The following is a 115,343-nucleotide window of genomic DNA, read 5'->3' as shown; positions in this document are numbered from 1 at the left end:
GGGTATTGTGCAGCAGTTCGCCGCTGCCGCTCAGTTGGGCGATGCGCCGGCCTTGCAGATCGTACAGGCTGTATTCGGCGCCCTCGGCGCTTTGTTTGACCACGCGTTGGCCGAGACCGTTGTATTGATAGCTGGCAATTTGGCCTTGGCCGCCGGCGATGCTCGCCAAGCGGTTGTGCGGATCGTATTGATAGGCGTATCCGGCGCTACCAGCGGTTTTTTCGATCAGGTTGCCGGCGGCATCGTAGCTCAAGGCGGTATTCAGCCCGCTATCGGAGATAGATTGTAGCCGGTTACTGTGGGCATCGATGCCGTAGTTTTCGCTATTGCGGACGGTACGGTTGCCGTTGGCGTCGTATTGATACGCGTTCGGAAACGGTCCGGCCGCTTGGCTTAGGCGATGCAAGGCGTCGTATTGGTAAGTGCGGTTTTGCAAGGGATCGAGCAGATCGCCGATAGCCGCCACGTCGGATGCCGGCGTGTACTGCCATTGCCGGTGGAATACCGTTTGTTGGCCACTCAGGTTCAGCTCGGTAAGCCTTCCGAGTCCATCCACCTGGCGTTGGTAATGGATACCGTTGCCATATTGGAAGGCGGCGATGCCGTCGGCCGCGACCGGATGGTAGCTGACGCCGGAAACGACCGGCGTTTTGCCGCCGCCCGCCGTGCTGCCTATGCTTTCGACCCGGCCATGGTTGTCGTATTGGAAGTCGAAGACTTGGCCGTTCGGGTAAACGTGTTGAGTCAACAGTCCTTGGCCCGGTTCGTAGCGGTAGTCGTAGGCGAATTGTTGGCTGAAGGTTTTGCCGCCCAAAGCGCTCAAGCCGGTATCCTGGCGTTCGATGTCGCCGTAACGATTGTACAACCATTGGGTTTGGCCGGTCGGATCGCTCATTCCGGTGCGTTTACCGAGCGCGGTTTGACGCAGTTCGGTGCTTACGGAGTCGCCGTAGTTGTCGCCGTCGTAATACCAGCGCAGGTCGTAGCCGCTATCGGCATAGTTAACCTCGGTCAGGCGGTTCAAGGCGTCGTAATGGTATTGGCTGACGCTGCCGCGGGCGTCGGTTTTTTGCACCGCTTGGCCGAGCACGTTATAGGTATAGGCGGTCAAGCCGCTGTCCGGACTGTCGGTTTGCAAGGTATTGCCGACTTCGTCCAATAGATATTGGGTGGCATGGCCGTTCGGGTCGGTCACAGCCACCAGGCGGTTGGAACGGTCATAGTCGAAGTCGCTCGCGCCCTGGTCGGCGTCGATCACACGGGCTAAACGGCTCGTGCTTTGTTCGTAAACGTAACGGGTTTTATGGCCTTCGGCATCGATCATGGCGGTTTTGCGGCCTTGGATGTCGTATTCGTAGTGGGTCGTCTGGTCTAACGGATCGGTTACGGAGAGTAGCCGGTCGCTGGCGTCGTAGGCATAAGTGGTTTCCCGGCCCAGATGATCTTTTTCGCTGATTTTGCGGCGCAGGGCGTCATACGTGTAATGGGTTTCGCGGCCGAGGCGGTCGCGTATTTTGACCAAGTCCAGCTTGTCCCAGGTGTATTCCACCGCGGTGCCGTCGTCATAACTCACGCTGAGCAGCCGATTCAAGTCGTCGTAGGCTTGCGTGCGGGTGTGGCCGCCGGTATCGGTGTAGGCGACGACGCGGCCGCTGTCGTCGTAAGCGTATTGTTCGGTTTTGCCGCTCGGATAGCTCACCTTGACCCGATAGCCCAGCGCGTCATATTCGTAGCGGGTGACATGGCCCAAGGCATTGCGGCGGGTCAGTATTTGCCCGGCGGCATTGTAGGTAAAGGTGGTGCTATGGCCTAAACCGTCGGTGGCACGGACCAGGTTGTGGTGGTCGTTCCATTCGAATTCAGCCACGGTTTCTTCGCTGCCGTTACGCCATTTGACGATTTTCACCGGATCGATTTGGTTGTCGGCGTAGAGATAGCGGGTGACATGGCCTAACGGGCTTTTTTCCAGCGTGGGTTTGCCAAAGGCGTTGAATTCGCGGATGAAGATTTGCGAGCTGCCGTCGTCCAACACGCGGCCGAGACGCGAAGGGTTTTCCTGGTAGATATTGTGTTCCGTTATAGCGGAAGTTTGCCCCGGGTAGTTGAACCACACCCGGTGCTCCAGGGGTTTTTTAAAGGTTTCCAACAGGCCGCTGGTTTTGCTGTCCGGCGTGTGCAGCCAATGGGAAACTTCCGCTTTGGACAGGTTCCGTCCGTAGTCTTTATAGGTTTGCTTGTCCCAGTAGGCGGTGTTGCGGTAATGGTGATAATTATTGAGCGTTTTAATGTCACCGCGGGGTTGGTCGGAAACGTATCGCGGAATGCCTAACGATTGACCGTATTCGATGCGTTCTTGTTCGCCGTAGGGATCGGTGACGATCAAGGTTCTGGATGTACCGTTGCCGCTGTAAGCGAATCGGGTATCGCCATAGGGCGTGGTCATGACGTTGATGAAGTCGCCGCTATCATAGCCGAAGGCCGACACGATTCCAACTGGGTCGGTAATGCTGGCTAAACGGCCGTTATTATCGTAATCGATGATCGCTTCCCGGCCGAACGGGTCGGTGACTCGGGTGATTAACTTGGTATTAGCGAAATGCTCATAAGACAAAACAGTCGTTTGTCCCAAGGCATCGGTAATGCCGGTCAGGCGCAATTGTGCGTCGTAGGTTAACTGGACGGCATGGCCTTGCGGATCGATTTTTTGCGTTAAGAACACCCGGCGCACACCGCTGACGGCGCCGTCGCTGAAACTGTAGATTTCTTTGGCGCCATTGGACAGACGCCGTTCGTAAACGATCGGATCGGCGGAAATCCGGTAGAGCCGGGCATTGTCCGAAACGCCTTTCTGGAATTCGCCGGTCGCCGCGTTGTAGTTAGCGTAATCGACGGCGCCGCCGCCGGCCGCGATACGATTGACGACAGCGGACGGATTGGTCGGCACGTCTTGGATGTAAGTTAACCAATTGTGAGTCCATTTGGGTCCCAGGTTGCCGAACGTAAAGTTGGCCGGCTGGTTGGCTTCGCGTTGATTGTAGGTGAAGGTGAAGCGAATGGGAGCGCCCAGCGCCGGCGTATAGCGGATCGGCGTGTCGGTGATATTCAGGCTGACCAACATGGTATGGACGTCGTAATAGGCCATGCCGACCTTCCCATCCGGTTGATCAATGCTGTTGCACGGTTGTTTGGATTTTTTGACGTCGCAAGTAGTGGTGCGGTTAGGGTCGCTGCTGGCCGTATAGCCCTGGCCGTAGACGCTCTCGGCTTGGGCTATGGTGACCGGTTGCCAATCAGCGCCTAACTCGATGCCGCTATCCGGCACTAAAAAATAGCCGCTGGCTTGGGCGTTGATCGCATCGGCGCTAAACCAGAGATCTTGGCCGAAAGTCGGGTCTTGGATATGGTACAGATCGCCTTGCTTCTCGACGATGGCGGCGTAATGGTTAACGTTCCAATGGATCACGGACGGCACCGGAATACTTTGCCCGGCATTACGGTAGACCGTCCGGTAAGGCATGTGGGCTTGTTCCGCCAATTGGCCCAGTTCAAGCAAATTAACACCGTTAACGCCAGAGCGGTAAGCATCGAGCACTTGCAGCCCTTCGGCATCGGGTTGTTGCCATTTGAGCACGGAGTACAGCGCCTTGGGACCGCATAAATAGGTGACGCCCGGATGGTTGCGCATCATCCACAGGCCTTCTTCAGCCCCGGCGACCGCGGCGGTGGCCGGGCCGGTAAACGCGCGGCCTTTGACGGAGGCTAATAAGCTTTCCACCCGGTCCGCATGGCCCAAGCGGGCATGCATGCGGATGAGTTCGCTGAAAGCGCGGTCGGCTAAGGCTTTCGCTTCGGATTCCTTATGGTCTTTGCTGAGTGTCCACGCCTTTTCGAAGGCGGCGAAGGTTTGGCTAAAGTAACCGTTGCGGTAATAGGCCAATCCTAAATTCAATTGGATGGAAGCTGCCCAGGGCGTATTGCGGTTGAGTCGCTGGTATTGGGACAAGCGTTCCAAGTCAGTCGCCCCAGGCCGGGTTTCCGGTTTTACCAGGGGAATCAAATCTGCCGTCGCTGCATTGAGATAAATCAGCGGCTCGTCAAATCCGGGAACTACGACGGGTTGCACAATAGAAACGGTGTTCGGGGAATTGACTCGCGTCGCACTGGGTGTGCAGGCCGCTAAATAGAGGCCGAAAAACAAGACGAACAAACCTTGACAGAAATGCTGTGCTTTCATGAAACGCTTCCTTACTTCAATGGTGAAGGGCATTACCCGATATTGGCTCTGAGTCGAGCAGGGAATCTTGAGCCGGTTCCGAAGCTCATTCACCTAGCTCCGTGCCGGTTCGTTCAACGTCGCGCCATTCCGGGGTGTCGGAACCGCACATGACGAATGGGATCAACTTATATCATACGTTAGGAGCGCAACGCAATACCGGCAGTCATCGTTTCTAATTCCTGATTCCCCATTGTTGCTCTTCGCCGGAATTGAATGGCCACAGTGACAACCGGTTGCATTGATGATTCGCCGCAGGCTCAAAGTGCGCGGGCGACCGGCTGTTCAGCAAATTGTAAGATTGGGCTGTGACCGATTTTCATTATTGTCAGATCAGGCTTTAGCCAATACAAGGCGGCGAGGACTGTTTAGCTCAACCCTGTTACGAACAAAAATGTAATCATTCAGGGTCTAGCAGTCTTTAGGGAGCAGGTCATTGATTTCTCGGGACGCGTTCACCCAGCACCTAATTTATCTTGGAATGTAAAATGCAGTCCAAGAGCCATGGTATTTAGGTGCAGGGTGAATACATCACTGGCAGCTAACAGCATCCTGCTGCACGCTGCACTTGCACTTTCTTGTGCGGCGGCCGCTGCCGATTTCCTATCTTATGCGGCACTTGCACGTCTCTGTGCGGCGGCCGCTGCCGATTTCCTATCTCACGCGGCACTTGCACGTTTCTGTGCGGCGGCCGCTGCCGATTTCCTATCTCACGCGGCACTTGCACGTCCCTGTGCGGCGTAAGCTCTGATTAACATCCTGTTGCAGACAGCCCGATAAATCAATTATCGACTCCCTCTGAAAAAAACTATGCCGAATAGTTACTTAAAAATTAATCGTTGCGCTCGTAGGGCGCCGCCCTCGGCGCGAAAAGTTTCACTTGACCACAGGGCGAGCCTATTTGTGCGGAAGAGCGGGGAATCTGGCGCCTCGTCTATTTGTAACTTAATGATCGGATAAGGAAGCAAGGTTAAACTCATGTCTTTGCTTAGCAGCGCACATATTTAATGTCGCATTGCTGCTATTTTCCCGTACGTTAAAAAAAGATATAGGAGATGCCTTATGAGGGTTTTGAAATTTGTACTGATAGCTGCATTATCGGCGGCGTCCGCCTCCACGCTGGCTGATAACAGGACTAAAGATGCGGTAATCGGCGGTGGCCTGGGAGGGGCTTTGGGCGGTTATATCGGCTCGGAAGCCGGCGGCAGAACGGGCGCAATTGTAGGGAGTGCGGCGGGTGCTGCCTTAGGGAGCGCGCTTACAACACATAGTAGCGACTATGATAGAAACAGAAGGGATTATGAAGACCGCTATAGAGATGATTATCGGCCTAGATATAAAAAGCATAAAAAATGTCCTCCCGGATTGGCTATGCAAAACAGATGCTGATGAGCTGATTTAATGGGCATGATTCGCTACGAAGATAGAAAATTAATCACAATGCTCGTAGGAGCGCCGCCCTCGGCGCGAAAAACTTCATTTGGTCCGAGAGGCGCGACCTCCAAGAAGAAAAGCCAAAAGTCGACTTTTTTTCCGAAAAAATAAGCTGACTCAGCACTCTCTGTTTATAATTATCCTCATCTACCAGTTTTTATAAGTGAGGTAATTATCAGCGAATTAATTGACACTTGGTTGCAGTTTTTTGCCTGTTTATTGCTGATTGGTTATGCCGGCGTGAAGTTGACGATCTATGGCGATACGATCTCGCATAAAACCGGCCTGGGCGGTAACTGGATTGGTTTTTTGTTGATGGCGACCGTCACCTCGATACCGGAGTTGGCCAGTGGGATCAGCGCCGTGACCCTCGCCGGCGCCCCCGATATCGCGATAGGAACATTACTGGGCAGCTGTGTTTTTAATCTCGTCATCATCGTAATCCTGGATTTGCTTTATCGTCCGACATTAATCTACCGCATGGCCAGTGTCGGCCATGTCTTATCTGGCGGATTTGGCATCGTGCTGATCGGTGTGTGTGGCTTGGGCCTGATTTTGGCGCATGCCGGCGAGACTTTGGGCTTAGGACATATTGGGATCTATACGCCGGTTATATTGCTACTCTATATCGTTACTGTGCGCACCGTTTTCAGTTATGAAAATCGACAAATCGAAGCATATGCAGAGCAAGAAGCGGACGCTTATCCTTCGTTGTCGCTGAAATCGGCGATGCTGCGATATCTGGTCGCCGCAATGATCGTTGTCGTGACCGGTATCTGGTTGCCGTTAGTGGCTAAAAAAATCGCATTGATCATGCATTGGCAAGAAAGTTTTGTCGGCACCTTGCTGGTCGCCTTTATCACGTCGTTGCCGGAAATGGTGGTTGCTGTCACGGCAATCAAGATTCATGCGTTAGATATGGCGATCGGCAATATATTTGGCAGCAATTTGTTCAATATTGCTGTCGTCGCAATCGAAGATATTTGTTATCGAGCCGGCCCAATCCTAGCGGCGGTTTCGCCGGTGCATTTGCTGTCGATTTTGACGTCGTTGGTCATGACCGGTTTTGCCATTATCGGTTTATTCTACCGTGCCGAGCGGCGGGTCTTTAAACTGGTGGGTTGGAACAGCTGGTTATTGTTTGCTCTTTACCTGTTTAATTCCTATTTCTTGTTTATTTATGGCTAGCGAGCATTATGAACCTGCTTGGGAGCAAGTGAGACATTGCAAGCTAATTAAAAATCTTAACGTCAAGCCTCCCTACCATTTTTGCATTTCTTGACTACAATCAAAGTATTTGTCGAGGAACGCCGTGTATTCATCCTTGGGGGGGCTTGACGACGGACTCCCTGCCGCCGATATCCTCGCCACACACACCACAGGACCTCTTTGTCATCCAAATTGGGAATTGCTGGTATTTTGTAATAGACTTCGTTGTTAGTCAGGCTTGCAGGCGTTTGCATAGCAAATGCCGAAGTCTGCCTGGCGCCACGAATAAACAAGCTGAAGGCGGTTCATGCTGGGCTATGACATATCTAACATTTGGCTAATTGGCGGTTTTGCGCTGATGCTGCTAGAGCTGTTGATACCGGGAGGCATCATTTTTTTTCTAGGGCTAGCCGCCGTGCTGGTATCGATATGTCTCTATGCCGGCCTTATTGACGGCTGGTTACAAGCTTTCACCGTTTGGTTTATCGCCTCTCCGAGTTTACTGTTTGCACTGCGTGGCGTGGTACAGAAACTGATACCCGCTCAGGTCGATCATGGCAGAACCGACGAGGACCTAGATGCCTATAACGCCATCGCAAAGGTATGCGAGGCCATTCCTGTCAAAGGCGAGGGGCGCATTGCTTTTCGGGGCAGCACTTGGATGGCGAGAAATTATCACGATGATCAAGGTTTGGAAATCGGCGCCAAAGTTCGTGTCGTTTTTCGCGATAACTTGGTGTGGGTGGTGGAAGCCATAGACTCATCAGAAAATAACAAACAAAAATATCCGGATAACAACCCTTAGGAGGACTTTATGTTGACTGCTCTCACGATATTCGTTTTATTGGCAGGTATTGTTTTATGGAACCTGATGATCATTGTGCCCATGCGTCAAGCATGTGTGCTGGAGCGTTTTGGTAATTTCCGGCGGGTTTTGGAGCCGGGGTTCCATATTGTTGTGCCTTTTTTGGATAAAGTCGCCTATCGCCATGAAATTCGCGAGCAAGTCTTCGATATTCCGGCTCAGCTCTGTATCACCCGAGACAATATTCAGGTCGCGGTCGACGGTGTGGTGTATTTGAAGGTGATGGACGCCAAACGGGCCAGTTACGGAATTGGCAATTACCAGTTGGCCAGCATTAATTTGGCGCAGACCACGATGCGCTCGGAAATCGGTAAGCTGACGCTGAGTGATACCTTTTATGAACGTGACAAGCTAAATGATTCGATTGTAAGAGAAATAGACGAAGCCTCCGACCCATGGGGCATTAAAGTCATGCGTTACGAAATCAAGAATATTTCGCCTTCGGATCAAGTCGTGCATACCTTAGAGAAACAAATGGAAGCGGAGCGGGAAAAACGGGCGGATATCACGTTGGCGATGGCGCAAAAGGAATCGAAAATCCTGATCTCAGAAGGTCATCGCCAGGAAGCGATCAATATCTCTGAGGGGGAAAAGCAAAAGCGGATCAACGAAGCGCAGGGCCGCGCTAGCGAAATCAAAATATTGGCGGAAGCGTCTGCCGAGGGATTGCAGCAAGTCGCGCATGCGATCAAGCAGCCGGGCGGCGACATGGCGGTAAAAATGCGCTTGGTCGAAGATTTTATCGGCAGAGTCGGCGAGGTGATGAAGGGGGCGGATGTGTCTGTTTTGCCGACCGACCTCGCCCATATCAAAGGCCTCTTGTCGGCGCTTAATCAAAACCTGCCTTTAACTCAAAATAGCGGAAAATAACATGACGAACGAACTGAACCCAGCCGATCTGTTTAATTTTGCCGTATGGGGCGTCATCTTTTTAATCATTATTGTCAAGCTATTTCGTTCCATCCGAATTGTATCCACTCGCACCGCCTTGGTTGTCGAAAGGTTAGGCAAATACCAGGCCACACTGGGGCCCGGTTTTCATGTGCTGATCCCGTTTATCGATGTGGTGACAGCAATGCAGGATTTGCGAGAAGAAACCATCGATGTGCCGCCGCAGGAATGCTTTTCCAAGGACGAAGTAAAAGTTGAGGTCGACGGTGTGATCTACATGTCTGTCGCAGATCCCGTCAAAGCCACCTATGGCGTGACCGATTACCGTTATGCCGCGATGCAATTGGCGCAGACGACAACCCGTTCGGTGATCGGTACGCTGGAGTTGGATAAAACCTTCGAAGAACGCGACATGATCAGCCAGGCGGTGGTCGATACGCTTAACAAAGCCGGTAGCGCCTGGGGGGTGCATGTGCATCGTTACGAGATTAAAAATATCAAGACACCGAGTACGGTGCAAAAAGCGATGGAAAAACAGGTGAATGCCGAACGGGAAAAACGCGCTATTCTGGCGAGAGCCGAAGGGGATAAGCAAAGCCGCATTAATACCTCGGAAGGGACGATGCGAGAATTGATCAACTTGTCGGAAGGCGAGCGACAACGCTTGGTCAACGAAGCCGAAGGCAGGGCTTCGGAAATTCTGTCATTGGCGAGAGCGACCGCCGATTCGATCGAGAAAATTGGCCATGCGGTGGTGCAACCAGGCGGCGAAGATGCGATCAAGCTTAATTTATCGGAAAAATTTATCGACAATATTTCTCATTTATCCGATGCGGAAACTTCGGTTATTTTTCCGGCCGATTTGACCAATTTAAATCAATTGCTGGAAGCGCTGGATTTACATATCGAGCACCAGAAGGGGTAATCCGGCCAATATCACTTAAATTACAGGGTGGCTGTAAGTATTCACACACCCTAGCTGAAAATACAAAATAATTGACAAACCGACACAAGAACATTGTACAAATCCATTAAGAAGCCTTAGTATTTATCCCATGCAACTCAGTAACCAGGACCTAAGCCAAATCGATGAAGACGAGCTTCTCAATTTACCGGAAGAGGAATTACGTTACCTATCGATTAAGTTACTTAACGACCTAAAAGAAGCGCGTGAGCGCTTAAGCCAAAATTCGCGCAACAGCTCTCGTCCACCTAGCAGCGAAGCGCCTTGGGATAAAGCAGCTACAGATAATACAAACGATCAAGAACAAACGGAGATCGATAAGTCTGCTGAAACGGAAGACACCGTCACCCCCCCGTCGCCTTCTAAAAAAGATCAGCAACAGTCCGCTGATCCTAACAATGAACATCAAGAACCCCGCAAACCCGGCAAACAACCAGGCGCACAAGGCTTTGGCCGAACACAAAAGCTAGCCATTACCCACTATCAAGATCATTACCCTGAAATATGTGCCTGCTGCCATCAAACATTAGAGCCGCGTCATGCTATCGCCTATGCCGCGTATGAAACAATCAATGTCGAATGGGGCGATGTTGAGCATCCAGGCATTCTAGTCACCCATACCAAGCACACTCTCTATGAAGTAGTGTGCGCCAATGGACATATCACGCGCAAAGAAGTCAGTCGTAGCAGTCATGCTCAATTGCCGGGTATTAGCCGAACTGAATGGCGTTTAGTGGGGCCTGGACTGGCAGCAATGATTGTTTGTCTTGCCTACCGTATGCGCCTATCGCGTGAGCGTATTCAGGAATTTTTATATGACTGGTTAGGTATTAAATTAAGTGTTGGCACCATCAATAATACCCTGCATGAAAGTGGCGCAGCGGCTATGCCGCTTGAAGATGAGTTTGCACAAGAAATCATTAACAGCGAATTGCTGCATGTAGACGAAACCTCCTGGATGGAGCACACGACTTTTCTTTGGTTATGGGTGTTCAGTACGAATCGCGTCACAGCCTATTGGATTGCTACGCGTAGCGCTGAATTATTGGAAAATCTTTTAGGCGACGACTTTAATGGTTGGTTAATGAGCGATGGCTACACGGTTTATCGCAAATATCTGAGTCGGTTACGTTGCTGGGCTCATCTTCTGCGTAAAGCGAAAGGGCTCAATGAAAGCTTAAACAGAGACGCCCAGCTTTTTGGTCAACAAACGCACGATTTACTGGCTGTGTTGATAGGTGCGGTACGCAAAGCGCGAATAACACCACCTGATACGCCACTTTCTGAAACTTATCGCCTGCAATTACTGCTCTATCAGCAGATGTGTATACAAATGAAAACCCATGAACATAAGAAAACAGCAGCATTAGCCACGGAAATGCTAAATGACTGGACAGCTATTTTTCAAGTTCTGGATCAACCGCATCAGCCCTTAACGAATAATGAAGCGGAGCGAGCGTTGCGCCACTGGGTTATTTTACGCGGCATTTGCTATGGCACGCGCTCGGAAAATGGGACGCGTGTGTTCGCTATTTTAATCAGCGTCATTGAAACCTGCCGCAAAAGAAATCAGTCACCGTGGATTTATTTGGCACAAGTGATCGCAAGTCAGCGGTCAGGCTTGCCGGTACCGGCCTTGCCAATTGTTAGGGTGTCTGAATAATTACGGGTGGCTAGCGTGCGTATCGGCGTTTTTATCATGTTTATGGTCCTGCTTGCCATGTGCGGTCTAGTACAGGGCAAGAGTCAGGCCGAAACAGCGTCGACAGCGTCGCCGGTTTACCTCGTAGATATCGATGCGATGATCAATCCGGGCTCTTATGCCTTGCTTGAGCATGCCATCGATATCGCCGAAGCGAATTCAGCGGCGGCGCTGATCGTGCGCATCAACACCCCGGGCGGTTTGCTCAGCACTACGCGGGACATGGTTAGAGCAATCGCGGATTCCAGAGTGCCTGTCATCGGTTATGTGGGGCCTTCAGGCGCCAGCGCCACTTCGGCCGGCGCCTTCATCTTGTTATCCACCCACATTGCAGTGATGAATACCGGCACCAATGTGGGGGCCGCTTCACCGGTCGCGGGCGACGGCGGCGACATTGAAGGTACGATGGGCAAGAAAGTCATGAACGACAGCAAGGCTTTTATGCGCAGTATCGCCAAGCATCATCATCGCAATGCCGATATCGCCGAACTTTTTGTCTCTGAAGCGAAAAGCCTTACTGCACAGGAAGCCATGCAAGCCAATGTGATCGATCAGGTAGTGCCGGTATTTTCCGAGCTGCTGCAGGCTGTTGACGGCCGCGAAATTCAATTTCAGGGTCAAAAATTGACGCTGAAACTCGCCGGTCGTGAAGTTCGCCAGATCGAACCGCGCTTGATTGACTATCTATTGAAAATGATCGCCCATCCCCAGATTGCTCATATGTTGATTTCTCTGGGTCTACTCGCAATTTACGTCGAAATTCTCAGTCCTGGTCTGACATTTCCCGGTGTATTGGGGGGGATTGCCGTTGTGCTGGGATTGATAGGGATACAAACCTTGCCGGTCAATGTCGGCTTTTTACTGTTAATGTTATTCGGCATTACGCTGATGGTGGCCGAATATTTTGTCGCTGGTTTTGGGGTGCTCGGGATCGGCGGCGCTGCGGCCTTCATACTCGGCAGTTTAAACCTGTTCGATGCGCCGATATCGGCCGATGATCATGACATGATAATGATGGTCAGCATCGCGGTCAGCGCGGCGATGCTGTTCGCCACGCTAGTCATTACCGGCAGTCTGGCTTTCGGCTCGCGTAAAAATAAACACCTGGAAGGTAAATGCGGAGAGGCGATGGTGAGCTTCGATCGCAGCGGCTATGTGTTGGTTGATCAACAGCGCTGGGCGGCCGATACGATTGAGCCTTTGAATCATGGCGACCCCATCGTCGTCGTTAAGCAAGACGAGCATGATCGACTGTTGGTGAAAAAATCGTCTCAGACATCTTAGAAATCCTCGATGCTTACGTCGGTCACAATGTCCTTACGGATTTCCTTACCTAACGGAGACTCTCCCCGCTACTGAATTGCTATCGTACCGAGCGAGACGATTCGTAATCCTGTTCTGAGCGATTCAACCGTGCCTAAAGGCAACAATACGGATGTGAGTAGGGTGCGCTGACGATAGGAAGCGCTCCGGTTTTTTGATGCGCTTCACGCTGTTCAGCACATCCTACAAATGTTCGAGGCGGGTTAAATAACCCGCCCCGCGTGGCGGAGCGCCGCCCTCGGCGCGAAAAGAGCCATTCGGCCCGAGGGCGGGCCTCCTACGGGCAGACTTTGGCGGATCCGCGGCGCTTGCCGCCCTCCAGGATAATTTAGCTGCCGGGTGAACGGCGCTCCTCGACAGACACGCCCTAAACACAACCTCGGTTCGGGATAAAAGAAGCATAATAGCAACTGTCAAGTTTCACGCAAATTCCATTATCATCAAGGTTTTTAATATTGGTATTATGAAATCACTCAAACTAATGAGAAAATTTAGCCACTTATTGATTACATATATTTCACCGAATAATTATGAAAATGCCGAAGTCTATACAGGTCAAGATTGTTGACCATCCCGATAAACTGATAAACAAGGCTAAACAAGAGGCCAAAAAAAACGGCATCCAGTTTTTGGGAGATGCCGATCGGGGCATCATCAGGGGGTTTGGAATCGAAGCGGACTATGTGCTGCAGGATGAGCTGCTGACGGTTACCGTCTTTCGTAAACCAATGTTGCTTCCATGGGCCAAAGTCGAACAGAAAGTTAGAACCTTTGTCGATACAGGCGCCAGCAGAATCAATTAATCGATTGCTGGGCGGCGCAGCTCCCTTTTGAACATAGCAGGGCGATCATGGCCAACACAATTTCTGAACATGAAAAAAATAAGTCGCCGGCTATCGCGTCTTTCGATCCGGCCGATCCGCAATGGTATCTGAACCGTGAATTGACCTGGCTGGAATTTAATAAGCGGGTCTTGCATGAGGCTGAAGATCCACGAACCTCGTTGTTGGAGCGGGTTAAATTTTTGGCCATCGTCAGTTCCAATCTGGATGAGTTTTTCATGAAGCGAATCGGCGGCCTGAAACAGCAGGTGGGCGCCGGTATCAGGGAACTCAGCGTCGATGGCCGCAGCCCCCAACAGCAAATCGACGAATGTTATGCAATGGTTCGCGACATTGAGGCCAAAAAACAAAGCTTATTCATTCACATATCCGAGTTGCTCGAACAACAAGGGATAAACATCGTCTCTTATCGGCAACTGTCCGCGGAACAGCGCCGGCAGATGCGCGAACACTATATTCGGAATATCTTTCCGCTGGTGACGCCGCAGGCCATCGACCCGGCTCATCCATTCCCATTCATTTCGAACCTGTCCCTGAATCTGCTGGCCGGGGTCTATGAGACGAAGCCGCAACAGATGACCCTGGTGAGGATAAAAGTACCGATCAGTTTCGGCGTGCGGCGCTTTATTCAAGTCGGCGACGAACAGCTTTATATCGATTTAGCCGATTTGATCGCCAATAATCTCGATCTGTTATTTCCCGGCATGAACATCGCCTTCAGCGATAATTTTCGGGTGACCCGTAATGCCATTACCGAAAAGAATGAGGAACAAGCGGACGATTTGCTGCAAATGATCGAATCCGAACTACGCGAGCGTAGATTCGCATCGGTCGTGCGATTGGAAGTCGCCGCGACGATGAATAAATTGCAAAGCGGTATGCTCGCCGCGGAACTGGGGTTAAACGAGAGACAGGATGTGTTTGTCGTAGGCCAGTTATTGGCGATGTCCGATTTGTTTCAGATTGCCTCAATCGCTCGTCCCGATCTGCTCGATCCACCGCATCACCCCTGCGATCATCCGAAGTTGGCCGGCGCCACCAATATTTTTCACGCGATACGCGAACAAGGTGTGATATTGCTGCAGCACCCGTATGAATCGTTCGTGACCACGGTCGAACGCTTTGTCAAGGAGGCCAGCCGCGATGTCAATGTGCAGGCGATCAAAATGACCTTGTATCGAACTTCCTCGGATACAAAAATTATCCAGTATCTGATCGATGCGGCCTTGAACGGCAAGCAGGTGGCCGTCGTCGTGGAACTGAAGGCGCGCTTTGACGAATCGGCCAACATCAAATGGGCGCACCGGATGGAGCAGGCTGGCATTCATGTCACTTACGGCGTTGTCGGTTTAAAAACCCATAGTAAAGTCATTTACGTGGTTCGGCAGGATTATAACGGCCTGCGACGCTATGCCCATATTGGCACCGGCAATTATCATGCCGGCACCGCGCGCATGTATACCGACCTCGGAATCTTGATTTGCGACTCCCATATCGGAGAGGAATTGACCGAACTATTCAATTTTCTGACCACCGGTCTGGTGCCGAAACGTAATTACCGCAATCTATTGACGGCGCCTAAAGTTTTGAAAGCCAGTCTGCTGGAAAAAATCGAACGGGAAATCGGCAAACACGGCATCGATAAGCCCGGCCTGATTCAGTTTAAAATGAATGCGCTGGAGGATGCCGATATCACCGCAGCGCTTTACCGGGCGTCGCAGGCCGGCGTTAAAATTGACCTGATTATTCGCGATACTTGCCGTTTAAGACCGGGCATTCCGGGGATATCCGATAATGTTAGAGTGATCAGCATCGTCGGACGTTTTCTTGAACATTCCCGGATTTTTTATTTTTTCAACGGCGGCGAAGAAGAGTATTTCATCGGTTCGGCTGATTGCATGAAGCGTAATCTGGAAAGTCGAGTCGAAGTCGTCACGCCTGTGCAAAAGACGGAGTTGCAAGCCTGTTTGCGGGAAATATTGGATGCGCAATTAAGCAATCAACGCAGCGTCTGGGACATGCAGTCCGATGGCCGCTATATTCAGCGCCACCCTAAGAGCCAGGCTGACGGTATAGGGGCTCAGGAAAGACTGATCACATTGGCTAACAATCGCATTAAACGGGCCGAATCCGGTAAGAAGCAGAAAAAAGTTAAACGCCCTAAAAGCGTCAACCGGAATACATGTTGAAAGCAGTACTGGTTTAGCCTGCATTGATAGCGCAGCTGAAAATTCCTTAACTCCCTTAATATTAGTGTGGTTATAATGCTTATTAAACTAAGCTTTATTATTCAATGACAGCGCATGACCGATTATTCCACTGACCCACCGAAGCAAGTTGCTTTCTTGGCGTGCTGTCGCGTTCCTGTAGGTCGCGTCCAGGGATTCGTGCGATGAATGTGGAACGCAAAAATTATTCTGCTCGTCTTCGCATCATACCTTGGATATTGGCCAGCATCATATTATTGGGCGGCTTTGCTATCACTGCTCATGTTTGGCGCAATATCAAGCAAGACGATTTTGAAAAACTCCAAGCCGAATTCGAGTTTTCGGCGGACATGGCCGCTAATAATATTCTGAACCGAGTTCATAGTTATGCAATGGTGATGCGTGGGGTCAAAGGATTCTATGAAGGCTCCGAACGAGTTTCCTTAGACGAGTTCCGGGACTTTGTTCGGGCCTTGGAGTTGCGCCATCAAAGCGGTGTCCAGGGCGTCGGTCTGGTGAAAATCGTCGCGAAAGACGAAAAAATTCATCATGTCGCTGAAATGCGTCGCAATGGAAGACCGGATTATCAGCTCAAGCCGGTCGGTGAGCGCCCTGTTTATGCGCCCATCATTCATATGGAGCCGATGAACGACGACAACTTGAAGGTATTGGGATTCGATGTTCTGACCGCTCCGCCGGCCAAGGCGGCGATGGAGCGGGCTCGCGATTCGGGCGATATCGCCATTACTTCCAGGATCACCCTGATCCAGGATGCCGGCAAGCCGGGGGTTTATGGATTCGTCATGTACCTGCCGATGTACCGCAAGGGGGCGAATCCCGATAGCGTGATCGCGCGGCGTGAGGCTATTGTCGCCTGGGTGGACGTGCCTTTTCGTATGAATGATCTGATGGCGGGGCTGAGCGGGTTGGTCGACCCCGGTATAGAGATCGAAATCCATGACGGAGCTCCGCGCTCCGGACTATCGTTGATGTATCGATCCGGCGCAATCGGGGAAACGGCCAATCAGGATGAAAATAGCTTAACAACGCGTCGTCGACTCGATATAGGCGGCCGCCACTGGGCGTTGCTGATGAGAACGACGCCTGTTTTCGAAGCCCGCATCTCGAACCGTCAGCGTTCAGTCATGGCGGCCCTCTTTGGCGTTGTCTTAACACTGTCGTTGGCGTGGATCGCTTGGCTGCTGGCCAGAAGGCACGCGTTTGCAAGGCTGCGCTATCGAGAATTGTTCGATCAGGCCGGCGACGGCGTTCTACTGGTAAGTCGGGATTTTCACTTTATCGACGCCAACGCCGTCGCCTTGCAAATGTTGGGTTACACACGCGAAGAGCTGATGAAGCGACGTCTGCCCGATATACTGGCCAGAAATGAGCTGCCTCTTTTGCAGCCGGCCGCCGATCAAAGCATGGGCGGCAAGCCACACTTGCAGGAATGGAGCTATAGGCGCAAGGACGGTAGCGAATCAATGGCCGAGGTCAATGTGCGTTGGCTTGATAATGACTGTCATTTAGCGATCCTGCGCGACCTAAGCGAACGTAAGAAGACCGAACGGCAAATTCGACGACTGAGCGAACTTTATCGCGCCTTGAGCGAGATGAATCAGGCCATCATTCGCATGGACGATGAAAGCGAATTACTGCCGCTGGTGTGTCGCTGCGCGGTGGATTTCGGCAACATGAAAATGGCCTGGGTCGGTCATCTAGATGCGAAGCGTTCAGACATCGCGCCGGCCGAAGCTTACGGCAGCGGCGTCGGTTTTCTTCACGGTTTGAGACTATCGGTAAACGGCGATCTCGACGAAGGTTGCGGGCCCGCCGGGACGGCGCTACGAGAAAATCGCTCGGTGATCGTCAATGATTGCCTCAGCGATCCGATGACGCGGTGTTGGCGAAGTAGGGCGCAGCGTTTCGGTTTCGGCTCCTCGGCTTCCTTTCCGATTCAGCGCAGCGGTCAGTCTTACGCGGTATTGAATGTTTATCATGGCCAGAAAGAGGCTTTTGATGAGCAAACGACGGCCTTGTTAAGGGAAATGGCCGTCGACATCAGCTTTGCGCTTGATAATTTTGATCGGGAAGATCAGCGTCAGCAGTTGGCCAAGGATCTGGATAAGGCCTATCAGCGCATTACTCATATCATCGATATCAATCCGGCTATTATTTACTCGCTGAGCGTGCGCAATTTAATGCAATGCGATTTTCGGGTCGATTTTGTCAGCGCCAACGCCCAACGGGTCACAGGCTATAGCCATGAAGACTTGCATAGACGGGATTTTTGGCGGGATCATGTGCATCCCGACGATCTTTCAACCGTTTTGCAGGCCCAGCAGCATTTGTTCGAAACCGGGCTATTGAATCATCAATATCGTTTTCGTCATGCCGACGGCCATTACCTGTGGATAGAAGATCAATTGTTGGTGAACCGGGATGAGAATGGGGATCCTTCCGGCATCGTCGGAGCCTGGTTGAATATTACCCAAGCCAAGCAGACCGAAGAGGAATTGCTGCTTAGAAAGGAGTTGTTGTTAGAATCCCAGCGCATCGCCAAGATCGGCAGCTGGCGCGTCGATATTCCATCGGGCAGGCTGACCTGGTCGCACGAGACTTACCGTCTTTATCAAGTGTCTCCCGACGAATTCGAGCATAGTTTTGACGCATTTTTGCAATTGCTCCCAGTCGAAGAGCGAACGGCTATGCGGACATGGATCGATAAATATCTGGAAGGCAAAACGCCGTCCAAACTGGAGTTCAAAATAGTCATGCCCGACGGCGGCGTACGTTTTATCGAGGCGCAAGGAGAGTTTAAGCATGATCATTGCGGCGAGGTGGTGGCGCTGCAAGGCACGATGCAGGATATTACCGAACGCGTGGCGGCGGAGCAGCAGCTGCGCCTCAATGCAAAAGTGTTTGAATCCAGTCGGGAAGGCATCGTCATCACCGACGCCGATAACAACATTGTCTCGGTCAACCGGGCATATGCCGAGATTAGCGGTTATTCCGCCGAAGAAGCGATCGGCATGACTCCCAGGCTGGTATCCTCGGGCAAGCAAGACCAGTCATTTTACCAAGCGATGTGGCGCGATATTATCGACCGCGGCCATTGGCAGGGCGAGGTGGTCAATCGGCGCAAAAACGGCGAACTGTATCCGCAGTGGATCTCGATCAATGTCATCAGGGATCAGGGCGGAAAAATCACCCATCATGTAGGCATCTTGAGCGATTTGACCGAATATAAGGCCGCCGAAGAACGTATACAGTTCTTGAGTCATTTCGATCCCTTGACCCACTTGCCTAATCGTACGCTGTTGCGCGACCGCACCCAATTGGCCTTGGCGGCGGCACATCGAGCGGGGCATCAAGTTGTCATGATGTGCCTGGATATCGACCGTTTCAAAATCATCAATGATTCGTTAGGACCGCAGATAGGCGATCAGCTGATCAAAAAACTGTCCGTCCGTTTGACTAGCCATTTGCATCCCGATGATACGTTGAGCCGACAGGGCGGCGACGAATTCATCCTATTATTGCCAGAAACGAACGCCGAAGGAGCGGCGCATGTCGCACAAAAAGTGTTGACGCAAGTGGCTCTGCCTTTTGTCATCAACGACCACTCTCTCACCTTGACTGCGAGTATCGGCATCGCCGAATATCCGCAGGATGGCGAAAATTTCGAACAGTTGATGCAGTCGGCCGATGCGGCGCTGTTTCGCGCCAAGGAAAATGGGCGCAACAATTTTCAGTTTTTTACCCGTCAATTGCACGATCATGCCAAACATGTCTTGGAAATTGAAAATGAATTACGCCAAGCTCTGGAGAAAGGGGAATTGCGCCTGTATTATCAGCCGCAGGTCGATGTCGAAAGCTGGCGTATCATCGGTGCGGAAGCACTGATACGCTGGCGACATCACTCCAAAGGCATGCTCTCCCCCGGTCTGTTTATACCGGTCGCCGAAGAAAGCGGGCTGATCAGCGAAATCGGCGACTGGGTATTGCTCGAAGCGGTTCGCCAGATAGCCGACTGGCAAGCGGCCGGTTTGCCGATCGTTCCGGTCGCGATCAATATTTCTGTTGCGCAATTTCGTCAAGATGCGCTTTATCAGAAAGTCGTTCAGGCTTTGCGCGACTATAAGCTCGATCCGTCGATGCTGGAATTGGAAATGACCGAGGGGATCGCAATGGATAGCAGCGGCAGAACGACCGGGATGTTGGACCAATTTAATGCGTTGGGAGTCAAGCTTTCGATTGACGATTTCGGCACCGGTTATTCATCGCTCAGCTATCTAAAACGCTATAAAATCGATAAGCTAAAAATCGACCAGTCCTTTATACGCGATCTTTGTTTCGACCCCGACGACGAAGCGATAGTCACCGCGATTATCGGCATGGCCAACAGTCTCGGGTTTAAAGTTGTCGCGGAAGGCGTCGAGACTCGCGAGCAGCTCGAGTATCTTAAACACAAACAGTGCGATGAAGTACAAGGCTATTTCTTCAGCAAGCCGGTGCCGGCGGAGGCCTTCGCCGAGTTGTTGCGCGTCGGCAAGATCAGCAAGTGTGAATGAACTTAGCTGACGAAGCGGTCCATGAGGTTCCGCTTCAAGGGTTTAGGGTGGGTTTCACTGACCGAAGACATCGACGCCTTCCGGGACCTCGAAGTGAAATGTTTCGTCGGTCAGCGACGGATTAAGTTTTAGGTTGCTAAAGTAGATTCGGGTCAGTTGGCCGAAGTTGTCGCTCAATTCCATGCCGGCCAACTTGCCCTCACTGAGACCGATCAAAATATATTTAAAGCCGCTTTGCTCGTTTTTGGGCGATAACTTGATCCAGTTCAGGCCTTCATCCTGTCCTTGCTGCTTCAGCAGGAAGCTTTCTTCCAAATCGATTTCTCCGCTCAACAACAAGGCGGGGGTGGCGCCCAGTGAATCGTCGATAGTTTTGATGGTGACCTGTTCCAAATCGGCATCGTAAAACCAAACTTTGTCTTGGTTGGAAATAATTTCCTGAATAAAAGGTTTTTGATACTGCCAGCGGAAATAGCCCGGTCTGCGCAAATAAAATACGCCGAAACTGGTTTGCGCCGGATTGCCGTGTTGATCGAAACTAACCTGTTTGAAATCGGCGGTCAACGATCGGGTGGAAGATAGAAATGATTTCAGTTGCTGTTCGGGCGTTTCCGCCGCTTGAGCAAGGCTGACGGCGAAGATTAACGGGATCAGTAGTCTAATTTTTGCTAGCATCATCTTAAAAGTTATCTTGTAAAAAGTCATTGAACCAATGTTTCGCCTTGTCTACCGCAGTTTCGACACATGGCGACGTTTCCGTCGGCGCCGAACCTTGCACGAAGGGATATAAATGGGCTTCGGCACAGTGTTCATTAGCGAGCAAGCCGGTTTCCGGGTCGATCCATTGCATCTCTATGTTGTCTGGTGGGATTAGGTTGACCGGTTGTTTGGCGATCTCTTTCATCAATTGGATCCATACTTGCAGGGCGCCGCTGGCGCCGGTCAGGCCTGCGGGTTTGTTATCATCTCGCCCCAACCAGACCACCGACAGATAGTCGCCGCTGAAACCGGCAAACCAGCTGTCCCTTAGTTTATTGGTAGTGCCTGTTTTGCCGGCCAGACCCAGGGTCTTCGGCAAATACAGATAGGCCGAACGACCAGTGCCTTCATTCATCACCTCCTGCAATATGGTATTGGTAATGTAGGTGACCGCAGGGTCTATCGTTTGTCTTACCGTGTAAGGATAGCTCTGCAAGCGTTCGCCATCGGCGGCGATCACGGCGCGTATCGAGCGTAATGGCGAGGCAAAACCGTCGCCGGCCAGAGTCTGGTACATTTGCGTGACTTCCAGTGGCGTTAGCGGCGATGCGCCCAGCAATAACGACGGAAATAAATCGACCTCTCTGCTGACGCCCATGTTGCGCAAGGTTTTAGCCGTTCGGGCGATGCCGACATCCATCCCGACCCTGACGGTGGCTAAGTTATAGGAATGACTGAGCGCGGTATGCAATTCAACTTCGCCATGTTCTTGATTATCATAGTTTTTCGGGTTCCAATCCTTGCCTTTCGGTCCCTTGACTTCGATCGCTGCGTCGTCGATTTTAGTGGTGATGGTGTATTTATTCGGATACTCGAGCGCCGTCAGGTATACGACGGGCTTGATTAATGAACCTATCGGGCGGATCGCATCCAGGGCCCGGTTAAATCCGGCCGAGGAGGCATGTCGGCTGCCTGCCAGCGCGACGATTTCGGCGCTGTCCCGGCTGGTGACAACGGCGGCGCTTTCCAGTTTATTGACGTTAGATTTTTTTTCCAGATGCGGTAATTTGTTTTTTAAGGTGTTTTCCAACTCATTTTGGATCGTCACATCCAGCGTGGTGAAGACTCTCAGCCCTTCCGAAGTCAGGTCTTCTTCCCGGTATTCTTGTCTCAACTGCCTCTTCACCAAGTCTAAAAAGGCCGGGTAGCGATTCGCCGAACGATGGACCCGAGAAATCACCGCTAATTTCTCGTGTTTTGCCGCCTGCGCCTGCCTTTTGGTGATGAAGCCCTGATGCTGCATTTCATCGAGCACCAGGTTGCGCCGTTTTACCGCTCTGTCGGGATAACGCCGCGGGTCGTAATACGAAGGGCCGCGGACCAGCGCGACCAGTGTCGCTATTTGGTGCAGGGATAGGTTCTCAAGCGGTCTGCCAAAGTAAAACTCGCTGGCCAGGCCAAAGCCGTGGACGGCGCTGGCGCCATCCTGGCCCAGATAGATCTCGTTTAGATAAGCCTCCAGAATATCATCTTTGTTGAAGCGATACTCCAGAATTAGCGCCATCAGCGCTTCGTTAGCTTTGCGCCATAGGCTTCGTTCCGAGGTCAAATAAAAATTTTTGACTAATTGTTGGGTGATCGTGCTGCCGCCCTGAACGACGCCGCCGGCCTTTAGGTTGGCCCATATGGCTCGGGCAATGGCCTTGAAAGACACGCCAAAGTGCTGGTAAAAGTCTCTGTCCTCGGTCGCCAACAAGCCTTGGATCAGGGCGTCCGGGGTATTTTCCAATTTAATCAGGATCCTGTCTTCCTTGCGGGTGGGGTAAAAACTGCCGATTTGCACCGGATCCATGCGATAAATCGCCAGATTGCCGGAATTGCTCAGATTGATGATGCGATCAACGCGGGAGCCATGGAAACTGATCTTTAATGATTGACTATTTTGTTGTGTGTCCCAGAAGTCAAAACTCTTGGTTTTTAGATAAACTTGATTCTTTTTGACGTAATAAGTCCCTTGCGAGGCAAGGTGATAATCATGCCGATAATTTAATTGGCTAAGCAGTTCTTCGAATTTCTTGAGGCTCAGTTCATAGCCGGTATAGAGTTCGACCGGACTGGCGTAGACGCGGGCCGGTATCGACCAGCGTTTGCCGGCAAACTGTTTGCGTACGGTGTAGTCGAGATAGCCTAGATAGGAAAAGAACACAAATCCGGCGAATATCAGGCTATAGAGTAAGGTTTTTTTTAACCATGACATCGGTCGCTTTTGGCGCTGATTCTTTTTGGTGACTTTTGTCTTTGCTTTGCTTTTTACTTTTTTCGCCATTAAATCTCGGGGTGTTGTTTGCAATATATCGATGAGTTTTAGCTCAACATCGTTCTGTCGTGGATCGACAGGCAATCTGTCGTTGTCGACCCGAGACGGATTGTCTATTATCTAATATTTGCGGCTGAATCGCGACTGAATGGCATCATGGAGGTGACTGATAGACGCTGAAAAGGACGTGCTTTAACCGGGAGGAAGATTAATTAGGCATTAATTTCCTGGGATTTGTTCGGCCATGCCGGGTCCCTGCGTAGGTGGGGGCTGCATTAAGTTCATGATGGACATGCTGTTACTTTGTAGTAAGTTGATTTCCGGTTTGCCAAAAATATAGCCTTGTCCGAAATCAATGCCGTACTCCTTTAGTTTTTTGATCGTCGTTGGAGTTTCGACGAATTCGGCAATGGTTTTTTTACCCAGGCGGGCGGCGATCTCCGCCATCGACTTGACTAACACCTGGTCGGTTTCATCGTTGTTTAGGTTCTGAATGAACTGGCCGTCGATTTTGACATAATCGACCGGAAAGCTTTTAAGATAATTGAACGAGCAAAAACCGGCGCCGAAGTCATCCAATGCGAACTTACAGCCCAATGCCCTGATTTTAATGATCATGTCGCGGGCCTTCTCATAGTTTTGAAAGGCGGCTGTTTCGGTGATTTCGAAGGTCAGCCGCTTGGCGTCAACCCAGGTGAGCTCCAGTTTGTCTCTGATGGTCTGCAATAGTTTCGTTTCTTGAAACGCCGTGCTAGAGAGGTTGATCGCGAGAGAGACATGGGACATGTCGGCAGGCAGACCGGCCAAAAAGTCGATCGCGGTTTCGACGACCCACAGGTCGATGCTATGGATCAGTCCCATGCGTTCGGCCGCCGGAATAAACTGATTGGGCGAAATAACCACATCATCTTCGCCTTTCATTCTGATCAAGGCTTCGTAATGGGAGATTTCACCGCTACTTAGAGCCACGACCGGTTGATAAACGAGGAATAATTCTTTTTCCAGCAAGGCTTTTTTGATCAGCGGCACCCAATAAATATCGCGTCTTCTTTCTTTGACGGCGACATCGTTCTCATTGAACAGCCATAACATATTGCGGCCGTTTTCCTTGGCGTTATTACAGGCTTGGCGGGCTCGCAACACCAGTTCGCTGGGATGATAGATATGGCTGGCGGCATTCAGCGTGGAAATGCCGATGGAAATCGAGATGCTGTAGCAGACTTCGCCGGTGAAGAAACGAAATTCCTCGACCGCTTTTTTTATTTTTTCGGCATAGGTCAATACCTGGCCTTCGTTTTTGTTTTCTAGGAACAAACAAAATTCATCCGATCCTATGCGAGCGAACAGGTTTTTAGCGGAAACGAATTTCCTGATCAATACGACCAATTCCACCAGCAAGCGGTCGCCGACTTCAAAACCTTCCAGCTCATTGATCATGCTGAAGCGGTCGACATCAATGAACAACAAGGCGCCATTGGGCGTTAAATCCTTGCCGCGATTCAGAATCAGCCTCAGTTGACGCTCAAAATTGTTGCGATTATACAAGCCGGTCAACTCGTCATGGACGACCAGATATTTCAATTTTGAATCGACAACCTTGCGTTCCGCTAACTCATTGATCAGCCTTTCTTCCTGCTTATGCCTGAGAAAGCGTTCATGTTTCATGTTTAATTGAAAACCCACTAACAGCAGTAATTCATGATAGTTAAGCGGGTATTGCATCGCTTGAGTCAGGCATTGATTATGAGCTTCGCTATTATCCGGGGCGCAAAAATAATGCGGATCGACGATCTCCTTACTCAATACGATGAAGGGGATGATTGAACCATCGGTGGCGCAGGAAAGGCTTAGGCACATTTCCCGCACCTGGCATTGCGGCAATTGATCATTGATAATGACCAGCCCGATTTGTTCGGGGCGGTTATAAAAGGGTCTTAAGATTTCATAGACTTTGCTGCCGTCTTCGGCGATGCGAATATTCTGGAATCCATTTTCGGTTAATACGGCAATCAGTTTTTGCGCTGAGTCCTCTTCATGTTCGGCGACAATAATGATCTTATCTTGCAGTGAACTATAATTAACCATAATAGCGACCAAGCTCATCAGTGAGTCTGCCGTTCATTGAATCCATCAACAGCAGCAGTTTTAAATTAACAACCGAACCTAATGCATTATTCCGAGCATCACGGTTGGCGGCGATATAACATATGGCGACAAAACTTGTAATTCTTCGTGGAAGGTCTAGTGTTTAATTAGTTTTTATTTGTCCTTCTCTATTTTAGTATAGGCATTATTTTAAGAATTGAAAGCTTAATAGTTTATGGTCACTTCTTTACAATCAGATTTAACAGTTTCGGATCTGCTGAAAGGCGATTTACAACTGGCTTCGCCGCCAGCGATTTATTTCGAGCTGAAAAAAGTTATCGAAGATCCACATAAGTCGATGACCGATGCCGCCTTCGTGATCGAAAAGGATGCGGCGTTAGCCCTTAAATTGTTGAAAATCGTCAATAGCGCCTTTTATGGTTTTCCTTCCCGCATTAGTTCGGTAAACAGAGCGGTTACCATCATAGGTCTGCAGGAATTGCAGAACCTGATTCTCGGCGCCGTGATTATCGAACGCTTCTCCGATTTACCCGGCGATATTATCTCGATGCATGATTTTTGGGCTAGGAGTCTGAAATGCGCATTAATTTCTAGGGAACTAGACGACTATTTGGGGAGAGAATATTGCGATGCCGTTTTTCTATGCGGACTGTTGCACGATATCGGTCAATTGGTTTTTTTTCGCCGCATTCCCGAATTAGCCAGAGAGGTCGAGCTCTTGGTGCAGTCCAAGCAGGACATAACGCTGGAAGATCAAAGCGCCGTTGAAGATCAGGTGATAGGTTTTGATCACTATCGGACCGGCGCCGAGCTTTGTCGCAGCTGGAAACTGCCTGATATTATTGTCGAAAGCATCAGGCTGCATAATTATCCGGATAATACCGGCCGTTATTTCAAAATTTCGGCAATGACTCGGTTGGCGAATTATTATTCAAAATTGGAACTCGAGCACAATGCCGTCATCGCCAATAGCTTGGGTATTTCGGCGCCGGAAATGGAGGTTATTCTGGAACAAGCCTATAGTCAGTTCGACGAAATCTTTAATTTGTTTTACTCAGGCCATTAACAACTTGACCCGGCAACAGGCTATTCAACAGGTTCGATCATGACATTAAACAATTTCTCAGCAGCGTTTTTCTCTTTCTTATTACTGTCCGGCTGTTCCAGCATGTATTACAACACCTTGGAACAGATCGGTATTCCCAAACGGGAGGTCATGGTTCATCGGGTTGAAAAGGCCCGTGATACCCAGGAAGAAACCAAGGAGCAGTTCAAATCGGCCTTGGAACAATTTACCGCTGTCACCAATTACAGGGGCGGGGATCTAGAGCAGGTTTATAACAAATTAAATACTGAATATCTCGCCAGTGTCGACAAAGCCGACGAGGTTAAAAAGCGTATCGAGGATATCGAAGATGTTTCCGAAGCGTTGTTTGCCGAATGGGAAGAAGAACTTCAGCAATACAGCAGCGCTTCGTTAAGAAGGAGCAGTGCAAGAAAACTGGCGAATACTCGCAACCATTACCAGCAGTTGATCGCCGCGATGAAACGGGCAGAAGCGAAAATCGAACCGGTTTTGGCCGTTTTTAAAGATCAGGTTTTATATTTAAAGCACAACTTGAATGCGCAGGCGATTGCCTCGTTGAAGGGGGAGCTAGATACGGTCAAGGCGGATATCTCATCGCTGATTATCGCGATGGAAAACTCGATCGATGAGGCCAACGCCTTCATCAAGACGATGGAAAGCAATTAACCCGGTTGGCGGCGAATATGCTCGCCGCCATGAGCTGAACTAATTCATTTCATTAAAAGCTTCGTTGCTTACCGATCGTCTTTTCCCTCAGGCGTTTCAGTCGACTGTTCGGCGGCTTCAGGACTGGCCTCGGTCAGCTGGTTCAGATCTATTGCCGCGATGCGGTCATAGTCGAACTGACTCAGCGTAAAAATAGTCTCCCTGTCATCACGGCTGACATAATACTTTCCGTCGGCGTTGATGAAACGGTAGCGCCAGTGACCTTGAGGCCCGGAAACCTCAAGGCTGATCACATCGGTTCCGGCCGCTTGCAGATCTGGCGCCTGATCGGTCGCCGCCAACACGCGCAAGTTTCTCAGTGCCGCCGCCAATTGTCGCGCTTCTTCCTGGTTTAATTCAGGAGCTGGGTCTTCGGCGTCTTCCGTTGCCATGAAATGCCAGCCAGGTTCTTGTTGCTTCAGCTGATAATCCGGTCCCTTGATGCGCTTTATTTTACTGACCGCGAGCAGGGACTTGTCCAGCCAGTCTTGTTTTTTCGCCGGCCAATCGAAACTGTTCAGCTTAGCGCTATAAACGGCATTATCACCGGCTCGGCGTATATGCGATTGGCGAAAACCGGATGCAGTGCCGATATAGAGCTCTCCGGCCAGCGTGTCGCCCTGATACAACTGCAGGCGACGCTGGAATTTGTCTTCCGCCACCTCGAAACGTTGATGGCTGCTTGTTGTGGTCGCAACCGGCCAGCCGCTTTTCAAGTCGTGCAGTTTGTCGAGCAGACTTTCCAATTTGTCGGCGTCCGCCGGCAGTTTCTGCAAGGCCGGAATCCGCCAGTCATCACCGGATTTAGTCAACGTGACGCTATGCTCGCCGTCGCTGATTAAAATCCGCTCCAGTTGCTCCGCGTTAAAGCTTAATAAGGCTAGTCCCTGGTTTTCTTGCCGCGGCTTCAAGCCGCCCCAGAACAATGCCGCGGCAATCAGCAGTTGCGCCAGCAGCAGTCCGCTTAACCAGGTTTGAAGTTTTGTCATCGCATGCCTCCTTAATCTACCAATAAACGTAAATATTCCCGCTGTCGCGCCTTGTGCCGCTGCCGTTGCAGCAATGCGACGATACCCAATGCGATGGCGGCCAGGGCATAATTCAGATATTCCCAGAACAATTGCTCGCCATGTTCCAAGGGCGGAAGGGTGCGGTTGAAGTGTCCGCGCGTCCGGATGCTCAATAGACTGGCATCCTCCAGCGACCAGTCGATGCTGTTGGCGACCAATTGCAGGGAGTTCAGGTATTCGCTGCGGCTGCTCGAGCCGGCCAGATGGATCATCTGGTCGTTGAGAAAGTCGTTGGACGCGAACAAGATGATGCGGGCCGATTGTGGAGAATGCTCGATCACGCCGGAAGCGGCAACGTCGTCATCTTCGATGGATTCTTCGTTGGAGCTTTCCTCCTTCTTCAGTAATGGCGAAGGCTTGCCGGCGAAGTAGGAATCGAAACGTCCGGCGCTGATCACGCCTAATAGTTGCGAACCGGTTTCGCCTTCAGGCTGATAGTGAGTTTGGCCGCTATTGTCGATACGCGGCATCACGTCGGTAGCTGCGGATAACCACGATTGCTCGGAGCTGCGTAGCAACTCGGTGATCGTGCGCAGTTTTTGCTTTTCCTGGTCTACGACCACCGGCGACGCCCAGGCCAACGTCAGTTGCGGCAGATCCGCGGTAATCGGATGATCCTGATTGAGGCCTTCGCCGCGTAAGTCGATGAAATAGGGATAATCCAGCATGCGCAATTCCTGTAACTGGAAGCCGCCGACGTTGCGTGTGACCGGCAGCGGAAAGGCCGAGTTCTGCGGATCCAGCACCAGCTTGTCTTGCAAGCTTAGTCCATGATGCGCGAGCCAGTCGGATAGGCCGCTGTGATGTTTTTGCACGGTCAGCGTACGAGGCGTCAGCGTGGCGCTGAACGGCGAGGTGGCGGCGATAACGGTGCCGCCTTGCATCAGGAACTGGTCGACCGCGAACAGTTGTTTCTCGTTTAGATCCGTGGGCGAGAGCAATAACAGGATATCGGCTTCGCCGGACACATGGCCGTCATCCAGGTCTTCCTGTTGCACATTCAGTTCGGCGCCGAGAAAGTTTTCCAGTTCGCTGAATTGGGGGCCTTCCATGCCGTAGCGCGCATAAGCCGGATTGCCTGCCGGAGCGACCATCGCGACGGTTTTGGTGAAGCCGCTGGCGAAACGTTTGATGCCGGCTTCCAGGTTGCGCCTAAAACTGTCTTCGCTCATGTCGTCTAGCGGAATCTGCACGACTTGTTCAGCGTTAGCCAGGGTCAGATAAAAGTAAAAGTGGTGCTCACTGAATAAATTGGCGGCCATCGCTTGAAAGCCGTAATCTTCGGCGATTTGGCGGGCGACTTTACCGCCGTCGGCATTAGGGTCGATGAAGTTGGCGCTGAGACGGCCGTCGGCTTGCGCCTGCATGTCTTCGATCACCGATTTCACGGTTTTTTTGAATACCACCAGTTCTTCAGGCAATGTGACGTCGGCCGAGACATAGGCGTTGAAGGTCAATTCGCCCTTGACGGTGTCAAACAAATTACCGCTGGCCTGATAGGCGTTCAATACCTTCTTGATCGCTCGGGTCAGGTCGTGTTCAGGATTGCGCAGCCGCACTTCCAGGTCGGTCTCGCTACGGGTTTGGATCTCGATCAGGTCGCGAAATCCCAAAACCTGATGTTCGTCGCCATACTGAACCAAGATGTTGAAATAGGAGCTGACGATTGCCGATTGGTAACGATCGGCAATCTGAAACGGTATCGGTTGGATGCCGTATTTTTGATTGGCTTCCTGCTCGAGCTCCGGTTCTTTCAGCGGATCGACGAATTCGACTCGGACCTTGTCGTGGCCGGCGATTTCGTATTCGCGCATCAGGTCGCGTAGTTGCGGCACTAGCGGCGCCAGCAACGGATGAGTCTTGCTGCTGAAATAACCGCGCAGCAACAAGGGTTCCCGCAGTTGGTTTAGATAGCGCTCGGTGGCTTCCGAGATAGAGTATTGATCACCTTCGGTGACATCGACCCGCAAGGCTTGAATCTGGCCGAGCCAGAGATTGGCGCCCAAGGCATTGCCCAGCAGCAGTGCGGTGACGATACGCCAGCTTTTATGATGTGGCGTCGTTTCAGTGGTCGCCCAGCGTTCCTTTTCCAGCACGTAGGTGTTCAGGGTTAGAAATACGGCGATGATGCTGAAATAATAATACAGGTCGCGTAGATCGATGACGCCGCGGGTGATCGAATCGAAGCGGGAGCCGCTGCCGAGCAGACGCAGCCATTCGCCGGTCCGGGTGCCGAAGAAATCGGTGATGGCCTCGTTGCCGAGTAGATAGAACACGCCGCATAACGCAGTGGCGCTGATCAGACTGACGATCTGGTTATCGCTGCGAGCCGAAACGAATAGGCCGATGCTCAGATAGGCCGCACCCAGCAGTAGGGTGGCCAGATAACCGGCCCAGACCGGGCCCCAATCAAGATCGCCGATTAAGGCCACGGTGATCGGCAGCGGCAGCGTGATCAGCAGCGCGGTGGCTAACAAGGTCAGGCAACCGGCAAATTTACCGATAACGAAATGCCACAGCGGCGCCGGCTGGGTCAACACATGCTCCAGCGTGCCGGTGCGTCTTTCCTCGCTCCACAACCGCATCGTCAAAGTGCTGGCCAGGAAGATCAGCAGCACCGGCATCCATTCGAACAGCGGCCTCACGTCTGCGATATTGCGGGCGAAAAAGGCTTCGCCCCAGAAAAAAATGAATAGGGTGATTGCCGCGAAGGTCGCCAGAAACAGATAGGCGATCGGTGAGGCGAAAAATAGGGTGGTTTCCTTGCCGGCGATCCGGCGAATTAACGGCAGGGCTTGGCTGTCAGGCTGCATCGCTTAATTCCTCCTTTGCTTTGGTCTCGACCGTGGCGTTGCTGACTTCTCGGAACAAGGTTTCCAGGTCGCGCTGTTCTGGATGCAGTTGATAGAGTTCGGCGCCGGCCTCGATGATGCTTTTCGCCAGTGCGGCGCTGATGGTATTGCAGGCGTCCCGTTCGGATAGCGTCAGGCGATAGCGATAGCCGCCCTCCGGTTCGGCGGCATGGCTCAATACTTCCAGGTTTTCGATGCCGTTTAGCGCGCGTAGCCGTTGCTCTGCTGATTGCGGCGCCAGCGTCGTCGCAATCAGCAGATGATTGCTATGGCGTAGTTCGTCGAGCCTGGCGTCCACGGCCAGTCGGCCGTTGCGCAGGATCAATGCCCGGTCGCATAGGGCTTCAACTTCCTGCATGATATGGGTGGACAGAATCACCGTCGCATCTTGGGCGAGATCTCGGATTAGCCGCCGCATTTGTTCGGTTTGGGTGGGGTCCAGGCCATTGGTCGGCTCGTCTAGAATCAACAATCTGGGCTGGCCGAGAATGGCTTGGGCGACGCCGACCCTTTGCTTATAGCCTCTCGATAGCGTGGAGATCGGCGATAGCAGGCGATCGGCGATTGCGGTGGCGCCGATCGCACGCTTGATTTCCAGATATTTGTGATCGCCTGTCAGGCCTTTCAGTTCCGCGGCGTAGTCCAGGTAGTCGGCTACACTCATTTCCGGATAGATCGGCAGGCTTTCCGGCAGGTAGCCCAGGGTACGCTGCACCTGTTTGGCGTCATCGGTCAGATCGATGCCGTCGATGCTGATGCGTCCTTGATTGGGCTCCAGGTAGCCGCTCAACATCTTCATGATCGTGGTTTTGCCGGCGCCGTTATGCCCTAACAGGCCGACGATTTCGCCTTGACCGATACTGAAACCGACTCGGTCTACCGCGACAAAGTCGCCGTAGAGACGGGTCAAGTCGCTGACTTCCAGCATGTTGTCCTCCTTATCGAACGATATGTATGAATGTTTGTTTGTTTGTTGCTTATCGAAGATTATTGGGCTAGGCGGCGGGTGTAGCCCAAATGATTTTTAACTTATCCTACAGTTGACTCAGCAGGGGCGGAGGACGCGCCGGTTTGCTGCGTCTATCAGTCGAAAAAAACATTGCTCTAAATTCCTTTGCAAGCGAGATGATTCAGAAATACAAGCTATCAACGATTGATTCGACAAGAAGATAGGGGCAATGTTGAAAATTTCAAGATATTTTTGCGGTTTGAATGGCTAGTCTTACGTTTTTAGCTGAAGTTTCCCAATTTTTTGAGGGCAAGGAATATCAGATAATGCTAATATTCAGCTTAAACATTAGCCGGCTCTAATATTGATTGTTAGGCTATGCCGAATCTCATTAAAAACAATAGCTTATGGGTGAATGAGGTCGCCTTTTGTAGTATAATATTGGTTTCTAAATCATTGATTACACAAACAAAAGGGCCTCATTCATGTTCATTTTACGCGATCTTCTCCGCCCTCTCCAAGCCCATTTTTCCGAGACTGATCTGGGACGGGAGCGAGCTTCTTTGTTTGTCTACACGCTGCTCGCCGTGATTGTTCCGTTTACCTCATCGATGTCGTCTAATTTATGGCGGGCCTTGGAGACTTTGTTCGGGATCGAGATTAAGCAAAAGCGGTTCTATACCTTCATGGCTTCGTCGACACTGCCCTGGGAAAGGCTTTGGACGACGCTGTGGGGATTGATTCCGTCCCCCACGACCGATGGCCGCTTATTGATTGGCTTGGACGATTTTATCAACCTCAAAGTGGGTCAACACATTTTCGGCTGCGCGTCGATTTTCGATCATGCCGCCAAAGCGAATCAAAGCCGTTACCCCTGGGCGCAAAATGTGGTGTCGATCGGCTTACTGAAGCAGGTCAAAGGTCGTTAGGCCTGTTTGTTTTGGGCTTTCGTTTTACTTACCCCGTCACATGATCGCCGAACAAAAGGAAACCGCCAAAATCAAAGGCCAAGTCGCGCCGTTTCAAAGCAAACTCACGCAAGCGGCGGAATTGCTAATCGCCGTCGCCGGTCACTTTGCTTCGACACCAATGCTGGCGGTCACCGACAGCTGGTTTGGGAATCAGGGTTATGGAAGCCGGTGCGCCAAACGGTAGGCGAACGTTTTCACCTGTTATCCCGATTGCGCAGCAACCAGGTGCTCTATGCGCTCCCCGACGCCCGGTCCGCCGATGCCAAGACACGCGGACGCCCCGTAAATACGGCCAGCGTCTGGGGACCGTGACCGACCGAGCGCACGCGCTCCGGCAGCAAACTGCTGCCTATCAGGTTAACCTGTATGGCAAAGTACGCGAAGTACTGGCGGTTGAGAAAACCGTCATGCTGAAGACCTTAAAATGCCCCATCAAGGTCGTGTGGGTGTTTCGTAAAACCCAGTGGGTCGCCTTGTTTACGACCGATCTCGACTTGTCGGTCACCCAGGTCATCGAATATTATGGCGCTCGCTGGAAGATCGAGTCCGGCTTTAAAGAACTCAAGCAAGACATTGGCAGTCAAAAATGCCAGAGCCGGAATGCCCAGGCCGTGATAAACCACCTGCATTTCTGTATGATGGCCACCACGGTCACCTGGATGTACGCCGATCGCATCAAAGCGGATCCGCAACGTCGGCACAAGGTCAAGGGGCGGACGAGTTTCGCCTTTTCCGATGTCCGGCGCCTCATCGCCGAAGCCTCACTGAGTGAAGATTTTGATAGGCTTTGCCATAAACCCACCAATCCCATGAAAAATTCGCTGGTCACGGTGTTGTTACGCATGGTGGCTTGAGGCGTTTTTAGGAAACTTCAGGTTTTTAGTAACTATTCAGCATAAAAATACCTTTTCCATCAGTTACTTGCTCTAGAAGATGCCGTTCACCCAGCACCTAAATTACAGCGCTACTGGACTACATTTTACATTCTAGGATTGTTTAGGTGCTGGGTGAAGAGGGCTGTAAGTTGTCGGAGAGTCATGTTTAACTAAATGGCCGATGAAATATCCTTGCATATTTTGGTCAACGTCGTTATGTTGAAGTTTGCAGACGATTCCACTACGCCCAGGAGATGAGCATTATGGCGACACAACAAGCTAGCAATGAGGAATTGCAAAAACAACTCGAGGCATTGCGTGAAGATTTCGCCGACTTGGCTAAGACAATCAAAACGATGTCATCGGCTTATGTCGGAGAAAAGCAGGAGGGTTTCCAACACGCGGCCGAACAAGCTCAACAACAAGTGAAAGATTCGTTCGGCAAAGTGGAGGGTGAAGTCAAGGCTAACCCACTCACCAGCCTGGCCATCTCATTTGGGGTGGGGGTGTTGATCGGCAAACTGCTGGATCGTTGAATAAAAGCCATGGATGATAACATCGGGTAATCATGAGCCTGCGTTACAGACTGAAGATCCATAGCATCGCGATTGCGATCGCGCTCGTTTTTTTTCTGATTGCACTGGGCTTCAGCGCTGTGGCGTTGTTTTATAACTTTTCTCAGTATTTTTCAGCGGATGTGTCGGCTTTGTTGACGGCGGCGGTCTATCTGATATTGGCGCTGATCGTTTTGAGCTTCGCGCGCTTATTCAGCCTACTCGATAGGCGTCGATGCAGGCCATTACGCCGCACAAAGCGCCATAATCCACTGGAAGCGGCGCTGCAAGAATCGCTGGACCCGGAAATTCGTGACTGGGTTGAACAGAATCCGGGGCGTAGCATCACGCTAACCTTGTTGGCCGGCATGGTGCTGGGAAGCAGCGATGATGCGCGAGATCTGCTGAAAAAATATTGTGAGCGCTATTTTAACGAGCGTTGATTAAGTTGCAAGGCGGGAATAAGCCAGTAATTCCCAGTTTGAGTATTTTTGCAGGGTTTAGGGCATGAGGTGTGTCTGTCGAGGAGCGCCGTAAACCCATCCCTGGGGGCTTGACGGCAGCATCCTTGCTGCCGACATCCTCGCCAAACACACCCCATGCCCTTTTTGAACGCCAAAGTGAATTGCAGGGAATAAGCCCGTTTGATTCGCTACTGAGTATCAGCGGGGGGCAGTCCATGATGGATATCCGAACGAAGCGAATCTACGACCCCGCCAGCGATGAAGACGGTTTTCGTGTTCTCGTCGATAGGCTATGGCCGCGCGGCATGACAAAAGAGCGGGCTCAGGTCGATCTTTGGTTGAAGGACACCGCGCCTAGCACCACATTGCGAAAATGGTTCGCCCATGATCCGTCGAAATGGGCGTCTTTCAAGCGTCGTTATTTTGCTGAACTTGATGTCAAGCAAGACGCCCTCGCTCGTTTGATCGAAAAAGCGGGGCAGGGCCGGTTAACGCTGTTGTTTGCCGCCCGCGATACTGACTGCAATCATGCCGTGGCAATGAAGGAATATCTGCTTGCGCATGCCCCTAAGTAGTGTCTGACAGAAAAAGCCTTTTTTTCAACCGATACCCAACTTTTGCCACACTCATTTTGATCAACCCAGGCCATTTTCCGGAAAAAATCCATCGCTGTCTCGTCTGATTTCTTCATTAGCGGGCCATTCACCGGTCTGCGGGCGCAACTATCCTGTAGTGAGCCTTTTCTCGCTCCGATGGTATTGTTCAGGCCGCTTGTTGGTAGGGGCCGCGCTTGCGTTTTTCTTTCGCCTGCGCCTGCTGACGCAGGATGGCGCCCAACCGTTTGATATTGCGCGAGACGACCGCCAGTGCGACATAGCGTTTGAAGCCATCGAGGCCGTGGTCGGGGCAGATATCCAAGCCGTTATGCTCCAGGGCATTGATGGCCGATTCCACGGCGGAGTGTTGGTGGCGTAGTTGTTTAAAAGCATTGCTGCCTTCCCGCGCTTGATCCGCGGCGCTGAGTCGGCCTTTTTTGGGCAGAATCACCTGTTCCAGATGATTTTTCAGTTCCTTTTGGTTAGCCGGGCTGTGAAAGCCTTTGTCGAAGCTGGTCACGGTCAGTTCGGGGAAGCGCCGGCGCGTTTCGGTGACCATGTCGACGGCGACTTTGTCATCGGTTTGCTTTTCCATCACTAGGTGGTGAAGAACGAAGCGATGGTGGTCCTCCATCACGCAGACCCTTAAACCCAACTCAACCGGGACGCCTGCTTTGCCTTTGCTGATCCATTCGGTGTGCGGTTCAAACACGGAGAAGATCTTTTCGGCATGAGGGATGGTTTCGCTGCGTATGACGCGGCGCTCAATTTGGTCCAGCAGCAGGCGGGCATAGGCCTGGTAGGATTGCAACGGCTGCGTTTCATCGGCCAGGGCGCCACGGTCCAGGGCTTGTTTTAAGGTGCGCTCGGATTTGCCCAGGTAGGCGCTCGCCAGGTCCAGGTAGGTCTGATGAGCCTGTTGGATGGCTTGTTCCCGTACGGCTTGTTTGTTTTCATCCTGGCTGGTGGAGCGTTTGAGCTGTTGAGCTCTTCGGTACTGTTGTTTGAGTCGCCGGATGTTGTGCCGGTATTGACGCCAGTCCGGCAGGTCATAGTGTTTCGCCAGCGTATGACTCTCTTCAATAGCTTTGCGGATCGCATCATACAGCAGGTTGATGTCGGTCGGAAAATGGACGTCGGTTTCGACCACAAAGGAATCGCACCGCCCTCTCAGTTTATCGCTGTGGTCGACCGTCGCGGCGGCAGTCGAGTCACTGCGGACGGTTGGCCCAGCGTTTGGCTTTTTTTTTACCAGGGCATGGCCGGCTCTGACCACTTCCTGGTTGATTTGATCGAACAGTTCCGGGGTGAACAGCCTCAGATTGTCTTTGATGCGCTGGAGAGAATACTTCGTGTCGTCACACCAGTCGCTATGGCCCAGCATCTGTCGAATGGTATTGTGGTGGTTGGCCAGTTCATGGATGCGGTCGTAGTCGGTATTCAGGCCCAGACGCAAAACGCCCAGCACTAGAATTTTCCATTGTTCCAGGCCGGGCCGACCGCGCCTTGGGTCAGCGGGTTGCTGACGCTCTGCTTCGCTAAGGCCCTGACCGCTTCGGTAGGGAATAACCTGCTCGAGGATGGCGAACACACGGTCGCGCAGTTCGGGCGTGGTATAGATGTACTGCAACCCTAGCAGCAGTTGCGGGATGTCGTCTCTGGATTTGAGGTTAATCTCGATGTCGGCAATATCGACCTGACCGAGGCTCATTTGCGGATTCTTGACGGTGCGCATAGGATTTCAACGGACGAAGATTTCTGGTTTTCGTAAATTTTTATGGCGGCGCTCACCTAAAATCAGTACCTTACGGATTGAGCAACGCAACAATCGTGATTTTGGGCTGAAAACTCATTTCCCGGAATTCATTATATCCCATTGATTATTTTAGGGATAATCAATTTTCGGTCAGGCATTAAGTAGTCACGTCGCTGCCCTTTGAAATTAAAGAAAAGTAACTATTCAGCTTGATACTAAGAAAATTTTTCTTTTACTATCAATTGCTTGCGGAAGAAGTGTATGCGGCAAGGATGTCGCATCCAAGCCTATAGGGACATATTTACGGCGTCTTCTGGAGCAAGTAACTGATAGTAAAAGCATTTTTATACTGAATAGTTACAAAGAACATTACATTCATCGTTCCTGCTTCGGTCTGTCGATGCGCAAGCTTGAACGAGGGGGGGTGAAATCGTCGAAACGCCTTTCGCGTCTAAGGTGCGCTTCCGGAAGGCGGGATGTTCAGGACAGCTTATCGACGCGTACGGTCTTGATTGCCCGCTCGCTCATCGCATCGATGGTGAAGCGGTAGCCGTAGTCTTCAAAGCTTTCTCCGACCGCCGGCAGGTGGTGGAGGTGCGCCAACATCAGGCCGCCCAGGGAAAAGTAGTCCTGGCCGTTGATTTTCGTGCCCAGGATTTCATTGACTTCGGAAATGGGAACCTTAGCGTCGATCAGCATCGAGCCTTCGCTAAGTTTCTGGCACATCATGCGTTTCCGGTAACGCCGGCGCGATTGGTCCTCCGGCGTTTCTTCGAGATCGCCGACCACTTCCTCATACAAGTCCTGTTTATCGATCATGCCGATGCAGGTGCCGAATTCGTCGACCGCGATCGCAGTCCGGCAGTCTTGTTTATCGAACAGTAGGAACAATTCTTCCAGATATTGATTTTCGGTGACGAACAAGGCCGGCGAAATAATGTCGCTTAATTTGTCGTTTTTAAGGTCCAATTCCATGATATCCCACGGCGACAAGGACAGTACGCCGACGATGTTGCTGATATTGCCGTCATAAATCGGGATGTCGTTAAAACTGAGCGATTTACATAGTCTGACCGCATTCTCCAAGGAACTGTCCTTGTCCAGCGCAACCATATCGGCTACCGGCGTCATGACTTGTCCGACGGTGGTGTCGGAAAATCGTATCGCCCGTTTGATGCGGTAACGGTCGAACACGTCCAAGTTGCTGCCCATTTCCGCTAATTCGACGATGGAGCGTATTTGTTCGCGTGAGATAAACAGGCTCGAATCGGCCTTAACGCTGCCGGTCAGATGGGCGATGAAGCGGGCGATGCGCGAGAATATGAAAATCAACGGGAAAAACAACTTGGTAAATAGCGCCAGGATGCGAATCAGATAGGGGGCTATCAAGGTCGCGTGTTGCTGATAAACACTCTTCGGGACGATTTCGCCGAAAATCAGGAACAACGGCGAATAGATCAGCAGGGCGTATAAATCGGCGTCGTTGCCGAACAGGTCGACCAATAACAACGTTCCTAGCGTGGTCAAGGCCACGGTCGCGATATTGGTGCCGACCAGCGTCGTACCTAGCAATATATCCGGGGTCTGAAACAGTTTTAGCACCGCTTGAGCGCCTTTATTACCCATACGGGCCTGATGCCGTAGTTTGATTTTGTCGGAACTGACCAAGGCGATTTCCGAGCCGGAGAAGAAGCCTTTCAACAGCAGCAACAACAGCATCAATAGTAGTGTGACCAGAATCGTCATCACTGTTCTCCTTCTTTATATTCGTTATTGAAAGCGGCGTTCGATTCCTCGCCACGGGAAACGCGCACCCGCGCGATGCGGTGACCATCCATTTCTAGCACGGTCAACCAATAATCATCTAATTGCACGCGATCGCCGGTTTTCGGCAGACGGTCTAGGCGGCGAAATAGGACGCCGGCGATGGTGGTCATGCGCGCATCGGTGATGACGAAGTTGGTCAGGTCTTCGAAATCAATCAGCTTCATGTCGCCCGGCACGTCGTAGATCTCGGTATTGGCTTCATGAATGACGCCCGGCATTTCGGTTTTCGGGCAGATCTCGCCAAACACGAACTCGAGCACGCCTTCTAGCGTGACCATGCCTTCGACGCCGCCGAATTCGTTGAGGATTACCGCGGCTCTGGCGTTATTGAGTTTGAAAAAATCGAACATTTCATCGACTTTCTTGGTTAGTGGTACGACGATCGGCGGATGAATCAAGTCGGCGAGTTCGGTGGTGTCCTGTTTTTCCGGCTCAAGCAACAGGGACGCGACATCGTCGGCATGGACGAAGCCGAGCAGATTGTCATGATGGTTTTTGAAAACGGGAATACGATACTGTTTGTGTTGGCGAAAATAATTGGTGACTTTGTCCACCGGCCATTTGCCGTTGATGAAGGGCATTTTCGTGCGCGGTATCATGATTTCGACCACTTCGGTGGCGCCGGCTTCAAGCAGATTGAAGATCATCAATTTCTGGTTGCTACCCAATTGCCCGGTTTTCACGACATCATCGACTAGGGTTCGGAATTCGTCGACATGAAGAATATTGTCGGGCGATTTTTCTTGGCCGACCAGAAACGTGGTGACTCGGTCGGATACCTTCCAGACCAGCCAGCGCAACGGCGCGACCAGTTTGATCCAGTTGCGTATCACTGGGATGACGATGCGTGTGCTGACTTCAACCGGATTGGAAACTGCGATCGTTTTGGGCGTCACTTCGCCAAATACCAATAATAGCGGCACCATGACAAACAGTGTGAACCAGCCGGCCTTGCTTTCTCCATACAGCTCGATCAAGATCACCGTCATATTGGCGGCAGCGGCAATGTTGATCAGTTCATTGCCGCATAAAATGGAGATGATCAAGCGCCTCGGTTGTTCCAATAAGGTATGGAGGGTCGATGACTGCGGATGATTTTGATTGTGCAGGGTTTGTAAATCCAGTCGCGTCAGCGAAAATAACGCAGTTTCCGAACTCGAAAAAACCGCCGATCCCATCAGCAACAAGAGTTGCATGAGCATGCGTACGATTAGTTCCGGTTCGTTCAGTTTTGCGCTATTCGGCGTGACGAAGCTCAGAAATTGCTGCCAAAGCAGCGCGAGTTGGTCAAGATAAAGTTCCAATGTGTACCCCGCTCCTGAAGCTATGTTGTTGTCTGTTTATTTAGTGATTGTCCATTTTGAGGCAGCAGGTTATTGATTTCATAAAAGCGTAAATATGCCCCTGTAAGCTTTTTCTGCAACGTCCTGTTAGTCAGTCTGAGAAATTAACAATCTACTCCCTAAACCCTGAAAGATACTGAATAGTTAAAAAGTTTAGCCTAGAAAGTATCAATGCCGGAATCATTTTCCTTATTCCATAGGGTTCGGTTGAATCTTAGATAGGCGAACATTGGGATGCACCTACATCCTAACAACCTGGCGGGTATTTTTCAGATTTTTACAGCGATCTATACGGGATGATTTCCGATCCCTTGGCCGCTACTCAGGGCTACCTCATTAAAAAATACCTGAACCAACACATTGGTTAATATCGCGTCATCCCTCTGGGCGGGGCGGGTTATTTAACCCGCCCCAAACTTTTAGTCACGGTTGAATCGTTCAGGACCTCGTTGACCTGCATTTCGCATAGCGACATGCGAACTACTTTTCGCGCCGAGAGCGGCACTCCTACGCAAAGCACCGTATGTTGAACATTGAACAGCGCGAAGCGCATCAAAAACCGGTGCGCTTCCTATCGTCAGCACACCCCGCATCGTAGGGCGGCTTCGCGTAGCAAGCCGCCAAAAACCGCCACCGGGGCAAAATTGGCCGTGCACACGCGGGGCGGGTTATTTAACACCCCCTAAACGTTTAACTTACTTTAGGCGTATTTGTTGTTAATTTTCTGTTTTGCCTCTCATTCATTTAATGCGGGAGCCCTGGGGTGCTCAGCAATTGCCAATTTGAGTATTTTTGCGGGGTTTAGGGCATGGGGTGTGTCTGTCGAGGAGCGCCGTAAACCCATCCATGGGGGCTTGACGGCAGCATCCTTGCTGCCGACATCCTCGCCAAACACACCCCATGCCCTTTTTGAACGCCAAAGTGGGAATTGCTGCTGGGGTGCTAGTATTTCCCTATTGACATTTGGCTTGTGTTAATGAACTGTCCTGTCGGTGAGCGGGTCTTATTAGCAGGTCGGCATTATTCACTAAGATAAAAGCGGGAGAATATAATGATGAAAGTTCTTATCAAAGCGGTTCTTGGCGTCGTCTTGTTGCTGTTTACTCTGAATAGTGTCGTTGCCGATGACAGACCGAGATTCAGGACTGACAGATCAAGCAAGTCACACAGATCAACGCCGAGGTCAACTCATCAGTCAAGGCCCGGGCCTCAGAGAGCAAGTCCCCAACAGCGATTTAAGACCATACCTAGGACGCAACGAATATCGCCGCAGCCGTCACACAGACCGCAGCCCAGTTATCGGGCCGTCAAGCCTCGCCGGGTTCCTCCCGCCCATTCTTCTTCCCGTTTTCGTCATGAATACTATAGACCAGGCTACCATACACGCTATTTACCACATGGATATAAGCGGCTTTGGATCGGTGGGCTGCAATATTTTTTTTATGATGGCTTTTTTTATCGTCCTTATCGGGATCAATACCGTGTTGTCGATGCGCCGATCGGCGCCATTGTCTTATCGTTGCCTAGATTGCATTTTTCCTTGTTTTTTAATGGCATTGAATATTTTCTCGCCGGCGATACCTATTACCGGCGTCATCCGAATGGCTATATAGTAGTGCCCAATCCAGGCTTCAGAGACGCTTGGCGTTAACCCGGATATTTCAGTGGGGGAATCGTAGTTCCGGGCAATCGGACGAAGAAGGTTGGGCAAACATCAGCAATGCCATAGCAGGCTCCGGCTTGAGCGATTTTGTTCACGATTGGTAGTCCGGTTTTTCAAAAAAAACTTCAGGTACAAACGGCGCCCGAAACATAGGCTCTCTATTAATCTTGATGCATGGGGTGTTGACACTTATTTCAAAGATCAAGGTCGCCTTTGTGAAATATCCGGGTTAAGTCTTTTACGATGCGCGGAGTGGGAAAAGCAGGGTAATGCTGATACTATAGGCGATTTTACGCGCAGGGTTCAAGTTGACGCATGGATAAGCAAGCAGTGTTATTACGGGCCAGTAATCTGGCCTGTATCCGTGATGATCGGGTCTTGTTTTCGGGATTGAGTTTTATCCTAAAACCGCAACAAATTCTGCTGCTGGAAGGTAAAAACGGCAGCGGTAAAACCTCGTTGTTGCGCATCTTATGTGGATTCAGGGAGGCTGATGAGGGCGAGATTCAATGGTGTGGGACCCCCATCGACAACAGTCGTTACCATGCCGATATGGCTTACGTCGGCCATATGGATGGCGTCAAAAAGGAGTTGTCCGTGCTGGAAAACCTGAAAATGTCGCTGGCCATGGCTAGGCCGGGAAGGTTCACCATCGAGCAGGCCTTGGATAAGGTGCATCTTGCCGGTTATGACGACACCCTGGTTCAGGCCTTGTCGGCCGGACAGAAACGGCGCTTGTCTCTGGCTAGATTGCTGATCACCGATAATATCCTGTGGATTCTGGATGAGCCGTTTACCTCATTGGACAGACAAGGCATCCAGCTGATCGAGTCGCTGATGCTGAAACATGTCAATGACGGCGGCATGATCGTCATGACTTCCCACCATGACCTGGCCTTGCATGCGACTGATATTCAACGTATCGATTTATCAACATGTCATTAACCGCAGCCTTTATCGCCATCATACGGCGTGATTTAGTTCTGGCGTTTCGTCGCCGGGCCGAGATCGCCAATCCTTTATTCTTCTTCGTCTTGATTGTGACCTTGTTTCCCTTGGGTATAGGCGCTCAGCCGAAATTACTACAGGCGATGGCGCCCGGCATCATTTGGGTGTCGGCGTTGCTGGCGGCAATGCTTTCGCTGGACAGCCTGTTTCGTTCCGACTTCGATGACGGCTCTCTGGAACAAATGTTGCTGAGTTCCCATCCGATTTCGGTATTGGTGTTGGCGAAAATTTTGGCCCACTGGCTGGTGACGGGTCTGCCGCTGCTGTTGGTTGCGCCGCTGCTGGCGTTGTTTTTAGGAATGCCTGAACAAGCTTTAGGAACTTTATTGATCACGCTGGTCTTAGGAACGCCGGTGTTGAGTCTGATCGGCGCCATCGGCGTCGCCTTGACCGTAGGCTTGAGACGGGGGGGGATGATCTTGTCGTTATTGGTGTTGCCTCTCTATATTCCTGTTTTGATTTTCGCTAGCAATGCGGTGGATATGGCGGCGACCGGGTTGCCGGTTTCAGCTCAGTTTAATATTCTGGCGGCAATATTGTTGATGGCTCTGGTGTTGGCGCCGTTACCGGCTGCATCGGCATTGAAGATGAGCATCAATTAGTCCGTCGATTTGGCTGTCCTGATGTAACTAAGGAACGAGTGTAATTATTCAGCGTAGTTTTATAAGAGGGAGTAGGCTATTGATTTATCGGGCTGTCTGCAACAGGACGTTGCAGTCAGAGCTTACGCCGCACAGGGACGTGTAAGTGCAGCGTGAGGCAGGATGCCATTAGCTGCCATGGAAGTATTAACGCGTCCCGAGAAATCAATGGTCTACTCCCTAAACCCTGAAAGATACTGAATAGTTACGGAACGAGTATAGAAGTTATCTTGTTCATGTTCCTAAGCGGTGTTTTGTGAAGATTATGGCTATTTGCAATAATCTATTGCCCATATAATGTATGGTTTTTAATCGAATGAGGAGTTCCTGGTATGGGAGCGGGTAAATATCTATCTGTTTTTACGTCGGCGACGGCAGAGCAAAGAAGTGCGAATTTTGAAGATTACTGGACATTTACCCAGCACCATGGCGGGGAGCTTTTTGAAGCTGACAAGGATCTGGCTAAAAAACGGGCGCGGCTGAAACATTTTCAGGATAACCCGGTTAGGTTGCGCAAACCTTTGGTCGACCCTGACGCCTTTTACCGTAATTATGTGGCCATGCAAGACGACCCTAAATCGTTGGATCGCATGACCTTGATGCTGACCTGTATTTATAAATTTGCCCGACATGAGTGGGTTGGCATTAAAGGCGCTTGGGACGCGGTGCCGGATATGGCCAACTCGCATACAGTGGAAGATAAGATTAGTCGTGTGCATCTAGCCGAAGAGTTTTGTCATGTGCGTTTATTCGATGAAATGCTGCGGACTTGTGGATTGGATAAGGTCGAATGGGCGCCTTTAGGCCCGATCAAGGAAAAAATCTATGAACAGTTTCCGAAACTCCCAGGTTTTTTAATGGATTCACCGGCTTTCGTGACTGAATTGATGGGAGTGACTTTTTATCGTCATTTAGATGCCTTATTTGACGACGTGCTGGCCGACGAACCGGAAGTTCGTGTCCGTTTGAAAGCATTGCTGGACGAAATTACTATTGATGAAGTCGCCCATGTCGGGCAACGAAGAAACTTCATTGGTCCTATCGGTATGAAGGTTTCCAAGGCGCTGGTTAAACCGTTTTATACGATGTTTTTTAATGACATACCGGAAGTGGCGGAAGTGTTTGATGTCAACCAGATGATTGAGGATGGTTTGGCGTTCGATTTTAATGAGTTGCCAGAGTCGATCGTTGAGCGCAGTTGGATACCAACTTACTGCAAGGTGGACTTGGATCCTGAGGATGCCCGGCTTTCCTTGGAGAAGTAAATCCTTTATTATTTAGCGTATTATAATTAAGTGATGTTTTAGCATGTCTTTGATACCCGCTCCAATCAGTCGATTTTTTCACCGCCTGGCTTCTCCACCGCATTTTTACGCCTTTGCCGATAAATTAATGCCCTGGCTGACGGCGATCTTTATTCTGCTGGTCGGCGGCGGCCTTTATGGCGGTTTATTTTTGGCGCCGCAGGATTACCAGCAAGGGGACAGTTACCGGATTATCTATATTCATGTGCCGGCGGCCTGGATGTCGCTGTTTATTTATGTCTTGATGGCGGTCGCCGGCGCCATCGGTCTGATCTGGCGCATTAAGTTGGCGGAAGTGGTGTTGGTCAGCAGTGCGCCGATCGGCGCCAGTTTTACCTTTATCGCCTTGGTGACCGGTTCGTTATGGGGCAAACCGATGTGGGGGACTTGGTGGGTTTGGGATGCCAGATTGACCTCGGAGCTGATACTGTTGTTCTTGTATTTGGGCGTGATCAGCCTGTACGGCGCCATCGAGGATCGCCGCGCCGCGTCCAGGGCGGTATCGATACTGGCTTTGGTCGGCGTCATTAATATTCCGATCATCCATTATTCGGTGGAATGGTGGAACACGTTGCATCAGGGCCCGACTGTCAGCAAGATGGACAAGCCCTCCATCCATGTCAGTATGCTGGTGCCGTTATTGTTGATGGCGATTGCGTTCAAGGTTTATTACGTGATCGCGCTGTTGCAGGGAGCCAAAGTGGAATTGCTCAGGCGCGAACAGAACACTCAGTGGGTCAAGAAAATGCTGGAGAATTGAAAATGATGAATTGGCAGGAATTTTTTGCCATGGGCGGTTACGCCTTTTATGTATGGACGTCTTATGGAATATGTTTGCTGGTGTTGATGGCCAACGTGATCATGCCGATACTGCAGCGTAAACAACTGATGCGTCAATTGCAGCTGAAACAGAAACGGTCACGCTCATGAAACCGGCTAGAAAACAACGTTTGATTCTGATTTTGTTGATGCTGGCCGGGGTCGGCGCCGCGGCGACCTTCGCCTTACAGGCGTTCAACGAAAATCTAATGTATTTTTTTTCCACGACCGATGTCGTGGAAGGAAAGGCGCCTAGAGACACCTTGTTCCGTCTCGGCGGCATGGTCGTCGATGGCAGCGTCGAGCGCCCCGGCGATGGTCTGATGGTGCGCTTCAAATTGACCGATTTCAGCGAGGAAGTGACGGTGGAATACACCGGCATATTGCCGGACTTGTTCAGGGAGGGGCAGGGCATCGTCGCCAAAGGCAGGTTGAATTCTCAAGGCGTGTTCATCGCCGAAGAAGTGCTGGCTAAGCATGACGAAAACTATATGCCGCCGGAAGTCGCCGACACCCTGAAAAAACCGCAACAAAGCAAGGCGGAGTAGCGATATGATGGCAGAACTAGGGCATTTTTCGCTGATCATGGCGCTATGCATGGCGATTATCTTGGGAGCTCTGCCGATCATCGGCGCCGCCCGTTCGATTCCTGGCTGGGTCCATGTCGCAAGACCCGCGGCCTATGCGCAATTGCTGTTCATGGCGATTTCCTACGCCTGTCTGACCTATGCCTTCCTGGCGCATGATTTTTCCGTCGCTTATGTGGCGCAGAATTCCAACACCGCCTTGCCGACGCTGTATCTGATCTCAGGCGTCTGGGGCGCGCATGAAGGCTCATTACTGCTGTGGGCTTTGACGCTGTCGATTTGGACTGGATTGGTCGCTCTGTTCAGTAAAAATATTCCCGACGTTACTCGAGCCCGGGTATTGGGCGTAATGGGGCTGGTCAGCATCGGCTTCATCCTGTTTCTGATGCTAACGTCCAATCCTTTTGCCCGTCTGTTTCCGTCGCCGCTGGAAGGCCGTGACTTGAACCCCTTGTTGCAGGACCCTGGGCTGGCGATCCATCCGCCGATGCTGTACATGGGCTATGTCGGTTTCTCGGTCGCCTTTGCCTTTTCCATCGCCGCGTTGTTGGAAGGGCGGCTGGATTCGGCCTGGGCGCGCTGGTCTAGGCCGTGGACCAATATCGCCTGGATGTTTCTGACCCTGGGCATCACGCTGGGTAGTTGGTGGGCCTATTATGAACTGGGCTGGGGCGGTTGGTGGTTTTGGGATCCGGTCGAAAACGCCTCGTTCATGCCGTGGCTGGTCGGCACCGCACTGATTCATTCGCTGGCGGCCAGTGAAAAGCGCGGTGTGTTCAAAACCTGGACCGTGTTATTGGCGATTTTCGCCTTTTCGTTGAGCCTGCTGGGCACCTTTCTGGTGCGTTCCGGCGTGTTGACCTCGGTACACGCCTTCGCCAGCGATCCGGCCCGCGGTCTGTTTATACTCATTTTCCTGGCCGTGGTGGTCGGCGGCTCGTTGTTGCTCTATGCGATACGGGCGCCGCAGGTCAAAAGCAGCGCCAGTTTCGAGTTGATCTCGAGAGAATCGGTGCTGCTGATCAACAACATTTTGTTGGTCGTGACCGCCGCTAGCATCCTGCTTGGCACCTTGTATCCCTTATTTGTCGATGCCTTGGGGCTGGGCAAGATTTCGGTCGGACCGCCCTATTTCAATGCCGTGTTCATACCGTTGATGGCGCCGATGGCGCTTGCCGTCGGTCTTGGCGTCATGCTGCGTTGGAAACGCGATCAGATCGGCGCCTTGCTGCAGCGATTGCTGGGCGTGATCGTCGCTTGCGTCGTCGGTGGTTTGCTGATTCCGCTGGCGATGCCGTTTTATTCCTGGGGCGCGGTGCTTGGCGCGACGCTGGCCTTATGGACCGTGGCTGTTTCCGGTCTGGCCTTTAAAGACCGTTTCGGCAAGCAAGGTTTCACGATGGGCAGGCTGACTCAAATTCCGGCCGGATTTTACGGTATGACCTTGGCGCATCTGGGCATTGCGGTATTCGTGATAGGCATTACCTTCACATCGATCTACAGCGTCGAGCGTGACGTCAGGATGGCGCCAGGCGATACTCTCGATATGTCCGGTTATCTCTTTAAGTTTCATGGCGTCAAGCAGGCCGAGGGACCCAATTACCGGGCCGAACAAGGCTTTTTGACGGTCTCTTACCAAGGTGAAGAGGTGGCCAGGCTGGCGCCGCAAAAGCGCGTTTATCGGGTGCAGAAAATGCCGATGACCGAGGCGGCGATCGATGCCGGCCTGTTTCGAGACTTGTTTGTGGCGATAGGCGAACCGCTGGGCGATCAGGGCGCCTGGAGCCTGCGCGTCTATTACAAGGCCTTCATTCGCTGGATTTGGCTGGGCGCTTTGTTGATGGCGGCCGGCGGCTTGCTGGCCACGACCGATAAGCGTTATCGTATCAGCAATAAAAAAAGGACAGTAGCGCATGCTTAGATACGTGATTCCATTATTGATTTTTGCCGTGCTGGCGCTGTTTTTGGCGTTGGGTTTGAAGCTGAATCCGCGCGATATCCCATCGCCTTTGATCGACAAGCCGGCGCCGGAATTTTCGTTGCCGGTGCTATCCGAACCCGAGCGGCAGCTGAGCGAACAGGATTTTAAAGGCCAGGTCTGGCTGTTGAATGTCTGGGCTTCCTGGTGCGTTTCATGTCGTTCCGAACATCCGGTATTGAATCAACTGGCCAAACTGAATGCAGCGCCGATCGTCGGCCTCAATTACAAGGACGAGCCCGATGCCGCCAGGCAGTGGCTGGCGCAATTGGGCAATCCCTATCGTGTCAGCATCATGGACACCGAGGGCCGCACCGGCATCGATTATGGAGTTTACGGCGTGCCGGAAACCTTCGTCATCGATAAGCAAGGCCTGATTCGATATAAACATACCGGACCGGTCACTCCCGAAGATGTCGAGCGGATGTTGCTGCCGATGATTGCAAAGTTGAAGGCGGAAAATTGATGATAAGGTTGAGTGTATTGTTATTATGCCTGTGGATCAGCGTTGCTCAGGCCGCCGTCGAATACCGGCAATTTGATAATGCCGAACAGGAACAGGCTTATCAAAACCTGATTTCCGAACTGCGCTGTCTCGTCTGTCAAAATCAGACCATCGCCGACTCGAACGCGGATTTGGCCAAGGATTTGCGCAGGCAAGTCTATGAGATGCTGCAACAGGGTAAGAGTGAGCAGGATATCGTCGATTTCATGACCCAGCGCTATGGCGATTTTGTCATGTACCGTCCGCCGTTAAAGGCTAAAACCCTATTCTTATGGATCGGGCCATTGCTTTTTGTCGTGATCGGACTCGCAATGCTGCTTATTGTCAGCCGCAGAAAACGGAGCGTGGCCGAGGCCGGTGGCTTAACCGGCGAAAAAAAGGCCAAAATCGACGCTTTACTGGAAGAAGGTGACGACTCTTGAGTAACTTATTTTGGATCGCCGTCGCGGCATTGATCGGGATCGCCATGCTTTTCATCGTGCCGCCGTTGTGGCGTCGTAACGAATTGGCCGAATCGGAGGTGGACCAGCGCAATATCAACATCGCCAGGCAGCGCCTGAAAGAACTCAAGCGCTTGCTAGAAGAGGGCGCGTTGACTCAGGCCCAATTCGATGAGCAGTATCAGGAATTGGAACTGACCTTGAGCGACGAGTTGGACAGTCTGAAACAGATTAGCGCTCCGTCGTCGCAAGGCAAATGGATCATTCCGGTTGTCGTGTTGTTCGTGCCGCTGCTCAGCCTGTCGCTGTATTTTTCATTGGGCGATACTCAGGCGCAAGTCAAAGCCGAACAGCAGCAATTGGCTCGTCAACAGCAGGAAAAGGCTCAGCAAACCATCGACAAGATGGTGGCCGGGCTGGCCGAACGCTTGAAGCAGCAACCGGATGACGCCGAAGGCTGGCTGATGTTGGGACGCTCCCTCAAATATATGCAGCAATACGATAAAGCCGCGGAGGCCTTCGCCCAAGCCTATCGTTTACTCGGCGACGAGGTCAGCGTGATGTTGTATTATGCCGATGCTCTGGCGATGGCCAGAGGCGGTCGGCTGGCAGGCAAACCGGCGGAATTGATTTTCAAGGCGCTGGCCTTATCGCCCGACGACGCCACCGGCTTGTGGCTGGGCGGCATGGCCAAGGCGGAAGCCGGAGAATTCGCTCAGGCCTTGCAATACTGGCAAAAACTGGAGCCGCTGTTGCCTAAGGATTCGCCTTCGCGCCGGGAATTGCAGGGCATGATGGCGGCGCTGAAATCGCGATTGAACGAGACAACGGAACCGGCGGAGGCGGCTCCGGCGGTCAATATCGCCGTCAGCGTCCGCTTGTCTGAGTCATTGCGCCAACAGGCGCAGGCCGACGATGTCGTGTTTGTTTATGCGCAGGCCTTGAACGGACCGAAAATGCCATTAGCGATCGTGCGTAAGTCGGTCGCCGATTTGCCGTTATCGGTGCAATTAAACGACGCGATGGCGATGACGCCGGCGATGAAGCTATCAGCCTTTAGCCGAGTCAAGGTCATCGCCAGAGTCTCCGGTTCCGGCAATGCGATGCCACAGGCCGGCGACTTGATCGGCCAGGCCGAAGTTGCTGAATTAGGGCCGAACAGTTCCGTCGCCATTACCATCGACCGACGGGTGGAATAATGGATCAATCCATCGAATTCGATTTGGACCTGATTAATCGCTACAATACCTCGGGGCCGCGTTACACCTCTTATCCGACCGCGTTGGAGCTGCATGAAGGTTTCGGCGATGCCGAATACCGGCAACATATCGCCCAATCGAATGCGGCGGGCGGACCTTTGTCGCTGTATTTTCACATCCCATTCTGCGACACGGTGTGTTTTTATTGCGCCTGCAACAAAATCATCACCAAGAACCGTAAGCATGCCGAACCGTATCTGGACAATTTGTGCAGGGAAATCGCCATGCAGGGGGATTTATTCGAACGCAGCCGGCCAGTCAATCAATTGCATTGGGGCGGCGGCACCCCGACATTTTTGCAGGCCGGACAAATGCGCCGTCTGATGGAAACCACTCGTGAGCATTTCAGTTTGCGTGATGATGATCAGGGCGAGTATTCGATCGAAGTCGACCCGCGCGAAACCGATGACGGGACTATCGCCTTGCTGCGTCAGCTGGGATTCAACCGCATCAGCCTTGGCCTGCAGGATTTTGACCCGGCGGTGCAAAAAGCGGTGAATCGTCTGCAAACTAAGGAGCAAACGTTTGCCGTCCTGGAGGCGGCGAGACAGGAAGGGTTTCGCTCCACCAATATCGACCTGATTTACGGTCTGCCGCTGCAAACGGTGCGGACATTTGCCGATACCTTGGATCTGGTATTGGAGTATCTGCCGGATCGTTTTTCGGTCTTCAATTATGCGCATTTACCCAGTCGTTTCAAGACTCAACGGCAAATCAACGAAGCGGATATGCCTAGCCCGCAGGTCAAGTTGGATATCCTGCAAATGGTCGGGCGCAAGCTGACCGAGGCCGGATATGTCTATATCGGCATGGACCATTTCGCCCGTCCCGATGACGAACTGGCCGTCGCTCAGCGCGAAGGAAAACTGTACCGCAATTTTCAGGGTTACTCCACCCATTCAGACTGCGATCTGGTGGGCTTGGGGATCACCTCGATCGGTCGAGTCGGCGACGCCTATATTCAGAACGTCAAGGCGCTGGATCGGTATGACGAATTGATTGCCAGGGGCCGATTGCCGGTTTATAAGGGTGTGACGTTGGATGAGGATGACAAATTACGTAGAGCGGTGATCAGTCAGTTAATCTGCCATTTTCAGTTATCCTTTAAGTCCATCGAACAGAATTTTCACATCGATTTCGGCCAGTATTTTGCCGATGAATTGAAAACCTTACAAGCCATGCAAGCGGACGGCCTGCTGAGGGTCGGCGCCGACGGCATACGGGTATTGTCGCCCGGACGGCTGCTGATTCGTAATATCTGCATGGTTTTCGATAAATATCTGGCGCAAAAACGGCAGCAGTTTTCCAAGGTCATTTAATCTCTTTTCTGACCATTAAGACACGCTTTGAATATATTCTTGTAGGTTTTCCTGCCGTCGTCTGTCAATCAATCATTGATAAAATTCTTGGACAAAAGGCAAAATAGAAGTTGGCGGGTTTGCATGCAACGGAATCCAACAGGAATAAATAGTCTTGAATGAAAGGGGAAAACAATGGGATTAGATCACAAGCAGGCTTTACAGTTGGCACGCGACGGGCACTGGGAGCGGGCTCATGAAATGGTTCAGCCTTATTCCGACAAGATGGCTTGTTTGATACATGCCTATCTGCACAGGGAGGAGGGAGACTTGAGCAATGCCGGCTATTGGTACAGACGAGCCGGCGAAAAAATGCCGGACAATACTCTGGAAGCGGAATTAAAACGCCTAGCTGCTTTGCTGAATGCCGAATGACCTAACAGCTTTGCCTGTATACTTTAAGATGTTCCATACCTTCATTTTCTCCACAAGTCACCTGAGGCTTTTCATTGAGCGATTAATTCGCATTTCAATAAACCTGTACCTATAGATCTCCATGCAAAAAAACGCTTTCATTACCGGCAACAGCACAGGTCTGGGTAAAGGCCTCAGCGAAGTTTTACTGTCCAGGGGTTACAGTGTTTACGGTTGCAGCCGGCGTGGCTGTGGGCTGCAAGGAAGCATCAAAGACGGCGTCATCGATTTGACCGACTTCGATAGCGTGCCCAGTGCGCTGGAACAGCTGCTGCAGGACGTCAGTGCCTTGCAGCTAGTGGTGTTGAATGCCGGCATGCTAGGCCGCTTGCAGGACATCCGCGAGGCCTCGTTGGATGAACTGAAACAACTGATGGACATCAATGTCTGGGCTAACAAGGTCGTCTTGGACTGGTTGCTGGCCTCGGGTATTCGTGTCGAACAAATCCTGTTGATCTCCTCTGGCGCTGCGGTGCTAGGCAACAAAGGCTGGGCAGGGTATGCCTTGTCGAAGGCGGCGCTGAACATGTTGGCCAAGCTCTATGCCCACGAATTCCCCGAAACTCATATCAGCGCGGTCGCGCCGGGACTGATCGATTCGACAATGATCGATTATCTTTGTCACGATGCGGACAGCGAAAAATTTCCGGCGCTGAAACGTATTCATAAAGCGCGTGAAGAAAACAAGATTCTGTCGCCTGTCGCCGCGGCGGAAAGAATACTGGAAGCCTTAAGCAGGCTGAAAGACTTAGAAAGCGGTAGCTTTATCGATTTAAGGCAGATTTTGGCGCCTGAAGAATACCATGAACTGATGCGGGCCAGGACGGCGGTGGAAAATAACAGCAGCGGTCACTAATTTAAGTCGAGTCGGTATATCACCCTGATCAATAGGGTTTATTGGGCAAATTAAAATAAATTTCGCCTGTACATTCGAAAGCGCTAAAATAGCGTCTTAAAAACCTCCCGTATAAAGCGGATCGACTGCTTTTCGCTTATCTAGTTCCCTTGTTTAAAGGTCTACAGGACCGCTGTTGGATGATTAATGAATCTTGAAGTTTTTCTATCTTTATTCACGTTAATGCTGATTTCTCTGGCCGTTTATGTTTTTGCGCAAAAACTGCGTATGCCATATACGGTATTGTTGGTCATCGTCGGTTCGCTGTTGGTGCCGATATCGCAGATTGAGGTGTTTTCGTTTATCAATAGTTTTCAATTGACGCCGGAATTGCTGTTTTTCGTGTTTTTGCCGATTCTGATTTTCGAGTCGGCCTATAACATCAAGATCAGCAGCATGCTCGATAATATTCGGGCAATCAGTTTATTGGCCATCGTCGGCTTGCTGATGTCTACCGTTTTCATCGGCATAGGCGGTCATTACCTGTTCAAAGTGCTGAGTTTCGATGTGCCGTTGATCGTCATGTTGTTGTTTGGCGCCATTATTTCGGCGACCGACCCGGTGGCGGTGCTGTCTTTGTTCAAGGAATACGGCGCTCCCCGTCGTTTGACGCTGATATTCGAAGGCGAAAGTTTATTCAACGATGGAACGGCGTTTGCAATTTTTCTGGTGTTCCTGGAGGTCATTGTTCATGGGTATGCGGGCGCCAGTTCCATCGTCAGCGGACTGCTAAGTTTCTTCATCATGGTGTTTGGCGGCATTATCTTCGGCATGTTGATGGGCTTTTTATTCGCCAAGCTAATCGAATGGGTGAAGGGGCATGAACATCTGGAAATCACGCTAACCCTGCTGGTCGCCCATTTCACCTTTATTCTGACCGAAGTGATCTCCGAGAATCTGGTGATCGCCGACCAACATATACATTTATCGTCGATTATCGCCACGATGGTTGCTTCGATGATCATCGGCAATTTCGGACGCTTCAAGATGTCTCTGGCCGTCGAAGGCTATATGGAGAGATTTTGGAGTTATTTCGGCTTCGTCACCAACTCGTTGGTGTTCATCTTGATGGGGCTGCTGTTCGTTAAGCAGTCGATAGATCTGCATGTTGCGCTGTTGCCGATCATCTTATCGATCATCGTCGTCATGATCGGTCGTGCGCTGGCGATTTATCCGGTGCTCGGTTTTTTAAATCTGACCAAAAAAGAAGAGCCTATTCCGTTGTCATGGATGCATCTGTTGTCCTGGGGCAGTCTGCGCGGCGCGCTGGCCGTGATCATGGTGTTGTTGATACCGGAGGATATAGCCTTGGATGGCTGGCATTATGATTTTTCGGTTAAGGATTTCGTGACTGCGATCACGATCGGTTGTATTTATTTTACTCTGCTGGTCAAGGCGACCAGCATCGGTAAGGTCATGCATCGTCTCGGTATCGACGCCTTGAGCAATTATGAGGAAGTCAGTTATTACAAAAGCAAATCGCTGATTTTTGACGAAGTGTTGAATACGTTGGATATGCTGCTTGCCGAGCAGAAATTGAACGAAGCCCAGTATCATAATCTTAGAAAATACTATCTTGACCAATATCACAAAGTCAGAAAGGAATATAAGGATAAAATCGGTGACGACAGTGTGATGACCGAAAATTTATTGCGCGTTTTCGTGCTGGGCATGGAAAAGGACGAGTTAAAAGAAATCTACCGTCGTGGTGAAATCAACGAAAAAGTCTACAAGAAAATCTTAAACCTTCTCGATATTCAGATGGAGCGGGTGGAAAAAGGTCGTTCGCAGTTGAATACACTGGACGAGAAGTTCCCGCTCGATGGCATCGAGCGCTTCATCAATGCGATCCGGAGGTTGTTGTTTCTTTCTTCCCCACAACTGCAACCGCAAGAGCTTTATATCTATTACCGGACCCAGTATAAGATGTTGGAAATGGTGGTGGCGCGTTTGGAAGGGCTCACCGATACCAGTCTCATCGAGGTGTTTGACGACCAAGAAGCGCTGACTAAGACGATTGAGCTGTATCGAGCGCTGGCCGCCAACACCAAAAATAACCTGGATCACATGCTGGAAGAAAACTATGAATTGCTGAACAATTTCAATGCGATTTCCGGCGAAAAAACCTTGGCCGCTAAGGAATTGGAGACCCTCAACAACCTGAGTAAAAACGAGATCATCACCAGCAAGCTGTATATCATGTTGCATAAGGAATTGCGGAAAAAATAAACGTATTGGCACAGGTTTGAAAGTTTTGGGACGGGGTTGTACCTCGTCCTGCTTAAAAATTATTGTAACTATTCAGTATAAAAATATTTTTACTATCAGTTGCTTGCTCCAGAAGACGCCGTTCACCCAGCACCTAAATAAACGAAGATGATTTATCGCAGCCATTAGCCTATGGAATTTAGGTGCTGGGGGCTTGACGGCCGCATCCTTGCTGCCGACACCCTCGCCAAACACACCCCATGCCCTTTTTGAACGCCAAACTGATGGGAATTGCTGGTACCAATGAGGCCAACTCACAATCCAGCGTTAAATGTAATATACTTTCAAAGAAGTCTGTTCTCTAAACACAAGACCTTCAATCGCCTGGACGGCGTCCAGGAAAGCACAACAACAATAACGCGCACATTAGAATGCAGCGGGAGATTTTGATGGATATAGAAATTTTCAAGTTAATCGCCCCTTATGCGGGTATCGCTGGGCTCATCATCGCTTTCATTATTTATCGGGTCGTGCTTGCTCATGATACCGGTAGCGATAAGATGCGCGCGATAGCCGACCTGATTCATGACGGCGCGATGGTTTTTCTGAAGTCCGAATATAAGATTCTGTTGCTGTTCGTATTGCTGGTTGCAGGCTTGATCTATTTTAAAATCGGTCATGGTTCGGCTTATGCATTTTTGGCCGGCGCAGGCTGTTCGATGTCGGCCGGTTTTTTCGGCATGAAGGCGGCCACCCGGGCCAATGTCAGAACCTCCGCGGCGGCCAACCAGAAAGGGATGGGGGCGGCTTTGTCGGTGGCCTTCGGCGGCGGTTCGGTGATGGGCTTGGCGGTTGCCTCATTGGGGTTGGCCGGAGTGTCGACGGTGTTCGCTCTGATCGATCCCAGCGATGTCGCTAATTACAAAATTTTAAGCGGTTTCGCGATGGGCGCGTCCTCGATCGCGCTGTTTGCCAGAATTGGCGGCGGGATTTATACCAAGGCGGCGGATGTCGGCGCCGACCTGGTCGGCAAGGTGGAAGCCGGCATTCCCGAGGATGATCCTCGCAATCCGGCTACTATTGCCGATAATGTCGGCGATAATGTCGGCGATACCGCCGGCATGGGAGCCGATATTTTCGAGTCTTATGTCGGCTCGGTTGTTGCCTCGATCGCTATTGCCGCCACGTCGACCAACTTTGTCGATATGACCCTGATGCAGCCGAAGGCCCTGTTGTTGCCGATCGCCTTGATCGTGCTGGGATTGCTGGCCTCGGTCATTGGCGTACTGGCGATGAATCTGTTGAAAAATATCCATCCGGCCCATGCGCTGGAGGCGGTCACCTGGATTGCCGCCTTAGTGTTCCTGAGTCTTGCTTATCTGCTGATCCATCATCTCGGCATACAGTTTAAACTCGGCGATCGTATAACGGCCTTGGATGGTCCCTTTTATGCCGTATTGGGCGGAACGGTCGTCGGTATTTTCATCGGTCGTGTGACCGATTATTATACCGCGAAAAAACCGATCGAGAAGATTGCCGAGGCGTCGAATTTCGGACCGGCAACCAATATCATTGCCGGACTCGGCATCGGTATGCGCTCGACCGTGTTGCCGGTATTGGGCATCTGCGTCGCGATTTTTCTGGCTTTTCATTCGGCTGGCCTGTATGGCATAGGCATTGCCGCAGTGGGAATGTTGGCTACGACCGGGGTGACGATGTCGGTCGACGCCTACGGTCCGATCGCCGATAATGCCGGCGGCATCAGCGAAATGTCGGAACTGGGGGCGGAAACCCGCAAGATCACCGATTCGCTGGATGCGATCGGCAATACCACAGCCGCCGTCGGCAAAGGCTTCGCCATCGGCTCCGCGGCATTGACCGCATTGGCTTTGTTTTCCGCCTATGCAACGGCGGCGCAGTTAGACAAGATCGACCTGCTGAATCCGCTGGTCGTGATCGGTCTGTTCGTTGGCGGTTCCGTGCCGTTTCTGGTCGGCGCGATGACGATGGATTCGGTCGGAAAGGCAGCTCAAGACATGGTCGAGGAGGTGCGCAGACAGTTTCGGGAAATTCCGGGACTGATGGAAGGCGACACGCCGCCTGATTCCAGTCGCTGTATCGAAATATCCACGAAGGCATCGCTGAGAGAAATGATCCTGCCGGGCATCACCACCGTTTCGGCGCCGGTAATTGTCGGATTCTTCTTGGGTAAACAAGCACTGGGCGGCTTGCTGGCAGGCTCCTTGCTCGCCGGGGTATTGTTGGCGCTGTTTATGGCCAATGCCGGCGGCGCTTGGGATAACGCCAAGAAGTTGATCGAGGGCGGCGCGCATGGCGGCAAGGGTGGCGATGCCCATAAGGCGGCGGTGTGCGGAGATACCGTCGGCGACCCGTTCAAGGACACTTCCGGGCCGGCATTGAATATCGTCGTCAAGTTGATGGCGATCGTATCTTTGGTGATTGCGCCGCTGTTGGTGTAAATGAGGCTTGCGGATGTCCTGTTATTCAGGTAAAAAGTTCATGGTTTTTTGGACCTTTCCCTATACGCTATAATCCCATTGCTTTAAATAATAGGAATTAAGTAATGGCCGAATTTAGACAATACAAATGTAAAACTTGTGGACATATTTACGATGAAGCTAAAGGCGATCCTGACAGCGGCATCGCTCCAGGCACTCGCTGGGAAGACTTGCCTGATGACTGGGAGTGTCCGCAATGCGGCGCAGTTAAAGTCATGTTCACGTTGATGAAATAGGAATATGCACCGTTTGTCATCGACAGACGGCTAATTTTCGGCCAGGGATGGTTGATCCTTTTCTTTTTTGCTATTCAAAATGTAACTATTCAGTATCTTTCGGGTTTTAGGCAGTAGGTCACTGATTTCTCGGGACGCGTGAATACATCCATGTAAGCTCTGACTGCAACGTCCTGTTGCAGACAGCCCGATAAATCAATGACCTACTCCCTCTTAGTAAAACTACGCTGAATAATTACTTCAAAATGAAAATAGCCGCTCATCGAGTCGAGCATTGACAAGCTCAATACGTCCCCCTTACTATGGCTTAGCATATAAGAATAATTGTAACTATTCAGTATAAGAATTTTTACTATCAGTTACTTGCTCCAGAAGACGCCGTTCACCCAGCACCTAAATTCCATAGGCTAATGGCTGCGATAAATCATCTTCGTTTATTTAGGTGCTGGGTGAATATATCCCTATAGGCTTGGATGCGACATCCCTGTCGCATACACTTCTTCCGCAAGCAATTGAGAGTAAAAGAAATATTTTCTCAGTATCAAGCTGAATAGTTAAGGATAACTTTACTTCGCTTTAGCAGATGTAGGAAGTATCGGGATCGATTCCAGAAGACGGCTTGAAGACATCCTTGTAGGCCCGGATGCTTTTCATGTTACATGGCGTTCTTCCGGCAATAGCTCATGTTCGCCGTATCGATAAGTTAGTCATTCCTATATACTCTGAATCGTGGCTAATCAAAATTGGATGACTGTGAACAGCTCTTCTCGTCCCTCGCCTCATCACTTGCTCGATCGTGTCGTGGCCTACGCCTTGCGCGGCGGCCTGCCGGTATTTTTTTTCGTTTTATCGATTTCTCTGGGCGTTATCGCGTTGTGGCTGACCCCGCGTGAGGAGGAGCCGCAGATTGTCGTGCCGATGGCGAATGTGCTGGTTTCGGCGCCGGGTTTGTCGGCGCGACAGGTGGAAAAGCAGGTTACTACCCGACTGGAAAAGTTGCTATCGCAGATCACCGGCATCGAACATGTTTATTCCCGTTCCGAGACCGGACAGGCCATCGTTACATTACGCTTCTATGTCGGCGAGGACCGCGAGGATGCTCTGCTGAACACGTACAGCAAGCTGTATTCGAACCAGGATCAGGTGCCGGCGGTCGTGCGCAATTGGATCGTCAAGCCGATCGAAGTTGACGATGTGCCGATCGTGATGATCGGTTTATGGAGCGAGCGGCCCGACTTGTATGGTGATTATGAACTGCGCCGTTTTGCCGATGAAATCTCCAACGATTTGCAGCAAATAGAAGACACCAATCAGATTACCGTCCACGGAGGACGTCCTCGGCGTATCAATATCAACCTGAATGTGCAAAGTTTGGCGGCCAGACACAGTTCGCCGATAGACGTGTTGCATGCGATACAATCAGCCAATCTGTTATTCCAGGCCGGTCTGGTGTCGGTGGATCAGCAATCGATTGAATTGGAAGCCGGCGATTTCATCGACAGCGTCGAACAACTGCGTGGCTTGGTCATCAATCGGGTCGACGGCGTGCCTGTGTATTTGCGGGACGTGGCCGAGATAGTCGATGGACCCGGCGAAGTTGAGGATTACAGCTGGATACGCTTTGCCCACAACCATCCGTCGGCCAGTCAGTATAAGCAGGATTACCCGTTGGCGACGCTGGCGATTGCGAAAAAGCGCGGCGCCAATGCCGTGGCGGTCGCCAACGATATTCATGCGCGTCTGGCCGAATTGCAACGCAAGCTGCTGCCGCCGGAAGTTAAACTGGAAGTATTGCGCGATTATGGCAAAACAGCCAATGACAAGGTCAATAACCTGACCAGCAGTCTAGGCTTCGCGATCGCGACGGTGGTCGTTTTCATCGGCGTTTTTTTGGGTTGGCGGCCGGCGCTGGTGGTCGGCTTGGCGATTCCGATCTGTTACGGCGCGACGCTGGCGCTGGATATGGCTTTCGGTTACACGATCAATCGAGTGACGCTGTTTGCGCTGATTTTGGCCTTGGGTCTGCTGGTCGATGATCCAATCACCGGCATCGATAACATAGAACGCTTCATGCGTCAGGGGCAGGGCAGTCAGAGCGAACGTATTATCGCGGCGATGGCCGAGATTAGACCGGCTTTGTTGATGTCGACGCTGACCATTATCCTGGCGTTTATTCCGCTGGCCTTTATTACCGGCATGATGGGGCCTTATATGGCGCCGATGGCGTTCAACGTCCCTATCGCGGTTATATTGTCGACCGTCGTCGCCTTCATCGTCACGCCATGGTTGGCCAGCAAGGCGCTGAAACCGGTCGAAGACAGCCAGGTATCGGGTGCGATGATGAATTTTTATGCGCGTCTGCTTAACCCTTGCATCGCAAATCGAAAATCCGCCTGGTTATTGATCGCCGTGATGCTGGTATTATTTATCGCCACGGCCTTACTGCCGGTGTTGAGAATGGTGCCGCTGAAATTGCTGCCCTATGACAACAAGGCCGAAATGCAGATCATCGTCGATATGCCGGAACACAGTGATCTGGAACATACTGCGGCGATCACCCGGCGAGCGATGACCTTGGCGAGCCAGCTGCCGGAGGTTTATGCCTTGGCGGCTTATGTCGGCAAGCCTTCGCCGATCGATTTCAATGGTCTGGTGCGTCAGTATGACTATCGCCTCGCCCCGAACCTGGCCGACATCCGTTTGACGTTGGCGCCTAAGCTCGAACGTGAACATCAGTCGCATGCGGTGTTGTTGCGACTGCGTAAATTATTGCAGCCGCTCAACCGGGACGGCATTTCGATCAAGGTGGTTGAAGTGCCTCCCGGACCGCCGGTCATGAGCACGCTGGTCGCCGAAATTTATGGCGAAACCTTCACCGACTATCAGCAACAGCAGCAGGCCGCACAACGGGTCATGCAACGTTTGGCCCAGGAACCCTTCGTCGTCGATATCGACTCCAGCATCGCGGCGGAACAACGGCGCTGGCGCTTTCGGACCGATAAGGAAAAAGCGGCTATGTCGGGGATATCGACCCAGGCTATCGCGACGACTTTGCAGATCGCCAATCAGGGGCAGGTGGCCGGTTATCTGAACCTTGAGCGCGAGCTGCAACCGGTGGCGATGCAGTTACAGTTACCCAAACAGGAGCGCAGTGAAAAGCATGACTTATCGGTGCTGGTGATAAAGGGAAGGGACGGTCAATTGGTTCCCTTACAGGAGTTGGGCGAGTTTGCCGAATTAACCGCCGATCAGCCCATTCTGCATAAGGATCTGAAAACGGTCGTTTATGTCATGGCCGAACTGGAAGGGCGCACCCCGGCGGAAGTGATCGCCGATGTCAATGCCGACCTGTCTCAGCGCGATGATACCGCGCCGGCCTGGGATAGTCGCACCTTTCTGGATTCCGGCGGCGGTATTCCCTGGCGCTTGCCGGATGGTGTGTCGTTGTCGTGGTCCGGTGAAGGAGAATGGAAAATTACCGTGCGCGTGTTCAGGGACATGGGCTTGGCTTTTGCGTTCGCCTTGGTCGGCATCTTCTTCGTGCTGCGTGTGCAAACCGAGTCGACGACATTGTCGCTGATCATCATGTCATCGATTCCATTGACCATCATCGGCATCATGCCCGGCTTTTGGCTGTTAAATCAGTTCGGTGAGCGCTTCATCGATGGCAGTCCCGATCCGGTACTGTTTACCGCTACCGCGATGATCGGCATGATTGCGTTGGCCGGCATCGTCGTGCGTAATTCGCTGATTCTGGTCGAATTCATCATGCAGGCCAAGTCCGAAGGCATGGTGCTGAAAGAAGCCCTGCGTCAGGCCGGCGCGGTGCGGATGCGGCCGGTGTTGCTGACCGCCGGCACGACGCTGTTGGGCAACATCGTCATCGTCTTAGACCCGGTGTTCAGTGGCCTGGCTATCGCCATCATTTTCGGCATTTTGGCTTCGACGGTGTTTACGTTGTTGGTGGTCCCTACAGTCTATTATTTGATTTATGCGGATAGTTATGAACAGTCAACTTAAAAAGGGTTTGATGGCGCTGGCGGCGGCCGCTTTATTGATCTTGATGATTTTATGGATGGCCGGCGCATTCAACGACAAAATCGTCCCGGACACCTTGCCGGCTGGCCTCGCCTATCAAGGGCCGGTGCTGAAATTGAAAAAGCAGCCTGTCCCCATTTATGAGGAGATTGCCGCGACCTTGCAATCCGAACAATCTTCCGCGATATCCGCGCAAATCATGGCGCGGGTCACCAAGGTTCATGTTCATGCCGGCGACAGCGTCAATGACGGCGATTTACTGATCGAGCTGGATAATGTCGATTTGAAGTCTCGCGTCGCGCAGGCGCGGGATCAGCGCAATGCGCTATACGCCCAGTTACAGCGGGCAAAACAACATTATGAGCGCACTCGCCATTTATTCGCCAAGCAAAGCGCGACTCAAGCGACTCTGGAGGTGGCGACGGCGGAATATCACAGTGTGCGAGCACAATATTCCGCCGCCAAACAGCGTATGGCCGAGGTGGAAAATGCGCTGAGCTACAGCCGAATCAAGGCGACTTTTTCCGGACGGGTGATCGATCATTTCGTCGAAAACGGCGATATGGCGACGCCGGGCATGCGTCTGCTGTCGGTATACGACCCGCACACGCTGCGTGTCGCCGCCTATGTCAGGGAATCGCTAGCGCTGACTCTGCAGACCGGGCTAAGGCTACAGGCGGTCATCGACGCGTTGCAAAAGGAGATGACGGTGGTCATCGATGAAATCGTGCCGGCGGCAGAACCCGGCGCGCGCAGTTTTCTGGTCAAGGCGCAAATCGAACATGACGTTAAACTATTGCCCGGTATGTTCGCCCGCATTCGCATTCCGCTGGGGATGGAAGATAGATTGTTGATTCCAGCCCGTTACAGCAAACAGGTTGGACAACTGGATGTGGTCTGGGTGGTCAAGCAAGGCGTCGTGGAGCGCCGCTTCGTACGGTTGGGCAGGCAAAGCAATGGCCTGGTTAGGGTGATCAGCGGCCTGAGGGAAGGAGAGCAGTTACTGGCGCCGGAGGATTTGCCTGACTCTGCAGTTTGACGGGTAGGTCATTCCAATAGAAATTTGTTTCATCCTGGAGGACAGGAAGATGCAGTCATCAAGTTGGGACGTGTGTATCTCATGTCTGTTCAATATCGTAGTTTGGAAGCGTCGTAGCGCCATACGGGAATCTTGCTGTATGCCACTACGATGCCGCTTTTGCTCGAGAGTTACGAGAGTTTGTTGTTAAGAAACTCGACGACGTCGGTTAATGGGATGTCCTGATTTTCGCTGGCTGTGCGAGCCCGGTATTCGGCGGTGCCGTTATCGAGGCCGCGGTCGCCGATGACGATGCGATGGGGGATGCCGATCAACTCCATGTCCGAGAACATGAAGCCGGCGCGTACCTTGCGGTCGTCAAACAGCACATCGATGCCGGCATCGAGCAGCTCCTGATAGAGCTTTTCCGCGGTATCCCTGAGACGGTCGGATTTATGCATGTTCATCGGACACAGCGCCACTTGGAAAGGCGCCAGTTCATTCGGCCAGATGATGCCCTTGTCGTCATGACCCTGTTCGATGGCGGCGGCGACGACGCGGGAAATACCGATGCCGTAACAGCCCATGATCATGATCTGGTTTTTGCCGCCCTCGTTGATCACAGACGCATTCATCGATTCACTGTATTTATTGCCCAATTGGAAGATATGGCCGACTTCGATGCCGCGGGCGATCGTCAGCGTGCCTTTGCCGTCCGGACTGGGATCGCCTTCGACGACGATGCGTAGATCCTCGACGCGTTCCGGCAGCGCCAAGTCGCGTTCCCAGTTGACGCCTTTATAATGCTGACCGTCTTCGTTGGCGCCGCAAACAAAGTCGCTCATCAAGGTGACGCTGCGGTCGGCGATGATTGGAAAATCCAATCCGAACGGACCGATGGAGCCGGGTTTGCATCCGCAGGCGGCGATGATTTCCTCGTCGCTGGCGAATTGCAGCGGCGAGACAATGCCGTCGATTTTTTCCGCCTTCAGTTCGTTCAGCTCATGGTCGCCTCTGACCAGCAGGGCGACGAGGCCATCGTCTTCGTCTTTGACGATCAAGGTTTTCAGACATTGTTCGGCGGTGATCGCAAAGAAGCGGCTGACTTCTTCGATGCTATGTTGTTCCGGCGTGGCGACCTTTTCCAGGGATTGGGCGGGTTCGGCGCGATCGCCGATAGGCATGATCGCCTCGGCTTTTTCGATATTGGCGGCGTAGTCGCTGTCGCTGGAAAAGGCGATCGCGTCTTCGCCGGAATCGGCCAGCACATGGAATTCATGGGAGACCGCGCCGCCGATCGAGCCGGAATCGGCGATCACGGCTCGGAATTCCAGACCGAAGCGGTTGAAAATATTGCTATAGGCCTGATACATGACGTCATAGGTTTGCTGCAGCGATTCTTGATCCAGGTGGAATGAATAGGCATCCTTCATGACGAATTCGCGCGAACGCATGACGCCGAAGCGAGGGCGGATCTCGTCGCGAAACTTGGTCTGGATTTGGTAATAGGTGATCGGCAACTGTTTATAGCTTTTCAGTTCATTGCGCGCCAGATCGGTGATGATTTCCTCGTGAGTCGGTCCCAGGCAGAAGTCGCGGTCATGGCGATCCTGCAGACGGGCCAGTTCCGGACCGTATTGTTCCCAGCGGCCGGTTTCCTGCCATAATTCAGCCGGCTGCAACGCCGGCATCAGCACTTCCAGAGCGCCCGCTTTTTCCATTTCTTCGCGGGTGATTTTTTCGACTTTGCGTAAAACCCGTAGGCCCAACGGCAGCCAGGTATAGAGTCCGGCGGCCAGTTTGCGGATCAGGCCGGCGCGAATCATCAGTTTGTGGCTGGCAATTTCGGCATCGGATGGAATTTCTTTGACGGTGCTGAGAGGAAATTGTGTAGTACGCATTATGTTTTGTGAAATATAAGTCAAAAACCGGGTATTTTACCTTTTTAACGGAAAAAACGGGTAATTCTTTAAACCGTCCCAGCAATTCCCAGTTTAAGTTGTTAGTAGGTGTATTGTGACACCGTTAGAGGGTGGAGAGGAGTCCATATCATCAGTTTGAGTATTTTTGAACGCCAAAGCGGGAATTGCTGAAACCGTCCCTGTTCAAATTCATGTCCGAAACGCCGTACTAATGCCTAAACTGAGCATAGTAGCCGTGGCCGCATAAACTAACGGGTTAGAAGAAGGCAATCATCATGCCTTGCACCGTCGATTCCTCGACGTTGTCCAGGCCGAATTTGTTGTACCAATACATATATTCGGCGCCAATGTAAAACTTGTCGCTTTTCCAGCCGACCAGGTCGCCGACATCGATCAACATTTGCGGTTGCGCCAGGATATGGACGTTGCCGGAGTTGTTGGTATTGCCGGTTCTGAAATCGGCAAACCCGCGGAACTTGGCTTTGATGCCGGCAATGCTGAAAGGCAGGCTCCAGACCGGCGTGAATTGCAGACCATATTTGCCCGAAACGCTGTCATCCTTGTAGACGGCGGCGTCCAATTGCAGGTAATCGAACCACTGATTGTTCAGGTCGAAGCTGACGCCGGCCAGATAGGCCTTGAAGTTGTCCTGCTCCGGTTTGTTACTGATATTGACGCCCGCCAGCAGCGAAATATCGTTGACCGGTCCGAAACCGATGTTATTGCCGCTAACCTTGCTCAGGCTGATATAGGAATACACTTCGGCATAAACTTCGACGCCGATATCATTGCGGCTGACCATATCGACGAAAAAAAAGTTGCTGCCGTATTGCCAGCCGTGAGCGTGCTCGACCGTGACTGTCGTTCGGTCGCGATCACCCAGCTCGAAATCGCCGCCATAGAGTAATTGTATGTTGCTGCTGCTCCAGTCGAAGGCATGGGCAGAAGAGGTCAATATCGATAGCACCAGGGCCGTGTTAATCAGTTTCATTGACCGCTTGCTTGTGTGATTTCATCGCTTTTAGATAGGCCAGGATACTGTTCACCTGGGCATCGTTCAAAAGTTCGGCAAAAACGGGCATTTTACTGTTCGGGCGATAGGCCGGGTTGTTCAATATCAAGCCGGTTAATTGTTTGTCGGCATAGCGTTCGCTAACGTTTTGAGGCGCATTTAATTCGGGGCCGACGCTGCCGCCGCTGCCATTGACGGCATGGCAGCGTATGCAGTAGCGGCTGAATTCGGCAAACCCCCGGCTGATTTTGTCGTTTGTAGAAACCGGTGCCGCCTTGCCGAAATAAATTCTGGCCGGTTGCAAAGTGATGCGGCTTAATTGAAAAGGCCAAGGGTAACGCCATTTATCGATATCGGCTTTGCTCCAAACCAAATAATAAGGCGCCGGAGTGATCTTTTCCTTGCCAAATTTAAAAGCGATCCAATCATTTTCGTTGGCGTCAAGATCACGGAAGGCCAGGTAGCCTTGCTCCTCCAAGGCGTCGGGATAAGCCATCGAAACCTTATAACCGTCGATAGCGGTAAACACTAGCACCGCTTGTTGCAGATCGCCGGCATAATCGGCGCTTAGTTCATCGATGATGCCTTTCAGCGGATAAGCCCGGTAGTGTTTAGCGGTTTGGTAAACCGGGTCCTTGGGCACCTCGACCGTTGTGCTTGTCAATGAAGACGGCGTTAAATCGCGTTGTAATTGAATTTCTGGCCAAGGCGCGGCCGACAGCTCGCCGCAAAACAGGATCATTGCCAGGTTCATTATCAGGGTCGGGAACAAATTATCTTTATTCATGGTTGCTTACTATGTTGCAAATGAGTTTCTTTAAAGTTTGGGCGTCGACCGGTTTGGTCAAATAATGATCGAAGCCGGCATTCAGGGCATTGTTGATGATGTCTTTTTCTGCATAGGCGCTGATCGCGACAGTGGTCAGCGGAAAGCCTTGCTCTTTGATCTTGCCTAGCAATTGCAAGCCGGATAATTTCGGCATATTCAAATCAATCAGCGCCAGATGGTAATGATGTTTTTGTAACATATGCCAGGCTTCTTCGCCATCGGTGGCGACATCGTAACGACAGTTGAATTCATTGAGCATGTGGGAAAAAAGCAGGATATTGATTTCATTATCATCGGCAACCAAAATGTTGATATCTTTAGCGAGGCCTAAGGCCGAGGCGTGGTCGGCTGTCGAGGGCTGCTGCTGTTCGATTTCATTCTGTATCGGCATCGAGACCGTGAAACGACTGCCCCGGTTAAGCTGGCTGGTCAGGGAGATGGTGCCGCCCATCAATCGAATCAGTTCTTGGGTAATGGCCAGCCCAAGTCCGACTCCTTCCTTGGAAAACTCCTGTTCATCGATTTGTACAAACGGTGAAAAAACCAGTTTCTGGTTTTCCTCGGAAATGCCGCATCCGCTATCCTCGATGGTGAAAATCAGTTTGTTTGCATCGCTTGCGACAGACAAACTGACATAGCCTTGATCGGTGAATTTGATCGCGTTATTGAGCAGGTTCACCAAGATTTGTCGCAAACGATTTTCATCGCTGTTAATCGTGGTTAGATCATGATGCTTGTTGAACATGAAATATAAGTTTTTGTTTTCCGCCTTCAGCTTGAAAATGGAAACGATGTCATCGAGAAAGGCGTTTAACTCGAATGGCCGGTTTTGGATCGTAATTTTATTGGTTTCTATCCTGGAAATGTCGAGCAGATCATTGATTAGACTTAATAAATGATTGCCGCAATGGTCGATGATATTAATCTGTTTAAGGTCATCGTCCGATAACTGAGCTTTTTTTTGCAACAGTTGGGTGAAGCCGAGTATGCCGTTCAACGGCGTACGCAATTCATGGCTGATATTGGAAATAAAGCGTGATTTTGCCTGATTGGCGGCTTCGGCATGGTTTTTTGCCGCGAGTAATTCGGCGGTGCGTTCGGTGACGATCGCCTCCGTTTCGAAATAGCGCCCGGTCAGCAGCAACAGGCCGGTGCCCAGCAGACTGGTAAACAATAAGCCGCTGATGATGACCCACCACATCGCCCAGTACGTATGATTGTCGATATGGATCTGCAGACCGTAGAACAGCAGCCATTCTTGGTTGGCGATATTCAAACGATGTTGGAGAGTGTCGTTCAGCAGCGATGCCTGACCGAGATTGTTAAAAAGCTCGAGGCCGCTGGCGGAATCGACGATTGCCAGGCTGAGGCGTGGGAGTGGCGTGTTTTCCAGAATTGCCGATATCAGCTCATGGACCGATATGGATATCGAAATCACCCCGGCCGTTTTGATTTGCCGCGTGCCGGTTTTTTGATAGACAGGGATGAACAAGTCTAGGAGGTTTTCAGACTGCCTCAGAAAGGTGGCTGAGCCGGTTGATAAAAAGTAAGGGTTATCGAACAGCGACTGTATCGGCGTCGGAATCGTATCGAGATTGGCTGGAAAACCGGCCTTTTTTAGCTGGTATTTCACTGTCAGCTTGTTTTCGGCATCGGGCTTTATCCAGCGTATCGATTTCAGTTCCGGAAATCGCGCCAGTGACGAATGAGTAAAGGTGTCGAATTCCTGTTTCGTTATTTCGTTCGAGCTGATGAAAAAACGATGAATAGCTTCCAGGTTTCTCAACTGACTTTGCACTCGTGTACTGAAGGCATTGGTGAGGAGGTTCGATTGGTCGGCAAATTGTTCCCGTTGGCGGGCATATTCGAGTTTTTGCACATAGAAAAAGAATAGGATGACCAATACGAAAGTGGCGATTAACGGCAATGTCAATATTACTCGCCGCCGCTTCCACACCGGGCTGTCCTGAGAAAACAGAGTTAGGATCAAGGGGGTGAAGATTAGTGCGCCGATCGTGTCGCCTACCCACCAACTGAACCAGTTGGCCGCTATTTCCGTCCAGCTGAGGATGCCGGTGAAAAACATTGTGCTGATGCCGATCGTCGCCGGTATCAGGCAACTGAGCGGGCCGCCGATCAGCACGAACTGGAGTATGTCTTTGTTCTTTATCAAATCATTGGGTATGCCGATATAGTGGCGTATCAACAGATAGGCGACATAGGCGCACAGCGTGGCGCCCGCGCCGGTGGCCAGGTAGATTATGACCGATTGCGGATTGAAGCCGAAGGCCCAGGCGCTGATGCAGAAATTGCCGATGAAAATGCCGGGCCAAATGCGTGGACCGCAAAGCAAGATGGCGGCCAGGGCGATGCCTGCCGGCGGCCAGACCGCTCCCGCCTGGCTGGGAGGCACAGCGAGTTGTAAACCCAACAAGCCGAGGCCAAAATAACTGATGGCGACAAATACGATCAGAAACAGTGTGGTCGAAAATTTTTGCAATTCGGATTTAACGGGCATGCTTGTTTTTTTGCTGTTAACGGTTAAGCTTAATTGATTATCGCATCGATGGCATACGAATACAGTGGAAATGATAAACAAAATCACTGAGTTTATAAAAGAAGGGGTATGGTTGCTGCCCGATGAAAGGCTAGGCCGGCTAGAAGTCATGGCGGTAAAAACCTTAAGAGTCACCTTGTTATCGACCCAGGGCTTTGTCAAGGATTTATGTCCGCTGCGCGCTTCCGCATTGACCCTCTACACGTTGCTGTCGATTGTACCGGTGATTGCGATGTTATTCGGCATTGCCAAAGGTTTCGGCTTCGAAAAAATGTTGCGCGACCGTTTGCTGGAACAGACGCCGGAACAGGATGCCTTGATGATACAGTTGATCGAATTCGCCGAAAACATGTTGGCTAATACCAAGGGCGGGGTAGTGGCCGGTATCGGGGTCGTGCTGTTGCTATGGACAGTCATCAAGGTGATCGGCAATATCGAGGAATCCTTCAACCATATTTGGAAAATTGCTCTGAATCGCTCCTGGGCGAGAAAGGTCAGTGATTATTTGTCGATCATGTTGTTGGCTCCGGTGCTGTTGATTGCCTCCGGCAGTATCACCGTGTTCGTCAAAACCCAGGTGACCTGGCTGATGGAGGTCATGCATTTGCCGGAATGGGCGGCCAGGTTGGTGCTTTATGGCTTAAGCTTCTCGCCGTTTCTGATCATGGCGATTTTATTTTCCATCGTGTTCATGTTCATGCCGAACCGGCAAGTCGAACTGAAGGCCGCCGCCATCGCCGGCATCGTCACCGGGGTGCTCTATCAATGGGTGCAGTGGGCCTATTTGAGCTTGCAGTTGGGAGCGTCCAGTTATAACGCCATCTACGGCAGCTTCGCAGCCTTGCCATTATTTTTGATCTGGCTGCAGTTGGGCTGGTTTGTCGTGTTATTAGGCTGCGAGATTAGTTTTTATATTCAAAATTATCGCAGTTACTGTCATAACGAAAAGTTTTCCGACTTAAGCCTCGCTCTGCGCAGAAACATCGCCTTGCAAGTGATGCATTTGATCGTCACTCTCTTCGTCTCGGCCGACGAGGCCTTGAATAGCGAGGCTATTTCGGCGCGGTTGAATCTGCCGCTGTCGGTCGTGCAAAAGACCTTACAGATTCTGCTCGATAGCCGGTTAATCGTCGAGTTGAAGGCTGGGGAGGATGATTCAAGCCTCTATCAACCGGCTTATGATATTAATCAAATTACCGTGCTTAACGTGATCAAGGCCTTGGATACCGCCGGCAGGAATCGTCTGCCGGCAGACAAGGGGTTGGATCGTTTTTCCTCATTGAACGAGGAATGGTTCGCCAGTCTGGAACACAGTGACTGCAATCGTTTATTAAAAGAAATATAAGGAGTTCAATGAAAGCTGTTGGCTTATTGTTGCTGGCGTTATGGTTGATAACCGATGCGCTGCTTAAACTGACCCATTGGCATTTCGCCTATCAAATCCCGCTGCTGGCGGCGCTGGCCTTGATCACTGGCGCGATCCTGTTATTATCTGTGATTAAATCGCGTTTTGGAGATATTGGATTACTTTTATTGGCTATTTGGTTGATTTTAAGTAGCTGCATTCAACTCTTTCACGTTAGCTTTCCCTATAGCGGTTTAACGCTGGCGATACTGGCGATAGTCAGCGGCGTTTTTTTAATCTTGCGTAAATAAAAATGACTGAAACAAATAAACGTAGGCATCAGCGCCTCAAACACCATGCTAAAATTCAACTGATGACCTCGCCTGGTGAAACGTTGATCGTCAGTCTCCGCGACTTATCCGAAAGCGGCCTGTTTTTGTCGTGCGGCGATCAGGGGTTGGTTAAGGAAGGGGACGTGGTCGGTGTCAAAACGATGGAGTTCGAAGATGCGCCGATCCAACAGGCGAAAGTTATTAGAATCGAACAGGGCCAGGGATTTGCCGTCGAGTTTATCAACGCCTAAGGAAGTCTGATTAAATCGGTGTCAGAGGGATGGTTTTTTTCAGCGTTTTCCTAAAAAACTTCAGTTCCAGAGTGAAAAACGTCTCATGCACTCAGGTCGATAGTTCCTCCGATTTGCGGGTCGCTGCCCTGTTGCAGCAGCTCAGCTTGGGCTTTGCTGGCCATCGCTGTCGCGCTGCTGGCGACGCGGCGGTCTTGTGATGAAGGCTGAGCGGGGGCCAGCGCCGCTCTCTTGATCAATTCGGCTTTTCTCAGGGTCGCCTCGGGATCACCGGGGACTTCGGAAATATCGATGTTGACTTCACCGCCAATCGCGTAGCGGCGGCCGTCAGGACCGGTGGCGAAGGTGAAGCTTGCGCCACCGACAGCGATGCCCGAGGCAGCGCTGATGTGAGCTTGTTCATGAGTCCTGACTTCTTGATCGCGCGCTTTTAACTGTTCAACGCTGCGTTGTTCCTGTAGCGTAAGCGCGTCGGCATTAGCCGCCTGCGCGGATGACGTTTTCGCCTCCGGCGATGACTCGGTTTTGCCGCTCGCATGCGCCGCGGCGTGGCTAGCGCTGATATCGATGGAAGGAGGAACGGATGACAGCATAAGTATCCCGGTGATGATTTGACCGGCCTAGGTTGTAATTCATTGATCGCGATGAAGTTCAATGATACAGAGTATATAATAGTTCAATTTTGTACTGTTATCATTAATGTCAGTAGCCGACACCCTGAAACAACTTTCACGTCAATTATCCGCCTGCATGAATGTCGACAGACATGCTTGCAAAAGGCAGTTGGATCGTTTACGCAGCGAATATCAAAAAGGCAACAATCCCGCCGATAAGGTCGCCGCCTTAGCCGCTCGTATCGAGCGCTCCATCGCCAGGCGAAGCCGGCGGAAAGCGACGAGGCCGGCGATTAATTATCCCGATTTACCGGTCACCGACAAAAAAGACGATATCGCCCACTTGATCGAAAAAAATCAGGTCGTCATCGTTTGCGGCGAAACCGGTTCCGGCAAAACTACTCAGTTGCCGAAAATCTGTTTGTCGATAGGCCGGGGAGAAGCCGGTTTCATCGGTCACACCCAACCGCGCCGTATCGCCGCCCGCACCGTTTCCGACCGGATCGCCGAGGAACTGGGCGAATCGGTCGGCAAGTCCGTCGGTTACAAGGTGCGTTTCCATGACAAAACCCATGAACAGTCGTTGGTCAAGCTGATGACCGACGGCATCCTATTGGCGGAAAGTCAAAACGACCCTTACCTGAATCAATATGACACGATCATCATCGACGAAGCCCACGAGCGCAGTCTGAATATCGATTTTTTGCTCGGTTATTTAAAATGGCTGTTGCCGAAAAGACCCGATTTAAAGCTGATCATCACCTCTGCGACCATCGATCCGCAACGTTTTTCCAAGCATTTCGATGATGCGCCGATCATCGAAGTTTCCGGGCGCACCTATCCGGTGGAAATTCGCTATCGACCGATCGAATTGATCGAGGAAGATGATGAGACCTCGGCCGACTTGCAACAGGGTATACTCGATGCCGTCGATGAGCTGCACCGTGACTTGCGCGGCGACATCTTGATTTTCTTAAATGGCGAGCGGGAGATCCGGGAAACGGCCGATGCGCTGAAAAAGCATCATAGCAATCGTTACGAAATCCTGCCGCTGTATTCTAAACTCAGCGTCAGCGAACAGGAGCGGGTGTTCAAAAGCAGCGGGCGCTTGCGTATCGTGTTGTCGACCAATGTCGCCGAAACCTCGTTGACCGTACCCGGCATACGCGGCGTCATCGACAGCGGTCATGCCCGCATCAGCCGCTACAGCCATCGCAGTAAGATCCAGCGTCTGCCGATCGAAAAGATTTCCCAGGCCAGCGCCAATCAACGGGCGGGACGCTGCGGCCGGGTTGCCGAGGGCATTTGCATACGTCTCTATTCGGAAGAGGATTTCAACAGCCGCCCGCAGTTTACCGAACCGGAAATCCTGCGTACCAATCTGTCGTCGGTGATGTTGCAGATGACCGCGCTGAAACTCGGCGATATTGAGGACTTTCCTTTTGTCGAGCCGCCGGAAGACAAGATGATTCGGGATGGCAAGAATGTCCTGCACGAAGTCAATGCCTTGGATAAACAAGGCAAGTTGACCGAAACCGGTAGACAGCTGGCTAAGATACCCACCGACCCCAAGCTGGCGCGCATGCTGCTCGCCGCGGCCAAGCAGAATTGCCTGACCGAGGTGGCGATTATCGTGTCGGGGTTGAGCATTCAAGATCCCCGGGAAAAGCCAGCGGACAAGATGCAGCAGGCGGAAAGCAAGCATGCCCAGTTCAAGGCCGAGGATTCCGATTTTCTGACCCTGCTCAATCTTTGGAATCATTACGAGGAACAGAAAAAACACCTGTCCAACAACAAGTTGCGCAAGTATTGCCGTGACACTTTTCTGTCCTATATCCGCATGCGCGAATGGTATGACATTCATGTTCAGATCATGCAGGTGATCAAGGGCGAGCTGAAATTGAGGCCCAATCAGGTCGAGGCCGGCTATGGCGAAATCCATCGCGCTCTGTTGACCGGCTTATTGTCCAATATCGGTTTCCGCCATGAGCAATATGAATATCTGGGCGCCCGCAATCTGAAATTCTATATCTTTCCCGGTTCCGGTCAGCATAAGGCGCGGCCGAAATGGCTGATGGCCGCCGAACAGGTGGAAACTTCGAAGGTTTATGCGCGCACCGTCGCCAAGATAGAGCCTGAATGGGTCGAAGAATGCGCCCAGCACCTGGTCAAGCGTAATTATTACGATCCTCATTGGGAAAAAAAGGCCGGACGCTGCGCCGTTTATGAGCGTACTTTGCTGTACGGCTTGACGCTGCAGTCGAAACGTAAAATCCCCTATGAGCGCATCGATCCGAAAGCGGCGCGGGAAATTTTCATACGCTGCGGCCTGGTCGCTCAGGATTATCACACCAACGCGCCGTTCTTCAAGGCCAATCAAAAGCTGTTGGAAGAGGTCGGTTATATTCAGCATAAAGGGCGCCGCGTCGACTTGGTCGAGGACGAGGAGTGGCTGTACCAATTTTACGATAAAAAACTGCCCGAGTCGGTGGTCAACGGCATCACCTTGGATCAATGGCGCAAGAAGGCGGAAAAAGACCATCCGAAAATTTTGTTCCTAACCAAGGATGACCTAACGCGTAGCGACGACGAGCAGGTCAATGAATGGGATTTTCCGGATAGCAAGAAAATCGGCGATTTGACCCTGGATCTGCATTATCGCTTCGAGCCGGGTCATGACGAAGACGGCGTCACCGTGATCGTGCCGGTGCACCAGCTTAATCAGCTGCGCATGCAGCCATTCGACTGGTTGGTGCCGGGCATGCTGGAAGAAAAAATCATCGCCTTGATCAAGACCCTGCCTAAGCAGTTGCGCAAACATTTTGTGCCGGTGCCGCAAACGGCCAAACGTTGTCTCGAGATCGAGCCGGACTTCAAGGGTTCGCTGTATGAATGGCTAGGCAAGCGCTTGCGTCAATTGACCGGCGAGTCGATTCCGCTGAACGAATGGCAGCCGGAGGGCTTGCCGGAACACTTGAAGATGAATTTTCGCGTCGTCGATGAAAAAGGTCGGTCGCTTGCCTATGGCCGCAATCTCGATAAACTGCAGAAAAAGTATGCGCAAACGGCCGGGGACAGCTTCGATCAGCTCGCCGCCGATGAATTGAACTATAGCGGTTGTATCGCCTGGGCCTTCGATGACCTGCCGGAAACCTGGAAATTCATGCAGAAAGGCCAGTCCTTTGTCGGTTATCCGGCGATCATCGATGAAAAAGACGCGGTAGGCGTGCGTATTTTCGATACCCGAGACAAGGCCAGACAAGCCCATCTGGCGGGGTTGAATCGCTTGTTTCAATTATACTGCCGCAAGGAGTGTCGCTACCTGCAAAAAAACATGCCGCTGAAACAAGCGACCACGATGTTGTTCAGTCAACTGCCGGTCCATCCTCTGCTGCCCGAACGCGAAGGCGGCGAATTTCGCGAAGACCTGTTGTTTGCGGTGTTTGCCGCCGTGTTCGTGCAACAACAGGACATACGCTCCCAGCAGCAGTTTGAACAAACGCTGACCGAGCGAAAAAAACAATTAGTCAGCGTCGCCAATGAGGTCGGAGTGTTGTTGAACGACATCGCGGAACAGTACGCCGAGATCAGGAAACAATTAAAGCAACCCGGCCTCGGCGCTATCGCCGATGATGTCGGGGAGCAACTGTCCTTGCTGTTATTCAAAGGTTTTTTGCGTCATACGCCTTATCAGCAATTGAAATGCCTGCCGCGCTATCTGAAGGCCGTCGTTTACCGCCTACAGAAACGCAAGGACGACGACCGCAAAATGCAGGAGTTGCTGCGTTTTTGGCGGCGCTATTGGAAACGTGTCGAACAGAAAATGAAAACGGAAACTGTGATTCCGGAGCAGCAACCGTTTCGCTGGAGCCTGGAGGAGTTCCGAGTTTCTTTGTTTGCCCAACAGCTCAAAACCGCTTATCCTGTTTCTGCTAAAAGACTGGAAAAGGCCTGGGATGAACTGTTCTGAAGGCGGTCCGGGCTTTTTAAAATAACCCTTGAGGTCGTTAAATGATACCTATCAGAGATACGGTAGTCTGCAATACCACGCCGGTGGTTACCTGGTCTATCATGGCGATTTGCAGCGTCATTTTCTTGCTGATGCAATTGTTGCCGCAAGAATCTCAACGTCAAATCGTCTATTTATATGGCATGGTTCCCATTCGCTATTCGCATCCGCAATGGGCGATCACTTTCGGTCTCCCCCCCGATGGCTATTTGTCTTTTTTGACCAGTCTTTTCCTGCATGGAGGCTGGATGCATATCATCATGAACCTATTGTTTTTATGGATTTTCGCCGACAATATCGAAGACTTGATGGGGCATGGGCGTTTTCTGGTGTTTTATCTGCTGTGCGGTTTATTGGCGACTTACGTGCAATGGTATAACGATCCGGAATTGGTCTTTCCGGTCGTCGGCGCATCGGGGGCCATTGCCGGAGTCTTGGGGGCGTATTTTTTTCAGTACCCTTACGCCAGGGTCATCATCATGATACCGATCTTCTTCTTTCCGCTGTTTTTTGAAATTCCGGCCATCGCTTTTCTCGGTCTTTGGGTGATTATTCAGTTGCATAAGGCGACGACGGCCATGATATTCGACGGGGTCACTGTCGATGTCGCCTGGTGGTCTCACCTGGGCGGCTTTTTAGCCGGCGCCTTTCTGCATAAGCTGTTTTTGATCAAACAGCCTGTGCTAGAGCAACCTAACGACGAAGAATAAGACAGTCGATTGATAGCACGTCATTGTCGGTCCCGATGGCGGGATCCGCCGCTTTTTACGGCGTTGTCATAATCCTGCAATATTTATGGCATATTATCCGCGCATCGAATCAATTTGAGCAGTAACGATGCGTTTTAATTTATGGGGCCTTTTTTCGAGCTTAATGCTGGCTGCAGCACTATTGGCGATCGCGAGGCCGGTTTATGCCTTCGAAGAGCCGGCGCATAACAAGGCGTTCAACCGAATCGCCTCATTTCCCATTTATCTGAATTCACATATCGATCAGCAAAGCGTCGCCGAAATCGTCGATGTCAGCAAGGACGGCAATACCCTGGTTTATACCGATGGCGTTGCCGGTAAATTGGGCTTCGTCGACATCGTCAATCCATCACGCCCCCAGGCATTGGGTCTTATCGACGTCGAGGGCGAACCGACTTCGGTCGCCGTGGCCGACAAATACGCCCTGGTCGTCGTCAATACCTCCAGTGATTTCAACGATCCCAGCGGAAAAATGCTGGTTGTCGACATCAAAAAAAGACGTCAGGTCGCCGCTTTCGATCTGGGCGGACAGCCGGATGCGATCGCCGTCAGTCCCGATCAACGCTATGCCGCCGTCGTCATCGAAAATGAACGCGACGAGGATGTGAACGGAGGACGATTGCCGCAGGGGGAAAGCGGTTTTCTGGTGATCGTCGATCTGGTGGGCAAGCCTGAGCAATGGGAATTGCGTGATGTGCAGCTGGCCGGCATTGCCGATCTCTATCCCGAGGATGCGGAGCCGGAATATGTCGATATCAACGCCCAAAATATCGCCGTGGTGACCTTCCAGGAAAACAATCACCTGGCGCTGATCGATCTGGCGAGTGGCGCGATCATCAATCATTTCAGCGCCGGTTACGTCGATTTGTTCGATATCGATACCCAAGAGGAAAAGCCGGCCCTGATCACCCTGACCGGTGAGCAGCTGCATCGCGCCAGGGAACCGGATGGTGTCACCTGGTTGACGGAACAATGGTTCGTGACTGCCGATGAAGGCGATTTAGACGGCGGCAGCCGTGGCATTACCGTGTTCGACAAAAACGGTCATGTCGTTTATAGCGCGGGCAATCAGTTGGAGCACGAGGCCGTGCGCACCGGCCATTATCCGGACGGCCGGTCTAATAATCATGGCAACGAGCCGGAAAATGTCGAGGTCGGCCGCTACGGCAATGACACGTTTTTATTCGTCGCCTCGGAACGATCTAGCGTCGTTTTCGTTTATAAGGTCAGCGCAGACGGCCGTTCATTCGAACTTCGGCAAACCTTGCCGGCCGGCTTAGGTCCGGAAGGCCTTAAAGCCATACCGCAACGCAAGCTATTGGTCGCCGCCAGTGAAAATGATGCGCGCGCAGAGGGTTACCGTTCGGTGCTGAACATCTATCAATTGCAAGCAAAGCCGCCCGCTTATCCGACGCTTATTTCCGCCGACCGGGCTGACGGCAGCCCGATACCGTGGGGGGCCTTGTCCGGATTGACGCATGATCTGTACGAGGAGCATAGCGTCTATGCAATACATGACGGCTTTTTTCAACAAAGCCGCATTTATAAATTGGATACTCGGCATCATCTGGCCGTCATCAGCGCGGAAATCGTCTTGGTCGACAGTCTCGGAAAGTTGGCGGCGACCGCACCCGCCTTGGTCAATGCCGATGGCAGCGTCAATCTCGACGCCGAAGGCATCAGCAGCAGCGCGAACGGCGGATTCTGGATAGCCTCGGAAGGCGCCGGCAGCGACGTGAGCGCCAATTTGCTAGTCCATGTCGATGCTGCGGGTGAGATTAACGAGGTCGTCACACTGCCTGACGCCAGCGCCGCCCAGCAGCAACGTTTCGGTTTCGAGGGCGTCGCTTCGGTCGGGGCTGGCGACCGCGAGGTGTTGTTTGTCGCTTTCCAGCGAGAATGGCGCAATGACCCCACAGGCTACGCCCGTATCGGACGTTATGATATTGCGGCGGCCGAATGGCGTTTCTATTATTATCCGTTGGATAAGGCGCAATCGCCTAACGGCGGTTGGGTAGGCTTGTCGGAAATCAGCGCGCTCGGTCCTGATGAATTTGCCGTGATCGAACGCGATAATCAGGCTAATTCCGATGCGCGCATCAAACGCCTATACAAATTCTCGGTGAGCGGCATGACTGCGCTGCCGGAACCTCAGGCGGGGGCCGCACCGTCATTTCCGTTGCTCGATAAGGTGTTGGTGCAAGACTTGTTGCCGGCGCTAAAAGCCAGCGGCGGGATGGCGCTGGAAAAAATAGAAGGCATGACGGTTGCGGAAAATGGCGATGTGTTGATCGTCAACGATAACGACGGCGTCGAGGGTTCCAACGGCGAAACACAGTTGCTGCGCTTGCAAGGGCTGATGCATTATTGATATCAATATCAGCAGCAAGGCCAGCTGGCTCTAGATGCTTCCTCCCATGTTCTGAGTGAACAACCGATGATAAAGGCCGGCACCTTGTCGGCCCTTCCTACTACTTGATTACGTATAACTCTCAGCCAGATCCTGTAGCCCTGGATAAGCGTCGTGTCGGCAGGGAATCAGGGCTCCCTCATTAAAAATACCTGAACCAATACATTGGTCAATATCGCGTCATCCCTTTGGGCGGCGCTCCTACGCCAAAGCACCCTTGCCTTCGAATGTGCTGAACAGCGTGAAGCGCATCAAAAACTACCCGCACCGGTAGGGCGGATCAAGCGCAGCGGATCCGCCAACGTAGGGCGGCTTCGCGAAGCAAGCCGCCAAAAACCGCCACCGGGGCAAAATTGGCATTGTGCGTATCAAAGGCGGATTGCCTGTCGGCGAATCCGCCCTACGGTTGCGATGCCAATGTAAAGCCGATCGTCTTGAAGCACATCGAAACATGGTGCGCTTCCTATCGTCAGCACACCCTACCCACATCCGTGAGATGGGGCACGCGCAGCGGATCGGCTAAAAGCATTCAATGTACGCGGGGCGGGTTATTTAATTCATGTCGGACTCCTGGGAAAGAAGAGGAGTCCACATCATCATCCTGCCTGGCGTATTTGTTGTTAATTTTCTGTTTTGCCACTCATTCATTTAAGGCGGCTCTGAGGAGGGTAGACCTGCTGGCCCGTTGGGGAGGCGACGAGTTCATGATCATCTTGCCGCCGCTGAAAATCTTGGAAACGGAGCGGCAGCGAAGTGAAGATTTTTAGTCCCCGATAGGCGTAGGGCCGATTGTTTTGTCGGAATCGAAGCGAGAGCGAAGGTGGAGACAAAATAAAAGGTCTCCCGAAACGCCGTCAAGTCATTTGTGGGAGTGCGACGGAGCCAGCATCGAGTTTACGATGATATGGCGGAGTGGCACGGACGCAGGACGAATCGGGGCCGCCGGAGGCAATAATCGCCACGTAATTTCTGCCGCTTGCTTGGGCTGGGATGCCCAAAACAAGCTTTCGCAGAAATAGTGGCGCGCTAGACACGCATTTAGCGGAAGCGGAGCGGGTCGCCGGAAAGATAAGACAGCTAGTCTCCGATGAGCAAATAGACGGAGTGAGCAGGGTGACGGCAAGTTTCGGCGTGGCGCAGTTAAACAAAGCCGAGCGGCTGATGGATTTTCTGAAACGAGCCGATCAGGCCCTGTACGAGGCCAAGGTTTCCGGCAGGGATGCGGTTCATGTCGCCGCCTCCGGCAGGGATAAAAGCACCGGCTGAACGCCTAGGCCCGTTAAGCGCCGCGCTATGATGTCGGCCTGCGAAAAGTAAAGAAATTATCGTTGTTTTCCTTTATAATGGCGATTTTTATTTTACGGCTGATTTGCAGGAAATTCGCAATAATCGGCTTAAAATTTGACGGGCTTCATTACATCAATTCGGGAAAAACAATATTATGAATAAAATTAACGTCGCGTTGGTTAGGCTGTTGCAATTTGTGGTTTTTGTACTGTTTACCTTCATGGTGCTGGCCTATTTCGGCGCATTGATTCTGGTGCCGCTGGATCTGGTTGTGCTGTTGACAAAACTGTTAAGTTTTGTCGGTATCAGCACGCTGTTTGGCGCGATCGTGGCAATTCCGGTCGTCGGCTATTTGGGAATGATTGTCTACAAAACGCCCGGCTTGCTGCAAATGCTGATCGATACCGGTGTCGATCTGGTCAAGACCGGCAAACAACGTGTCGAGGCCTTCAACGAGATCGTCGACAGCATCAAATAAGCCATAGCGCTGCGTTGATTGAAAAGGGCGTATTCAACGCCCTTTTTTTTGCCTGGCGCTCCGGCTGCGGTAGGCTCAGCTTAGCGAAACCCAACCTAAACAATGCGAGTGGGCTTCACGACTGCTCGGTGAAAAAACGCTTCAGATAGCTGCCGGTATGCGACTTCGGATGATCGGCAATTTGCGCCGGCGTCCCTTCGGCGACCAGGGTGCCGCCGCCTATGCCGCCTTCCGGACCCATGTCGATGATCCAGTCGGCGGTTTTTATCACATCCAGGTTATGTTCGATGACGATGACGGTATTGCCGTGGTCGCGCAGGGCATGCAGCACCGTCAGCAATTGCTTGATGTCGTGAAAATGCAGGCCGGTGGTCGGTTCATCGAGTATATACAGGGTCTTGCCGGTATCGCGCTTGGACAATTCCTTGGCCAGCTTGACTCGTTGCGCTTCGCCGCCGGATAGGGTGATGGCGTTTTGTCCCAGCGTGATGTAGCTTAAACCGACATCGATCAGGGTTTGCAGCTTTCTCGCCAGCACCGGCACCGGACTGAAGAACTCGGCAGCGTCTTCGACGGTCATGTTGAGGACTTCATTGATGGTTTTGCCCTTGTAACGGATCTCCAGCGTTTCCCGATTATAGCGCTTGCCGTGGCAGACATCGCAGGGTACGAAGATATCCGGCAGAAAATGCATCTCCACCTTGATCACCCCGTCCCCCTTGCAGGCTTCGCAGCGTCCGCCCTTGACGTTGAAACTGAAGCGTCCGGGCGTATAACCGCGGGAACGGGCCTCCGGGGTGGCGGCGAACAATTCCCTGACTGGGGTGAAGATGCCGGTATAGGTGGCCGGGTTAGAGCGAGGCGTGCGGCCGATCGGGCTTTGGTTGATGTCGACGACCTTGTCGAAATGCTCCAGCCCGTCGATGCCGTCACAGGGCGCGGGGATGCAGCCGGCCTTATTGATCTGGCGCGCGACATGACGGTAAAGCGTGTCGTTGATCAACGTCGATTTTCCGGAACCGGAAACGCCGGTGATACAGGTCAACAGACCGACCGGAAAAGAAATTTCGACATTTTTCAGGTTGTTGCCGTGGGCATTGTGTATCGTGATCTGTTTTTCCGTATTTGGCGGCGTCAGTTTTTTCGGTACGGCGATTTCATTGACGCCGAGTAGGTACTGGCCGGTCAGCGACTGCGGCTGCCGCATGATTTCCTCGGGCGTGCCTTGGGCGATGATTTGTCCGCCATGTACGCCGGCGCCCGGACCGATGTCGATGATATGATCGGCCGAGCGGATCGCGTCTTCATCGTGTTCGACGACGATCACGGTATTGCCCAGGTCACGCAGTCTGAACAAGGTGTTCAGCAGGCGCTGGTTGTCGCGTTGATGCAGACCGATGGACGGTTCGTCGAGCACATACATCACGCCCACCAGGCCGGCGCCGATCTGGCTGGCCAGGCGTATGCGTTGCGCCTCGCCGCCGGACAAGGTGTCGGCGCTGCGATCCAGGGTGAGGTAGTCCAGACCGACATTGACTAGAAACTCCAGGCGTTCTTGTATCTCCTTGTTGATTTTGGCGGCGACCTCGCCGCGATGGCCGGGGATCTGCAGTTGCTTGAAGAACTCCGACGTCTGTTTGATCGGCAGCGCGGTGAGGTGATGCAAGGGCCGGTCTGCGATGAATACATGCCGTGCGGCTTTGTTCAAGCGTGCGCCGTTGCATTGCGAGCAGGGTTTCTGGGACAGGTATTTGGCCAGCTCATCCCTGACCATTTGCGAATCGGTTTCATGATAACGCCGCTCCATGTTGGCGATGATGCCTTCGAAGGGGTGTCTGCGCGTGCTCGGCTTGCTCGAACCGGAAAAAAATCGGAAGCTGATTTCCTCGTTGCCGCTGCCATAAAGAATGATGTCCTGAATTTTCTTCGGTATCTCCGAGAACGGCGCTTCGGGATCGAAATCGTAATGATCGGCCAGAGCGCAGATGATCTGATAATAATAGGCGTTGCGTCGGTCCCAGCCGCGAATGGCGCCGCCGGCCAAACTGATATCGGGATTATGGATGACTAGCTCGGGGTCGAAATGTTGTCTAACGCCTAAACCATCGCAGCCGGGGCAGGCGCCTTTGGGATTGTTGAAGGAAAAGATGCGTGGCTCCAGTTCGCTCAGGCTGTAGCCGCACTGGGAGCAGGCGTAACGTTCGGAAAAAAGGATGTTGCGGTCGCTTTCCATCGATGCGGCAATGGCGAGGCCGTCGGCGATGCGCAGCGCCGTTTCGAACGATTCGGCCAGGCGCAGACTCAGATCTTCACGTATCTTGAAGCGGTCGACGATCACCTCGATGGTATGCTTTCTTTTCAGGTCCAGTGTCGGCGGCTCGTCCAGGTCGTAAATTTTGCCGTCGATCCTGGCGCGTATGAAGCCCTGGGCGCGTAAATCATCCAACAGTTGGATATGCTCACCCTTACGGTCGTTGACGACCGGAGCCAACAACATCCAGCGTTCGCCTTCGGGCTGCGCCAGCACCTGATCGACCATCTGACTGACGGTTTGCGCCTCTAAGGAAATATTATGTTCGGGACAGCGGGGAATGCCGGCGCGGGCATATAACAGGCGGAGATAATCGTAGATTTCGGTGATCGTGCCGACCGTCGAGCGGGGATTGTGCGACGTCGACTTCTGTTCAATGGAAATGGCCGGCGATAAGCCTTCGATATGGTCGACATCCGGTTTTTCCATCATCGACAAAAATTGCCGGGCATAGGCGGACAACGATTCCACATAACGGCGTTGCCCTTCCGCGTATATGGTGTCGAAGGCCAGCGATGATTTTCCGGAGCCCGACAGGCCGGTGATGACGATGAGCGAATCGCGCGGTAAATCCAGGTCGATATTTTTCAGGTTGTGCGTACGCGCACCCCGAATACTGATGGTATCCATTAAACAATGTCTGACAAATTAAACAACCCCATAATATACGATTGTTGAGACTTTAACGTCCAGCATAGAACCGAATAAATTTTTCCGTGGCGGATTTGTATTATAAACAGCATTGCCATTGCCGGCTGCGCTCCATGATTTTGGGTTTCGTTGCCCATGGTGAAATTAGCAGACTAGGGTAGAATAGCCGGTCTAACCATGAACGTTTCCTAGAGGTGCATTTGTTCCCCCGTTTTTATTTGAAAATTCTGTTTTTGATCGGCTTGCCGTTGTCGCCATTGTTGTCGTCTGCCGCCGAGCAAGGCGTGCCGGTTCGCGTCGCCCCGGTGGAGCGCATGTCGCGCGGGCAACAGTTGTCCTTGCCTGGCGAAATCACCACCCAACGCATTTCCCAAATATCCTCAAGGGTCGATGCGATGGTGGTCGAGGTCAAGGTGGAGGAAGGGAGTTATGTCGAGCAGGGTGATGTGCTGATTCGACTCGACGATCAATTGACCCGGTTTGATCTGGAACGCTCGATCGCCGCGCTGGAAGAGGCGAGGGCGCAATTGCAGGAAAGCAAACGGCAGCGCGGCGAGTTTTCCAGGTTGATCGGCGATAAATTCATCGCCAAGACCTCCTATGAGGCGGCGCAATCGAAAGTGCGTATCAGCGCGGCGGTCGTCAAGCGTCTGCAGGCGGAAAGACAACGTTTTCAGGAATTGCTCAACCGCCATGTGATCAAGGCGCCCTTTAGCGGCGTGATCAGTGAAAAACTGGTCGAAGTCGGGCAATGGGTGAAGGTCGGCAACAGCGTGCTGACCCTAGTCGATAACCATCATCTCCGCGTCGAGGTGGACGTGCCGCAGCGTTATTTTTCTCGTCTGTCGACCGATACCGACGTCGTCATCGTTCCGGATGCGTTGCCCGCTCAAAAGCTAACGACAAAGGTCAGTCATATCATCCCGGTGGCCAACGCCACGTCGCATTACTTTCCGGTGCATATCGATATCGATAGCGAGTCGTTGACATTGGCGCCCGGCATGACGGTTAGAGTCAAATTATTGTCCGGCCCGGATCGGCAAAAGCCGGTGCTGTTGGTGCCTAGAGATGCGTTAATCAAGCAGCCGGATCAATCGGACAGCGTCTGGTTGATCAAAAAACAGCAAGACCAGCTGCAAGCACAAGCGGTGGAAGTGACCGTCGGCCAAGTATTCGACAATCTGGTCGAAATCGTCGCCGGTCAGATAGCCGACGGCGACCGGGTGGTGATTCGCGGCAATGAAATTTTGAAGCCGGGACAGGTGGTCAGGATTATTCCTTGATGATTCGTAACGAGATAACATTCTCCGGCAGTTGCCTCTATAGATAAAAATCAATCATGTTTCAGTTTGTCATAAAAAATGGCGTCATCGTCACCGTCGCTATTTTGATCGTTTGCCTGTTCGGCAGCCTGGCGATCCTCCGGGTGCCGATTCAGATGATTCCCGATCTCGATGTCAGGACGGTCAGCATCAAGACCGATTGGCCCGGCGCCACCCCCCAGGATGTCGAAAAGGAGATCATCATCGAACAGGAAGAATATCTGCGTTCGATGCCGGGACTGGAACGGATCATTTCCAACGCCTCGACCGGAGGCGGCACGATCGAGTTGGAATTCGGTCACGGTGCCGATATCAACGAGGTATTGATTCGGGTCAACAACGCCTTGTCTCAGGTGCCGTCCTATCCGGAGAATGTCGATCAGCCGCGCATCCTGACCAGCTCGATCTCCAGCAATTCGTTCATGTATTTTCGCGTCCAGCCCTTGCCGGGCAATCCGCAGCAGGTGGACATGGAGCTGATGCATGATTATGTGGAAGACCAGATTAAACCCAGGCTGGAGCGCATCCCCGGCGTTTCCCAGGCCGACATGTGGGGCGGCAGCGAACGACAGATTCGGATTTACCTGGACCCGGCCAGGTTGGCGGAGCGTCATATCAGTGTGGCGGATTTCAAACGGGCGCTCAGACAGCGTAACCAGGACGTGTCCGGCGGCGACCTGGACAGCGGCAAACGCCGTTATTTGCTCAGAACGACCGGACGTTTCCGCTCGTTGGAAGATATCGAGGACATGGTCATCGCCCGACGCAATAACACCTCGGTGCATCTGCGCGATGTCGGTTATGTGGAGCTGGACCGTTTCGAAACCCGGGTCAAGTCGTTCGCCAACGGCCAGCCCAATATCACCATCGGCATCCGCCGCGAGATCGGCGCCAATGTCATCGAGATCATGGAAGCGATGATGGACAAGGTCGAAGAGCTGAATCAGACCCTGCTGAAACGGCAAGGTCTGAGAATGGAATTGACCAGCGAGGACGTGCAATATGTACGCAGCGCCGTCGCCGTGGTTCAGCAAAACCTGCTGCTGGGCGCCGTGCTGGCGTCGGCCGTGTTGTTCCTGTTCCTGCGCTCCTTTTCGGCCACGCTGCTCGGGGCCAGCGGCATTCCCGTGTGTACGATCGCCGCCTTCATCGGCTTATTGTTGATGGGACGCACCATCAACGTCATTTCGCTGGCCGGCGTCGCGTTCGCGATCGGCATGACACTGGACAACAGCATCGTCGTGCTGGAAAACATCTATCGGCATTTACACCTGGGCAAGAGCCGAGTCCAGGCCGCGTTAGACGGCGTCAGGGAGGTGTGGCCGGCGGTGCTGGCGTCGACGCTGACGACGGTGTTTGTCTTCATCCCGATCATCTATATCACTCAGGAAGCGGGGCAGTTGTATTCCGATATCGCCATCGCCATCGCCGCCTCGATTATCGTCTCGATGTTGGTCGCGATCACGGTGATACCGGCTGCAGCCAGTCGCTACTTGGGGGCGCAGCCGGCGGCGCATAAGCGCGCGAAAAAAAGCGCCGGATTGAGAGCCGCCGATGCGATCATCGGCTTCGTCGACTGGATATTGCATAGCGTCGCTCGCCGCCTGTTGACGATGGGAGCCATTTTACTGGTCACCACGGTGATTATTTTCGCTTTGATGCCGAAGGCCGAATATCTGCCGGAAGGCGAGGAGGCGAAGACCTTTTCCTTCCTGTTCGCGCCGCCCGGCTATAACCTCGATGAGGTGATGAGCGTGGTCGAACCGATGCACGATTTTCTGCTGCCTTATCTGAAGGACAAGCCGGAATTATATGAGCAAGGAAAAAGCGAGGTGCCGGCGCTGAAATTCATCGTCACCTATGCGCGGCCGCAATCGATTCTATTCATCATCGAAACCCAGGACCGCAATCATATCGACGACTTGATTCAGGTGTTGACGAAGAAATTCAGCCAGGTTCCCGGCATGGTGTCCTTTTCGTCCCGGGGCTCCATCTTCGCCAGCAATCTGGGCGGGACGCGCAGCATTAACCTCGATATCAGCGGCCCGGAACTTGCGCCGCTGTTCGATACCGGTTTCAAGGTTTTTCTGCAGGCCAAACAGGTCTTCGACAAGCCGCAGGTGCGGCCGGAGCCGGCCAGCCTGACCATGGGCCAGCCTTTGCTGGAGATCCAGCCGGACTGGGAGCGGGCCGCGGAGCTGGGCTTTAGCGCCGAGGAGCTGGGCTATCTGATTTGGGCTTACAGCGATGGCGCCTATGTCGATGAATTTTTCCTGGGCGACGACAAGATCGACATCTTCCTCTATAGCAGCAAAGGCGTCGTCAAATCCCCGGAAGATCTGAACGAGTTGGTGTTGTATTCGCCTTCCGGCAACATGGTGACGCTGAACAGCGTCGCCAGCATCAAAGAAAGCGTCAATACAGAGACGATACGCCGGGTCGACGGCGAACGCACGGTCACGCTGTCGATCATACCGCCGCGCGACATTCCCTTGGAAGTCGCAGTCGAGACGGTTAAACGCGACATCATCGAAAACATGGAGACTTCCGGAAAATTACCTGAAGGCTTATCGTTACGCATCAGCGGCGCCAGCGATCGTCTGCAGGCCACCCGGCAGGCCTTGGCCGATAATTTCATCGTCGCGGTGCTGATTTCTTATCTGCTGATGGTCGCGATCTTCAGGCATTGGGGCTACCCGTTGATCATCATGACCACGGTGCCGCTGGGCATCAGCGGCGGCATCGCCGGCCTGTGGCTGTTCAACTGGTTTGGCGGCGCGCTCGATAAATTCGGGCTGGAGGCGACACAGCAACCGTTCGATATGCTGACGATGCTGGGATTTCTGATCCTGATCGGCACCGTCGTCAACAATCCGATCCTGCTGGTCGAGCAGGCCAGAACCAATATCGACGAGAAGGGCATGGAACCGCTGCAAGGCATTATCGACAGCGTCAGGTTGAGATTGCGGCCTATCGTGATGTCCAGCGTTACGACGATATTGGGTTTGTCGCCATTGGTCTTTCTGCCCGGCGAAGGCACCGAGCTTTATCGCGGCATCGGCATCATCGTGTTGTTCGGCATCATGTTTTCAACGCTGATCACGCTGCTGTTCATCCCGATACTGTTGAGCTTTATTTTTCAATGGAAACGCTATTTCTCCAAATCCGGTGTTGCCAGGAACGATAGCATAAATATTAGGTAGGATGGGTGGAGCAACGCGAAACCCATCTTAAGTGGATTGCTGCCTTACCGAGGCTATCGTAGCAGCGTCGCCCTTAGCGCAAAAGCCACCGATGATTTCGTATTCCCGAACGACTATTTAAAACAAAGGTTGTTATAATAGCCGGCTTTCAACAGAGATTAGCAGAGGTCAGATTTGAGCCAGTTACAGGATATCACGAGTCCGATGACGTCGATGGAAAAACGTGCGACTCTGTCGCTCGCCAGCATCTATGCCTTGCGCATGCTGGGACTGTTCATGATTCTGCCGGTTCTGTCGCTGTTTACCGAACAAATGGAGGGCGCGACCCCGTTATTGGTGGGGCTGGCGATCAGCATCTACGGTCTGACCCAGGCTTTGTTGCAAATCCCCTTCGGCCTGCTGTCGGACCGTTTCGGACGCAAGAAAATCATCATCATCGGACTGATCCTGTTTTCCGCCGGCAGCATGGTCGCGGCCGTTTCGACGACGATATACGGTGTGTTGCTGGGCCGGGCCTTGCAGGGCGGCGGCGCGATCGCCGCGGCGATCATGGCCTTGGTCGCCGACCTGACCCAGGAAGTGCATCGCACCAAGGCGATGGCCACGATAGGCGCCAGCATCGGCATGTCCTTCGGCGTCGCCATCACGCTGGGACCTATTCTGGCCCATTATGTCGGCGTCGCCGGAATTTTCTGGCTGACCGCCGGTCTGGCTCTGCTGGCGATGCTGGTTGTTCTGTTCGTCGTACCCAATCCGCAAAAAGTTTCCACCCACCGCGACGCCGAATTGATCCCTTCGCAATTCAGCAAGGTCATCAGCAACCCGGATTTGCTGCGCCTCGATTATGGGATTTTTGTCCTGCATTTGATCCTGACCGCCAGCTTCGTCGTGGTCCCGTTGCTGCTGCGCGACGCCGGCCTGCTGCCGGGGCGCCACTGGCTGGTTTATCTGCCGATATTGGTCACCTCGATGGCGGTGATGATTCCTTTTATCATTTTGGCCGAGAAAAAACGGCAGATGAAGAAGGTCTTTATCGGCGCGATTTGCACCCTGGTCATCGCCGATTTCGGCCTGTCGATGCTCCATGGCGAACTGATCGGCCTGATCGCCTGTCTGTGGCTGTTTTTCTGCGGTTTTAATTTACTGGAAGCGACGTTGCCGTCGCTGATCTCGAAAACGGCGCCCGGCGACCTGAAAGGAACGGCGATGGGCGCTTATTCCAGTTCCCAATTTTTCGGCGCATTTTTGGGCGGCGCCAGTGGCGGCTGGTTATATGGCGAATACGGCGCGATCGCGGTGTTCTGGTTTGCCGCCGCCTTGGCCGCCAGCTGGGTGATCGTCGCGGCGTTCATGAAACCGCCGCGTTATCTGGCCAACATGCTGTTGTCGCTGGATGCGGTCAGCGCCGAGCAAGCCGATGAATTCAGTCGGCAATTGCTGAAGATCGACGGGGTGGAAGAAGTCAGGCTGCATTTCGAAGAAAATGCCGCTTATTTAAAAGTCGACAATTCTGTGCTCGACAAGGAAGAGTTGCAACAATTGTTGGTACAATGGGCCCAAATTTAATCAACGGAGTCAATAATGCTTAATAAAGTCATGTTAATCGGTAATCTGGGCGCCGACCCGGAAGTGAGATATATGCCCAGCGGCGGGGCGGTGACCAACGTCAGCCTAGCCACAACCCGACGCTGGAAGGACCGACAATCGGGCGAACGCAGGGAACATACCGAATGGCATCGAGTCGTGTTTTTCAATCGTTTGGCCGAGGTGGCCGGCGAATATCTGCGTAAAGGCAGTCAGGTCTACGTCGAAGGCCGCATTCAAACCAGAAAATGGCAGGACCAATCCGGCCAGGACCGGTATTCGACCGAAATCATCGCCGAGGAAATGCAAATGCTCGGCAGCCGCAGCGGTGGCACCGCCAATTTCGGCGATAGTGCCCAGCAGGGCGGCTATTCCGCGCCGCAGTCGCAACCTTCCGCGGCGCCGCAACAGCAACAACCTTCCGGCAACACACCGCCGCCGGCAAGCTATGATGATTTCGACGACGATATCCCGTTTTGATTCATAGCCTAAGTCTTTAGAAGTAAAGAAAAACCACCCGCAAGGGTGGTTTTTTTATCGTTCTAAATCAAGAAAACATTCAAAATAACACAATATCTTGTGTTATTATTTCCAAAAAGCACTAGATGTCCATTTTTGATTTTGCCGACAAAAATGCCCAGCTGCTAGTCTCAACAATCCGATTTGAAACCATTTAACCGATAGGGAATCAACTATGACAGCACAGCTTCATGTTGTTACGAATACCGTGACCGAAATTCCATTCCAGAGCGCCTCGCTCGATATTTGGGACACCAAGTATCGTTTAAAAACCAAAGACGGCCAGCCCGTCGATGGCTCTATGGACGAGACCTATAAAAGAGTCGCCAGGGCGTTGGCCGACGTCGAAAAAGGCAAGGCCAAGCAGGAGCGCTATTACAAGGAATTTCTTTGGGCGTTAAGGCAGGGCGTGATTCCCGCTGGCCGCATCGTTTCCAATGCCGGCGCCCAGGCGCATAAGCCGGCCACCTCGACGATCAACTGCACGGTCTCCGGCATCATCGAGGATTCGATGGACGACATCCTGGGGAAGGTGCATGAGGCGGGGTTGACCCTGAAAGCCGGTTGCGGCATCGGTTATGAATTTTCCACGCTGCGCCCGAAAAACGCCTATGTGTCCGGCGCGGGCGCTTATACCTCCGGTCCGCTGTCGTTCATGGATATCTACGACAAGATGTGTTTCACCGTGTCGTCGGCCGGCGGTCGCCGCGGCGCGCAAATGGCGACTTTCGACGTCGCCCACCCCGATGTGGTCGAGTTCATTCGCGCCAAGCGCGAAGACGGCCGCCTGCGCCAATTCAATTTGTCGTTGCTGATTACCGGCGAATTTGTCGAAGCGGTCAAAAACGACGCCGACTGGCCGTTGTCGTTTCCGGTGACCGAGAAGGAAGTCGAGGTCGATAAGCTGGACCTGAACGATGAACAGCAAATCGTCTGGCGCGACCTGCCCAATAAAGGCGCCTATATCGTCAATGAAGACGGCAAATTGGCCTGCCGCATCACCAAAACGATACCGGCCCGCCGTTTGTGGGACATCATCATGTCTTCGACTTACGATTACGCCGAGCCGGGCTTTATCCTGATCGATAAAGTCAACGAAATGAACAACAACTGGTTCTGCGAAAACATCCGCGCGACCAATCCATGCGGCGAGCAACCATTGCCGCCATACGGCAGCTGTCTGCTGGGATCGGTCAACCTGACCCGCTTCGTCGACAAACCGTTCAGCAAGGAAGCCCGTTTCGACTGGGAAACCTACCGCAAGGCGGTCCGCATCTTCACCCGCATGTTGGATAACGTCGTCGAGATCAACGGCTTGCCGCTGGAACAGCAACGCAATGAAATCATGGGCAAACGCCGCCATGGCATGGGTTATCTGGGACTCGGCTCGACTCTGACGATGCTGGGCATGAAATACGGCGATGAAAGCTCGTTGGCCTTCACCGAACGAGTCACCAAGGAGTTGGCGATCGAAGGCTGGAAGGAAGGCCTGAGTCTGGCCCAGGAAAAAGGCACGGCGCCGGCTCTGGAACAAATGTACAGCGTGACCGGGGAAATGCTACACAAGCGACCGGAAATGAAAGCCGACGGTTATAAAATCGGCGATCAAGTGCCGGGCAAGGTGCTGCATGCCAAATACAGCCGCTACATGCAGCAGCTGGCGCAGGAAGAACCGGAGCTGGTCAAGCAACTGGCCGAAACCGGCTGCCGCTTTACCCACCACAGCTCGATCGCCCCGACCGGCACGATCTCGTTGTCCTTGGCCAACAACGCCAGCAACGGCATCGAGCCGAGCTTCGCCCATCATTATTCGCGCAACGTCATCCGCGAAGGCAAGAAAAGCAAGGAAAAAGTCGATGTGTTCTCGTTTGAACTGCTGGCTTACCGCGAGCTGATCAATCCGAAGGCGATGCCGTATAGCGACGACCCCGAACAACAGTTGCCCGACTATTTCATCACCGCTGACAATATTTCGCCGAAACAACATGTCGATATTCAGGCGGCGGCGCAGAAATGGATCGATTCGTCGATTTCGAAAACCGCCAACGTGCCGACCGAATATCCTTATGAGGACTTCAAGTCGATTTACGAATATGCCTACGAAAAAGGCTTGAAAGGCTGTACGACCTTCCGCTTCAACCCGGAAGTGTTCCAGGGCGTATTGGTCAAGGAAACCGATCTCGAGAACACCACCTACCAATTCACGCTGGAAGACGGTCATGTCGTCGAATTGAAAGGCAACGAGGAAGTGGAATATGACGGCGAAGTCCATACCGCCGCGAACCTGTTCGATGCCTTGAAAGAAGGTTATTACGGCAAATTCTAACGATCACTGACATATTGTCGGCTGGGCAAAGATAGCGCCCAGCCGACTTGAAACGAGACTAACCATGTTACACAAAATCAACAAAAAAATTGTCAGCTACAAGGTGCTGACAGAAGAAAACAAAGCCGAAGCGGCCGCTGCCGAGGAAAAAGACTCGCTTGAGAGCATGCATGAGAAGGTCGAGCGGCCGGAAGTGTTGCTGGGCTCGACCTATAAAATCAAGACGCCGCAATCGGAACATGCCTTGTATATCACCATCAACGACATGATTTTGAACGCTGGCACCGAACACGAAGAGCGCCGCCCCTACGAAGTATTTATCAATTCCAAGAACATGGAGCACTTCCAATGGGTGCTGGCGTTGACCCGAGTCATCTCGGCGGTGTTCCGCAAGGGCGGCGATGTGTGTTTCCTGGTCGAAGAACTGAAGGCGGTGTTCGACCCGAAAGGCGGTTATTTCAAGAAGGGCGGCGTGTTCATGCCGTCGCTGGTCGCCGAAATCGGCTATGCGATCGAATCGCACATGAAGCACATCGGCATGATCAAGCCGGATGAATTGTCCGATCACCAGAAACAATTCCTGGCCGAAAAACGCAAGGAATTCGAAGCCAAGCACGGCGCGACCAATGGCGAGGACAGCGAATTCCCCGAGCAGGCGGTGTTATGCAGCAAATGCAACACCAAGGCCATGGTGCTGATGGACGGCTGCATGACCTGTCTGAACTGCGGCGAAAGCAAGTGCGGTTGATGGTTTGATTTAAATTAGCCAATATTTTGATACGGGGCCTGTAGGATGTGCTGAGGAACGAAGCGCATCAATGTCGCGATCGATGCGCTTCACTTTGTTCAGCACATCCTACGTGCTGCGGCGAAAGCAAATGCAGTTGATAGTTGCTTCTGCTAGCCAATCTATCAGGTATATTGGCCAGGTTCCCGGTAAATATCGGCTTATCAGGGCGAATTGGCCTGATATTGGAATAGGTTGGCAATTCTGCCTGAAAATACCGGCAATATCAGGTTATCAGGGAAAATTTGTCTGATAATAATAGTTATATTTTTGGAGAAATACATGGCAAATGAAGAAAAAGAGCAACAACCGATTCCGGTTGATATACCAACGGGAAATCCAGGAACCGACAATAATAACTCACCACAGCCAAAAGATTTAGATCCTGTTCCAGTAGAAATGGATAAAGGATAAATGAATAATTCCGAAGCATGGTCACATTACAAAGACTATGTAAATGATTTAAATGAATTCTCTCGGAAACTTGGATTTGCTGGCTCTGCTATATGTTGGGTATTAAAAGATAGCAATGGTAATTTTCCAAAATATGTTTTAGTCGCGCTAGCTTGTTTTGTTTTCTTCTTTATTGCTGATGTGCTGCAAAAATTTATTGGTGCTTTGCTTCATCGGTGGTGGATTAGAAAAAGAGAAGTTGAACTGTGGACAGAAATACAGAGCATTGAAGGAGAATATTTGAAACCTGGCTGGCTTGATAAGCCGCCATTTACGTTTTTTGTATTAAAAATAGCTTTTCTTTTAATTGCATTTGTTTTTTTAGGTGTTGCAGTTTTTTTAAAGTAGCAAATATAACGTTGCGCCCAAGGTGACGCTGTGATTCGCTCTGCGTTATGTTTTCAAGTACCCTGGACATTATGACAAATGGGCTAAGAATAGGTTTTTATGAAAGGATTACGAGATATAGCAAATTTCGGCAAAGTTGAAGCAGAAGATGATGCTGTTCTTGACTATTTTGTTGAGATGAATGTAACTGAGAACGTAGATAGCAATGATGCTTTTCTGGTACTTGGAAGAAAAGGATCTGGAAAAACAGCACTATTTAGATATTTTACAAAGGGCGAAAGGGTCAGACTCGATAGGAAATGACCACAAATAATTAGGGTCAGAGTAACAATAATCTATCCAAAAAGAGGATAATTAAATATTTGGGCGAAAAGTGGGCGAAAGGATCAAACTCGATAGGAAATGACCAAAATACGCATGGTCTTCAAAAGAGAAAACGTCATAAAATGTAAGGCCTTGGTCATGTCCAATAGGTAAACCTGAATCAGTTGTTTTTGTCCCACATGACATTGCATTTCGCTTTTGCCGCAGCTTCAAGCAATTCGATCAAAGGCAGGGCGCGGTGTGACAGACTGATAACCGGTTCGCCTTCCTCCTCCTCAGACTTATCCGGTTCTGGCAATCGCTGTTCTTTCTGGAGCGCATCGACTAAACGCTCTAACGCCTCTTGGACATCGTCGGCGAGGATAGCCCCGGGCACCGTTCCGCTATGCCCCATCAATCTCAATAAATGTACCGCTACGTCACCGAACATCGTGATATCCGCGTAAGCGGAGCAGGAAAAGGTTACTAACATGATCATCTCCTCTAAGGGAATGTTGAAAATTATAACGCGAGACGGGCAACGAGGCAGAGTTCCGTGGTGGCGCTAATAGGCAAAAGGGTCAGACACGAATGGCACTTACTTAAGCGATAAATGAAGCTCGCCCTCACCCACGAATGCATATTTGACCATACAAAGTCCTGATCAATGATGGTTACTGTGAGTCATCAAGCTGGACAAGTCAATGAAAGTTGATTACTTTCTGATGCAGGTACTTAATTATTGCGGAATTGAATATGAACATTCTCAAGCCAATCATCATCGCCTTTATTCTGATGGGCGTTTCACCATGTTTGTCGGCCTCATCCAAAGATGCCAATGTTCTGATTGACGTTGTAATTTTACGTCCATTAGGCTTTGTCAGCATGATAGGCGGTGCTGCCGTGTTCCTTGGTTTGAGTCCGCTAACCGCCTTTGCCGCCATACCCGAGCCGCATGACTCCTTTGAGAAGATGGGCGACATTTTGGTTGTCAATCCGGCAAAATTCACCTTTGAAAGAGAAGTTGGAGACTTTAGTTTCGTGAATTCAGATGATTAACTTGGCAAATTCCGCCAACCAGTTGTACCCAGGGTGAAAACGGGTCGACTCGATTGGAGAAAAGGAGGCGTCCGCTGTTCTGTTTTTTCGTAGCGATAAAGCGTTGGAGCCCAATAGAAGATGAATAAAAAGGGAGTAGTTGCGGCGGGGCATGAACAAACCGCAGAAGCGGCCGGATTCATTCTTGCAGAAGGCGGCAATGCTTTTGATGCGGTGATTGCGGCGCATTTAGCGGCTTGTGTGGTGGAGCCGGTGTTGTCCTCATTGGCTGGCGGCGGCTTTTTATTGGCCCGACCTGCAGACGGCAACAGTGTTTTGTATGATTTTTTCGTGCAAACGCCGATATCCAAACGGTCTGTCGAAGAAACGGACTTTTTCCCGATTTCAGCGGACTTCGGTACAGTTCAACAGGAATTTCATATTGGCTTGGGCTCGATCGCGACACCCGGTACGGTCAAAGGGCTATTTGCGATTCATCGGGAGCACGGAACTCTGCCTATGACGGTGCTTGCCGAACCGGCTATCGAAATGGCGTAGCGATGAATGCCTTTCAGGCTTACATCTTCGATGTCGTCAAGGCCATCTATCAGCAGTACCCCGAGACTCATAAAATTTTAGGTAGTAAAATCCGGCAAGGTCAGTTGCTGCAGCAAGGGGAAATATTATATCAGCCGGATTTAGCGGATTGCCTCGAGGTATTGGCTAAGGAAGGCGAAGCGTTTTTTTATCAGGGCGAGATCGCTGACGCCGTGACTCGATTATGCGCCGAACAGGGTGGCCATCTTGTCGGCGAAGATTTTGAACAATATCGGTTGGTCAAACGAAAACCGTTGTCTATCGATTATCGTGATGCTGCCGTGCTGACCAACCCCGCTCCCAGCTCAGGTGGCACGCTGATCGCTTTTGCCTTGCAATTGCTGCGATCGTTCGACCCGTCTGCTTATCGCTATGGCTCGGTTCCCTATCTCGATTTATTGGCTCAGGTTCAGGACATGACCAACAAGGCGCGTATCGATGCCTACCTGAGCGAGAATTCACCGCATCCTGCAGAACACGTTCTGGATCCGGAAGTTGTTGAAGCCTATCGCACTCAGATCAAACCCGCGGCATTGTGTTCACGGGGCACCACACATATCAGCGTGATCGATCGTCTGGGTAATATCGCCAGCCTGACTACCAGCAATGGTGAAGGTTGCGGTTTGTTCGTTCCCGGCACCGGCATCATGCTCAATAACATGCTCGGCGAAGAAGATCTTAACCCCAAGGGCTTTCACCATTGGCCGGCCAATCAGCGTATGTCCTCGATGATGGCGCCTTGCATCGTGACGCTTCCGGATAAGCGGCATATCGCTCTGGGTTCAGGCGGTTCCAACCGCCTGCGCACGGCTATCCTGCAGGTCCTGCTCAACGTGATCGACTTTAAAATGCCGCTGGATCAGGCGGTTTCCCATCCTCGGATCCATCATGAGGCCGGCTTGCTCAGTATAGAGGGAGGATTTGAGGACGATATGATAGCGCTGCTCCTTAAAAACTATCCTAACTACAAAGTCTGGCACAGCCGCAATCTGTTTTTTGGCGGGACGCATTCGGTGAGTAGTTCGGTTGACGGATTTTTCGGCATCGGCGATCCACGACGAGGCGGATATGCAATGGAGGTTTCCTAGCACATGCCTATTTAGCCTATTGAACCAAGCAACAATGAACTTTGATTGACTATGATATGAGTTCCGTTACTTACGATATACCGGCATCCCGGAAATGATCGGGAGAACAATTGTTTACCGAGGGTATCAAAAACGTGAGACGTGGCAACGAGGCAGAGTTTGTGGCGGTGATAACAAAAAAGTTTTATCCAGGCGGTAATTTCTTGAGTTGATGCCGAAATGTTGAAATTTATCCTGTCATTTCCATAGTTCCACAGTTAAACTTTCATTCTTTGTAGTGCAAATCTAGGAGTCTATGATGGAAATCCATGTTTATGATACTTATGTCAAAGCGGGTGACGGGCATATTATGCATTTTGACGTATTTACGGCCGAGAAAGATGATCAAAAAGCGATTCTGCATGCCAAGAAATGGTTAGCCTCGATTGGCGAAGCGAAAGCTGAGGTGTCAAGTAAAGAATGCCAATTCTGCCATAGTCAGCAGGCGCCGGATGATGTCTTAGATAGCATCAAGCAACAGGGGTATTTTATTTATCAATTGGAAGGATGTCCTGGCCATACCCGTGCACGATAAAAAGAGAATAAAAGGGGATAATCACATGAGCGAGTCGATTTTGGTTGACGGGGATGTCCCAAAATCTATCACGGGGTAGTGGCGCGCTTGTGTTTGGTTGATTGCTAAAGCTGGCCTTATTTTCTCTAAGGCTGATTCTCTCAATGTCTAATAATTGAACGGAGCCAGCAGAGAGGGCAACTGCTCAGTTTTTTCCGCTTTGCAGCATCATGCCGGGTTTTGGTTTTGGTAACGCCCAGTCGATTAATGATGTTATCACCAGCCAATTAGTGTCAATGGCCAACAGAATTGAGCCACTTTTGTAGGATTAAGACGACTGAATCAGTTTTGTTTTGAGTCGGTAACTTTCTCCTCCCAGCATAAACCGGCCCAGCGGGGTGTTAAAGCTGACTTTATAGCCGGCGTCGATGGCTTTCAGGCCAATGCCGATGGCCAAGCTAGGTTTTACCGACACAGGGCAGTCCGTGAACACGACGTTATCGCGGTTATCGATAAACCGAAGTCCAGCAGTCTGTTGACTTCCCGTTTGCTGATCGTGGCCTGAAAGCGATAGTCGAATTCCTCCAGGCTTTTGAGCAAGGGGAAACCGGCGCGTTTGCGATTTTGCTCGATTCGCTTGATATTGCGCTGCCGTTGTCGGTCTTTGTTTTATAGTACGATTTAGGTTATAAAAAACATTAATAAACTTATTTAAGTACTTGTAATATAAAAAAAATATTTATATTCTAGTGCTGCTGGATATCTATTTATGGTGAACACCAAAGGTGTCGGGTTTTTTATGTGCTTTCCGAAAAAAAATTTAATATATAGTATAAACATACTATATTCCTATTTATAGGGAGGGGGATGGGCTGCCATTATGCTGTGCACTTTGTATTAGTTTGCGCCCAGTAGTCGTATCGTATTGGCCAATAATCTATTGGTCTACGCGAACGTATTAGTCACAACAAACTAAATCGCTTGAAAGTCTGAACAGGATTTGAAAGGAGGGTGTAATGAGTTTTGTTGTTAAACTACCGTAGGGTTGGGGCGCCTAATGGCTTTATCGGATTATCAAGAAGACTGGTTTCATCCGCTTTTGGCAAAAGTCATTTACATCTCGACTGAGATCAACTCAGTCACCTTCGGATGGTTAATGTCTGCAGCCACGCTAGACCTGATATTTTACACACTTTACCTAGGAAATATGATTGATCTTAATCCTAGGCACAAATATTGTTTATAGGAGGTGAATTTATGATTGAGATGAAGTCAAAAACCGCTTTTAGAACGCGCTGAATAATGCCATCTCTGAATTGCCTGACGCTCACCGATGGCAACATGGCTTTACAGCCCCCTCATACCGTGGCTCCGATCCGTTCATTTTAATGCCGATGGACAGATCGCTAAAGGGCGGGATATGTAGAATAATTAGTAGACTTTATTAATAAGATTAAAAGTAATATTTAAGATACTGATAATTAATGTATTTATCTTAGTTTATTGGTGCCTTGAGATAGAAAATATCTCATCATGCCTATAGGGTATTATTAATAAATAGTATAAATATACTATATTCTTGTTACAAAAATAATTTGAACCTCCGCTATAGATGATTGCCACCATTAACCATAGAAGAGGCAAATTCATTCACTATTGATTGTCGACACAACGTTTAACCTTCGCGATAACAAAGCATCGTTAACATTTATCTGCTCAGTCATAATCCTAAAAGGATGACAATAATTTCTTTCCAATCTTTGTTCTATCTCTGAATTTTTCTCGTGGGGGTGTGAAAAAATAGCCGTTCATGAATTGGTTAAGACCTTGTGTCACCGCGAGATCAAGTTCGTATCTGTCGACTATCGGTTTGGCGCCCGAGTGCTTTGATCAACAACTAATTTACAGACTTGTCCTGGGGACAGCCAAAATATAAAGGCCCCGGGTTTGGGACACGAATTATGTCAATTAACACCACTAGCCTCAAAAATTTTCTTACCATCGCGCTTCAGTACGTTTATCCGCATCATTTAGTATGCCGTTTGTTGAGTTTTTTGGCTCATCTTGAGAATGAAGCTTGGAAGGACTATATGGTCAAACGTTTTGGAAAACGTTATAAAGTCAATACAAAGGAAGCCATCTCTCGTAACTTGAAGCGCTATCCAAGTTTCAATTCGTTTTTTACACGCGAGCTGAAGCCTGGCGCGCGGCCGATCACAGAACTTGAGTGTGGCGTAGCTTCTCCCGCCGATGGTACAGTCAGTCAAGCGGGTAAAATTAGTGACGGTGAGCTCATACAGGCTAAGGGGAAAAACTACACGGTTGCGGCGTTGCTTGGTGGTGAGGAGCAAAGAACCGACAATTTTAAAGAGGGGATGTTTACGACAATTTATCTGTCGCCCAGGGATTATCATCGCATCCATATGCCGTTTAATGGCGTCTTGCAAGAAACAGTACACATTCCCGGCCGTTTATTCAGTTTCGATCAAGCTACCGTGAATGCAATGCCCAATCTATATGCTAAAAATGAACGGGTGGTGAGTTTTTTTGATACAGAGGCCGGCCCAATGGCGCTCGTTATGGTTGGGTCTATTTTTTCTTCCAGTATTGAAACGGTTTGGGATGGTATTGTTACTCCGCCTAGTTACTCCGAAATTCGACGGTGGAACTATCCTTACAATCCGCCCAGCGCAAAAAAAGGTGAAGAAATAGGTCGGTTTAATAGAGGGTCCACCGTTATATTGTTGTTTGCTAAAGGCGCAGTTGAGTGGGAGTCGACTATGATTTCTGGAAACGCCGTTAAAATGGGAGCATTAATAGGTAAGGTGATCTCATAATGTTGCTTTGCGGATTGCTGTCGGCTAATTATTTATTCCATAAATAACGTTAATTAAACAATTCAAGCTACTGATATATAAAGTGTTAATATAAGTTTTTCAGGGCGAAAGCCTGCTGCATACTCGGTTCTTGCTGCCCGAGCGGAGGCTCGAAGAGATTGTATTCGGCGTAGATACTTAGAGCATGGATTTACAAGCGAATCAGGCATTGAGTGCGCAGGGGAACCAATGTACGCCTCATAATAGATTTTGGGAATCGATGCCACTAAAACCGATTCGCCGTGCGGCGAGTCGTCAAGCATCGAATCCGCCAAACGTTGTCAATCAAGACTTCCACAAACGCCTCTACGGCTATTTATCATTGACCATCAAGTGTTAACAGCGAATGCCATAACAGTTTTTGCTTCGGCGGAATATTCATCATGTTCGCCAAACCTATATTCATCTGAGTGTTAGAAGAGGGCGTCGGTATTGCTGGCGGTCTGGGATAGCTTAGCGATCGACTGTTACGCCATATTTGCTTGATTACATCGCATAAACCAATTATCAGATGCCTTTTGTTCCACGGGGAACTCTTAATAGATTACTTTATCCCGCATTAATTATGTTCCTTAAGTAACATTAATAGTGTGGTGTATCTAGTTGAATTCTATAGCCATATTGATAATATTTTTTGTAAAAAATAACGGCTATGGCGCTGGTCAGAACAAATATGACATATTACGGATATCCGTTCTACAGTTACCGTTGTCAGCGCTGATGTAACCTCAGGGAAGGCTCCGCTTACGGTAAACTTTTCCAGCACAGGTTAATAGGATCCGGAAGGCTTCGGTTCTGGTATATTCATGGGATTTTAGTGATGGTTTTAGTGACAGAGGGTCAATTGAATCATGCTTGTTGGACGGAGCCGCTAACGCGGAGAAAACCCCGCTTTATCGTAAAATCAAGTGTAACCTCATTTCTCCTCTTACTCATAAAAGGGTACTGTGTAAGCTCCACTAACACTGAGGTTACACTGCCATGAAGACACCCAACAATACGAAATTCAACCATTATTATGCTCTGCATTGCAAACATCTAAAACTTAAAGGTCTGCAGCCAAAAACTATCGATGCCTATTCACGCGCTATCCGTCGGATCGGTGATTATTTCGATGGCAATCTGGAGGATCTTTCCCAGGAACAGTTGCTGGATTATTTTTGTGAATTGTTGGAGCGTCTGTCTTGGAGTGCCGTCAAGCTGGATCTGTATGGTTTGAAGTTTTTCTATATGCATGTGTTGAACAAGCCCTGGACGGATATTGCACTGATCAAGCCGCCCAGGACAGTTCGTATTCCCGATATTGTCACGATCGCTGAGGCACAACAGCTGTTTCTATCAACCCGTAAGTTGAGCTACCGGGTATTCTTTTTCACGCTTTACAGTATGGGTTTGCGATTGGGTGAAGGACTCCGATTGCAAGTCGGGGATATCGATGCCGAGCGTCTGCGCGTGCATATTCGTAATGCCAAAGGTAACAAGGATCGCTTAGTTCCGTTACCTTTAAATACCTTGCAGGTTCTGCGGCATTTTTGGAAACTGCATCGGCATCCCACCTTGCTCTTTCCCAACCGCAAACGGGGATTGAAGGCAGCGCACATGGCCGAGTCACCTCTCGATAGAGGCGGCGTGCAAACGACTATGGCGGCGGTCGTCAACGGAATGGGGCTAAAAAAAAGATTTCCTGTCATTCGCTGCGCCACAGTTATGCCACACATCTGCTGGAGGCTGGCGTCGATTTGGTGGAGCTGCAACAGATCCTGGGCCATGTCAGCCTGTTGACCACTTCGCGTTACACCCATTTAACCGATGTCACTGGAAAGAATTCGGAGCAGCAAATCAATCAGTTGATTAATGCTTTCGACCTGACCTGGGGGAACGTCAAATGATCCCGATTTCTTCAGTTATCGATCAGTTTGAAGCAGACTTTCTCAATCAGTACCCGTCCCAAATTCTGCCCAGCCAGTTAAAGGCTTTGCAGGCCTTGAAAATCTGTCGAACCCGGCACAGTCCTGTCATGCAAGTGAATTGTACCGAGTGCGAACATCAGACCTTCGTGCCGCATTCCTGTGGCCACCGCAACTGCCCCCATTGTCAACATCACGAAAGCCAGCAATGGATCGAACGGCAGCTGCAGAAACAGGTGCCCGCCCAGTATTTCATGATCACCTTTACGCTGCCGGCACAGTTGAGAACACTTGCCTGGCGACATCAACGGCTGCTTTACAGCGTGCTGTTCGAATGTGTCTGGGAAACCTTGCAAACCTTCAGCCGCAATGACCGGAAGCTCAATGGGGATCCCGGCGTCATTGCGGTCCTGCATACGCATTCCCGCGCACTGGATTATCATCCCCATATTCATGCCGTGATGCCCGCCGCGATTGTGGATCAATGCAAACGCCTGTGGCGAACCAAGACAGGAAAGTATCTGTTCAATCACAAGGCACTGGCGAAAGTCTTCCGCGCCAAAATGCTGACCCGCCTTGCCCGAGAAAACCTGTCGTTGCCCAAGGCGACGCCTCACAAATGGGTCGTTGACTGCAAGCGGGTGGGTTCGGGGGACAAGGCGCTGGTGTATCTGGGGCGCTATCTATATCGCGGTGTTATCCGGGAAAAGGACATTCTGTCCTGCCGGGACGGCAAGGTCACTTACCGGTATCAAGACAGTAAAACGAAACGCTGGCAAATCAAAACGGTCTCCGGCGCCGATTTTTTATGGCGGGTGCTCCAGCATGTGCTGCCCAAAGGTTTTCGCCGAGCCAGAAACTATGGCTTCCTGCATCCCAACAGCAAAGGTACGATCCGGATTTTGCAATACCTTAAGAAACTCGATCCCCAAAAATGGTTGCCGGTTATCCGGCAACGGCCACAAATGCGCTGTGCGTGCTGTGGTGGCGTCATGGCGGTGGGACGAACGCGCATACCGGCGGTCGAGTCGATGGCTTTGGCGCAGACGCTGGCGCCCATTTAACCAAGGGATCCATTGCGGTTATGTAAATGCTATGCACTTTCGCCCCTCCCTCAAGCAGCTTAGTTCAGGTTGAGAAGAGCGTTCGGCTTGAAATCAGGATAAATCGTTCAAAAAAGACGCTCCGTCAGAGGAGCCTAATGGAATTCTGTCCAATACCAGACCATCAGACAAAAAAACAGCAGCCTGACTGTTCAATCAGGCTGCTCCACAAAAAGCTATTTTCATAGCATCGTTCACACGTTCACTTAGTCCCGGGCCCATCCAACAAACGGTTCAGAGGGTGGCTTCGCGCTTCGCGCTCGCACCATCTAACCTTATTCGTTAGGCTTCTTATCATTAATCTTCGAAGATATCTGCTGCGACATTGTGGTATAAAACATCGTTTTTTTGATTGATACATGAAACCTGATGCGTAAACAAGTCATGTTGCAGGCCAAGAAGTGACGGAATGTTAATGTCAAATAAAGATCAACGTGACCCCCAGTTTTTGCCTGAGAAGAATCCGCTCACCGAAATCTACCGCGATGATTGGTTACTGGTTGTCCACAAGCCGGCCGGTTTGCTGGTGCATCGCAGTCCCATCGACCGGCATGAAACCGAATTTGCCTTGCAATATGCACGGGCGATGAATGGCGGCCAGTATGTTTATCCTGTGCATCGGCTGGACCGCCCAACCTCTGGCTTGTTGGTGTTTGCCCGAGACCAGCAAACCGCGAGTACTCTGGGTAAGGCGATGATGGCCGGAGCCGTGAGAAAAACCTATCTGGCGATGGTGCGGGGATGGTTGCCTGAACAAGGGGTTATTGATCACCCGCTGCGCGACGAACCGGAGGATAAGCGACGTAAGGGAGATCCTCAGCCCGTGCGTGAAGCGCTTACTCGGTACCGCCGCCTGGCGACCACGGAAATTCCGGTGGAAATAGAAGGATACCCCACCAGCCGGTACAGTCTGGTGGCCTTGTATCCCGAAACAGGCCGGAAACATCAATTGCGCAGGCATATGAAGCATATCAGCCACCCGATCATCGGCGATGCCAACCACGGGCGAGGGCGCCACAATCGCTATTTCGCAAAACGGTTTGGGCAAGGGCGGTTAATGCTAGCTTCTACAAGCATGGATTTTCTTCATCCGGTTACCGGTGTGCGGCTGCAATTAAATGCAGAGCCGGAGGCGAGTTTTCTGAAATTACTGCCTATATTCGGTGACGGCTTGCTGGCTTCGGATTTTGGCTAATGGTTTGACCAAATCGAATATCTAGAGCGAAGCCCCCACAATTTCCACGGCGGAGTGTTGGTGGCGTAGTTGTTTAAAAGCATTGCTGCCTTCCCGCGCTTGATCCGCGGCGCTGAGTCGGCCTTTTTTGGGCAAAACCACCTGTTCCAGATGATTTTTCAGTTCCTTTTGGTTAGCCGGGCTGTGAAAGCCTTTGTCGAAGCTGGTCACGGTCAGTTCGGGGAAGCGCCGGCGCGTTTCGGTGACCATGTCGACGGCGACTTTGTCATCGGTTTGCTTTTCCATCACTAGGTGGTGAAGAACGAAGCGATGGTGGTCCTCCATCACGCAGACCCTTAAACCCAACTCAACCGGGACGCCTGCTTTGCCTACAGGGATGTAGGTAAGGAGCGTGAGCAGGACTAGCGCGCCACTATTTCTGCGAAAGCTTGTTTTGGGCATCCCAGCCCAAGCAAGCGGCAGAAATTACGTGGCGATTATTGCCTCCGGCGGCCCCGATTCGTCCTGCGTCCGTGCCACTCCGCCATATCATCGTAAACTCGATGCTGGCTCCGTCGCACTCCCACAAATGACTTGACGGCGTTTCGGGAGACCTTTTATTTTGTCTCCACCTTCGCTCTCGCTTCGATTCCGACAAAACAATCGGCCCTACGCCTATCGGGGACTAAAAATCTTCACTTCGCTGGCGCTCCGTTTCCAAGATTTTCAGCGGCGGAAGCTTTGCCTTTGCTGATCCATTCGGTGTGCGGTTCAAACACGGAGAAGATCTTTTCGGCATGAGGGATGGTTTCGCTGCGTATGACGCGGCGCTCAATTTGGTCCAGCAGCAGGCGGGCATAGGCCTGGTAGGATTGCAACGGCTGCGTTTCATCGGCCAGGGCGCCACGGTCCAGGGCTTGTTTTAAGGTGCGCTCGGATTTGCCCAGGTAGGCGCTCGCCAGGTCCAGGTAGGTCTGATGAGCCTGTTGGATGGCTTGTTCCCGTACGGCTTGTTTGTTTTCATCCTGGCTGGTGGAGCGTTTGAGCTGTTGAGCTCTTCGGTACTGTTGTTTGAGTCGCCAGATGTTGTGCCGGTATTGGCGCCAGTCCGGCAGGTCATGGTGTTTCGCCAGCGTATGACTCTCTTCAATAGCTTTGCGGATCGCATCATACAGCAGGTTGATGTCGGTCGGAAAATGGACGTCGGTTTCGACCACAAAGGAATCGCACCGCCCTCTCAGTTTATCGCTGTGGTCGACCGTCGCGGCGGCAGTCGAGTCACTGCGGACGGTTGGCCCAGCGTTTGGCTTTTTTTTACCAGGGCATGGCCGGCTCTGACCACTTCCTGGTTGATTTGATCGAACAGTTCCGGGGTGAACAGCCTTAGATTGTCTTTGATGCGCTGGAGAGAATACTTCGTGTCGTCACACCAGTCGCTATGGCCCAGCATCTGTCGAATGGTATTGTGGTGGTTGGCCAGTTCATGGATGCGGTCGTAGTCGGTATTCAGGCCCAGACGCAAAACGCCCAGCACTAGAATTTTCCATTGTTCCAGGCCGGACCGACCGCGCCTTGGGTCAGCGGGTTGCTGACGCTCTGCTTCGCTAAGGCCCTGACCGCTTCGGTAGGGAATAACCTGCTCGAGGATGGCGAACACACGGTCGCGCAGTTCGGGCGTGGTATAGATGTACTGCAACCCTAGCAGCAGTTGCGGGATGTCGTCTCTGGATTTGAGGTTAATCTCGATGTCGGCAATATCGACCTGACCGAGGCTCATTTGCGGATTCTTGACGGTGCGCATAGGATTTCAACGGACGAAGATTTCTGGTTTTCGTAAATTTTTATGGCGGCGCTCACCCAAAATCAGTACCTTACGGATTGAGCAACGCAACAATCGTGATTTTGGGCTGCAAACTCATTTCCCGGAATTCATTATATCCCATTGATTATTTTAGGGATAATCAATTTTCGGTCAGGCACTATATAGCATATTTATACTATATTCTAATAAATGGTGATAAATTATATGACCCCGAAGCATAGACTGGTAACATAAGCATCTCGAAAATTTAACCTATAAATCAATTAAGGATAGGGCTGGCATTTTTTTAGGTACTATTAACTAAAGCGATGCTCCTGCAACGACTTCATCCAAGCTTACAGTTGAAGCGAAATACTCCCGTGTCCATAAGTGTTCCCCGTTGAAATTTCTTTGTCTCCCTCTGAATTTTCTTATAATCGCTATTGCGCTAATAGCCAACTGAGCTTGATACAGCAATGTTGGTCGGAATACTTAAACAAATATGAACAGGGGGGGCTCTCAAAATGGCCTTCTAAAACTTCAATGCCTTTTTGCTTAGCCAGTTCATGCAGAATATCACCCAGATATCTTCTTAAGCCGCCATAGATAACTTTCTTACTTTTCTTCGGAATAAATACAATGTGGTATTTACAATCCCATCGCGTATGCGCCAAACTCTTCTAGATATATTAACTATCCCATTGTTTTTTTTGATAAATATGGCTTCATTAATCGTCTGACTAAGGTACAATAGGGCATTTCTAATGATAGTTAATGGATGTTTTCAGACGGATGGCGAACTTCAATACGCATGTGGGGGTGGCGACTACCGCGAGCACGGCTGCAGCGACTACGGCGGCTAATCTCGGACTGATCGAGCTGATAGACGCGCCTTGGTATATTTTCATAGGTGTGATCGGTGGAATGTTGCCCGATATTGATGCCGATAATTCCACTCCGGTTAAAAGATTGTTCATGTTATTGGCCGGACTGAGCAGTGCAGGCGCATGGGTCGTATTCGAGAATTTGATGGCTCCTCAGCGCCTGATGTTATTGGCTGTCGTCACATTTTTTGTCGTACGCTATCCGGTTTTTTTTCTATTTCAGAAACTGACCGTGCATAGAGGCGTTTTTCATTCTTTGTTAGCCGCGTTTTTTTTCGGCTTGCTTACGACCTGTGGCAGTCATTATATTTTGGGCTGGAATATATTGCAGTCGTGGCTCAACGGTTTGTTTCTTGTCATCGGCTTTGTTGTCCACTTATGCCTTGATGAGCTTTTTAGCGTGGACTTGGCAAACGGTAGAATGAAAAAATCCTTCGGCACGGCCTTTAAGCTGTTCAGTTACAAGAATATGACGGCATCCGTTTTGTTATTCATTTCGGTCGTTGCGTTGTTTATCGTCGCCCCTCCATACTCGCATTTGCTACAGGTTTGGCAACGGTTGCATTGGGTGAAGACCGAAGGCAGTTGTTAGTGCCCCAGCATTCAATATTTCAATGCACTTCGTTGAAATAATTTACTAGCGCGCCACTATTTCTGCGAAAGCTTGTTTTGGGCATCCCAGCCCAAGCAAGCGGCAGAAATTACGTGGCGATTATTGCCTCCGGCGGCCCCGATTCGTCCTGCGTCCGTGCCACTCCGCCATATCATCGTAAACTCGATGCTGGCTCCGTCGCACTCCCACAAATGACTTGACGGCGTTTCGGGAGACCTTTTATTTTGTCTCCACCTTCGCTCTCGCTTCGATTCCGACAAAACAATCGGCCCTACGCCTATCGGGGACTAAAAATCTTCACTTCGCTGGCGCTCCGTTTCCAAGATTTTCAGCGGTTGCATCCGGGGGCTCTTTACTATGCTGGATTCCGCTTTGTTCCTTCCGGCTCACTTGCATAAGACTAGCGAAACAGTCGCGATCGATGCACCTCACGTTGTTCGCTACTTCCTACATAAAGGACTTAGCCTGTAATGATTTAAGCTCAGAAAATGCCGTTTTAATTAGTACTTTGCAAAGCCACAGTGGGTCTGCTAGCTTTGTGCGCCCTATGATATTATCAAATGTATTAACTTTATCGTTCCATCTGTACAATAATAAAAATGATTAAAAAGATTAAAGAAAACCCCGTCATCACGAATTTCAAGGACAAATATCCCAATGCAAATGCCATCATTGTAGTTGTTGCGATCATCATGTTTTGGCGCGGCGTATGGGGATTACTCGATATTTATTTATTTCCAGGTTCGCCAGCTCTTAGTTATCTGGTTTCTATCACCTTGGGGGTATTGATCTTGTATCTGGATGGATTTAGTCTGGATAATTTGAAAAGGTAATCAATAAAATTTAATTGGTCAGTGGGTGAATTAGCGGGAGCGGTTGAATCAAGCGGCAGGACGGTAATACTCAGCCTTCAATCGAAAAAAAACTTGAAGCTGTTCACATTTTTTAATTAGATGCTAAGCTTGTTTTAAAAAAATAAGCGCTGCTGAACTTTCAAGCGATTGCTTGACCCATCCCCTTAATCCCTGGAGAAAACATGAAATATTTTCATTTTTTCGTTACTAAAAGTCTGTTCTTGTTGTTGGCTTTAACGGTTGTTAAGCCGATCTATGCCGAACAACCGGCTGTTAATACCGATGCATTATATGAGGCTTTGTTTACCGCATGTCGATCTTCATCGGAAACTTCTACTTCTTTTTTCAATGATTGCCTTGATGCTTTGCAGTCTTCCGAAGAGTCTTTGTCGGCACTGACTCCGGATGAAATTTTCGCGAACAACACCAATGTGACCAGCAGCGCCATCAATGACAACTTCAACCGGATGGACTTGTTACGGCAGTTCGGCAGTCGGCCGATCGGTGGCGGAGCCAGCGCGGACTCTATTGCCAGCCGCTTCGACATCTATACCAATGGTCATACGTCTTGGCAAGAATATAATCGCCAGAGTTTAAATCCGGGATTCGATCTGTTTGATTCGAAAGTCATGATCGGGGCCGATTATCGTTTCAACGATAATTTTATTGCCGGTTTGACCAGCAGTTACCTCAGTTCCGACACCACGCTAAATCAAGGGGCAGGGGAGATCGATACCGACGGTTATGCCTTTTCGATCTATGGTTCCTATTATCTGAATGATAGTTTTTTCATCGACGGCACTTTCGCTTATGCCGACCAGCGCCATAGGACGACTCGGAATATTGCTTATGGAAGCGTCAGCCAAGTCGCTTCAGCCGATGTCGACTCCGATACGTTTTCGGCGGGTGTGGTCACCGGCTACAATTTCTTTGTCGATGGTTGGACCATTACACCAACCGCTCGCTGGATGTATCGCAGCATTCAGCTCGATGGCTATACGGAATCGCTGTCGAATCCAAGTGCTGCCGGCGGCACCTTAGGCGTGGCGATTGGAGACCAGGAATATGAATCGATTACCGGCAACTTTGGCGCTCAGGTCAGCTATGCTTGGAGCCAGTCTTGGGGTGTATTGATGCCGACGCTGGCGGCCGAATACGTTCACGAATTTTCCAACAATTCTCAGAGCGTCAACGTGCGTTTTATCAATGCGCCGGACGGCACCGGCGGATTCAGCATCCGCAACAGCGCCAGGGACAGGGATTACGCCACCATCAATGCCGGATTATCCGCCCAGTTTGCCCGTGGCGTTTCGGCTTTTGTCATGTATGAAAAACTGCTGGATCTAAACAGCATCACCAGCGATTCCTTGTCGATGGGTGTGCGTTTGGAACTTTAGAGCCTGTAGCGTGTAGGGAGGATCAAGCGCAGCGATCCGCCAAATCTTTTTCCACCTCTGCGAAGTACAATGCCGTGGGAGCACCGCCCTCGGCGCGAAAAGCTTCATTCGACCCATCGATACTATATTTCTGATGAAAGCGCATGGAATGGGCGGGAACCGCGGAAGCTTGTTCCCGCCTAAAGCCATGTTCAAAGGCTAGGCAAGCCGATATGCAGGCACAGCTGTTGTTCGGGTAAACAGCGCTGCGCGTTACACGCTTGTACCGTCAGCAACAACTTGAGTGGTTCTTGAATGTTTTGATCGGCAATGTCGATTTCAAGTGCGGATTCATGTTCGTTTTTGGCAATCACTTGCCTCAGTTCAAACGCCGACTGGTTTAATAAACCGTACTTCGCGGCCTGATTCAGATGCCAGCCTTCGTTGAATCGCCAGTAGACGGTTAGACGGATCTGGGTTTTGGTCTCACGCGAGGCGGATGCCGTTACTTTGATCGCACCATCGCCGGCATATTGATAACCGCCGATTTCTCCATGCTGTAATTCGTCCATTTGCGCCAACATGTAGGCATAAGCGACTGGTTGTCTGTTGATCTGACTGGCGTAACATCGTAGTATATTGCTGGCTTGTTGCCGGTACGCACTGTTTCCGCTCCGCCTGTATAATCTACTTAACACACGAACAGCAACGGCATTGCCGGAGGGCAGGGCACCGTCGTAACTGTCTTTCGGCTGGGTAAATAACAATCGCTCGTTACCCATATTTAAAGCGCCTGTCGAAGCATCGAGGAATTTATCGAGCATCTCGTCGACTAGTTGCTGTGCTCGACTCAAATAAACACTATTATCGGTGACGTCGTATAACAGTAATAATGCTTCGACCAGGTGCGCGTAATCATCCTGTCTGGCCGCGACCGAAGTCTTTCCTTGCAGGTTGACGCGCCATAACTGCCGGCCATCACGTTGGTGTCGCCATAATGCGCTCGCCGCTCGTTCGGCGGCTTCAAGATAAGCCGGATCATGCAAGAGTTGTCCGGCTTCGGCTAGCGCAGTGATCATCATGCCGTTCCATGAGGCCAAAATTTTTTCATCGGTCAATGGTGGAATTCGTTGCTCACGAGTCTGCCGTAGGCGGTCCAGAATGGGATCGAGACGTTGCGTCAAATCGCTTAGGGATTGTTGTTTTTCCTCTGCGACACTGGGCAAAGAGCGGGGGAGATACAGGATATTCTTGCCTTCAAAATTGCCTTTTTCGCTGACACCATATAAATCGATGACGAGCTGTGCTTCGTCTTCACTTAAGGCTTTTTTGATTTCATCGATGCTCCAGACGAAATAAGTTCCCTCATGCCCTTCGCTGTCGGCGTCTGTCGCCGAATAAAACAGGCCTCTTTCGTCGCGCATGTTCCTGAGCACATAATCCAATGTCTGTCGGGCGATGCGAACATGCAGCGGATTGCCGGTTAAGCTAAATGTCTGCAAATACACGCGGGATAGATAGGCTTGGTTATAGAGCATTTTTTCAAAATGCGGCACCAGCCAATGATTATCGACCGCATAACGGTGAAAACCGCCACAAATTTGATCATAAATCCCTCCCTGCGCCATGGCTTCCAAGGTATGTTCCAGCGCCACCAATAACTGACCATTGGGCTTTCGCTGCAATGAATGAAGTAACAATAACAACAAGGGTTCATGAGGAAATTTAGGGGCGCCGCTGAAGCCGCCATAACGATCATCGTAGTTTTGTAAAATATTGTCGAGGGCTGACTGCATGATGTTTTTTTCCAGCTCGGCGAGCTGCGCCTGATTCGATGTCGTTTGTTCTACTGCATCGGCGAGTTGTTCGGCCTGGATGAACAAGACATCCCGTTGTTGATGCCAGGCCCTTCCTATTTGAGTCAGTAAATCGATGAAACTGGTCTGAGGATAATAAGTGCCGGCATAAAAGGGGCGGCCATCGGGACACAAAAAAGAGGACATCGGCCAACCGCCGTGCCCGGTAAAAAGGGTGACGGCGGTCATATAGGTGGCATCGATATCGGGGTGCTGCTCTCTGTCCACCTTGATGCAGATAAAATGTTCGTTTAATAGTTTGGCGACGGTGGTGCTTTCAAAGCTTTGTTCTTCCATCACATGACACCAGTGACAGGTGGCGTAGCCTATCGACAGAAATATCGGTTTATCCTGTTCCCTGGCTGCCGTAAATGCTTCTTCTCCCCAGGCATACCAATCGACCGGATTATGCGCATGCTGTAATAGGTAAGGCGAATCCTCCAATATCAGACGGTTGGTATAAATCGGCCGGCCATCTTCCTGTAAATGACGTGTTCTGGGTTGATAGCCAGGGCCCTTGGCGGTCAAAGCCGCGTTTAGCTGATCTTTTAATAACTGAGAATTTGTCATGTTATTTGCTAGGGGCTGTTGCCGTTTCACATAGGTAACCATAAAAAAGCGCAAGCCAAGGCCACAGAAGCTTCAAAATTTCGTTTGAGCTTGTCATATCGTGTAGCAATAGCTCTGAAATGTTTCAGTCTTGCAAACACATTTTCAACGAGGTGACGATATTTGTAGAGACACCAATCCATATCATCATTCCCTACGTTTGAATTCTTTTTTCTTGGAATGACAGGAACAGTTCCTTTGTCTTGAATCTGAACACGTAGTGGTTCACTGTCATAGCCTTTGTCAGCAACGATATAGTCAGCTTTAGGCAGTTCAGCGACCAAGGTTGGCGCTTCTTTACAATCATGAACTTCGCCACCCGTCACTGTAAAGTGGATGGGAAGACCACAGGCATCAACAGCCATATGAATTTTGGTTGTATTACCCGCAACAGATTTACCAATCGCCGATTCTTGCCCATAGGCCGCACCGCTACTATGCTGATGAGCTTTCACAATACTTCCATCAATAAATTCCCATTCCAAGTCAGGCTCAACTATCAGTTCGTTAAAAATACCCATCAGTTTTTCTTTACGAGACCATTCATTGAAGCGTTTATAAACAGCATTCCAGTTACCAAAGGCACTGGGTAGATCTCGCCAGGGACAACCTACGCGCAAACGATAAAAAATCCCTTCGGTTGTTTGCCGAAGAAAGGGTTTGTCATATATCCCCATTTTCAACATAATCATCTTCAATTTTCCCCAGTGTTCATCCGTAAACATTTGTCGCGGCATAGTTTGCTTGTTTTTGGCTCAAAATAAACAAGTTATGAGGCGGAATTATTGAAATTCAAGGGTAAGTTACAAAACGGCAACAGCCCCTAATGTCATTGATTTACATTCATGATAAGCCATTTCGTGCTAAAACTACATTGCTGTCTATGATATTTATTCGCTATACTCGAGCGTAGTAGGGCAGATCAACATACTCGCAAAAATCGGTGTGCGAACCTTATGTTAACGTGGTAATTTTCTTGGGAATAGATATGAGTTTACAAGACGACTTCAATGAATTGACAGAAAACCTCAAACAACAACGCGATTCCATTGCGTTGAAAGTGCATTTAGCGGAAATGGATGTAAAAGAGGAGTGGGAAAAAGCCGAAAAGAAATGGGATAAGTTCAGCGCCAAGGCCAGAGACATTTATGACGACACGGTGGACACGGGCGAAGAGGTGATCGATACCGCCAAAATCATCGGCGATGAATTGAACCAGGCTTATCAACGCATCAAGGCGCGTTTATAATTAAAAAGGCCTGCCAACAAGGCAAATATGGACTTGTTGGCAGGCCGCAGTAGCAGAGATAACTTAATCGGCGATCGGTAAACCGCTAGGTACTCTGTAAGGTACAGTCGCTCTGGTATCCAGGCTAGCCGGGTCGGTCAGTGCATTGAGGAAATCAATTAAATAAGTGACATCTTCTTCTGACAAGTCTAACGGCTGGATTTCAATGCTCGCTTTAAGTTCTTCACGGCTCATCATATCGTCGTAAACGAGTCGGTCAATCTCATCCAGATCGGCGCGAGGAGGTAAACGGGCCTGGCTGATATCATAATTATCCAAGCTTTCCTCCGGATGCAAATGATGTTGAATCATTGCCTCTAAGGTGTCGTAAGCGCCATCATGTCCCCAAGGTCCAGTGACCGCGACATTGCGCAAAGTAGGGGTGCGGAAACGGTAGCGATCAAGACTGTCGCCGGTGACCTGTTCGCGCCCGTAGTCGTCATGACCCTCTAAACCATCGCCTTTGCCCGGACCGATTTGCGGAATGCCGAGAGCATGGAATTGATGATCCGTTTGTAACGGACCGCTGTGACAGGACATACAGTTGTTTTGGAAAATTTTGAATCCCATTCTTTCGGCTTGGCCCAGGTTAATTTCTCCTCTCAAATAACGATCGAAAGTACTGTTGTCGGCACGGAATGCCGTCGCCTCGAAGGCGCCAATGGCATTGGCGATGTGGACAAAACTGACATCCTGATCTTGTACGCTTGGGTAAGCTTTGTGAATCAAGTCGCGGTATTCGGCAATTCCCATCACTCGCTCGGTCAACAAACGCCAGA

The 115,343-nt window shown here is 51.2% G+C and carries 85 protein-coding genes and 5 pseudogenes (2 of these 90 cut by a window edge); 66 read left to right on the top strand and 24 right to left on the bottom strand.

The genetic code is table 11. The annotated features are described in order from the left end of the window. On the bottom strand, positions 1-4,234 hold the 5' portion of the coding sequence (locus Q9L42_RS14240; protein WP_349431293.1) for an RHS repeat-associated core domain-containing protein. Its footprint begins 1,094 nt before the window's first position; only the first 4,234 of its 5,328 coding nucleotides appear in the window; the start codon lies at positions 4,232-4,234; the stop codon falls past the left edge of the window. A gap of 1,318 nt (positions 4,235-5,552) precedes the next feature. Between Q9L42_RS14240 and Q9L42_RS14235 the strand changes: the two genes are divergently transcribed. The 10 genes from Q9L42_RS14235 to Q9L42_RS14190 all read left to right on the top strand — a co-directional run bounded on the left by Q9L42_RS14235 (position 5,553) and on the right by Q9L42_RS14190 (position 20,284). Beyond that, positions 5,553-5,675 carry a hypothetical protein gene (locus Q9L42_RS14235; RefSeq protein ID WP_349431292.1) on the top strand — a complete coding sequence of 41 codons (123 nt, stop codon included), beginning with the start codon at positions 5,553-5,555 and terminating at the stop codon, positions 5,673-5,675. Between the two features lie 230 nt (positions 5,676-5,905). Beyond that, positions 5,906-6,895 (top strand): sodium:calcium antiporter, encoded by a 990-nt coding sequence (locus tag Q9L42_RS14230; protein WP_305907738.1) that lies wholly within the window; start codon positions 5,906-5,908, stop codon positions 6,893-6,895. A gap of 379 nt (positions 6,896-7,274) precedes the next feature. Continuing rightward, complete coding sequence (locus Q9L42_RS14225; RefSeq protein WP_349431290.1) at positions 7,275-7,721, top strand: NfeD family protein; 447 nt, start codon at positions 7,275-7,277, stop codon at positions 7,719-7,721. A 9-nt stretch (positions 7,722-7,730) separates the two neighbouring features. Then, a complete protein-coding gene (locus tag Q9L42_RS14220; RefSeq protein ID WP_305907740.1) occupies positions 7,731-8,651 on the top strand; it encodes an SPFH domain-containing protein in 921 nt (306 codons plus the stop codon). Between the two features lies 1 nt (position 8,652). Next, positions 8,653-9,597, top strand: a complete 945-nt coding sequence (locus Q9L42_RS14215; protein WP_349431289.1) for an SPFH domain-containing protein — start codon at positions 8,653-8,655, stop codon at positions 9,595-9,597. Between the two features lie 130 nt (positions 9,598-9,727). Further along, positions 9,728-11,299: an IS66 family transposase gene (gene tnpC / locus Q9L42_RS14210; RefSeq protein ID WP_349431288.1), complete on the top strand. Its 1,572-nt coding sequence runs from the start codon at positions 9,728-9,730 to the stop codon at positions 11,297-11,299. A gap of 36 nt (positions 11,300-11,335) precedes the next feature. After that, positions 11,336-12,622, top strand: coding sequence for an NfeD family protein (locus Q9L42_RS14205; RefSeq protein WP_349431287.1), 1,287 nt, complete (start codon positions 11,336-11,338; stop codon positions 12,620-12,622). 575 nt (positions 12,623-13,197) lie between these two features. Next, entirely contained in the window at positions 13,198-13,464 is a 267-nt protein-coding gene (locus Q9L42_RS14200; protein WP_305907746.1) for a hypothetical protein, read from the top strand. Positions 13,465-13,511: 47 nt separating this feature from the next. After that, entirely contained in the window at positions 13,512-15,692 is a 2,181-nt protein-coding gene (gene ppk1, locus Q9L42_RS14195; protein WP_349431286.1) for a polyphosphate kinase 1, read from the top strand. A 203-nt stretch (positions 15,693-15,895) separates the two neighbouring features. Then, on the top strand, positions 15,896-20,284 hold the full coding sequence (locus Q9L42_RS14190) for an EAL domain-containing protein (protein WP_349431285.1): 4,389 nt from the start codon (positions 15,896-15,898) through the stop codon (positions 20,282-20,284). A 54-nt stretch (positions 20,285-20,338) separates the two neighbouring features. On the opposite strand, the gene lolA is transcribed toward Q9L42_RS14190, so the two are convergent. The 3 genes from lolA to Q9L42_RS14175 all read right to left on the bottom strand — a co-directional run bounded on the left by lolA (position 20,339) and on the right by Q9L42_RS14175 (position 25,385). Beyond that, the gene (lolA, locus tag Q9L42_RS14185) at positions 20,339-20,962 is read right to left on the bottom strand and encodes an outer membrane lipoprotein chaperone LolA (protein ID WP_432648844.1); all 624 of its coding nucleotides are present in this window, start codon (positions 20,960-20,962) and stop codon (positions 20,339-20,341) included. Between the two features lies 1 nt (position 20,963). Then, positions 20,964-23,309: a penicillin-binding protein 1B gene (gene mrcB / locus Q9L42_RS14180; RefSeq protein ID WP_432648843.1), complete on the bottom strand. Its 2,346-nt coding sequence runs from the start codon at positions 23,307-23,309 to the stop codon at positions 20,964-20,966. 210 nt (positions 23,310-23,519) lie between these two features. After that, on the bottom strand, positions 23,520-25,385 hold the full coding sequence (locus tag Q9L42_RS14175; protein WP_305907750.1) for a GGDEF and EAL domain-containing protein: 1,866 nt from the start codon (positions 25,383-25,385) through the stop codon (positions 23,520-23,522). Positions 25,386-25,620: 235 nt separating this feature from the next. Here Q9L42_RS14175 and Q9L42_RS14170 point away from each other — a divergent pair, with 235 nt between their 5' ends. Then, complete coding sequence (locus Q9L42_RS14170; RefSeq protein ID WP_349431283.1) at positions 25,621-26,472, top strand: HDOD domain-containing protein; 852 nt, start codon at positions 25,621-25,623, stop codon at positions 26,470-26,472. 39 nt (positions 26,473-26,511) lie between these two features. Continuing rightward, positions 26,512-27,159 carry a DUF2959 domain-containing protein gene (locus Q9L42_RS14165; protein WP_305907752.1) on the top strand — a complete coding sequence of 216 codons (648 nt, stop codon included), beginning with the start codon at positions 26,512-26,514 and terminating at the stop codon, positions 27,157-27,159. A gap of 68 nt (positions 27,160-27,227) precedes the next feature. On the opposite strand, the gene Q9L42_RS14160 is transcribed toward Q9L42_RS14165, so the two are convergent. Genes Q9L42_RS14160 through Q9L42_RS14150 form a run of 3 tightly spaced genes read right to left on the bottom strand, consistent with a single transcriptional unit; the run spans position 27,228 to position 32,048 of the window. After that, entirely contained in the window at positions 27,228-28,187 is a 960-nt protein-coding gene (locus Q9L42_RS14160; protein ID WP_305907753.1) for a DUF4340 domain-containing protein, read from the bottom strand. A gap of 11 nt (positions 28,188-28,198) precedes the next feature. Then, on the bottom strand, positions 28,199-31,081 hold the full coding sequence (locus tag Q9L42_RS14155) for a Gldg family protein (RefSeq protein WP_349431282.1): 2,883 nt from the start codon (positions 31,079-31,081) through the stop codon (positions 28,199-28,201). Further along, entirely contained in the window at positions 31,071-32,048 is a 978-nt protein-coding gene (locus tag Q9L42_RS14150) for an ABC transporter ATP-binding protein (protein ID WP_305907756.1), read from the bottom strand. Before Q9L42_RS14150 ends, Q9L42_RS14155 begins: the two co-directional genes overlap by 11 nt. Positions 32,049-32,554: 506 nt before the next feature. On the opposite strand from Q9L42_RS14150, the gene Q9L42_RS14145 reads away from it, so the two are divergent. The 6 genes from Q9L42_RS14145 to Q9L42_RS14120 all read left to right on the top strand — a co-directional run bounded on the left by Q9L42_RS14145 (position 32,555) and on the right by Q9L42_RS14120 (position 35,508). After that, complete coding sequence (locus Q9L42_RS14145) at positions 32,555-32,998, top strand: hypothetical protein (protein WP_349431281.1); 444 nt, start codon at positions 32,555-32,557, stop codon at positions 32,996-32,998. A 40-nt stretch (positions 32,999-33,038) separates the two neighbouring features. Continuing rightward, positions 33,039-33,224 (top strand): hypothetical protein, encoded by a 186-nt coding sequence (locus Q9L42_RS14140; protein ID WP_349431165.1) that lies wholly within the window; start codon positions 33,039-33,041, stop codon positions 33,222-33,224. Positions 33,225-33,348: 124 nt separating this feature from the next. Continuing rightward, positions 33,349-33,894 carry a transposase gene (locus Q9L42_RS14135; protein ID WP_349431280.1) on the top strand — a complete coding sequence of 182 codons (546 nt, stop codon included), beginning with the start codon at positions 33,349-33,351 and terminating at the stop codon, positions 33,892-33,894. A 284-nt stretch (positions 33,895-34,178) separates the two neighbouring features. Beyond that, on the top strand, positions 34,179-34,451 hold the full coding sequence (locus Q9L42_RS14130; protein WP_305907758.1) for a DUF883 C-terminal domain-containing protein: 273 nt from the start codon (positions 34,179-34,181) through the stop codon (positions 34,449-34,451). 32 nt (positions 34,452-34,483) lie between these two features. Beyond that, positions 34,484-34,912, top strand: a complete 429-nt coding sequence (locus tag Q9L42_RS14125) for a phage holin family protein (RefSeq protein WP_349431279.1) — start codon at positions 34,484-34,486, stop codon at positions 34,910-34,912. A gap of 236 nt (positions 34,913-35,148) precedes the next feature. After that, positions 35,149-35,508, top strand: a complete 360-nt coding sequence (locus Q9L42_RS14120) for a DUF488 domain-containing protein (RefSeq protein ID WP_305907760.1) — start codon at positions 35,149-35,151, stop codon at positions 35,506-35,508. 187 nt (positions 35,509-35,695) lie between these two features. Here Q9L42_RS14120 and Q9L42_RS14115 read toward each other — a convergent pair whose 3' ends face one another. The 3 genes from Q9L42_RS14115 to Q9L42_RS14105 form a co-directional block, all read right to left on the bottom strand. Next, a complete protein-coding gene (locus Q9L42_RS14115) occupies positions 35,696-37,264 on the bottom strand; it encodes an ISNCY family transposase (RefSeq protein ID WP_349431278.1) in 1,569 nt (522 codons plus the stop codon). Between the two features lie 501 nt (positions 37,265-37,765). Beyond that, positions 37,766-39,031, bottom strand: a complete 1,266-nt coding sequence (locus Q9L42_RS14110) for a hemolysin family protein (RefSeq protein ID WP_305907761.1) — start codon at positions 39,029-39,031, stop codon at positions 37,766-37,768. Continuing rightward, positions 39,031-40,416: a hemolysin family protein gene (locus Q9L42_RS14105; RefSeq protein WP_305907762.1), complete on the bottom strand. Its 1,386-nt coding sequence runs from the start codon at positions 40,414-40,416 to the stop codon at positions 39,031-39,033. The genes Q9L42_RS14110 and Q9L42_RS14105 overlap by 1 nt, the downstream gene beginning before the upstream one ends. A 1,090-nt stretch (positions 40,417-41,506) precedes the next feature. On the opposite strand from Q9L42_RS14105, the gene Q9L42_RS14100 reads away from it, so the two are divergent. The 19 genes from Q9L42_RS14100 (at position 41,507) to Q9L42_RS14010 (ending at position 63,366) form a co-directional block, all read left to right on the top strand. Further along, a complete protein-coding gene (locus Q9L42_RS14100; protein ID WP_349431277.1) occupies positions 41,507-42,106 on the top strand; it encodes a DUF6515 family protein in 600 nt (199 codons plus the stop codon). Positions 42,107-42,433: 327 nt separating this feature from the next. Beyond that, positions 42,434-43,063, top strand: coding sequence for a cytochrome c biogenesis heme-transporting ATPase CcmA (ccmA, locus tag Q9L42_RS14095; protein WP_305907765.1), 630 nt, complete (start codon positions 42,434-42,436; stop codon positions 43,061-43,063). After that, entirely contained in the window at positions 43,054-43,728 is a 675-nt protein-coding gene (gene ccmB, locus Q9L42_RS14090) for a heme exporter protein CcmB (protein WP_349431276.1), read from the top strand. The genes ccmA and ccmB overlap by 10 nt, the downstream gene beginning before the upstream one ends. Before the next feature lie 371 nt (positions 43,729-44,099). Then, complete coding sequence (locus tag Q9L42_RS14085; RefSeq protein ID WP_305907766.1) at positions 44,100-45,032, top strand: hypothetical protein; 933 nt, start codon at positions 44,100-44,102, stop codon at positions 45,030-45,032. A 43-nt stretch (positions 45,033-45,075) separates the two neighbouring features. Next, positions 45,076-45,831: a heme ABC transporter permease gene (locus tag Q9L42_RS14080; protein ID WP_305907767.1), complete on the top strand. Its 756-nt coding sequence runs from the start codon at positions 45,076-45,078 to the stop codon at positions 45,829-45,831. A 5-nt stretch (positions 45,832-45,836) separates the two neighbouring features. Further along, entirely contained in the window at positions 45,837-46,001 is a 165-nt protein-coding gene (ccmD, locus tag Q9L42_RS14075) for a heme exporter protein CcmD (RefSeq protein WP_305910192.1), read from the top strand. Then, positions 45,998-46,438 (top strand): cytochrome c maturation protein CcmE, encoded by a 441-nt coding sequence (gene ccmE, locus Q9L42_RS14070; protein ID WP_349431275.1) that lies wholly within the window; start codon positions 45,998-46,000, stop codon positions 46,436-46,438. Before ccmD ends, ccmE begins: the two co-directional genes overlap by 4 nt. A gap of 4 nt (positions 46,439-46,442) precedes the next feature. Then, positions 46,443-48,398, top strand: a complete 1,956-nt coding sequence (locus tag Q9L42_RS14065; protein WP_349431274.1) for a heme lyase CcmF/NrfE family subunit — start codon at positions 46,443-46,445, stop codon at positions 48,396-48,398. After that, positions 48,391-48,921 carry a DsbE family thiol:disulfide interchange protein gene (locus Q9L42_RS14060; protein ID WP_305907769.1) on the top strand — a complete coding sequence of 177 codons (531 nt, stop codon included), beginning with the start codon at positions 48,391-48,393 and terminating at the stop codon, positions 48,919-48,921. The genes Q9L42_RS14065 and Q9L42_RS14060 overlap by 8 nt, the downstream gene beginning before the upstream one ends. Then, on the top strand, positions 48,921-49,382 hold the full coding sequence (locus Q9L42_RS14055; RefSeq protein WP_349431273.1) for a cytochrome c-type biogenesis protein: 462 nt from the start codon (positions 48,921-48,923) through the stop codon (positions 49,380-49,382). Before Q9L42_RS14060 ends, Q9L42_RS14055 begins: the two co-directional genes overlap by 1 nt. Next, a complete protein-coding gene (ccmI, locus tag Q9L42_RS14050; protein WP_305907771.1) occupies positions 49,379-50,599 on the top strand; it encodes a c-type cytochrome biogenesis protein CcmI in 1,221 nt (406 codons plus the stop codon). The genes Q9L42_RS14055 and ccmI overlap by 4 nt, the downstream gene beginning before the upstream one ends. Further along, positions 50,599-51,978: an oxygen-independent coproporphyrinogen III oxidase gene (hemN, locus tag Q9L42_RS14045; RefSeq protein WP_305907772.1), complete on the top strand. Its 1,380-nt coding sequence runs from the start codon at positions 50,599-50,601 to the stop codon at positions 51,976-51,978. The genes ccmI and hemN overlap by 1 nt, the downstream gene beginning before the upstream one ends. Positions 51,979-52,152: 174 nt before the next feature. Then, a complete protein-coding gene (locus tag Q9L42_RS14040; RefSeq protein ID WP_305907773.1) occupies positions 52,153-52,392 on the top strand; it encodes a hypothetical protein in 240 nt (79 codons plus the stop codon). A 121-nt stretch (positions 52,393-52,513) separates the two neighbouring features. After that, positions 52,514-53,287, top strand: coding sequence for an SDR family NAD(P)-dependent oxidoreductase (locus tag Q9L42_RS14035; RefSeq protein ID WP_305907774.1), 774 nt, complete (start codon positions 52,514-52,516; stop codon positions 53,285-53,287). A gap of 186 nt (positions 53,288-53,473) precedes the next feature. Beyond that, the gene (locus Q9L42_RS14030) at positions 53,474-55,555 is read left to right on the top strand and encodes a cation:proton antiporter (protein ID WP_305907775.1); all 2,082 of its coding nucleotides are present in this window, start codon (positions 53,474-53,476) and stop codon (positions 55,553-55,555) included. A gap of 428 nt (positions 55,556-55,983) precedes the next feature. After that, positions 55,984-58,014: a sodium-translocating pyrophosphatase gene (locus tag Q9L42_RS14025; protein ID WP_349431272.1), complete on the top strand. Its 2,031-nt coding sequence runs from the start codon at positions 55,984-55,986 to the stop codon at positions 58,012-58,014. Positions 58,015-58,118: 104 nt separating this feature from the next. Next, positions 58,119-58,289, top strand: coding sequence for a rubredoxin (locus Q9L42_RS14020; protein ID WP_305907778.1), 171 nt, complete (start codon positions 58,119-58,121; stop codon positions 58,287-58,289). Positions 58,290-59,042: 753 nt separating this feature from the next. Beyond that, positions 59,043-62,309, top strand: a complete 3,267-nt coding sequence (locus tag Q9L42_RS14015; protein ID WP_349431271.1) for an efflux RND transporter permease subunit — start codon at positions 59,043-59,045, stop codon at positions 62,307-62,309. Next, a complete protein-coding gene (locus Q9L42_RS14010; protein WP_305907781.1) occupies positions 62,293-63,366 on the top strand; it encodes an efflux RND transporter periplasmic adaptor subunit in 1,074 nt (357 codons plus the stop codon). The genes Q9L42_RS14015 and Q9L42_RS14010 overlap by 17 nt, the downstream gene beginning before the upstream one ends. 170 nt (positions 63,367-63,536) lie before the next feature. On the opposite strand, the gene Q9L42_RS14005 is transcribed toward Q9L42_RS14010, so the two are convergent. The 4 genes from Q9L42_RS14005 to Q9L42_RS13990 all read right to left on the bottom strand — a co-directional run bounded on the left by Q9L42_RS14005 (position 63,537) and on the right by Q9L42_RS13990 (position 69,626). Next, positions 63,537-65,246, bottom strand: a complete 1,710-nt coding sequence (locus Q9L42_RS14005) for a proline--tRNA ligase (protein WP_305907782.1) — start codon at positions 65,244-65,246, stop codon at positions 63,537-63,539. A gap of 277 nt (positions 65,247-65,523) precedes the next feature. Beyond that, the gene (locus Q9L42_RS14000) at positions 65,524-66,258 is read right to left on the bottom strand and encodes a DUF5020 family protein (RefSeq protein ID WP_349431270.1); all 735 of its coding nucleotides are present in this window, start codon (positions 66,256-66,258) and stop codon (positions 65,524-65,526) included. Next, complete coding sequence (locus Q9L42_RS13995) at positions 66,245-67,066, bottom strand: c-type cytochrome (protein WP_305907785.1); 822 nt, start codon at positions 67,064-67,066, stop codon at positions 66,245-66,247. Before Q9L42_RS13995 ends, Q9L42_RS14000 begins: the two co-directional genes overlap by 14 nt. Continuing rightward, a complete protein-coding gene (locus tag Q9L42_RS13990; RefSeq protein WP_349431269.1) occupies positions 67,059-69,626 on the bottom strand; it encodes an ATP-binding protein in 2,568 nt (855 codons plus the stop codon). The genes Q9L42_RS13995 and Q9L42_RS13990 overlap by 8 nt, the downstream gene beginning before the upstream one ends. 70 nt (positions 69,627-69,696) lie before the next feature. Between Q9L42_RS13990 and Q9L42_RS13985 the strand changes: the two genes are divergently transcribed. From Q9L42_RS13985 to Q9L42_RS13975, 3 genes are read left to right on the top strand one after another with little or no spacing between them, the layout of a single operon-like run. Beyond that, positions 69,697-71,010, top strand: coding sequence for a YihY/virulence factor BrkB family protein (locus tag Q9L42_RS13985; protein WP_305907788.1), 1,314 nt, complete (start codon positions 69,697-69,699; stop codon positions 71,008-71,010). An 8-nt stretch (positions 71,011-71,018) separates the two neighbouring features. Next, entirely contained in the window at positions 71,019-71,321 is a 303-nt protein-coding gene (locus Q9L42_RS13980) for a hypothetical protein (RefSeq protein ID WP_305907789.1), read from the top strand. A 2-nt stretch (positions 71,322-71,323) separates the two neighbouring features. After that, complete coding sequence (locus tag Q9L42_RS13975) at positions 71,324-71,593, top strand: PilZ domain-containing protein (protein WP_349431268.1); 270 nt, start codon at positions 71,324-71,326, stop codon at positions 71,591-71,593. A gap of 83 nt (positions 71,594-71,676) precedes the next feature. Here Q9L42_RS13975 and Q9L42_RS13970 read toward each other — a convergent pair whose 3' ends face one another. Further along, the gene (locus Q9L42_RS13970; RefSeq protein WP_305907791.1) at positions 71,677-72,186 is read right to left on the bottom strand and encodes a putative metalloprotease CJM1_0395 family protein; all 510 of its coding nucleotides are present in this window, start codon (positions 72,184-72,186) and stop codon (positions 71,677-71,679) included. Positions 72,187-72,292: 106 nt separating this feature from the next. Here Q9L42_RS13970 and hrpA point away from each other — a divergent pair, with 106 nt between their 5' ends. The 6 genes from hrpA (at position 72,293) to Q9L42_RS13945 (ending at position 81,140) form a co-directional block, all read left to right on the top strand. Continuing rightward, positions 72,293-76,177, top strand: coding sequence for an ATP-dependent RNA helicase HrpA (gene hrpA, locus Q9L42_RS13965; RefSeq protein ID WP_349431267.1), 3,885 nt, complete (start codon positions 72,293-72,295; stop codon positions 76,175-76,177). Between the two features lie 41 nt (positions 76,178-76,218). After that, positions 76,219-76,926, top strand: a complete 708-nt coding sequence (locus Q9L42_RS13960) for a rhomboid family intramembrane serine protease (RefSeq protein WP_349431266.1) — start codon at positions 76,219-76,221, stop codon at positions 76,924-76,926. A 127-nt stretch (positions 76,927-77,053) separates the two neighbouring features. Beyond that, positions 77,054-79,336, top strand: coding sequence for an esterase-like activity of phytase family protein (locus Q9L42_RS13955; RefSeq protein WP_349431265.1), 2,283 nt, complete (start codon positions 77,054-77,056; stop codon positions 79,334-79,336). A 530-nt stretch (positions 79,337-79,866) separates the two neighbouring features. After that, positions 79,867-80,142: a diguanylate cyclase domain-containing protein gene (locus tag Q9L42_RS21485; protein ID WP_432648904.1), complete on the top strand. Its 276-nt coding sequence runs from the start codon at positions 79,867-79,869 to the stop codon at positions 80,140-80,142. Positions 80,143-80,365: 223 nt separating this feature from the next. Beyond that, on the top strand, positions 80,366-80,641 hold the full coding sequence (locus Q9L42_RS13950; protein ID WP_305907796.1) for a diguanylate cyclase domain-containing protein: 276 nt from the start codon (positions 80,366-80,368) through the stop codon (positions 80,639-80,641). Positions 80,642-80,816: 175 nt separating this feature from the next. Continuing rightward, complete coding sequence (locus tag Q9L42_RS13945; RefSeq protein ID WP_305907797.1) at positions 80,817-81,140, top strand: hypothetical protein; 324 nt, start codon at positions 80,817-80,819, stop codon at positions 81,138-81,140. 115 nt (positions 81,141-81,255) lie between these two features. On the opposite strand, the gene uvrA is transcribed toward Q9L42_RS13945, so the two are convergent. After that, on the bottom strand, positions 81,256-84,081 hold the full coding sequence (gene uvrA, locus Q9L42_RS13940) for an excinuclease ABC subunit UvrA (RefSeq protein WP_349431264.1): 2,826 nt from the start codon (positions 84,079-84,081) through the stop codon (positions 81,256-81,258). 215 nt (positions 84,082-84,296) lie between these two features. Between uvrA and Q9L42_RS13935 the strand changes: the two genes are divergently transcribed. From Q9L42_RS13935 to Q9L42_RS13895, 9 genes are all read left to right on the top strand, one after another. Continuing rightward, the gene (locus Q9L42_RS13935; protein ID WP_305907798.1) at positions 84,297-85,385 is read left to right on the top strand and encodes an efflux RND transporter periplasmic adaptor subunit; all 1,089 of its coding nucleotides are present in this window, start codon (positions 84,297-84,299) and stop codon (positions 85,383-85,385) included. A gap of 56 nt (positions 85,386-85,441) precedes the next feature. Continuing rightward, entirely contained in the window at positions 85,442-88,627 is a 3,186-nt protein-coding gene (locus tag Q9L42_RS13930; RefSeq protein WP_349431263.1) for an efflux RND transporter permease subunit, read from the top strand. A 204-nt stretch (positions 88,628-88,831) separates the two neighbouring features. After that, positions 88,832-90,193, top strand: coding sequence for an MFS transporter (locus Q9L42_RS13925; RefSeq protein ID WP_305910193.1), 1,362 nt, complete (start codon positions 88,832-88,834; stop codon positions 90,191-90,193). A gap of 15 nt (positions 90,194-90,208) precedes the next feature. After that, the gene (gene ssb, locus Q9L42_RS13920) at positions 90,209-90,691 is read left to right on the top strand and encodes a single-stranded DNA-binding protein (protein ID WP_305907801.1); all 483 of its coding nucleotides are present in this window, start codon (positions 90,209-90,211) and stop codon (positions 90,689-90,691) included. A gap of 214 nt (positions 90,692-90,905) precedes the next feature. Further along, positions 90,906-93,056 carry an adenosylcobalamin-dependent ribonucleoside-diphosphate reductase gene (locus Q9L42_RS13915; protein ID WP_349431262.1) on the top strand — a complete coding sequence of 717 codons (2,151 nt, stop codon included), beginning with the start codon at positions 90,906-90,908 and terminating at the stop codon, positions 93,054-93,056. A gap of 64 nt (positions 93,057-93,120) precedes the next feature. Continuing rightward, on the top strand, positions 93,121-93,804 hold the full coding sequence (locus Q9L42_RS13910) for an NrdJb (protein WP_305907803.1): 684 nt from the start codon (positions 93,121-93,123) through the stop codon (positions 93,802-93,804). Positions 93,805-94,125: 321 nt separating this feature from the next. After that, entirely contained in the window at positions 94,126-94,257 is a 132-nt protein-coding gene (locus Q9L42_RS13905) for a hypothetical protein (protein WP_305907804.1), read from the top strand. Further along, positions 94,258-94,644, top strand: coding sequence for a hypothetical protein (locus Q9L42_RS13900; RefSeq protein ID WP_305907805.1), 387 nt, complete (start codon positions 94,258-94,260; stop codon positions 94,642-94,644). A 99-nt stretch (positions 94,645-94,743) separates the two neighbouring features. After that, positions 94,744-94,947 (top strand): hypothetical protein, encoded by a 204-nt coding sequence (locus Q9L42_RS13895; protein ID WP_305907806.1) that lies wholly within the window; start codon positions 94,744-94,746, stop codon positions 94,945-94,947. Positions 94,948-95,128: 181 nt separating this feature from the next. On the opposite strand, the gene Q9L42_RS13890 is transcribed toward Q9L42_RS13895, so the two are convergent. Further along, positions 95,129-95,440: a DUF1840 domain-containing protein gene (locus tag Q9L42_RS13890; protein ID WP_305907807.1), complete on the bottom strand. Its 312-nt coding sequence runs from the start codon at positions 95,438-95,440 to the stop codon at positions 95,129-95,131. A 263-nt stretch (positions 95,441-95,703) separates the two neighbouring features. Between Q9L42_RS13890 and Q9L42_RS13885 the strand changes: the two genes are divergently transcribed. The 3 genes and pseudogenes from Q9L42_RS13885 to Q9L42_RS13875 all read left to right on the top strand — a co-directional run bounded on the left by Q9L42_RS13885 (position 95,704) and on the right by Q9L42_RS13875 (position 98,244). Then, positions 95,704-96,006 carry a hypothetical protein gene (locus tag Q9L42_RS13885; RefSeq protein WP_305907808.1) on the top strand — a complete coding sequence of 101 codons (303 nt, stop codon included), beginning with the start codon at positions 95,704-95,706 and terminating at the stop codon, positions 96,004-96,006. A gap of 120 nt (positions 96,007-96,126) precedes the next feature. After that, positions 96,127-97,670, top strand: a pseudogene (ggt, locus tag Q9L42_RS13880) (gamma-glutamyltransferase). 298 nt (positions 97,671-97,968) lie between these two features. Next, on the top strand, positions 97,969-98,244 hold the full coding sequence (locus Q9L42_RS13875; RefSeq protein WP_349431261.1) for a DUF2024 family protein: 276 nt from the start codon (positions 97,969-97,971) through the stop codon (positions 98,242-98,244). Between the two features lie 307 nt (positions 98,245-98,551). Here Q9L42_RS13875 and Q9L42_RS13870 read toward each other — a convergent pair whose 3' ends face one another. Further along, positions 98,552-98,716: a hypothetical protein gene (locus tag Q9L42_RS13870; RefSeq protein WP_305907810.1), complete on the bottom strand. Its 165-nt coding sequence runs from the start codon at positions 98,714-98,716 to the stop codon at positions 98,552-98,554. Positions 98,717-100,184: 1,468 nt separating this feature from the next. Here Q9L42_RS13870 and asd point away from each other — a divergent pair. From asd to Q9L42_RS13845, 4 genes and pseudogenes are all read left to right on the top strand, one after another. Next, the gene (asd, locus tag Q9L42_RS13865) at positions 100,185-101,060 is read left to right on the top strand and encodes an archaetidylserine decarboxylase (RefSeq protein ID WP_305907811.1); all 876 of its coding nucleotides are present in this window, start codon (positions 100,185-100,187) and stop codon (positions 101,058-101,060) included. 1,020 nt (positions 101,061-102,080) lie between these two features. Continuing rightward, positions 102,081-102,988: pseudogene (locus Q9L42_RS13860) on the top strand (tyrosine-type recombinase/integrase). Further along, positions 102,985-104,070 (top strand): IS91 family transposase, encoded by a 1,086-nt coding sequence (locus tag Q9L42_RS13850; protein ID WP_305907812.1) that lies wholly within the window; start codon positions 102,985-102,987, stop codon positions 104,068-104,070. Before Q9L42_RS13860 ends, Q9L42_RS13850 begins: the two are co-directional and overlap by 4 nt. A gap of 454 nt (positions 104,071-104,524) precedes the next feature. Beyond that, positions 104,525-105,304: a pseudouridine synthase gene (locus Q9L42_RS13845; RefSeq protein ID WP_305907813.1), complete on the top strand. Its 780-nt coding sequence runs from the start codon at positions 104,525-104,527 to the stop codon at positions 105,302-105,304. A 42-nt stretch (positions 105,305-105,346) separates the two neighbouring features. On the opposite strand, the pseudogene Q9L42_RS13840 reads toward Q9L42_RS13845, so the two are convergent. The 3 pseudogenes from Q9L42_RS13840 to tnpA form a co-directional block, all read right to left on the bottom strand. Continuing rightward, positions 105,347-105,685 (bottom strand): annotated as a pseudogene (locus tag Q9L42_RS13840) (ISNCY family transposase); the annotation flags it as partial. Between the two features lie 665 nt (positions 105,686-106,350). Next, positions 106,351-107,084, bottom strand: a pseudogene (locus tag Q9L42_RS13830) (ISNCY family transposase); the annotation flags it as partial. A 321-nt stretch (positions 107,085-107,405) separates the two neighbouring features. Continuing rightward, a pseudogene (tnpA, locus tag Q9L42_RS13825) lies at positions 107,406-107,758 on the bottom strand (IS200/IS605 family transposase). 100 nt (positions 107,759-107,858) lie between these two features. Between tnpA and Q9L42_RS13820 the strand changes: the two are divergent. From Q9L42_RS13820 to Q9L42_RS13810, 3 genes are all read left to right on the top strand, one after another. Further along, positions 107,859-108,560, top strand: coding sequence for a metal-dependent hydrolase (locus Q9L42_RS13820; protein ID WP_349431258.1), 702 nt, complete (start codon positions 107,859-107,861; stop codon positions 108,558-108,560). Positions 108,561-109,180: 620 nt separating this feature from the next. After that, positions 109,181-109,414, top strand: coding sequence for a hypothetical protein (locus Q9L42_RS13815; protein WP_305907819.1), 234 nt, complete (start codon positions 109,181-109,183; stop codon positions 109,412-109,414). Between the two features lie 203 nt (positions 109,415-109,617). Continuing rightward, a complete protein-coding gene (locus tag Q9L42_RS13810; protein WP_349431257.1) occupies positions 109,618-110,832 on the top strand; it encodes an autotransporter outer membrane beta-barrel domain-containing protein in 1,215 nt (404 codons plus the stop codon). Between the two features lie 191 nt (positions 110,833-111,023). On the opposite strand, the gene Q9L42_RS13805 is transcribed toward Q9L42_RS13810, so the two are convergent. Together Q9L42_RS13805 and Q9L42_RS13800 are read right to left on the bottom strand one after the other, a co-directional pair. Next, on the bottom strand, positions 111,024-113,237 hold the full coding sequence (locus Q9L42_RS13805; protein WP_305907821.1) for a thioredoxin domain-containing protein: 2,214 nt from the start codon (positions 113,235-113,237) through the stop codon (positions 111,024-111,026). Positions 113,238-113,263: 26 nt separating this feature from the next. Then, positions 113,264-114,013, bottom strand: coding sequence for an IS5 family transposase (locus Q9L42_RS13800; RefSeq protein WP_305906342.1), 750 nt, complete (start codon positions 114,011-114,013; stop codon positions 113,264-113,266). 251 nt (positions 114,014-114,264) lie between these two features. On the opposite strand from Q9L42_RS13800, the gene Q9L42_RS13795 reads away from it, so the two are divergent. Continuing rightward, a complete protein-coding gene (locus Q9L42_RS13795) occupies positions 114,265-114,525 on the top strand; it encodes a hypothetical protein (protein WP_305907822.1) in 261 nt (86 codons plus the stop codon). 63 nt (positions 114,526-114,588) lie between these two features. Here the strand turns inward: Q9L42_RS13795 and Q9L42_RS13790 are convergent, their stop codons facing one another. Then, positions 114,589-115,343 carry the 3' portion of a cytochrome-c peroxidase gene (locus Q9L42_RS13790; RefSeq protein ID WP_305907823.1) on the bottom strand. Its footprint extends 556 nt past the window's final position, so 755 of the gene's 1,311 nt are visible here — the last part of the coding sequence; its start codon lies off the right edge, out of view — the gene reads right to left on this strand; it ends in the stop codon at positions 114,589-114,591.

The sequence above is a fragment of the Methylomarinum sp. Ch1-1 genome (genome assembly GCF_030717995.2).
GTDB lineage: Bacteria > Pseudomonadota > Gammaproteobacteria > Methylococcales > Methylomonadaceae > Methylomarinum > Methylomarinum roseum.
Note: the sequence above shows the minus strand (reverse complement) of the source record. Positions and strands in the feature narration are given on the sequence as shown.

Coding starts and splice junctions, on each gene's coding strand:
- Q9L42_RS14235 (WP_349431292.1), top strand. CDS start 5,553: ATGATAGAAACAGAAGGGATTATGAAGACCGCTATAGAGATGATTATC.
- Q9L42_RS14225 (WP_349431290.1), top strand. CDS start 7,275: ATGCTGCTAGAGCTGTTGATACCGGGAGGCATCATTTTTTTTCTAGGG.
- Q9L42_RS14220 (WP_305907740.1), top strand. CDS start 7,731: ATGTTGACTGCTCTCACGATATTCGTTTTATTGGCAGGTATTGTTTTA.
- Q9L42_RS14215 (WP_349431289.1), top strand. CDS start 8,653: ATGACGAACGAACTGAACCCAGCCGATCTGTTTAATTTTGCCGTATGG.
- tnpC (WP_349431288.1), top strand. CDS start 9,728: ATGCAACTCAGTAACCAGGACCTAAGCCAAATCGATGAAGACGAGCTT.
- Q9L42_RS14205 (WP_349431287.1), top strand. CDS start 11,336: ATGTTTATGGTCCTGCTTGCCATGTGCGGTCTAGTACAGGGCAAGAGT.
- Q9L42_RS14200 (WP_305907746.1), top strand. CDS start 13,198: ATGCCGAAGTCTATACAGGTCAAGATTGTTGACCATCCCGATAAACTG.
- ppk1 (WP_349431286.1), top strand. CDS start 13,512: ATGGCCAACACAATTTCTGAACATGAAAAAAATAAGTCGCCGGCTATC.
- Q9L42_RS14190 (WP_349431285.1), top strand. CDS start 15,896: ATGAATGTGGAACGCAAAAATTATTCTGCTCGTCTTCGCATCATACCT.
- lolA (WP_432648844.1), bottom strand. CDS start 20,962: ATGATGCTAGCAAAAATTAGACTACTGATCCCGTTAATCTTCGCCGTC.
- mrcB (WP_432648843.1), bottom strand. CDS start 23,309: ATGGCGAAAAAAGTAAAAAGCAAAGCAAAGACAAAAGTCACCAAAAAG.
- Q9L42_RS14175 (WP_305907750.1), bottom strand. CDS start 25,385: ATGGTTAATTATAGTTCACTGCAAGATAAGATCATTATTGTCGCCGAA.
- Q9L42_RS14170 (WP_349431283.1), top strand. CDS start 25,621: ATGGTCACTTCTTTACAATCAGATTTAACAGTTTCGGATCTGCTGAAA.
- Q9L42_RS14165 (WP_305907752.1), top strand. CDS start 26,512: ATGACATTAAACAATTTCTCAGCAGCGTTTTTCTCTTTCTTATTACTG.
- Q9L42_RS14160 (WP_305907753.1), bottom strand. CDS start 28,187: ATGACAAAACTTCAAACCTGGTTAAGCGGACTGCTGCTGGCGCAACTG.
- Q9L42_RS14155 (WP_349431282.1), bottom strand. CDS start 31,081: ATGCAGCCTGACAGCCAAGCCCTGCCGTTAATTCGCCGGATCGCCGGC.
- Q9L42_RS14150 (WP_305907756.1), bottom strand. CDS start 32,048: ATGCTGGAAGTCAGCGACTTGACCCGTCTCTACGGCGACTTTGTCGCG.
- Q9L42_RS14145 (WP_349431281.1), top strand. CDS start 32,555: ATGTTCATTTTACGCGATCTTCTCCGCCCTCTCCAAGCCCATTTTTCC.
- Q9L42_RS14140 (WP_349431165.1), top strand. CDS start 33,039: ATGATCGCCGAACAAAAGGAAACCGCCAAAATCAAAGGCCAAGTCGCG.
- Q9L42_RS14130 (WP_305907758.1), top strand. CDS start 34,179: ATGGCGACACAACAAGCTAGCAATGAGGAATTGCAAAAACAACTCGAG.
- Q9L42_RS14125 (WP_349431279.1), top strand. CDS start 34,484: ATGAGCCTGCGTTACAGACTGAAGATCCATAGCATCGCGATTGCGATC.
- Q9L42_RS14120 (WP_305907760.1), top strand. CDS start 35,149: ATGATGGATATCCGAACGAAGCGAATCTACGACCCCGCCAGCGATGAA.
- Q9L42_RS14115 (WP_349431278.1), bottom strand. CDS start 37,264: ATGCGCACCGTCAAGAATCCGCAAATGAGCCTCGGTCAGGTCGATATT.
- Q9L42_RS14110 (WP_305907761.1), bottom strand. CDS start 39,031: ATGACGATTCTGGTCACACTACTATTGATGCTGTTGTTGCTGCTGTTG.
- Q9L42_RS14100 (WP_349431277.1), top strand. CDS start 41,507: ATGATGAAAGTTCTTATCAAAGCGGTTCTTGGCGTCGTCTTGTTGCTG.
- ccmA (WP_305907765.1), top strand. CDS start 42,434: ATGGATAAGCAAGCAGTGTTATTACGGGCCAGTAATCTGGCCTGTATC.
- ccmB (WP_349431276.1), top strand. CDS start 43,054: ATGTCATTAACCGCAGCCTTTATCGCCATCATACGGCGTGATTTAGTT.
- Q9L42_RS14085 (WP_305907766.1), top strand. CDS start 44,100: ATGGGAGCGGGTAAATATCTATCTGTTTTTACGTCGGCGACGGCAGAG.
- Q9L42_RS14080 (WP_305907767.1), top strand. CDS start 45,076: ATGTCTTTGATACCCGCTCCAATCAGTCGATTTTTTCACCGCCTGGCT.
- ccmD (WP_305910192.1), top strand. CDS start 45,837: ATGAATTGGCAGGAATTTTTTGCCATGGGCGGTTACGCCTTTTATGTA.
- ccmE (WP_349431275.1), top strand. CDS start 45,998: ATGAAACCGGCTAGAAAACAACGTTTGATTCTGATTTTGTTGATGCTG.
- Q9L42_RS14065 (WP_349431274.1), top strand. CDS start 46,443: ATGATGGCAGAACTAGGGCATTTTTCGCTGATCATGGCGCTATGCATG.
- Q9L42_RS14060 (WP_305907769.1), top strand. CDS start 48,391: ATGCTTAGATACGTGATTCCATTATTGATTTTTGCCGTGCTGGCGCTG.
- Q9L42_RS14055 (WP_349431273.1), top strand. CDS start 48,921: ATGATAAGGTTGAGTGTATTGTTATTATGCCTGTGGATCAGCGTTGCT.
- hemN (WP_305907772.1), top strand. CDS start 50,599: ATGGATCAATCCATCGAATTCGATTTGGACCTGATTAATCGCTACAAT.
- Q9L42_RS14040 (WP_305907773.1), top strand. CDS start 52,153: ATGGGATTAGATCACAAGCAGGCTTTACAGTTGGCACGCGACGGGCAC.
- Q9L42_RS14035 (WP_305907774.1), top strand. CDS start 52,514: ATGCAAAAAAACGCTTTCATTACCGGCAACAGCACAGGTCTGGGTAAA.
- Q9L42_RS14030 (WP_305907775.1), top strand. CDS start 53,474: ATGAATCTTGAAGTTTTTCTATCTTTATTCACGTTAATGCTGATTTCT.
- Q9L42_RS14025 (WP_349431272.1), top strand. CDS start 55,984: ATGGATATAGAAATTTTCAAGTTAATCGCCCCTTATGCGGGTATCGCT.
- Q9L42_RS14020 (WP_305907778.1), top strand. CDS start 58,119: ATGGCCGAATTTAGACAATACAAATGTAAAACTTGTGGACATATTTAC.
- Q9L42_RS14010 (WP_305907781.1), top strand. CDS start 62,293: ATGAACAGTCAACTTAAAAAGGGTTTGATGGCGCTGGCGGCGGCCGCT.
- Q9L42_RS14005 (WP_305907782.1), bottom strand. CDS start 65,246: ATGCGTACTACACAATTTCCTCTCAGCACCGTCAAAGAAATTCCATCC.
- Q9L42_RS14000 (WP_349431270.1), bottom strand. CDS start 66,258: ATGAAACTGATTAACACGGCCCTGGTGCTATCGATATTGACCTCTTCT.
- Q9L42_RS13995 (WP_305907785.1), bottom strand. CDS start 67,066: ATGAATAAAGATAATTTGTTCCCGACCCTGATAATGAACCTGGCAATG.
- Q9L42_RS13990 (WP_349431269.1), bottom strand. CDS start 69,626: ATGCCCGTTAAATCCGAATTGCAAAAATTTTCGACCACACTGTTTCTG.
- Q9L42_RS13985 (WP_305907788.1), top strand. CDS start 69,697: ATGATAAACAAAATCACTGAGTTTATAAAAGAAGGGGTATGGTTGCTG.
- Q9L42_RS13980 (WP_305907789.1), top strand. CDS start 71,019: ATGAAAGCTGTTGGCTTATTGTTGCTGGCGTTATGGTTGATAACCGAT.
- Q9L42_RS13975 (WP_349431268.1), top strand. CDS start 71,324: ATGACTGAAACAAATAAACGTAGGCATCAGCGCCTCAAACACCATGCT.
- Q9L42_RS13970 (WP_305907791.1), bottom strand. CDS start 72,186: ATGCTGTCATCCGTTCCTCCTTCCATCGATATCAGCGCTAGCCACGCC.
- hrpA (WP_349431267.1), top strand. CDS start 72,293: ATGTCAGTAGCCGACACCCTGAAACAACTTTCACGTCAATTATCCGCC.
- Q9L42_RS13960 (WP_349431266.1), top strand. CDS start 76,219: ATGATACCTATCAGAGATACGGTAGTCTGCAATACCACGCCGGTGGTT.
- Q9L42_RS13955 (WP_349431265.1), top strand. CDS start 77,054: ATGCGTTTTAATTTATGGGGCCTTTTTTCGAGCTTAATGCTGGCTGCA.
- Q9L42_RS13950 (WP_305907796.1), top strand. CDS start 80,366: ATGCCCAAAACAAGCTTTCGCAGAAATAGTGGCGCGCTAGACACGCAT.
- Q9L42_RS13945 (WP_305907797.1), top strand. CDS start 80,817: ATGAATAAAATTAACGTCGCGTTGGTTAGGCTGTTGCAATTTGTGGTT.
- uvrA (WP_349431264.1), bottom strand. CDS start 84,081: ATGGATACCATCAGTATTCGGGGTGCGCGTACGCACAACCTGAAAAAT.
- Q9L42_RS13930 (WP_349431263.1), top strand. CDS start 85,442: ATGTTTCAGTTTGTCATAAAAAATGGCGTCATCGTCACCGTCGCTATT.
- Q9L42_RS13925 (WP_305910193.1), top strand. CDS start 88,832: ATGACGTCGATGGAAAAACGTGCGACTCTGTCGCTCGCCAGCATCTAT.
- ssb (WP_305907801.1), top strand. CDS start 90,209: ATGCTTAATAAAGTCATGTTAATCGGTAATCTGGGCGCCGACCCGGAA.
- Q9L42_RS13915 (WP_349431262.1), top strand. CDS start 90,906: ATGACAGCACAGCTTCATGTTGTTACGAATACCGTGACCGAAATTCCA.
- Q9L42_RS13910 (WP_305907803.1), top strand. CDS start 93,121: ATGTTACACAAAATCAACAAAAAAATTGTCAGCTACAAGGTGCTGACA.
- Q9L42_RS13905 (WP_305907804.1), top strand. CDS start 94,126: ATGGCAAATGAAGAAAAAGAGCAACAACCGATTCCGGTTGATATACCA.
- Q9L42_RS13900 (WP_305907805.1), top strand. CDS start 94,258: ATGAATAATTCCGAAGCATGGTCACATTACAAAGACTATGTAAATGAT.
- Q9L42_RS13895 (WP_305907806.1), top strand. CDS start 94,744: ATGAAAGGATTACGAGATATAGCAAATTTCGGCAAAGTTGAAGCAGAA.
- Q9L42_RS13890 (WP_305907807.1), bottom strand. CDS start 95,440: ATGTTAGTAACCTTTTCCTGCTCCGCTTACGCGGATATCACGATGTTC.
- Q9L42_RS13885 (WP_305907808.1), top strand. CDS start 95,704: ATGAACATTCTCAAGCCAATCATCATCGCCTTTATTCTGATGGGCGTT.
- Q9L42_RS13875 (WP_349431261.1), top strand. CDS start 97,969: ATGGAAATCCATGTTTATGATACTTATGTCAAAGCGGGTGACGGGCAT.
- asd (WP_305907811.1), top strand. CDS start 100,185: ATGTCAATTAACACCACTAGCCTCAAAAATTTTCTTACCATCGCGCTT.
- Q9L42_RS13850 (WP_305907812.1), top strand. CDS start 102,985: ATGATCCCGATTTCTTCAGTTATCGATCAGTTTGAAGCAGACTTTCTC.
- Q9L42_RS13845 (WP_305907813.1), top strand. CDS start 104,525: ATGTCAAATAAAGATCAACGTGACCCCCAGTTTTTGCCTGAGAAGAAT.
- Q9L42_RS13820 (WP_349431258.1), top strand. CDS start 107,859: ATGGATGTTTTCAGACGGATGGCGAACTTCAATACGCATGTGGGGGTG.
- Q9L42_RS13815 (WP_305907819.1), top strand. CDS start 109,181: ATGATTAAAAAGATTAAAGAAAACCCCGTCATCACGAATTTCAAGGAC.
- Q9L42_RS13810 (WP_349431257.1), top strand. CDS start 109,618: ATGAAATATTTTCATTTTTTCGTTACTAAAAGTCTGTTCTTGTTGTTG.
- Q9L42_RS13805 (WP_305907821.1), bottom strand. CDS start 113,237: ATGACAAATTCTCAGTTATTAAAAGATCAGCTAAACGCGGCTTTGACC.
- Q9L42_RS13800 (WP_305906342.1), bottom strand. CDS start 114,013: ATGCCGCGACAAATGTTTACGGATGAACACTGGGGAAAATTGAAGATG.
- Q9L42_RS13795 (WP_305907822.1), top strand. CDS start 114,265: ATGAGTTTACAAGACGACTTCAATGAATTGACAGAAAACCTCAAACAA.